Annotated in this window: 107 protein-coding genes and 1 tRNA gene (2 of these 108 running past the window's edge); 46 read left to right on the top strand and 62 right to left on the bottom strand. The window is 71.3% G+C overall.

All coding sequences use genetic code 11. The features are described from left to right. Positions 1-212 carry the 5' portion of a 3-hydroxyacyl-CoA dehydrogenase family protein gene (locus GNZ18_RS10255; RefSeq protein ID WP_156215999.1) on the bottom strand. It extends 1,351 nt beyond the left edge of the window, so the window shows 212 of its 1,563 coding nt (coding positions 1-212); it begins with the start codon at positions 210-212; the stop codon falls past the left edge of the window. 56 nt (positions 213-268) lie between these two features. On the opposite strand from GNZ18_RS10255, the gene GNZ18_RS10250 reads away from it, so the two are divergent. Next, positions 269-1,255: an LLM class flavin-dependent oxidoreductase gene (locus GNZ18_RS10250; RefSeq protein ID WP_312874414.1), complete on the top strand. Its 987-nt coding sequence runs from the start codon at positions 269-271 to the stop codon at positions 1,253-1,255. A gap of 14 nt (positions 1,256-1,269) precedes the next feature. On the opposite strand, the gene GNZ18_RS10245 is transcribed toward GNZ18_RS10250, so the two are convergent. Then, positions 1,270-1,485: a hypothetical protein gene (locus tag GNZ18_RS10245; protein ID WP_156215997.1), complete on the bottom strand. Its 216-nt coding sequence runs from the start codon at positions 1,483-1,485 to the stop codon at positions 1,270-1,272. Positions 1,486-1,782: 297 nt separating this feature from the next. Between GNZ18_RS10245 and nucS the strand changes: the two genes are divergently transcribed. From nucS to GNZ18_RS10230, 3 genes are all read left to right on the top strand, one after another. Continuing rightward, positions 1,783-2,463, top strand: a complete 681-nt coding sequence (nucS, locus tag GNZ18_RS10240; RefSeq protein WP_214617232.1) for an endonuclease NucS — start codon at positions 1,783-1,785, stop codon at positions 2,461-2,463. 113 nt (positions 2,464-2,576) lie between these two features. Beyond that, complete coding sequence (locus tag GNZ18_RS10235; protein WP_156215995.1) at positions 2,577-2,987, top strand: DUF3224 domain-containing protein; 411 nt, start codon at positions 2,577-2,579, stop codon at positions 2,985-2,987. 92 nt (positions 2,988-3,079) lie between these two features. Next, positions 3,080-3,862, top strand: coding sequence for a site-2 protease family protein (locus GNZ18_RS10230; RefSeq protein WP_214617233.1), 783 nt, complete (start codon positions 3,080-3,082; stop codon positions 3,860-3,862). Positions 3,863-4,154: 292 nt separating this feature from the next. Here GNZ18_RS10230 and GNZ18_RS10225 read toward each other — a convergent pair whose 3' ends face one another. Then, positions 4,155-4,808: a TetR family transcriptional regulator gene (locus GNZ18_RS10225; RefSeq protein WP_214617234.1), complete on the bottom strand. Its 654-nt coding sequence runs from the start codon at positions 4,806-4,808 to the stop codon at positions 4,155-4,157. Between the two features lie 134 nt (positions 4,809-4,942). Between GNZ18_RS10225 and GNZ18_RS10220 the strand changes: the two genes are divergently transcribed. Next, positions 4,943-5,764, top strand: a complete 822-nt coding sequence (locus GNZ18_RS10220) for an NAD(P)H-binding protein (RefSeq protein WP_156215993.1) — start codon at positions 4,943-4,945, stop codon at positions 5,762-5,764. 11 nt (positions 5,765-5,775) lie between these two features. Here GNZ18_RS10220 and GNZ18_RS10215 read toward each other — a convergent pair whose 3' ends face one another. Beyond that, on the bottom strand, positions 5,776-6,312 hold the full coding sequence (locus GNZ18_RS10215; protein ID WP_156215992.1) for a PadR family transcriptional regulator: 537 nt from the start codon (positions 6,310-6,312) through the stop codon (positions 5,776-5,778). Positions 6,313-6,402: 90 nt separating this feature from the next. Here GNZ18_RS10215 and GNZ18_RS10210 point away from each other — a divergent pair, with 90 nt between their 5' ends. Both GNZ18_RS10210 and GNZ18_RS10205 read left to right on the top strand, forming a co-directional pair. Further along, positions 6,403-6,984, top strand: coding sequence for a hypothetical protein (locus tag GNZ18_RS10210; RefSeq protein WP_156215991.1), 582 nt, complete (start codon positions 6,403-6,405; stop codon positions 6,982-6,984). A gap of 89 nt (positions 6,985-7,073) precedes the next feature. Further along, positions 7,074-8,573 carry an aldehyde dehydrogenase family protein gene (locus GNZ18_RS10205; protein ID WP_156215990.1) on the top strand — a complete coding sequence of 500 codons (1,500 nt, stop codon included), beginning with the start codon at positions 7,074-7,076 and terminating at the stop codon, positions 8,571-8,573. A gap of 380 nt (positions 8,574-8,953) precedes the next feature. Here GNZ18_RS10205 and GNZ18_RS43615 read toward each other — a convergent pair whose 3' ends face one another. Then, positions 8,954-10,570 (bottom strand): GMC family oxidoreductase, encoded by a 1,617-nt coding sequence (locus GNZ18_RS43615; protein ID WP_446678406.1) that lies wholly within the window; start codon positions 10,568-10,570, stop codon positions 8,954-8,956. 72 nt (positions 10,571-10,642) lie between these two features. Between GNZ18_RS43615 and GNZ18_RS10195 the strand changes: the two genes are divergently transcribed. The 3 genes from GNZ18_RS10195 (at position 10,643) to GNZ18_RS10185 (ending at position 12,952) form a co-directional block, all read left to right on the top strand. Next, the gene (locus GNZ18_RS10195; protein WP_156215989.1) at positions 10,643-11,269 is read left to right on the top strand and encodes a cob(I)yrinic acid a,c-diamide adenosyltransferase; all 627 of its coding nucleotides are present in this window, start codon (positions 10,643-10,645) and stop codon (positions 11,267-11,269) included. Between the two features lie 130 nt (positions 11,270-11,399). Continuing rightward, on the top strand, positions 11,400-12,326 hold the full coding sequence (locus GNZ18_RS10190) for a DUF4097 family beta strand repeat-containing protein (RefSeq protein ID WP_173390718.1): 927 nt from the start codon (positions 11,400-11,402) through the stop codon (positions 12,324-12,326). 248 nt (positions 12,327-12,574) lie between these two features. Next, the gene (locus GNZ18_RS10185; RefSeq protein WP_156215987.1) at positions 12,575-12,952 is read left to right on the top strand and encodes a hypothetical protein; all 378 of its coding nucleotides are present in this window, start codon (positions 12,575-12,577) and stop codon (positions 12,950-12,952) included. 61 nt (positions 12,953-13,013) lie between these two features. Here the strand turns inward: GNZ18_RS10185 and dnaE are convergent, their stop codons facing one another. Further along, positions 13,014-16,574: a DNA polymerase III subunit alpha gene (gene dnaE, locus GNZ18_RS10180; protein WP_156215986.1), complete on the bottom strand. Its 3,561-nt coding sequence runs from the start codon at positions 16,572-16,574 to the stop codon at positions 13,014-13,016. A gap of 117 nt (positions 16,575-16,691) precedes the next feature. Here dnaE and GNZ18_RS10175 point away from each other — a divergent pair, with 117 nt between their 5' ends. Beyond that, the gene (locus GNZ18_RS10175; protein ID WP_156215985.1) at positions 16,692-17,627 is read left to right on the top strand and encodes a LysR family transcriptional regulator; all 936 of its coding nucleotides are present in this window, start codon (positions 16,692-16,694) and stop codon (positions 17,625-17,627) included. On the opposite strand, the gene GNZ18_RS10170 is transcribed toward GNZ18_RS10175, so the two are convergent. The 14 genes from GNZ18_RS10170 to GNZ18_RS10105 all read right to left on the bottom strand — a co-directional run bounded on the left by GNZ18_RS10170 (position 17,617) and on the right by GNZ18_RS10105 (position 30,502). Beyond that, complete coding sequence (locus tag GNZ18_RS10170; protein WP_312874412.1) at positions 17,617-19,134, bottom strand: M28 family peptidase; 1,518 nt, start codon at positions 19,132-19,134, stop codon at positions 17,617-17,619. The genes GNZ18_RS10175 and GNZ18_RS10170 overlap by 11 nt on opposite strands. A gap of 123 nt (positions 19,135-19,257) precedes the next feature. After that, positions 19,258-19,725: a DUF2550 domain-containing protein gene (locus GNZ18_RS10165; RefSeq protein ID WP_156215984.1), complete on the bottom strand. Its 468-nt coding sequence runs from the start codon at positions 19,723-19,725 to the stop codon at positions 19,258-19,260. 24 nt (positions 19,726-19,749) lie between these two features. Beyond that, entirely contained in the window at positions 19,750-20,130 is a 381-nt protein-coding gene (locus GNZ18_RS10160; protein WP_214617241.1) for a F0F1 ATP synthase subunit epsilon, read from the bottom strand. A gap of 87 nt (positions 20,131-20,217) precedes the next feature. Further along, positions 20,218-21,648: a F0F1 ATP synthase subunit beta gene (gene atpD / locus GNZ18_RS10155; protein WP_156215983.1), complete on the bottom strand. Its 1,431-nt coding sequence runs from the start codon at positions 21,646-21,648 to the stop codon at positions 20,218-20,220. A gap of 1 nt (position 21,649) precedes the next feature. Then, positions 21,650-22,546 carry a F0F1 ATP synthase subunit gamma gene (locus GNZ18_RS10150; protein WP_156215982.1) on the bottom strand — a complete coding sequence of 299 codons (897 nt, stop codon included), beginning with the start codon at positions 22,544-22,546 and terminating at the stop codon, positions 21,650-21,652. A 6-nt stretch (positions 22,547-22,552) separates the two neighbouring features. Further along, complete coding sequence (gene atpA / locus GNZ18_RS10145; protein WP_156215981.1) at positions 22,553-24,190, bottom strand: F0F1 ATP synthase subunit alpha; 1,638 nt, start codon at positions 24,188-24,190, stop codon at positions 22,553-22,555. 39 nt (positions 24,191-24,229) lie between these two features. After that, a complete protein-coding gene (locus tag GNZ18_RS10140; RefSeq protein WP_156215980.1) occupies positions 24,230-25,102 on the bottom strand; it encodes a F0F1 ATP synthase subunit delta in 873 nt (290 codons plus the stop codon). Then, the gene (locus tag GNZ18_RS10135) at positions 25,099-25,656 is read right to left on the bottom strand and encodes a F0F1 ATP synthase subunit B (protein WP_156215979.1); all 558 of its coding nucleotides are present in this window, start codon (positions 25,654-25,656) and stop codon (positions 25,099-25,101) included. Before GNZ18_RS10135 ends, GNZ18_RS10140 begins: the two co-directional genes overlap by 4 nt. A gap of 34 nt (positions 25,657-25,690) precedes the next feature. Then, a complete protein-coding gene (atpE, locus tag GNZ18_RS10130; protein WP_156215978.1) occupies positions 25,691-25,924 on the bottom strand; it encodes an ATP synthase F0 subunit C in 234 nt (77 codons plus the stop codon). Between the two features lie 102 nt (positions 25,925-26,026). Next, positions 26,027-26,821, bottom strand: coding sequence for a F0F1 ATP synthase subunit A (gene atpB, locus GNZ18_RS10125; RefSeq protein ID WP_214617242.1), 795 nt, complete (start codon positions 26,819-26,821; stop codon positions 26,027-26,029). Between the two features lie 61 nt (positions 26,822-26,882). Further along, positions 26,883-27,107 carry an AtpZ/AtpI family protein gene (locus GNZ18_RS10120; protein ID WP_156215977.1) on the bottom strand — a complete coding sequence of 75 codons (225 nt, stop codon included), beginning with the start codon at positions 27,105-27,107 and terminating at the stop codon, positions 26,883-26,885. A 108-nt stretch (positions 27,108-27,215) separates the two neighbouring features. Beyond that, positions 27,216-27,635, bottom strand: a complete 420-nt coding sequence (locus GNZ18_RS10115; RefSeq protein ID WP_156215976.1) for a Cg1360 family ATP-synthase-associated protein — start codon at positions 27,633-27,635, stop codon at positions 27,216-27,218. 442 nt (positions 27,636-28,077) lie between these two features. Beyond that, on the bottom strand, positions 28,078-29,253 hold the full coding sequence (locus GNZ18_RS10110; protein WP_214617244.1) for a glycosyltransferase family 4 protein: 1,176 nt from the start codon (positions 29,251-29,253) through the stop codon (positions 28,078-28,080). A 97-nt stretch (positions 29,254-29,350) separates the two neighbouring features. Beyond that, positions 29,351-30,502, bottom strand: coding sequence for a DUF2207 domain-containing protein (locus GNZ18_RS10105; protein ID WP_173390717.1), 1,152 nt, complete (start codon positions 30,500-30,502; stop codon positions 29,351-29,353). Positions 30,503-30,631: 129 nt separating this feature from the next. Between GNZ18_RS10105 and GNZ18_RS10100 the strand changes: the two genes are divergently transcribed. From GNZ18_RS10100 to GNZ18_RS10080, 5 genes are all read left to right on the top strand, one after another. Beyond that, positions 30,632-32,608, top strand: coding sequence for a sensor histidine kinase (locus tag GNZ18_RS10100; protein ID WP_156215973.1), 1,977 nt, complete (start codon positions 30,632-30,634; stop codon positions 32,606-32,608). Between the two features lie 199 nt (positions 32,609-32,807). Next, on the top strand, positions 32,808-33,257 hold the full coding sequence (locus tag GNZ18_RS10095; protein ID WP_156215972.1) for a hypothetical protein: 450 nt from the start codon (positions 32,808-32,810) through the stop codon (positions 33,255-33,257). Positions 33,258-33,795: 538 nt separating this feature from the next. Continuing rightward, the gene (locus tag GNZ18_RS10090) at positions 33,796-35,736 is read left to right on the top strand and encodes a sensor histidine kinase (protein ID WP_156215971.1); all 1,941 of its coding nucleotides are present in this window, start codon (positions 33,796-33,798) and stop codon (positions 35,734-35,736) included. Then, positions 35,733-36,404, top strand: a complete 672-nt coding sequence (locus tag GNZ18_RS10085; RefSeq protein ID WP_214617248.1) for a response regulator — start codon at positions 35,733-35,735, stop codon at positions 36,402-36,404. Before GNZ18_RS10090 ends, GNZ18_RS10085 begins: the two co-directional genes overlap by 4 nt. Positions 36,405-36,519: 115 nt before the next feature. Continuing rightward, the gene (locus GNZ18_RS10080; protein ID WP_156215970.1) at positions 36,520-36,843 is read left to right on the top strand and encodes a hypothetical protein; all 324 of its coding nucleotides are present in this window, start codon (positions 36,520-36,522) and stop codon (positions 36,841-36,843) included. 60 nt (positions 36,844-36,903) lie between these two features. Here GNZ18_RS10080 and GNZ18_RS10075 read toward each other — a convergent pair whose 3' ends face one another. Next, positions 36,904-37,599 carry a hypothetical protein gene (locus GNZ18_RS10075; RefSeq protein WP_156215969.1) on the bottom strand — a complete coding sequence of 232 codons (696 nt, stop codon included), beginning with the start codon at positions 37,597-37,599 and terminating at the stop codon, positions 36,904-36,906. Continuing rightward, positions 37,599-38,000 carry a PadR family transcriptional regulator gene (locus GNZ18_RS10070; RefSeq protein ID WP_156215968.1) on the bottom strand — a complete coding sequence of 134 codons (402 nt, stop codon included), beginning with the start codon at positions 37,998-38,000 and terminating at the stop codon, positions 37,599-37,601. The genes GNZ18_RS10075 and GNZ18_RS10070 overlap by 1 nt, the downstream gene beginning before the upstream one ends. 177 nt (positions 38,001-38,177) lie before the next feature. On the opposite strand from GNZ18_RS10070, the gene GNZ18_RS10065 reads away from it, so the two are divergent. Further along, complete coding sequence (locus GNZ18_RS10065; RefSeq protein ID WP_156215967.1) at positions 38,178-38,405, top strand: hypothetical protein; 228 nt, start codon at positions 38,178-38,180, stop codon at positions 38,403-38,405. A 15-nt stretch (positions 38,406-38,420) separates the two neighbouring features. Here the strand turns inward: GNZ18_RS10065 and GNZ18_RS10060 are convergent, their stop codons facing one another. The 13 genes from GNZ18_RS10060 to GNZ18_RS10000 all read right to left on the bottom strand — a co-directional run bounded on the left by GNZ18_RS10060 (position 38,421) and on the right by GNZ18_RS10000 (position 52,847). Next, complete coding sequence (locus tag GNZ18_RS10060) at positions 38,421-39,230, bottom strand: L-threonylcarbamoyladenylate synthase (protein ID WP_173390716.1); 810 nt, start codon at positions 39,228-39,230, stop codon at positions 38,421-38,423. Positions 39,231-39,347: 117 nt separating this feature from the next. After that, positions 39,348-40,208: a peptide chain release factor N(5)-glutamine methyltransferase gene (gene prmC / locus GNZ18_RS10055; protein WP_156215965.1), complete on the bottom strand. Its 861-nt coding sequence runs from the start codon at positions 40,206-40,208 to the stop codon at positions 39,348-39,350. Continuing rightward, positions 40,205-41,266 carry a peptide chain release factor 1 gene (prfA, locus tag GNZ18_RS10050; RefSeq protein WP_214617252.1) on the bottom strand — a complete coding sequence of 354 codons (1,062 nt, stop codon included), beginning with the start codon at positions 41,264-41,266 and terminating at the stop codon, positions 40,205-40,207. Before prfA ends, prmC begins: the two co-directional genes overlap by 4 nt. Positions 41,267-41,374: 108 nt before the next feature. Continuing rightward, complete coding sequence (gene rpmE / locus GNZ18_RS10045) at positions 41,375-41,593, bottom strand: 50S ribosomal protein L31 (RefSeq protein WP_021598595.1); 219 nt, start codon at positions 41,591-41,593, stop codon at positions 41,375-41,377. A gap of 183 nt (positions 41,594-41,776) precedes the next feature. Further along, complete coding sequence (locus GNZ18_RS10040) at positions 41,777-42,430, bottom strand: response regulator transcription factor (RefSeq protein ID WP_156215964.1); 654 nt, start codon at positions 42,428-42,430, stop codon at positions 41,777-41,779. A gap of 115 nt (positions 42,431-42,545) precedes the next feature. Then, the gene (locus tag GNZ18_RS10035) at positions 42,546-43,946 is read right to left on the bottom strand and encodes a sensor histidine kinase (protein ID WP_312874410.1); all 1,401 of its coding nucleotides are present in this window, start codon (positions 43,944-43,946) and stop codon (positions 42,546-42,548) included. Between the two features lie 329 nt (positions 43,947-44,275). Beyond that, positions 44,276-46,423: a transcription termination factor Rho gene (gene rho / locus GNZ18_RS10030; RefSeq protein ID WP_312874409.1), complete on the bottom strand. Its 2,148-nt coding sequence runs from the start codon at positions 46,421-46,423 to the stop codon at positions 44,276-44,278. A gap of 454 nt (positions 46,424-46,877) precedes the next feature. Further along, positions 46,878-47,831 (bottom strand): homoserine kinase, encoded by a 954-nt coding sequence (gene thrB / locus GNZ18_RS10025; protein ID WP_156215962.1) that lies wholly within the window; start codon positions 47,829-47,831, stop codon positions 46,878-46,880. Between the two features lie 115 nt (positions 47,832-47,946). Continuing rightward, complete coding sequence (gene thrC / locus GNZ18_RS10020; RefSeq protein WP_214617255.1) at positions 47,947-49,014, bottom strand: threonine synthase; 1,068 nt, start codon at positions 49,012-49,014, stop codon at positions 47,947-47,949. A gap of 58 nt (positions 49,015-49,072) precedes the next feature. Then, entirely contained in the window at positions 49,073-50,359 is a 1,287-nt protein-coding gene (locus GNZ18_RS10015) for a homoserine dehydrogenase (RefSeq protein WP_214617487.1), read from the bottom strand. Positions 50,360-50,382: 23 nt separating this feature from the next. Further along, positions 50,383-51,771, bottom strand: coding sequence for a diaminopimelate decarboxylase (gene lysA / locus GNZ18_RS10010; RefSeq protein ID WP_156215961.1), 1,389 nt, complete (start codon positions 51,769-51,771; stop codon positions 50,383-50,385). Further along, on the bottom strand, positions 51,768-52,448 hold the full coding sequence (locus GNZ18_RS10005; protein WP_216651227.1) for a DALR anticodon-binding domain-containing protein: 681 nt from the start codon (positions 52,446-52,448) through the stop codon (positions 51,768-51,770). Before GNZ18_RS10005 ends, lysA begins: the two co-directional genes overlap by 4 nt. Positions 52,449-52,484: 36 nt before the next feature. After that, on the bottom strand, positions 52,485-52,847 hold the full coding sequence (locus tag GNZ18_RS10000) for a response regulator transcription factor (protein WP_214617489.1): 363 nt from the start codon (positions 52,845-52,847) through the stop codon (positions 52,485-52,487). Positions 52,848-52,976: 129 nt separating this feature from the next. Here GNZ18_RS10000 and GNZ18_RS09995 point away from each other — a divergent pair. The 3 genes from GNZ18_RS09995 (at position 52,977) to GNZ18_RS09985 (ending at position 54,037) form a co-directional block, all read left to right on the top strand. Then, positions 52,977-53,048, top strand: a tRNA-Arg gene (locus GNZ18_RS09995). A 360-nt stretch (positions 53,049-53,408) separates the two neighbouring features. Next, positions 53,409-53,612, top strand: coding sequence for a hypothetical protein (locus GNZ18_RS09990; RefSeq protein ID WP_156215960.1), 204 nt, complete (start codon positions 53,409-53,411; stop codon positions 53,610-53,612). A 236-nt stretch (positions 53,613-53,848) separates the two neighbouring features. Further along, positions 53,849-54,037, top strand: coding sequence for a hypothetical protein (locus tag GNZ18_RS09985; RefSeq protein ID WP_156215959.1), 189 nt, complete (start codon positions 53,849-53,851; stop codon positions 54,035-54,037). Positions 54,038-54,469: 432 nt separating this feature from the next. Here GNZ18_RS09985 and GNZ18_RS09980 read toward each other — a convergent pair whose 3' ends face one another. Both GNZ18_RS09980 and GNZ18_RS09975 read right to left on the bottom strand, forming a co-directional pair. Next, complete coding sequence (locus tag GNZ18_RS09980; protein ID WP_156215958.1) at positions 54,470-55,672, bottom strand: tetratricopeptide repeat protein; 1,203 nt, start codon at positions 55,670-55,672, stop codon at positions 54,470-54,472. A gap of 2 nt (positions 55,673-55,674) precedes the next feature. Continuing rightward, the gene (locus tag GNZ18_RS09975) at positions 55,675-59,925 is read right to left on the bottom strand and encodes a CHAT domain-containing protein (protein ID WP_156215957.1); all 4,251 of its coding nucleotides are present in this window, start codon (positions 59,923-59,925) and stop codon (positions 55,675-55,677) included. A gap of 733 nt (positions 59,926-60,658) precedes the next feature. Here GNZ18_RS09975 and GNZ18_RS09970 point away from each other — a divergent pair. Beyond that, positions 60,659-61,474, top strand: coding sequence for a macro domain-containing protein (locus GNZ18_RS09970; protein ID WP_156215956.1), 816 nt, complete (start codon positions 60,659-60,661; stop codon positions 61,472-61,474). Here the strand turns inward: GNZ18_RS09970 and GNZ18_RS41140 are convergent. The 4 genes from GNZ18_RS41140 to GNZ18_RS09950 all read right to left on the bottom strand — a co-directional run bounded on the left by GNZ18_RS41140 (position 61,461) and on the right by GNZ18_RS09950 (position 66,300). After that, a complete protein-coding gene (locus GNZ18_RS41140) occupies positions 61,461-63,227 on the bottom strand; it encodes a CATRA conflict system CASPASE/TPR repeat-associated protein (RefSeq protein ID WP_216651226.1) in 1,767 nt (588 codons plus the stop codon). The two genes, GNZ18_RS09970 and GNZ18_RS41140, sit on opposite strands and share 14 nt — an antisense overlap. Further along, complete coding sequence (locus tag GNZ18_RS09960) at positions 63,205-63,612, bottom strand: CATRA system-associated protein (RefSeq protein ID WP_156215955.1); 408 nt, start codon at positions 63,610-63,612, stop codon at positions 63,205-63,207. Before GNZ18_RS09960 ends, GNZ18_RS41140 begins: the two co-directional genes overlap by 23 nt. A 988-nt stretch (positions 63,613-64,600) precedes the next feature. After that, positions 64,601-65,452, bottom strand: coding sequence for a helix-turn-helix domain-containing protein (locus tag GNZ18_RS09955; RefSeq protein WP_312874408.1), 852 nt, complete (start codon positions 65,450-65,452; stop codon positions 64,601-64,603). A gap of 23 nt (positions 65,453-65,475) precedes the next feature. Next, positions 65,476-66,300 (bottom strand): alpha/beta fold hydrolase, encoded by an 825-nt coding sequence (locus GNZ18_RS09950; protein ID WP_246249560.1) that lies wholly within the window; start codon positions 66,298-66,300, stop codon positions 65,476-65,478. Between the two features lie 351 nt (positions 66,301-66,651). Between GNZ18_RS09950 and GNZ18_RS09945 the strand changes: the two genes are divergently transcribed. Next, complete coding sequence (locus GNZ18_RS09945; protein ID WP_156215954.1) at positions 66,652-67,644, top strand: sulfotransferase family protein; 993 nt, start codon at positions 66,652-66,654, stop codon at positions 67,642-67,644. Between the two features lie 14 nt (positions 67,645-67,658). On the opposite strand, the gene GNZ18_RS09940 is transcribed toward GNZ18_RS09945, so the two are convergent. Further along, positions 67,659-68,570, bottom strand: a complete 912-nt coding sequence (locus tag GNZ18_RS09940; RefSeq protein ID WP_156215953.1) for a glycoside hydrolase family protein — start codon at positions 68,568-68,570, stop codon at positions 67,659-67,661. An 829-nt stretch (positions 68,571-69,399) separates the two neighbouring features. Here GNZ18_RS09940 and GNZ18_RS09935 point away from each other — a divergent pair. The 6 genes from GNZ18_RS09935 to GNZ18_RS09910 all read left to right on the top strand — a co-directional run bounded on the left by GNZ18_RS09935 (position 69,400) and on the right by GNZ18_RS09910 (position 77,842). Then, positions 69,400-70,335, top strand: coding sequence for a hypothetical protein (locus GNZ18_RS09935; RefSeq protein ID WP_156215952.1), 936 nt, complete (start codon positions 69,400-69,402; stop codon positions 70,333-70,335). A gap of 720 nt (positions 70,336-71,055) precedes the next feature. Beyond that, positions 71,056-71,895, top strand: a complete 840-nt coding sequence (locus GNZ18_RS09930; RefSeq protein ID WP_173390715.1) for a TauD/TfdA dioxygenase family protein — start codon at positions 71,056-71,058, stop codon at positions 71,893-71,895. A 48-nt stretch (positions 71,896-71,943) separates the two neighbouring features. After that, complete coding sequence (locus GNZ18_RS09925; protein ID WP_173390714.1) at positions 71,944-73,248, top strand: extracellular solute-binding protein; 1,305 nt, start codon at positions 71,944-71,946, stop codon at positions 73,246-73,248. 51 nt (positions 73,249-73,299) lie between these two features. Next, positions 73,300-75,261 carry an ABC transporter ATP-binding protein gene (locus GNZ18_RS09920; RefSeq protein ID WP_216651225.1) on the top strand — a complete coding sequence of 654 codons (1,962 nt, stop codon included), beginning with the start codon at positions 73,300-73,302 and terminating at the stop codon, positions 75,259-75,261. Next, positions 75,258-77,045 (top strand): ABC transporter ATP-binding protein, encoded by a 1,788-nt coding sequence (locus tag GNZ18_RS09915; RefSeq protein ID WP_216651224.1) that lies wholly within the window; start codon positions 75,258-75,260, stop codon positions 77,043-77,045. Before GNZ18_RS09920 ends, GNZ18_RS09915 begins: the two co-directional genes overlap by 4 nt. Positions 77,046-77,086: 41 nt before the next feature. Next, positions 77,087-77,842: a helix-turn-helix domain-containing protein gene (locus tag GNZ18_RS09910; RefSeq protein ID WP_156215949.1), complete on the top strand. Its 756-nt coding sequence runs from the start codon at positions 77,087-77,089 to the stop codon at positions 77,840-77,842. A gap of 31 nt (positions 77,843-77,873) precedes the next feature. Here the strand turns inward: GNZ18_RS09910 and GNZ18_RS09905 are convergent, their stop codons facing one another. From GNZ18_RS09905 to GNZ18_RS09895, 3 genes are all read right to left on the bottom strand, one after another. Then, entirely contained in the window at positions 77,874-79,181 is a 1,308-nt protein-coding gene (locus tag GNZ18_RS09905; RefSeq protein WP_156215948.1) for an RNA polymerase sigma factor, read from the bottom strand. Then, positions 79,174-79,515, bottom strand: a complete 342-nt coding sequence (locus GNZ18_RS09900; protein WP_156215947.1) for a YciI family protein — start codon at positions 79,513-79,515, stop codon at positions 79,174-79,176. The genes GNZ18_RS09905 and GNZ18_RS09900 overlap by 8 nt, the downstream gene beginning before the upstream one ends. 149 nt (positions 79,516-79,664) lie before the next feature. Continuing rightward, positions 79,665-80,831, bottom strand: coding sequence for an epoxide hydrolase family protein (locus tag GNZ18_RS09895; protein WP_312874407.1), 1,167 nt, complete (start codon positions 80,829-80,831; stop codon positions 79,665-79,667). A 251-nt stretch (positions 80,832-81,082) separates the two neighbouring features. On the opposite strand from GNZ18_RS09895, the gene GNZ18_RS09890 reads away from it, so the two are divergent. Then, the gene (locus GNZ18_RS09890; protein ID WP_156215946.1) at positions 81,083-82,312 is read left to right on the top strand and encodes a cytochrome P450 family protein; all 1,230 of its coding nucleotides are present in this window, start codon (positions 81,083-81,085) and stop codon (positions 82,310-82,312) included. Positions 82,313-82,395: 83 nt separating this feature from the next. On the opposite strand, the gene GNZ18_RS09885 is transcribed toward GNZ18_RS09890, so the two are convergent. The 4 genes from GNZ18_RS09885 to GNZ18_RS09870 form a co-directional block, all read right to left on the bottom strand. Next, entirely contained in the window at positions 82,396-83,370 is a 975-nt protein-coding gene (locus GNZ18_RS09885) for an MDR family NADP-dependent oxidoreductase (RefSeq protein WP_156215945.1), read from the bottom strand. After that, entirely contained in the window at positions 83,367-84,731 is a 1,365-nt protein-coding gene (locus GNZ18_RS09880; RefSeq protein WP_312874406.1) for an FAD-dependent oxidoreductase, read from the bottom strand. The genes GNZ18_RS09885 and GNZ18_RS09880 overlap by 4 nt, the downstream gene beginning before the upstream one ends. 1 nt (position 84,732) lies before the next feature. After that, on the bottom strand, positions 84,733-85,920 hold the full coding sequence (locus GNZ18_RS09875) for an epoxide hydrolase family protein (RefSeq protein WP_312874405.1): 1,188 nt from the start codon (positions 85,918-85,920) through the stop codon (positions 84,733-84,735). 117 nt (positions 85,921-86,037) lie between these two features. Next, on the bottom strand, positions 86,038-87,219 hold the full coding sequence (locus tag GNZ18_RS09870) for an acyl-CoA dehydrogenase family protein (protein WP_156215944.1): 1,182 nt from the start codon (positions 87,217-87,219) through the stop codon (positions 86,038-86,040). A 460-nt stretch (positions 87,220-87,679) separates the two neighbouring features. On the opposite strand from GNZ18_RS09870, the gene GNZ18_RS09865 reads away from it, so the two are divergent. From GNZ18_RS09865 to GNZ18_RS09830, 8 genes are read left to right on the top strand one after another with little or no spacing between them, the layout of a single operon-like run. Next, positions 87,680-88,522, top strand: coding sequence for a phytanoyl-CoA dioxygenase family protein (locus GNZ18_RS09865; RefSeq protein ID WP_173390713.1), 843 nt, complete (start codon positions 87,680-87,682; stop codon positions 88,520-88,522). Continuing rightward, positions 88,519-89,856, top strand: a complete 1,338-nt coding sequence (locus tag GNZ18_RS09860; RefSeq protein ID WP_156215942.1) for a hypothetical protein — start codon at positions 88,519-88,521, stop codon at positions 89,854-89,856. The genes GNZ18_RS09865 and GNZ18_RS09860 overlap by 4 nt, the downstream gene beginning before the upstream one ends. A gap of 45 nt (positions 89,857-89,901) precedes the next feature. Next, positions 89,902-90,846: an iron-containing redox enzyme family protein gene (locus GNZ18_RS09855; RefSeq protein ID WP_156215941.1), complete on the top strand. Its 945-nt coding sequence runs from the start codon at positions 89,902-89,904 to the stop codon at positions 90,844-90,846. Between the two features lie 39 nt (positions 90,847-90,885). Further along, complete coding sequence (locus tag GNZ18_RS09850) at positions 90,886-91,488, top strand: pyridoxamine 5'-phosphate oxidase family protein (RefSeq protein ID WP_156215940.1); 603 nt, start codon at positions 90,886-90,888, stop codon at positions 91,486-91,488. Positions 91,489-91,501: 13 nt separating this feature from the next. Next, the gene (locus GNZ18_RS09845; protein WP_156215939.1) at positions 91,502-92,179 is read left to right on the top strand and encodes a cyclase family protein; all 678 of its coding nucleotides are present in this window, start codon (positions 91,502-91,504) and stop codon (positions 92,177-92,179) included. 34 nt (positions 92,180-92,213) lie between these two features. Then, entirely contained in the window at positions 92,214-93,068 is an 855-nt protein-coding gene (locus tag GNZ18_RS09840; protein ID WP_173390712.1) for a glycosyltransferase family 8 protein, read from the top strand. Next, complete coding sequence (locus GNZ18_RS09835) at positions 93,065-93,763, top strand: DUF899 domain-containing protein (protein WP_156215937.1); 699 nt, start codon at positions 93,065-93,067, stop codon at positions 93,761-93,763. The genes GNZ18_RS09840 and GNZ18_RS09835 overlap by 4 nt, the downstream gene beginning before the upstream one ends. Before the next feature lie 21 nt (positions 93,764-93,784). Continuing rightward, a complete protein-coding gene (locus tag GNZ18_RS09830) occupies positions 93,785-95,089 on the top strand; it encodes a PIG-L deacetylase family protein (protein ID WP_173390711.1) in 1,305 nt (434 codons plus the stop codon). Here the strand turns inward: GNZ18_RS09830 and GNZ18_RS09825 are convergent. Continuing rightward, complete coding sequence (locus tag GNZ18_RS09825) at positions 95,086-96,066, bottom strand: helix-turn-helix transcriptional regulator (protein WP_156215935.1); 981 nt, start codon at positions 96,064-96,066, stop codon at positions 95,086-95,088. The genes GNZ18_RS09830 and GNZ18_RS09825 overlap by 4 nt on opposite strands. A gap of 54 nt (positions 96,067-96,120) precedes the next feature. Between GNZ18_RS09825 and GNZ18_RS09820 the strand changes: the two genes are divergently transcribed. Further along, the gene (locus GNZ18_RS09820) at positions 96,121-97,584 is read left to right on the top strand and encodes an MFS transporter (RefSeq protein WP_246249559.1); all 1,464 of its coding nucleotides are present in this window, start codon (positions 96,121-96,123) and stop codon (positions 97,582-97,584) included. Here GNZ18_RS09820 and GNZ18_RS09815 read toward each other — a convergent pair. After that, positions 97,500-98,378 (bottom strand): helix-turn-helix transcriptional regulator, encoded by an 879-nt coding sequence (locus GNZ18_RS09815; protein WP_156215934.1) that lies wholly within the window; start codon positions 98,376-98,378, stop codon positions 97,500-97,502. The genes GNZ18_RS09820 and GNZ18_RS09815 overlap by 85 nt on opposite strands. A 233-nt stretch (positions 98,379-98,611) precedes the next feature. On the opposite strand from GNZ18_RS09815, the gene GNZ18_RS09810 reads away from it, so the two are divergent. From GNZ18_RS09810 to GNZ18_RS09800, 3 genes are all read left to right on the top strand, one after another. Further along, positions 98,612-99,652, top strand: a complete 1,041-nt coding sequence (locus GNZ18_RS09810; protein ID WP_156215933.1) for an SDR family oxidoreductase — start codon at positions 98,612-98,614, stop codon at positions 99,650-99,652. Between the two features lie 693 nt (positions 99,653-100,345). Further along, positions 100,346-101,506 carry a sensor histidine kinase gene (locus GNZ18_RS09805; RefSeq protein WP_156215932.1) on the top strand — a complete coding sequence of 387 codons (1,161 nt, stop codon included), beginning with the start codon at positions 100,346-100,348 and terminating at the stop codon, positions 101,504-101,506. 141 nt (positions 101,507-101,647) lie between these two features. Next, positions 101,648-103,003 carry a tetratricopeptide repeat protein gene (locus GNZ18_RS09800; protein ID WP_156215931.1) on the top strand — a complete coding sequence of 452 codons (1,356 nt, stop codon included), beginning with the start codon at positions 101,648-101,650 and terminating at the stop codon, positions 103,001-103,003. 47 nt (positions 103,004-103,050) lie between these two features. Here GNZ18_RS09800 and GNZ18_RS09795 read toward each other — a convergent pair whose 3' ends face one another. The 3 genes from GNZ18_RS09795 to GNZ18_RS09785 all read right to left on the bottom strand — a co-directional run bounded on the left by GNZ18_RS09795 (position 103,051) and on the right by GNZ18_RS09785 (position 105,272). After that, complete coding sequence (locus tag GNZ18_RS09795; protein ID WP_214617294.1) at positions 103,051-103,551, bottom strand: DinB family protein; 501 nt, start codon at positions 103,549-103,551, stop codon at positions 103,051-103,053. Positions 103,552-103,598: 47 nt separating this feature from the next. Then, positions 103,599-104,732 carry an FAD-dependent oxidoreductase gene (locus GNZ18_RS09790; protein ID WP_156215930.1) on the bottom strand — a complete coding sequence of 378 codons (1,134 nt, stop codon included), beginning with the start codon at positions 104,730-104,732 and terminating at the stop codon, positions 103,599-103,601. Positions 104,733-104,810: 78 nt separating this feature from the next. Continuing rightward, complete coding sequence (locus GNZ18_RS09785) at positions 104,811-105,272, bottom strand: cupin domain-containing protein (RefSeq protein WP_173390710.1); 462 nt, start codon at positions 105,270-105,272, stop codon at positions 104,811-104,813. 308 nt (positions 105,273-105,580) lie between these two features. On the opposite strand from GNZ18_RS09785, the gene GNZ18_RS09780 reads away from it, so the two are divergent. Together GNZ18_RS09780 and GNZ18_RS09775 are read left to right on the top strand one after the other, a co-directional pair. Further along, positions 105,581-106,363, top strand: a complete 783-nt coding sequence (locus tag GNZ18_RS09780) for a SigB/SigF/SigG family RNA polymerase sigma factor (RefSeq protein ID WP_173390709.1) — start codon at positions 105,581-105,583, stop codon at positions 106,361-106,363. 214 nt (positions 106,364-106,577) lie between these two features. After that, on the top strand, positions 106,578-106,997 hold the full coding sequence (locus GNZ18_RS09775; RefSeq protein WP_156215927.1) for a hypothetical protein: 420 nt from the start codon (positions 106,578-106,580) through the stop codon (positions 106,995-106,997). 3 nt (positions 106,998-107,000) lie between these two features. On the opposite strand, the gene GNZ18_RS09770 is transcribed toward GNZ18_RS09775, so the two are convergent. From GNZ18_RS09770 to gvpJ, 8 genes are read right to left on the bottom strand one after another with little or no spacing between them, the layout of a single operon-like run. Continuing rightward, positions 107,001-107,294 (bottom strand): gas vesicle protein K, encoded by a 294-nt coding sequence (locus GNZ18_RS09770; protein WP_242884687.1) that lies wholly within the window; start codon positions 107,292-107,294, stop codon positions 107,001-107,003. Continuing rightward, positions 107,291-107,494, bottom strand: a complete 204-nt coding sequence (locus GNZ18_RS09765; RefSeq protein ID WP_312874404.1) for a gas vesicle protein — start codon at positions 107,492-107,494, stop codon at positions 107,291-107,293. The genes GNZ18_RS09770 and GNZ18_RS09765 overlap by 4 nt, the downstream gene beginning before the upstream one ends. After that, positions 107,491-108,264, bottom strand: coding sequence for a GvpL/GvpF family gas vesicle protein (locus GNZ18_RS09760; RefSeq protein ID WP_156215926.1), 774 nt, complete (start codon positions 108,262-108,264; stop codon positions 107,491-107,493). The genes GNZ18_RS09765 and GNZ18_RS09760 overlap by 4 nt, the downstream gene beginning before the upstream one ends. Then, a complete protein-coding gene (locus tag GNZ18_RS09755) occupies positions 108,261-108,644 on the bottom strand; it encodes a gas vesicle protein (RefSeq protein WP_156215925.1) in 384 nt (127 codons plus the stop codon). The genes GNZ18_RS09760 and GNZ18_RS09755 overlap by 4 nt, the downstream gene beginning before the upstream one ends. A gap of 16 nt (positions 108,645-108,660) precedes the next feature. Continuing rightward, complete coding sequence (gene gvpO / locus GNZ18_RS09750; RefSeq protein ID WP_156215924.1) at positions 108,661-108,918, bottom strand: gas vesicle protein GvpO; 258 nt, start codon at positions 108,916-108,918, stop codon at positions 108,661-108,663. Positions 108,919-108,927: 9 nt separating this feature from the next. Then, complete coding sequence (locus tag GNZ18_RS09745; RefSeq protein WP_156215923.1) at positions 108,928-109,188, bottom strand: gas vesicle protein GvpG; 261 nt, start codon at positions 109,186-109,188, stop codon at positions 108,928-108,930. A 3-nt stretch (positions 109,189-109,191) separates the two neighbouring features. Then, positions 109,192-109,938 carry a GvpL/GvpF family gas vesicle protein gene (locus tag GNZ18_RS09740; protein WP_156215922.1) on the bottom strand — a complete coding sequence of 249 codons (747 nt, stop codon included), beginning with the start codon at positions 109,936-109,938 and terminating at the stop codon, positions 109,192-109,194. Further along, entirely contained in the window at positions 109,935-110,369 is a 435-nt protein-coding gene (gene gvpJ, locus GNZ18_RS09735) for a gas vesicle protein GvpJ (protein ID WP_156215921.1), read from the bottom strand. Before gvpJ ends, GNZ18_RS09740 begins: the two co-directional genes overlap by 4 nt. 196 nt (positions 110,370-110,565) lie before the next feature. Between gvpJ and GNZ18_RS42010 the strand changes: the two genes are divergently transcribed. The 3 genes in view from GNZ18_RS42010 to GNZ18_RS09720 are tightly spaced (each overlapping or abutting the next) and all read left to right on the top strand, a layout consistent with a single transcriptional unit that may run on beyond the window. Further along, positions 110,566-111,294 (top strand): FAD-binding protein, encoded by a 729-nt coding sequence (locus GNZ18_RS42010; RefSeq protein ID WP_156215920.1) that lies wholly within the window; start codon positions 110,566-110,568, stop codon positions 111,292-111,294. Continuing rightward, the gene (locus GNZ18_RS09725) at positions 111,291-112,367 is read left to right on the top strand and encodes an enolase C-terminal domain-like protein (protein ID WP_214617307.1); all 1,077 of its coding nucleotides are present in this window, start codon (positions 111,291-111,293) and stop codon (positions 112,365-112,367) included. Before GNZ18_RS42010 ends, GNZ18_RS09725 begins: the two co-directional genes overlap by 4 nt. Next, on the top strand, positions 112,364-113,357 hold the 5' portion of the coding sequence (locus tag GNZ18_RS09720; RefSeq protein ID WP_156215919.1) for a glycoside hydrolase family 15 protein. 689 nt of this gene lie beyond the right edge of the window; the window shows 994 of its 1,683 coding nt (coding positions 1-994); its start codon is at positions 112,364-112,366; the stop codon falls past the right edge of the window. The genes GNZ18_RS09725 and GNZ18_RS09720 overlap by 4 nt, the downstream gene beginning before the upstream one ends.

The following is a 113,357-nucleotide window of genomic DNA, read 5'->3' as shown; positions in this document are numbered from 1 at the left end:
TCGAGGATCTCGCGCCGCGCGTCCTCCGACAGCCTGCCGCGCTTGACCGCGCGCCCGGTCGAGCGCTCCAGGTGGCCGCGCCCGCGCTCCAGCGCGTCCGGGTCCGCCTCGACGCCGACGACCGGCAGCCCGCCGCGCGCCAGCACCTCGGCGATGCCCGCGCCCATCGTGCCCAGCCCGACGACCCCGACCCTGCTGAACGTCCCAGTCATGAACGGCAGTCTCGCAGAGCGCGCGCGCCCCGCCCATGCCGGGTACGAGAGGAGATGTGCGCTTCGGAATCTTCCTCCTCACCGCCCGGTTCCCCCACCAGGACGACGCCGCCGCCCTCGCCCGCACCGTCGAGGCGGCCGTCGCCGCCGAGCACGCCGGGTTCGACGACGTGTGGCTCGCCGAGCACCACTTCATGTCCTACGGCGTCGTGCCGTCGGCGACCGTCCTCGCCGGGCACCTGCTGGCGCTGACCCGCCGCGTCCACGTCGGGACGGCCGTCAGCGTCCTGTCCAACCAGCACCCGGTGGCGCTCGCCGAGCAGGCGGCGATGCTCGCGCTGCTGTCGGGCGGCCGGTTCCGGCTCGGCGTCGGACGCGGCGGCCCCTGGCGCGACCTGGAGGTCTTCGGCACCGGTCTGCCCCGGTACGAGACCGGTTTCGCCGAATCCCTCGATCTGCTCCTGGCCTGGTCGCGCTCGGACCGCGTCGCCTGGCGCGGCGAGCACTTCCGGTTCCGCGAGGTGCCGGTCGTGCCGCGCGCCGCGGTTCCGCCGCCGGTCGTCGTGGCGTGCACGTCCGCCGCGTCCGAGCGGATCGCGGCCGAGCGCGGCCTCCCGATGCTGCTCGGCATGCACGTCGGCGACGAGGAGAAGGCCGCCGCCGTCGCCCGCCACGGCCTGCCGGACGCCCCGCACGTCTCGACCCACCTGGCGCAGGTCGCCGACACCCGCGAGGAGGCCGTCGCGACCCTGCTCGCCGAGATGCCCCGCTGGCTCGGCCCTGGGCTGGACGGCTACGTCCCCGTCGACGACCGCCCCCGCCCGCCCCGCGACCCCGTCGCCTACACCCGCCGCATGTGCGACCTGCATCCGGTCGGCTCACCGGACGACTGCGTCGAATCCCTCGTCACGACCGCCGAACGCACCGGCGTCCGGCACCTGCTGCTGCTCGTCGAGGCGGCCGGCTCCCACCGCGCCACGCTGGACAACATCGCCCGCCTGGGCGCCGAAGTGCTCCCCAAGGTCCGGACCTCCCTCTCCTGATCGATGCCCTGCCGTCAGCGCGCCTGGACGGTTCCCCGGCTCTCGACGCACCGTCCCTGGGCGGCGCTGCGGGGTCCCCGCGCGGCCACCCGCCGCCGGGCCGGACGCGTCGCGAGGACCAGCGCGCGCTCCTCCCAGAACGCGCGGGCCCGGCGGACGATCCCGGCCCTGCGCGCCACGGCCGCCTCCGCCTGAAGGTCGCGCACCCGCTCCCGCGCGACCGAACTCATGATGTCGTGGTGGAACACGGCCTTACCCCTCCGTCTTCGGGCCGCTGGTTCCGGCCCGGTACCTAGAGACTCGCCCTAAGGGGGGTGTCCGCACATGAGGACGACGCCCTAGATTGGCCGCCTCATCCGTACTTACGCAGGTCACAGCGGGAGCATGGGTACCTAGGACGTGTTTCGCGGCGACCTCGATCAGCACCCGAAGGCACGGTCAAGGGGGCGAGCCGCCAGGTGATCGCCCCGGGCCGGGACTTGGCAACAGGGCGCGGGCGGTCGGCGGCGTCACTAAGGTGGGGCAGCGTGCGTCTCGTAATCGCCCGGTGCAGCGTCGACTACGCCGGCAAGCTCACCGCCCACCTCCCGATGGCCCCCAGGCTCATCCTGATCAAGGCGGACGGAAGCGTGAGCATCCACGCCGACGACCGCGCCTACAAGCCCCTCAACTGGATGAACCCGCCGTGCTCGCTGCGCGAGGAGCCGTTCGAGGAGAACGGCGCCGTCGCCCGCTGGACGGTCACGCACGGCAAGTCGGGCGAACGACTCATCCTCACCATCGAGGAGGTCCTGCACGACACCAGCCACGAACTCGGCCTGGACCCGGGGCTCCAGAAGGACGGCGTGGAGGCGCACCTCCAGGAACTGCTCGCCGAGCACATCACCACGCTCGGGGACGGCTGGTCCCTGATCCGCCGCGAGTTCCCGACCGCGATCGGCCCCGTCGACATCCTGTGCCGGGACGCGGGCAACGCCACCGTCGCCGTCGAGATCAAGCGGCGCGGCGAGATCGACGGCGTGGAGCAGCTCACCCGCTACCTCGAACTGCTGAACCGCGACCCGCATCTCGCGCCCGTCCGCGGGATCTTCGCCGCGCAGGAGATCAGACCGCAGGCCCGCGTCCTCGCGGTCGACCGCGGCATCCACTGCGTGACCCTCGACTACGACGCCCTCCGCGGCATCGAGCACGAGGGGACGCTCTTTTAGAACCTCGGCCCCAGGGGGCTCGCCTCCGCCGCTCAGGTAACGCGCTCACGTGCGGGCTGAGGTGGCCTTACGCGGTGGCGCGGGCTGTCGTAGGCGTCCGGCATCATTGCGGCATGACTCTTCATCACGCCGGCGGCACTTTCGAGATCTCCTCGTGGGACGGCGAGAAGCCCTACGACGAGCAGGGCGGCAACAAGCTGGCCCGCGCGCACATCGGCAAGACCTTCCACGGCGACCTGGTCGGCACGAGCACGACGGAGATGATCGGCGTGGAGTCGGCCGCCGGGCCCGTCGCCTACGTCGCGATCGAGCACGTCCAGGGGATCCTGCACGGGCGGGAGGGGACGTTCGTCCTCCAGCACAGCGCGGGCAGCGAGGACGGCACGTCCGACACCCAGTGGCTGCGCTGGCAGATCGTCCCGACGACCGGCACCGGCGAGCTGGCCGGCCTGCGCGGATCCGGAACGATCACGATCGGCGAGGACGGCGGGCACTCCTGGTCCCTGGAGTACACGGTCGGCTGACCGGCCCCCGGAGGACTGACGCGGGCCCTACGGGACAGGCGGTAGCGTCAAGGGGCCGATCGGACGGGGCGAGAGGGGCCGGGAGAATGAGGATGACGAAGGGGGCGACGTCCGGGAGGTCGGCGATCCAGCCGAGCCCGGTGTTCCTCGCGATCGCGGGGGCGACCGTCCTGTTCGGGCTGATCGCCTGGCGGTACGGGGAGAACCCCGACAAGCCCGCCCGGATCGCCCTGTTCGGGTTCGTGCTGTCGGCGTGGGTGCTGTCGCTGTCGGTGCACGAGTTCGGGCACGCCTACATGGCCTACCGGTCGGGCGACCGCAGCGTCGCCGCCAAGGGCTACCTCACGCTGAACCCGCTCAAGTACTCCGACGTGCTCCTCAGCTTCGTGATCCCGGTGGTGTTCATCCTGCTCGGCGGGATCGGCCTGCCGGGCGGCGCCGTCTGGATCGAGCGGCACTCGATCCGGGGCAGGCTGCGGCACAGCCTGATCTCCGCGGCGGGCCCGCTGTCCAACGCGATCTTCGCGGTGATGCTGGCGGTGCTCTACAAGAACTTCGCCCACCAGGACCACGGCGTCTTCTGGCTGGGCATCGCGTTCCTGACCTTCCTCCAGGTCACCGCCGCGATCTTGAACCTGCTGCCGATCCCGGGGCTGGACGGCTTCGGGATCATCGAGCCCTACCTGCCGCGCCGCTGGGCCGACCAGGCCGCGGCCTACGGCGGCTACGCCTTCCTGATCCTGATCGCGATCCTGTGGATCAGGCCGATCAACAACGCGTTCTTCGACGGCGTCTACAACATCACCGACGCGCTCGGCGTGGGCGAGTTCGCGGTCGCCCTCGGGCACTCCCTGTTCACCTTCTGGAACAGCTAGGGCGTGTTCCAAAGCCACGGCCCACGGCAGTGTTCACCACGCCACCGCCCACGGCAGTGTTCACCACGCCACCGCCCACGGCAGCGTTCACCACGCCACCGCCCACGGCAGCGTTCACCACGCCACCGCCCACGGCACTCGCCTGGCGGCTCGTGCCTTGACCGTGCCTTGGCGGGCGCGGCATCGCTTCGCGATCTTCCCGGTGAGGGCTCGCCCCCACCGGTCAGCCAGCGCGCCCGCGTGACCGCTGAGGCCACTCGAAAACGCCTTAGCACGCCCCACGGAAGCGCGGTCAGGAAGCGGGCGGGGCCTGTGTCTCCTGGGGTGGTGCCGCCAGGTGGCGGATGATGCGGCGGAGTTGTTCGGCGTAGTGGTCCTGGAACTCCGGTGAGGTGGCGCTCACGCCGAAGACGCGGCGGACGGCCAGGGGCATCACCACGGGGGCCGCGACCGCGCTCATCATCAGCAGCATGACGGCGGCCGGGTCGAGGTCGTCGGCGATCTGGCCCTCGGCCTTGCGGCGCTCCATGTCGGAGAGGTCCTCGGCGAACTCCTCCGGGGCCTCGTCGGCGACCTGGTCGGCGTCCTCGGTGAGTCCGCGCCAGACGTTCAGCCGCGAGCCGCGCGGGTCGTCGAGGGCGTGCCGCAGGTAGCGGACCATCAGGTCCTCCAGCGGGACGGACGGGTCGTTGAACTCGGCCTCGCGCTCCAGCCAGCGGCGGCCGATCGCGAGGTACAGGCCCTCCTTGCCGCCGAAGTAGTAGTTGATCAGCTGTTTGTTCACGCCGGCGCGGTCGGCGATGTCCTGGACGCGGGCGCCCGCGAAGCCCTTGGCGGAGAACTCGTCCAGCGCCGCGTCGAGCAGCAGCCGCCGCGAGCGCTCGGCGTCGAGCTTGCGTTCGGTCGGCTCGGGCGCGCGGCGGCGCCGTCTCGTCGTTTCGGACACGGCCTCATCGTAACCGGCTGCCCGACCGATTCAACCATCCGGGTGGTTGACAACGTCATCTGTTTGGTTGAATCTGGACACGCCCCTGCACGGGGTACACCCCGTACCGAAAATGATCGAGAGAACCGGAAACGATGATCCTTGTAACCGGAGCCACCGGAAACGTCGGCCGCCACCTGGTGGGCGAGCTGCTGTGCGCGGGCGCCCGGGTCCGGGCGCTGACCCGCGATCCCGCGACCGCGCACCTGCCCGCCGACGCCGAGGTGGCCCGTACCGACGAGATGCCCCTGGACGGCGTCACGTCCTTCTTCCTCAACCCGACCGTGTTCTGGAACGGGCTCGGCGACGTGCTCGCCCGCGTCAAGGACGCCGGGGTCCGGCGGATCGTGATGCTGTCCTCGTCCGCCGCCGCCGACGCCGACTCCGACAACGAGCTGGCCGCCAAGCACCTGCGGATGGAGGAGGCGGTCGAGGAGACCGGCCTGGAGTGGACGTTCCTGCGCCCCGGCGTGTTCGCGTCGAACTCGCTGGGCTGGCGCAAGGAGATCCTCGCCGGCGAGCCGGTGCGGGAGCCGTTCGCGGCGGGACTCAGCACGCCGATCCACGAGCGCGACATCGCCGCCGTCGCCGCGCGGGCCCTGCTGACCGACGACCTGGTCGGCGCCAAGCCCGTGCTGACCGGGCCGGAGGGCATCACCGCGCCCGAGATGGTCCGGCTCATCGGCGAGGCCGCCGGGCGTCCCGCGCGCTTCGAGGAGATCAGCCCCGAGGAGGCGCGGGAGAAGATGCTCAAGATGCCCTACATGCGCGAGGGCATCGTGGACGTCCTGCTCCAGCTCCGCAAGGACGCCGAGCACCGCCCGGTCGAGATCTCACCCGAGGTCGAGCGGATCACCGGCCGCCCCGGGCGGACGTTCGCCGAGTGGGCCGCCGACCACGCCGACGACTTCCGCTGATCCCTCGGACGTCATCGCGCCGACGTGGGTGGGTCCTCCAGCTCCCGGAGGGCCCACTCCATCCATTCCCGGCGCATCGCCATGAAGCGCTTGCCGTACTCCATGACCAGGCGGCCGTATCTCGACAGGTCGTCCTCGCCCCAGCTCACCGCCTCCTCGACCGCCTCGATGCCCGCCTGCCGCTCCGCCAGCTCCGCCGCGCGGCCCCGCAGGTACTCCTCGCGCTGCTCGGGCGTCACGAGCCCGAGGAAGAACACCCGCAGCAGCACCTCGTCGCGCCGGACGGCCTTGGGCGCGGTCTCGGTCAGCCAGCGCCGCAGCTCCTCCCGGCCGGCCGCGGTGACCCCGTAGGCCTTGCGGCCGCGCGGGCCCTCCTCGACGACCTCGATGAAGCCGTCGGCGGTGAGTTTGGCCAGCTCACCGTAGAGCTGGCTCTGCGTCGCGCCCCAGACGTTGGCCAGCGAGACCTCGAACATCCGCATCAGGTCGTAGCCGCTGGAGCCGTCCATCTCGGCCAGAAGGCCCAGCACCGCGTGTCTCAGGCTCATGGGCCGACCCTACACTCCAATCTTGACATGTCGATAGTGGAATGTCTAAGTTCGACATGTCGAAGTTGGAATGCCCGAGAGGCCACCGTCATGGCGAAGTACTACGTCCGCACCTTCCTCCCCTGGATCCTGCTCGCCGTCGTGAGCGGGGTGGACGACCTGGCCGGCGCGCTGACCGGGCTCGTCGCGGCGGCCGTCCTGCTCGGCGACGACCTGCGGCGGGGGCACCGCGCCGACGCGCTGTTCCTGGAGATCTCCACCTGCGCGTTCATGGCGCTGCTGACCGCGCTCGCGTTCACCGTCCCGGGGTCTCCGGCGCTGGACTACGGCGCGTCGCTCGCGATCGGCTGGCTGGCGCTCACCGCGTGGGCCACGCTCGCCGCCGGGCGCCCCTTCACCGAGGGCGTCGCCCGCCGCCAGGTGAGCGAGGCGGTCGCGCGAACCGGCCTCTTCCGGTCGATCAACCGCGTGCTGACCGCGGTGTGGGCGGCGAGCTTCACCGTGCTGGCCGTGGCCCTCGGCTGCGTCCAGCACTGGGCGCCGCACGACACCGCCCTGCTCGTCGCCTGCAAGATCGCCGGTTTCGCGGTGCCCGCCGTCGTCACCGCCCGCTACCCCGACAGCGCCAGGAGGCGCGCCTCCAGGGCCGTGCCCGGGAGCGTCCCGCGCTGACGCCCCCGGCTCCGCGGCGCCCGGGGCGTCGCAGCGCCCGTAGAGTGCTTGTCAAGCAGTCCCTATGAGGCCCCTCACGGGAGGTTCCCATGTCCGTGGCCACGGAGAACGCCGGGACGTTCGCGTCCCTGAACCCGGCCACCGGCGAGGTCGTCGCCGAGCACCCCGTCCACGATGAGGCGGCCGTGGCCGGGGCGGTCGGGCGGGCCCGCGAGGCGGCCGCCTGGTGGAGCGCCCTCGGCTGGAAGGAGCGCCGGCTCCGGCTGCTGAACGCCAAGGGCGCGCTCACCCGGCACCTCAGCCGGATGGCCGAGCTGATCCACCAGGAGACCGGCAAGCCGCTGCAGGACGCCCAGCTTGAGACGATCATGGCGATCACCCATCTGGACTGGGCCGCCCGCAACGCCGAGAAGGTGCTCGGACCCCGCAACGTCTTCCCGGGCCTGCTGTCGATCAACCAGCGCTGCGTCGTGGAGTACCAGCCGCTCGGCGTCGTCGGCGTCATCGGCCCCTGGAACTACCCGGTCTTCACGCCGATGGGGGCGATCGGCTACGCGCTCGCGGCCGGGAACACCGTGGTGTTCAAGCCGTCGGAGTTCACCCCGGGCGTCGGCGAACTGCTCGCGTCCCTCTTCGCGGGGGTCGTGCCCGAGCAGCCCGTCCTCCAGGTGGTCACCGGCCACGGCGCGACGGGCGCGGCGCTCGCCTCCTCCCCCGGCGTCGACAAGATCGCCTTCACCGGCTCCGCGCGGACCGCCAGGCGCGTCATGGCCGCCTGCGCCGCGAACCTCACCCCGATCGTCGCCGAGTGCGGCGGCAAGGACGCCTGCCTCGTGGACGCCGACGCCGACCTCGACGCCGCCGCCGACGCCGCGCTGTGGGGCGCGATGGCGAACGCGGGCCAGACCTGCATCGGGGTCGAGCGGATCTACGTCGTGGACGAGGTGTACGACAAATTCCTCGGCCTGCTCACCGACAAGGCGCGCGACCTGCGTCCCGGGTTCGACCGGGAGGCCGCCTACGGGCCGATCACGATGCCGGGTCAGCTCGACGTCATCGAGCGGCACATCAGGGACGCGCTCGACAAGGGCGGCAAGGCCGTCGTCGGGGGCGTCGAGTCCGTCCGCAAGCCGTATGTGGAGCCGGTCGTGCTCACGGGGGTGCCGGACGACTCGTCCGCCGTGACCGAGGAGACGTTCGGGCCGACGATCACCGTCCACCGCGTCAAGGACCTGGACGAGGGGATCGAGCGCGCCAACCGCGGCGCCTACGGCCTCGCCGGGACGGTCTTCTCCGGCGACCGGACGCGCGCGCTGGAGGCCGCCAGGCGGCTGCGCTCGGGCATGACCTCGATCAACTCCTTCGCCGCGTTCGCGAACATCGCGGCGCTGCCGTTCGGCGGGGTCGGCGAGTCGGGTTTCGGCCGCGTGCACGGCGCCGACGGGCTGCGCGAGTTCAGCCGCGCCAAGGCGATCACCCGGCAGCGGTTCGGCTCGACGACGCTGACCTCCTTCGCCAGGACGGAGAAGGAGATGGCCCGCGTCCTCGGCCTGATCACCATGCTCCACGGCCGCCGCTACAAGCGCTGACCGCCCCCTCCTAAGGCGCCGGGCCGCCGTCTAGGACGTCCGGCCCGCGGCCCCCGCGCCTAAGGCGTCTCTGAGGCCGGGAGATAAGGCTTAGTCCCGATGTAGGGAGGGGCGCCTTAGGGCGAACCTTGTACTTGTCGGGCCGAGGGGGCCCGGCGGGAACAAGGAGAAGAACATGATCCGCCCGGAGATCTCCAGGGACCTGGTCAACGACCGAGTGGCCGCGCTGCGCGCCGAGGCCAAGCACGCCCGCCGCGTCCGGCTGGCGAAGGCCCTCAAGCGGTGACGCCGCCGCACTGTCCGATCCACTTCACGCCCCCGTCGAGAGACGGGGGCGTTCCTCATTTCACGGCCTCTTCTCACGCCCCCATCTCACGGCCTCATTGCGCGGCCGGGGCGCCGACCGGCGCGGCGGCGTTCGCGGGCACCAGCGGCGCGTTCCCGCGGATCAGATCGGCGGCGCGCTCGGCGATGGCGATCGTCGGCGCGTTGGTGTTCCCGCGCGGGACCGACGGCATGACCGAGGCGTCCACCACCCGTAGCCCCTCGACGCCCCGCACGCGCAGCTCGGCGTCGCAGACGGCGTCGCCGGAGCCCATCGCGCAGGTGCTGGTCGGGTGGAACAGCGTCACGCAGCCGCGGCGGACGAACTCGGCGAGCGCGGCGTCGTCGTCCGCCTGCTCACCGGGCGCCCACTCGCCGCCGACCAGCGACGCGAGCGGGCCGGTGGCGGCGATCTCCCGGGTCTGCCGGATCCCGGCGATCAGAATCTCCAGGTCGGCCGGGTCGGAGAGGTAGGCGGGGTCGATCAACGGCTTGGCGTGCGGGCTCGCGGAGCGCAGGGTCAGCGCCCCACGGCTGGCGACCGCGACCGCCCCCACGAGGATCGACAGCAGCCGCTGCGACGACTCGACCAGGCCCTGGTCGATGAACGGCGTCGGCAGCACGTGGTACTGGAGGTCGGGCGCGGGCAGGCCCTCGCTCGTCCGGGCGAACCCGCCCGACTCCGCGACGTTGGACGCGTACGGGCCGCGCGCGAGCGACTGGTACAGCGCGAGGGTGCGGGCGTTGGCCAGCTCCCAGAGCGGCTTGGTGCGGGGCGTGGCGAACATGACGTTCACACAGGGGTGGTCCTGGAGCCCCTGGCCGACCGGGGCGTCCACGACCACGTCGATGCCGTGCGAGCGCAGGTGGTCGGCGGGCCCGACGCCCGAGAGCATGAGCAGCTGCGGGCTGTTCACCGCGCCGCCCGACAGGATGACCTCGGCGTTCGCGCGGGCCTCGGCGGTCTCGCCGCGGACCTCGTAGCGGACGCCGGTCGCCCGGCCGCCCTCGATCAGGACGCGGGTCGCGAGCGCGTCGGTCACCACGGTCAGGTTCGGGCGGTTCTCGATCGGGTGCAGGTACCCGGCGGCGGCCGACCACCGCCTGCCGCGCTTGTGGGTGACCTGGTAGAAGCCGACGCCGTCCTGCTCGGCGCCGTTGAAGTCGGCGTTGGCGGGCAGGCCGGCCTCGTTCGCCGAGCGCACCCACGCCTGCGTGAGCGGGTGCTTGTAGCGCAGGTCCTCGACGCGCAGGGGGCCGCCGACGCCGTGGTAGGGGATCGCGCCGCGCTGCTGGTCCTCGGAGCGGACGAAGTAGGGCAGCAGGTCCTCATAGCCCCAGCCGTCGCAGCCGTAGGAGTCGCGCCAGGTGTCGTAGTCGTGCCGGGCCCCGCGAATGTAGATCATCGCGTTGGTGGACGAGCTGCCGCCGAGCGTCCGCCCCCGGGGCCAGTAGACGCTGCGTCCGGAGGCGTGCGCCTGCGGGACGGTGGCGAAGTCCCAGTCGTAGGGGCCCTTGATCATCGTGGCCACGGCCAGCGGGATCTGGATCTCGGGCGCGCCGTCGGGAGGCCCCGCCTCCAGCAGCAGGACCCGCAGCGACGGATCCTCGGTCAGCCGGGCGGCGAGGACGCAGCCCGCGCTGCCGGCTCCCACGATGACGTAGTCGTACACGGCGACCTCCGGGGGGTTCGTGCTGAACACTACCGAACGACCTTTCGGGCGAGGCCGGGTTAGGGTGCGGCCATGGCGAAGAACAGGGAGACCCCCGTCGTCCTCTCACAGATCTACACCCGGACCGGCGACGACGGCACCACCGCGCTGGGCGACGCGTCCCGGACCCCGAAGACCGACCCGCGCCTGTCGGCCTACGCCGACGTCGAGGAGGCCAACGCCGCGATCGGCGTCGCCCTCGCCCTGGGCTCGCTGCCCGAACCGCTGGTGGCGCTGCTGACCCGCGTCCAGAACGACCTCTTCGACGTGGGCGCCGACCTGTGCGCGCCGGTCGTGCCCGACCCGCGGTACCCGCCGCTGCGGGTGGACCCGTCCTACATCGAGCGGCTCGAAGCCGACTGCGACGAGCACAACGCCGACCTCGACCCGCTGCGCAGCTTCATCCTCCCCGGCGGGACGCCGGGAGCCGCGCTCCTGCACGTCGCCCGCACCGTGACGCGGCGCGCCGAGCGGTCGGCCTGGGCGGCGATCGAGGCGCACGGCGCGGCCGCCGACGGCGACCCCGACGCGGCCGAGGGCGGTGTCAACCCGCTGACCGCCCGCTACCTCAACCGGCTCTCCGACCTGCTGTTCATCCTGTGCCGGGTCGCGAACGCCGGGCGGGGCGACATCCTGTGGAAGCCCGGCGGGGAACGCTGACCCGGGGCGTCCCTCAGGGCGGGGGTGGGGCTAACCCCACCCCCGACAAGCCGGTCTTCCTCCTGGTGGGGCGCCTACGACCGGAGGATCCTTGTCGTCGTACGGGGGAGCAGACGACAGGAGAGGCGACGTGAGGACCCTGAGCGGTGTGGCTGTGCTGGCCGTCCTGGCGGCCACGGTGACCGGATGCGGGCTGGACTTCGGTCAGCACGGTGAGACCCGCGCCTACGACGGGCCCGCCGGCGTCGACCGGCTCAAGGTGCGGTCCGGCGACGGGAAGGTGGAGATCGTCGCCTCCGACGCGCCCGGGATCAAGGTGCGGGAGAAGCTGCACTGGTCCAACAAGAACAACAAGCCGCAGGCGCGGCACGTCACCGAGGGCGGCACGTTCTCGCTGTCGTCCCGATGCGCCCGGCAGGTGATCGGCATGAACGCCTGCCGGATCTCCTACCGGATCGAGGTCCCGCGCTCGATCGCCGTCGACGTCGAGAACAGCGACGGCAAGATCGTCGTCTCCGGCCTGGCGGGCGCGGTGCGGCTGAGGTCCGGCACCGGCGGCATCACCGCGAGCGACCTGCGCGCCACCTCGCTGTCCCTGGACGCCCGCGACTCCGCCGTCCGGGTCTCGGGCCGGGCCACGACCGCCGACCTGCGCACCGGCACCGGGGCGATCATCGCGACCGGCCTCACCGCCGACCGGCTCAGCGCCCGCTCGAACGACGGCCGCATCCAGCTCTCCGGACGCGCCACGCTCGCGGAACTGCGCACCGGCACCGGACGCATCGACGCCGCCTCGCTGACCGCCGACCGCGTGGTCGCCCGCACCAACGACGGCTCGATCACGCTCGGCCTGCTGACTCCCCCGAGCGCCCTCCAGGCCACCACGAACACCGGCGACGTCCACGTCCGGGTGCCCCGGGGCCCCGCCTACGCGATCGACGTCAAGACCGGCACCGGCTCCAAGAAGATCGACCCGAACCTGCACCACGACTCCACGGCCAAGCGCCACATCAAGGTCTCGACCGGCGACGGCGACGCCGTCGTCTCCCCGGCCTGATCCTCCCGGGGCTCACGGCGTTCTCGCTTGTTCTGCCGGGCCTGCACGAGGGTAACGGCGGGTGTCGTCGCCTCGGGCGCGGGCTGTGCGCGGTGCGGAACGTGACAATTCCCGGGCGCCGATTGATAAGCGTCACCGATCGGCAATTTAGGCGAATACCACTGAACCCGATTGATCGGGGGCCCCGTACTCCTGGGCATAGAAGGTCGCACTGCGATCTCCACCTTTCCCAGAGATCGGGAGAAGAAATGTCCGCACGCACTTTCCCCGCCCGCCGTACCGTCACCGCCGCCGCGCTCGTCGGCGCCGCCGGACTCATCGGGCTCGGCATGGCCTCGACGGCCGACGCCGCCGCGCCCGCCAAGGTCACCGTCAAGGTCACGCAGAAGGGCAACTACACCGCCGCGATCTGCGTCGGCGACATCCTTGAGGCCCGGTGCACCGACAACGTCGGCAAGGGCCAGACCAAGACGTTCACGGTGGCCCCGCCGAAGGGCACCGCGGTCAGCGTCAGCGTGATCGTCAAGGGTGGCGGCTCGGCGGACAAGTCGGTGGTGAGCAACAACAAGCAGCTCAAGTTCGAGACCGCCGGCAGCAAGGCCAAGCCGGTCGTGAAGCAGGTCTGATCCGTTCTCCGGGCCCCGCGACCGGGTGGCGGTTGCGGGGCCCGGCGGTCGGTTCGCGTTTTCATTTGGATTCGCTGTGAAATGCGCTCTGGCCCAAGAGGGATTTCACGTCTCCATAGAATGCGGGGCCGGGGGCGATCCTGAATCGCGGCAGATCGAACAGGACGTCTCCGGCTCCGCGTGGGCGGCGCATGCGCAGGTGCACAGGGGTGTCGCCGAGGTGCGCCGTGAGTAGCCGGCCCAGGTCGCGGACGAGCGCCGGCGTCACCTTGGCCTCGGCCACCGAGATCACCACGGGCGGGGCGTCCCCGGCGCCGTGCGCGTCCAGGTCCAGGACCGTCACGTCGTCGACGTGGACGCTCAGCGTCTCGTCGCGGACGTTGACGCGTCCTCGGATGGACACGACCCGGTCCTCGGCCAGCAGGCCGCCGAACAGCTGGTGGCTCTTGGGGAAGACCAGGCATTCCACGGACGCGTCGTGGTCTTCGAGGGTCGCGATCGCCCAGGTGTCGCCGCGCTTGGTGACCTTGCGCTGGAGCGCCGCGATGATGCCGCTCACCCTCACCGGGCCGTCGGTGCGGCCGGAGGCGAGCAGGTCGGCCAGCGCGGTGTCGCGGTGCGCCTTCAGGATCCGTTCGGCGCCGTCGAGCGGGTGGCCCGAGACGTACAGGCCGAGCATCTCCCGTTCGTGGGTGAGCAGGGTGGCGCGGTCCCATTCGCCGTCCGGGACGGTGATCCCGATCCCCTCCGTGGCCTCGGCCGATCCGCCGAACAGCGCGTCCTGGCCGTGCGCCTCGTGCCGCTTGACGTCGATGGCCGCGTCCACCGCCTGTTCGTGGACGGCGACGATCCCCCGCCGGTGGTGGCCCAGCCCGTCGAACGCGCCCGCCTTCGCCAGTGACTCGATCACGCGCTTGTTGCACACGGCCGCCGGGACCCGGTCGAGGAAGTCGGCGAAGCCGGTGAACGCGCCGCCCCGCTTCCGGACGCCGACGACCGCCTCGACGACCCCGGCGCCGACGTTGCGGACGGCGCCCAGCCCGAACCGGATGTCGTCGCCGACGGCGGTGAAGTCCAGGGCGCTCTGGTTGACGTCCGGCGGCAGCACCCGGATGCCGAGGCGGCGGCAGTCCGACAGGTAGACCGCCATCTTGTCCTTGTCGTCGCCGACCGACGTCAGCAGCGCGGCCAGGTACTCGGCGGGATGGTTGGCCTTCAGGTAGGCCGTCCAGTAGGAGACCAGGCCGTACCCGGCGGTGTGCGACTTGTTGAACCCGTAGCCGCTGAACGGCACGAGGACGTCCCACACCGCGCGGATCGCCTCGTCGGAGTGGCCCCGCTCGCTCATCCCGGCGCGGAACCGGTCCCATTCGGCGTCCAGGACCTCCTTCTTCTTCTTGCCCATCGCGCGGCGCAGCAGGTCGGCGGCGCCCAGCGAGTATCCGGCGAGCCGCTGCGCGATCGCCATGACCTGCTCCTGGAAGACGACGAGGTGGTAGGTGTCGCCGAGGATCGGTTCGAGCGCCTCGCCCAGCTCGGGGTGGATGGGCTCGACCTTCTGCCGCCCGGTCTTGCGCAGCGCGTAGTTGGTGTGGGCGTTCATCTCCATCGGGCCCGGCCGGTACAGCGCGGACACGGCGGCGATGTCGGTGAACTCGGTCGGCCGCATCAGCTTCAGCAGCGTCCGCATGCCGCCGCCGTCGAGCTGGAACACCCCGAGCGTGTCGCCGCGCGCGAGCAGCGCGTAGGTCGTGGGGTCGTCCAGCGGGACGTCGAGGATGTCGATCTCCACGCCCTTGTTGGCCTTCACACCCGCGACGGCGTCGTTGATGACCGTGAGGTTGCGCAGGCCGAGGAAGTCCATCTTCAGCAGGCCCATGTCCTCGGCCTGGGTGAACGGGAAGCCGGTGACCACCGGGCCGTCGGCCTTCGGGCGGGCCAGCGGCAGCACGTCGATCAGCGGGTCGGAGGAGAGGATCACGCCCGCCGCGTGCACGCCGGTGCCGCGGGTCAGCCCCTCGACGCCGAGCGCGGTATCGATCACACGCTTGACGTCGGGCTCCTCCGCGTACATCCGGCGCAGCTCGGTCGCCTCGGCGTAGCGCGGGTGCGCCGGGTCGTGGACGGCGGCGAGCGGGATCTCCTGGCCGCCCGCCGCCGCCGGGAACGCCTTGGTGATCCGGTCGCCGAGCGCGTAGGGGTAGCCGAGCACGCGGCCCGCGTCCTTGACGGCGGCCTTCGCCTTGATCGTGCTGAACGTGACGATCTGGCAGACGCGGTCGCCGCCGTAGCGGCGGGTCACGTACTCGATCATCTCGTCCCGGCGGCGGTCGTCGAAGTCCAGGTCGATGTCGGGCATCGTGACGCGCTCGGGGTTGAGGAACCGTTCGAAGATCAGCTTGTGCTCGATCGGGTCCAGCTCGGTGATGCCGGTGCAGTAGGCGACCATGGAGCCGGTCGCGGAGCCGCGTCCCGGGCCGAGCCCGATCCCCTCCGCGCGGGCGTGCCGGCAGATGTCGGCGACGACCAGGAAGTAGCCGGGGAAGCCCATCCCCTCGATGACCGACAGCTCGTAGTCGATGCGCTCCAGCACCTCCCGCGGCGGATCGCCCCGGTAGCGGCGGCGCGCGCCGCGCAGCGTCTCGGCGCGCAGCCAGGACGCCTCGGTCTCCCCGTCCGGGACGGGGAACTTCGGCATGAGGTCGCGGTGGGCGAACACCGGCGCGTAGTCCCCGGCGCGCTCGGCGATCAGCAGCGTGTTGTCGCAGGCGCCGGGGACCTGCGCGTCCCACATCCCGCGCATCTCCCGCGCCGTCTTCAGGTGGTAGCCGCTGCCGCCGAAGCGGAACCTGTCGGTGTCGGCGAGCTGTTTGCCGGTGCCGATGCACAGCAGCGCGTCGTGCGCCTCCGCGCGGTCCTGCGTGACGTAGTGGGAGTCGTTGGTCGCGAGCGGCGGCAGACCGAGGTCGCGGCCGACGCGCAGCAGGTCGTCGCGGACGCGGCGCTCGATCGGCAGCCCGTGGTCCATCAGCTCCAGGAAGTAGTTCCCGGCGCCGAACAGGTCGCGGTAGCGGGACGCGGCGGCGACGGCCGCGTCGTACTGGCCGAGCCGCAGCCGGGTCTGGACCTCCCCCGACGGGCAGCCCGTCGTCGCGATGATCCCCCGCGCGTGCTCGGCGAGCAGCTCGTCGTCCATGCGCGGGTACTTCTGCGCGCGGCCCTCCAGCCACGCCCGCGACTGGAGCCGGAACAGGTTCCGCAGCCCCTCGGCGGACTCGGCCCACATCGTCATGTGCGTGTAGAGGCCGCGCCCGGAGACGTCGCCGCCCGCGCCGGTCGTCTCGTCGGACCGGCGCAGCGCCGGGTCCTCGCTCCAGAACACCGGCTCGCGGTGCCGCCGGGACGCGGGCGCCACATACGCCTCGATGCCGATGACGGGCTTGACGCCCCGGGCCACGGCCGTGCGATGGAACTCGTGCGCGCCGTACACGTTGCCGTGGTCGCTCATCGCGACGGCGGGCATACCGAGCCGCGCGACCTCGTCCATGAGCGGGCCCACCTTGGCGGCGCCGTCCAGCATCGAGTACTCGGTATGGACGTGCAGGTGCACGAAGGATTCCATCCGTCACCTCCAGCGGTTGTAGCCTTCGTCGGCGACCGCATCCCATCGCCGTTCAAGGCAGGGTGTCCAACAACCGACACGTCAGCCAGAACAACCCGAGGTTGTAGGAGGAGCTGGATGGACCTGGATCTCGGCGCGGTGCGCGCCTTCGTCGCGGTGGCCGCCGACCGCTCGTTCAGCGCCGCCGCCGACCGGCTCGGCCTCAGCCAGCAGGCGGTGTCCAAGCGCGTCGCCAGGCTGGAGGCCCACCTCGGCACGCCACTGCTGGCCAGGACGCGCGGCGGCGCCGAGCCGACGGCGGAGGGGCGCGCGTTCCTCGTCCCGGCCCGCGCGCTGCTCGTGCTCGCCGACCAGGCGGTGGAGCGGGCGCGGGGCGGCCCGCGCCCGCTGCGGGTGGACGTGCTCGGCACCCGCCTCGTCTCGACCGCGCTGATCCGCGGGTTCCACGAGGCGCGGCCGGACGTGGAGATCGAGATCCTCACCTCCGACGGGCTCGCCACCGCGGGCCCCGCGCTGCTCGCGGGCGCGCTCGACGCCTTCCTCGGCCGCGCCACCGCCGCCCTGGACGAGGGCATCGCGCGCGTCCCCGCCCACCTGGAACCCCTGCACGTCCTCGTCGGACGCGGCCACCGGCTCGCGGGCCGCGCGCACGTCCGGGCGGCCGAACTCGCGGGCACGACGGCGTGGATGCCCGGCAACGCCCGGGAGAGCGAGTGGGTCGAGTTCTACCGCTACCTCAGCGCCGACCTCGGCATCGGCACCGACCCGTCCGGCCCCAACTTCGGGCTGGAGCACTACGTGGAGCGGATCGCCGCGTCCGCGACGCTCTACGGCATCGTCGGCAAGGACATCCGCCTGCCGCCGCACCCGGACGTCCGGGTGCTCCCGGTCGTCGAGCCGGCACCGGTGTTCCCGTGGTCGCTGATGTGGCACGCGCCGAACGGGCATCCGGCGCTGCCGCCGCTCATCGCCCATGTCACGGCGGGGCACCGGCCGTTCGACCCGTCCGGCGAGTGGCTCCCGCCGCCCGACCGCGCCGCGTTCAGCGGGTGAGCCGGTCGCCCTGGTAGGACGGCGCCGGCGCGGGCGCGTCCAGGCGCCGCGCGTGCCCGTTGACGGCCACGGTGCTCTCGGCCAGGTGCTGGGTGACGGCGGCGATCGCGTCGGTGTTGGTGTCCAGCAGCCTCATGTCGACGTTCTTCAGCCGGTCGCACCTGGCGTGGTAGCAGGGGTCGTACACCTTCCCCGACCGGCCGCCGAACACCTTCGCCTCACCGGCCGACTTCACGCCGTTCGCCCCGGTGTCGATGCCGCCGGACGGGATGCCGTGCTCGATGAACGGGCCGTAGTCCGAGCGTCCGGTGAACGGGCTCTGCGTGGTCGGCAGCCCGCGCCCGGCGAAGTGCCACCGGAACATCTTCTCGATCGCGCCCGACCCGGCGGGCGCCTTCACCCCGGCCCGCGCGGAGTGGTCGCCGTCGTACACGCCGCGGACGCCGTTCACCGAGCCGAGCATGTCGAAGTTGAGGTTCAGCGCGATCGCCGAACGGGCGGCCGGGCTCAGCGCGTCCACGTAGTGCGTGGACCCGCGCAGGCCCTCCTCCTCGGCCCCCCACCAGGCGAAGCGCACCCGGTTGCGCAGCCCCTTCGCGCCGAGCGCGGAGATCTTCTCGGCGATCGCCAGCAGCGCCGACGACCCGGTCGCGTTGTCGTTGATCCCCGGGCCCTCGCGGACGCTGTCCAGATGCGCGCCGAGCAGCACGACGTTGCCGGGCCGCCCCCGCCGCGTCTCGGCGATGACGTTGGAGGTGGTCCTCCTGCCCTGCGCGACGTCGGTCCTCACCCGGAGCCGCAGCCCGCCCCCGGACGCCCGGGACGCCTTGGCCAGGCTCGTCCCCAGCCTGTGCGTGACGCCGAGCACCGGGAGGGCCTGCGCCCGCTCCGCGGTGCCGTTGATCGGCCCCTTCTCCGCCGCCGTGTTGAAGATCAGCACGGCGGCCGCCCCGGCCTCCCGCGCCCGCTCCGCCTTCGCCTCGAACGTGCACCCGCCGCGCTGGACGAGCGCGACCGCGCCCTGCGTGAAGCCCTTGTAGTCCGCGCCCTCGCATCCGCTCGTGCCCGCACCCGAGGACGGGAGGTCCACCGCCGTCACGGCCCCGGTGGTGTCGCCCGAACCCGAGTACCGCATGATGAGGAAGTCGTGCCCGCGCTTGTAGGAAGCCTTGTGCGGCGCGGTCTGCGAGAGCACCGCCCCCGACTTCTCGTTCCAGTAGGGGAACGTGAACCTCTGGACGACCGGCGTCAGCCCCGCCGCCCTCAGCCGCCCCGTCACGTACTTCACCGAGACGTCGTACCCCGGGCGCCCCGCCGCGCGGTTCCCGCCGTTGTAGTCGGCGATCTCCTGGAACGCCGCCAGATGCCGCCGGACGTCCTTGAGCGTGACCAGCTTCGCCAGATCCGGCTTCGCGGGCGCGGCGCCCGCCGGAGGGCCGGACATCATGGCGGCCGACAGGGCCAGCGCGGCGGACGACCCGGCGACGCCGATGAGGAGCTTGCGCACGTGCACTCCTGCGAAACGGGAAAGGGAGCGGACCGTCGCGATCCTGCTCCCACGCCCCCGTTCGCCCGGCCGGACACGAGCACGGCAGGCGAAACCATGACCCGCCCGTTGCCCAATCCTGAATCAGGGCTGGTCGGGAGGATGGAGATCGACCGGAAAGCCGGGCGGCGCCGCCTCCAGCCACGCCAGGAAACCCGTCAGCGCCGAGGCGCCCATCGCCAACTCGACGGTCAGGTCGCCGTCGCGCACCTCGATGACGCTCACGTCCGGCAGCAGGCCGTCGGCCTCGCCCGGCTCGGGGCGGCGGCGGTTGGACACGACGAGGCCCCGGCGGTGGATCACCTGCCGGGGCCTGCGGCGGAAGCCGAACACCCGATGCCAGTGCAGGACGTCGCCCTTGTAGCGGCCGATGCCGAGCCGCCACGGGCCGGGCTCGGCTCCGGCGGGCAGCACCCGCAGGCTGCACTCGACCGCGCCGCCGCCGCGGACGAACAACCACCGGCGGACGGTCATCGCGACGAACACGAGCGCCGCCGCCACGATGACGGCGGCGAGCACCCCGCCCGCATCAAGTGCCAGGTGCCCGCCCAAGTCCCCCTACCGTCCGCTCGGAAACTACGCCTCGATGCCCGCGGCGCGCAGCCGCGCGCGGGCCCGCCGCTCCGCCGTCGCGTCGTCGCCGCCGAGCGCCTCCTCCAGCTCCCGGCGCGCCTCCGACACGTCGACCTCGTCGCTCAGCTCGGCCTGCTCGGCCAGCACCGACACCTCGTCCGCCGCGACGGAGAAGAAGCCGCTGCCGACCATCGCGGTGATCGGCTCGCCGCCGTCGGCGGGCTCGATCTTCACCACGCTGCCGTCGAGGAGGACGCCCAGCACCGGGGCGTGGCCCGGCAGGATGCCGAGCGAGCCCTCGACGGTCTGCGCGACCACCATCTTGGCCTCGCCGGACCAGATCTCGCGCTCCGGCGACACCAGCCCGACCTTCAGGGTTGCCACTGTCTCTCCTCCGAATACTGGAGCGGTTCCGGCGCGCCCGGACCCCGTGCCGCCGATGCGACGGGAGCCCGGACGCGCCGGAGCGGACTACTTCTCCAGCTCCTTGGCCTTCTTCTCGACGTCCTCGATGCCGCCGCACATGAAGAACGCCTGCTCGGGCAGGTGGTCGTACTTGCCCTCGGCGAGCGCCTTGAAGGAGGCGACCGTCTCGTCCTTGGAGACCGTCACACCGGGCTGGCCGGTGAACTGCTCGGCCACGTACATCGGGTGCGACAGGAAGCGCTCGATGCGCCGCGCCCGCTGGACGGTGACCTTGTCCTCCTCCGACAGCTCGTCGATACCGAGGATCGCGATGATGTCCTGCAGCTCCTTGTACTTCTGCAGGATCCGCTTGACCTCCTGCGCGACCTCGTAGTGCTCGGTCCCGAGGATCTGCGGGTCCATGATCCGCGAGGTCGAGTCGAGCGGGTCGACCGCCGGGAAGATGCCCTTCTCGGAGATGCTCCGCGCGAGCGTCGTCGTCGCGTCCAGGTGGGCGAACGTGGTGTGCGGCGCCGGGTCGGTGATGTCGTCGGCGGGCACGTAGATCGCCTGCATCGAGGTGATCGAGTGACCGCGCGTCGAGGTGATCCGCTCCTGGAGCACGCCCATCTCGTCCGCCAGCGTCGGCTGGTAGCCCACCGCCGACGGCATGCGGCCGAGCAGCGTCGACACCTCCGAACCCGCCTGGGTGAACCGGAAGATGTTGTCGATGAACAGCAGCACGTCCTGGTTCTGGACGTCGCGGAAGTACTCCGCCATCGTCAGCCCGGCGAGCGCGACCCGCAGGCGGGTGCCCGGCGGCTCGTCCATCTGGCCGAACACGAGCGCGGTGTCCTTGAGGACGTCCGCCTCGTCCATCTCCACCCAGAGGTCGTTGCCCTCACGGGTGCGCTCGCCCACACCGGCGAACACCGAGGTGCCGCCGAAGTTGCGGGCGACACGGCGGATCATCTCCTGGATGAGGACGGTCTTGCCCACACCCGCGCCGCCGAACAGGCCGATCTTGCCGCCCTTGACGTAGGGGGCCAGCAGGTCGATGACCTTGATGCCGGTCTCCAGCATCTCGGTCTTGGACTCCAGCTGGTCGAACGGCGGGGCGCCGCGGTGGATGCCCCAGCGCTCGTTGACCTCCAGCGACGCGGTCGGGACGTCCAGCGCCTCACCGAGGGCGTTCCACACGTGCCCCTTGGTGATGTCGCCGACCGGCACCGAGATGGACCGGCCGGTGTCGGTGACCGCCGCGCCGCGGATCAGGCCGTCGGTCGGCTGCATCGAGATCGCGCGGACCATGTTGTCGCCCAGGTGCTGGGCGACCTCGAAGGTCAGGGTCTTCTCGTCGCCGCCGAGCGTCACCTGGACGTGCAGCGCGTTGTAGATGTCCGGGATGGCGTCGGCGGGGAACTCCACGTCGACGACCGGGCCGATGACACGGGCGACGCGCCCGGTCGCGGTCGCCTCCTCGATCTGAGCAGTCATTTCACTCCCCGCCAGACTCGGCGAGCGCGTCAGCGCCACCGACGATCTCGCTGATTTCCTGGGTGATCGCGGCCTGCCGCGCCTGGTTCATCTGGCGCGTGTAGACCCCGAGCAGTTCGTTGGCATTGTCGGTCGCCGACTTCATCGCCCGCCGGACCGACGCCTGGAACGACGCGGCCGACTGGAGCAGCATGTGGTAGATGCGGCTCTCGACGTAGTTGGGCAGCAGCAGGTCGAGCGCCGCCTGCGCGGACGGCTCGAACTCATACGCCGGCGCGACCTTCCCGGTCTCGCCCTCGGTGATCTCCAGCGGCATGAGCCGCCGGACCTGGACGGACTGCGTCAGCATCGAGACGAACTCGGTGTAGACCACGTGGATCTCACCGACCCCGCCCTCGGCGTCGGTCTTCAGGAAGTCCTCGGTGAGGCGCTGCCCGATCCGCTCGGCGCTGGCGAACGTCGGCCGGTCGCTGAACCCGTGCCAGGTCTCGGCCACCTCCCGGCCCCGGAACCGGTACCAGGTGATGCCCTTGTTCCCGACGACGTAGGGGACGGGCTCGCGGCCCGCCTCCCGCAGCGACCTGATCAGCGCCTCCGCCTCACGGATCACGTTGGCGTTGTAGGCGCCGCAGAAGCCGCGGTCGCTCGTGACGATCAGCACCGCGCTGCGGTTGTCGGTCGGCTGCTCGTGCAGCAGCGGATGGTCGACGCCGACATGATGGCTCACCAGCGCCGACAGGGCCTGCGTGATCTGGTCGGCGTACGGCTTGGAGGCCGCCACCGCCTGCTGGGCCTTGACGATCCGCGAGGTGGCGATCATCTCCTGGGCGCGCGTGATCTTGGCGGTCGACTTGACCGTCTTGATCTGCTGCCGGAGTTGGCGTAGCTGAGCGGGCATCGTCGATCAGCTCTTCTTGGCGCGGGTGATCGTCTCCTGCTGGACGGCCTCGTCGTCGATCGCCTCGGCGGCCTCCTCCGCGCCCAGCAGGTCGCCCTCGCTGGTCTGGAAGCCCTTCTTGAACTCCGTGATGGCGTTCTTGAGGCTGGTGAGGCCGTCGTCGGAGAGCTGCCCCGTCTCGCGGATGGAGGTCAGCAGGCCGCCCTCCTCGCGCTCGACGTGGTCGAGGAACTCGCGCTCGAAGCGGCGGATGTCGGCGACGGGCACGTCGTCCAGCGCGCCGGAGGTGCCGGCCCACACCGACACGACCTCCTGCTCGACCGGGAACGGGCTGCCCTGCGGCTGCTTGAGCAGCTCCACGAGGCGGGCGCCGCGGTCGAGCTGGGCGCGGGACGCCGCGTCCAGGTCGGAGGCGAAGGCGGCGAACGCCTCCAGGTCGCGGAACTGCGACAGCGCCAGGCGCAGCGTGCCGGCGACCTTGCGCATCGCCTTGATCTGCGCCGAGCCGCCGACCCGGGACACCGAGATACCGACGTTGATCGCCGGCCGGACGCCCTGGTTGAACAGGTCGGTCTCCAGGAAGCACTGCCCGTCGGTGATCGAGATGACGTTCGTCGGGATGTAGGCCGACACGTCGTTGCCCTTGGTCTCGATGATGGGCAGACCCGTCATCGAGCCGGCGCCGAGGTCGTCCGACAGCTTCGCGCAGCGCTCCAGCAGCCGCGAGTGCAGGTAGAAGACGTCGCCCGGGTAGGCCTCGCGGCCCGGCGGGCGGCGCAGCAGCAGCGACACCGCGCGGTAGGCCTCGGCCTGCTTCGACAGGTCGTCGAAGACGATCAGGACGTGCTTGCCCTGGTACATCCAGTGCTGGCCGATCGCCGACCCGGTGTAGGGGGCGATGTACTTGTAGCCCGCCGGCTCGGACGCGGGGGCCGCCACGATCGTGGTGTACTCCAGCGCGCCGGCCTCCTCCAGGGAGCGGCGGACGTTGGCGATCGTCGAGCCCTTCTGGCCCACCGCGACGTAGATGCAGCGGACCTGCTTGCTCTCGTCGCCCGACTCCCACGCCTCGCGCTGGTTGATGATGGTGTCCACGGCGACGGTCGTCTTGCCCGTCTGCCGGTCACCGATGATCAGCTGGCGCTGGCCGCGGCCGATCGGGGTCATCGCGTCGATCGCCTTGATGCCGGTCTGCAGCGGCTCGCTGACCGACTGGCGCTGCACGACGGTGGGCGCCTGCAGTTCGAGCGCGCGGCGCTCGGTGCTCTCGATCGGGCCCTTGCCGTCCAGTGGGTTGCCCAGCGAGTCCACGACTCGGCCGAGGAAGCCGTCGCCGACCGGGACCGAGAGGACCTCGCCGGTCCGGCGGACCTTCTGGCCCTCCTCGATCTTGCTGAAGTCACCCAGGACAACGGCGCCGATCTCACGTACGTCCAGGTTCAGAGCCAGGCCACGCGTACCGTCCTCGAACTCGAGGATCTCGTTCGCCATCGCGGAGGGCAGCCCCTCGACGTGGGCGATACCGTCGCCGGAATCGACAACGGTGCCGACCTCTTCGCGCGCGGCGGCCTCAGGCTCGTACGACTGGACGAAGCGCTCCAGCGCGTTCCGGATCTCGTCCGGACGGATCGTCAGCTCCGCCATGATTCCTCTCTTGCTCCCTTGGGGTCAGCCCGGCCGGCGTCAGCCGGTGCCGAGCCGCCGGCGGACATCGTCCAGCCGTCCGGCGATCGTGCCGTCGATGATCTCGTCCCCGATCTCGATCGACAGGCCGCCGATCGCCGTGGGGTCGAGCTCGATGTTCAGGTGTACGTCGTGGCCGTAGGCGGCGGCGAGCACCGCGGCCAGCCGGGCGCGCTGCTCCTCCGACAGCTCGGCCGGGGTGCGGACGAGCGCCACCAGCCGCTGCCGGCGCTGGGCGACGATCTTGCCGTACTCGGCCAGCCCGCCTTCCAGGCTACGTCCTCGCGGGCGCAGCACCAGCTCGGTGATCAGCGTCAGCGCGGACGGCGTGACCTTGCCCTCCAGCAGCGCCTGCACCAGGCCCAGCTTGCGCTCGTCCGGCAGACCGGGCGCGGCGAGCGCGCCGCGCAGCGCGATCTCGCTCTCGATGACCCGGGAGAACCGGAACAGCTCGTCCTCCAGGTCGTCGATGCGCCCCTCCGCCTCGGCGCGGGCGGCCTCGGCGGTGACCGCGAGGGTCTCCACCGCGTCCGACAGCTCCGACGGGCTCGACCAGCGCAGCCCCACGATGTCGGCGACCAGCCCGAGAGCGGCCGGCGACACCTTGCCCTCCAGCAGGATCCGCACGAGCTGCGCCTTGTCGGCGCCGTCGCGCGCCGGGTCGGAGACCGCCCGCCGCAGACCGTGCTCGCGGTCGATCAGGTGCAGCACCGCGAACAGGTCGCCGCCGAGCCCGGCGAGGTCGGAGCCGCCCGAGTCGGTCTGGGGGGACGAGCCCCCAGCCCCCCCGGCGACCGCCGAGGCGACGACCGACTCGAACCGCTCCCTGGCCTCGGCCAGCGACGCCCTGCTCACCGCTCCCGTGATGGTCATGATGTGATCTGCTCCTGCGTGCGCGCGCGCTCCTCAAGCTCTTCGAGGAACCGGTCGACCACCCGGCTCTGGCGGGCGCTGTCCTCCAGGGACTCGCCCACCACGCGGCCGGCCAGGTCGACCGACATCGCGCCGATCTCGGCCCGCAGCGACTGGAGCGCCTGCTGGCGCTCCGCCTCGATCTGGGCCTTGGCGGCGTCGATGATCCGGCGCGCCTCGGCCTGGGCCTGCTCCTTCATCTCCGCGATGATCTGAGCGCCCTGCTCCTCGGCCTTCTTGCGCAGCCGGGAGGCTTCGAGCTGACCGTCACGCTGCTGGGCCTGGTAGCTCTCCAGCGTCTGGCGAGCCTCCTCCTGGGCCTTCTCGGCCCGCAGCAGCCCGCCCTCGATCGCCTCGGTGCGCTCCTGGAGGGTCTTCTGGATGCGCGGGGTGAGGATCTTGCCGACGACGACCAGGACGACGAGGAACGCGAAGATCCCGACGACGAGCTCGTACGTGTGCGGGATGAGGGGGTTGCTTTCCTCCGCCGCGAGAACGGAAGCCGCTGTGATCATGTCTTCAGCCCTTCCTCGGGTAGGTGGCCCGCGATCAGACGCTCTGGAAGAGGAACGGCGCGACCAGGCCGATCAGGGCGAGCGCCTCGGTGAGGACGAAGCCCAGCATCATGTTGGTGCGGATCACGCCGATGAGCTCGGGCTGGCGGGCCATGGCGTTCACGCCCTGGCCGAAGATGATGCCGACGCCGATACCGGGGCCGATGGCGGCGAGGCCATACCCGATCGCGGTGACGTTGCCTTCGACGGCGGCGAGGACTCCCGTCATGGGTTCTTTCCTTTTCTGTCGGCCGGCGGAGTGTCCGCCGGTCTGGCTTGTCGAGCTGGTCGTCCGGGTCGCGCTGCCCTGGAGCGCCGCGTCCCGTGGGTCCTAGTGGTCCGCGTGCAGGCCGCTCTGGATGTACATGGCGGCGAGCATCGTGAACAGGAACGCCTGCAGGAACTGGATGAACATCTCGAACGCGGTCATCACGCAGGTCATGATCACGCCGATGATGCCGACACCGAACCCGAGGGCCGTTGGCTTCTCGAAGATGAACCAGAAGCCGACGAGGCTGAAGAACGCCAGGATCATGTGCCCGGCGAACATGTTGGCGAAGAGCCGCACCGCGTGCGTGAACGGCGCCAGGATGAAGGTCGAGAGGTACTCGATCGGCACCAGCAGGATGTAGATCGGCTTGGGCAGGCCCTTGGGGATCAGGTTCGTGAAGTACTTCACGGGGCCCTGGTTCTTGATGCCGAGGTACACCTTGAGGAAGTACACGCTGACCGCGAGCACGATCGGGAACGCGATGTGCGAGGCGATCGGGAACTGGATGACCGGGACGACCGAGAAGATGTTCCAGGTCCAGATCAGGAAGAACAGCGACATCAGCAGCGGCATCCACCGCTCGGTGTCCTTGCCCAGGAAGGGGCGCCCGATCTGGTCGCGGACGAAGACGTAGCCGTACTCGCCGACGTTCTGGATACCCCGGGGGACCAGCTTCGGCTTCGCGAACGCGCTCCAGCAGAAGACGCAGACGACGAGCGCGCCGACGACCGAGAAGACAAGGGGCTTGGTGAGCCACTCCGGGCCGCCGTCGAACAGCGGCGGGAAGTCGAAGAGCTCAGGGCCCGGGGCTTTGAACTCCTCCCCTCCGGAGGCGAGGACCGTCAGCGCGTTCACGCGGCGTTCCCTTCATCAATGTGGTGATGGATCACGTAGGCTTCCTCGGCGGCGAGGCCGCTCAGAGGGGATGGCGGCCGTACTTCACGTAGATCAGGTAGATGGCGAGCACGACGCCGATGATCAGGCCGATCGGGAAGAACCAGATCAGACCCGTCCACTTGGACAGCAACCAGCCGAGACCGCCCCAAATAGCCATCCCGGAGAGAAGGTAGCTGGGCGCGGACCAGGCGGCGTCGGCGAATTCCCGTTGGCCGTCCTCCGGCCGACGTTTCTGCTCGCTCATCGCGCTCCGGACGATAGCAGGCCATCCCGGCGGTGGTCATATTGGAGTAGTCCGACGGGGCCGGTGCCGGGGCCGGTACTGGAACCGGCGCGATCCGCGCTCGGTTCATCACGGGCTCCGGTCGAGCACGTTCTCGGGCTCGTCAATGTAGGGCCTCCCCCGCTGCATGGCGACGCGGAACTCGGCGGCGATCCAGGTCAGGGCGAGCCCGACGACCGTCCAGCCGAAGACGGCGGTGTCCCACGCCGAGACCCCGTCCATGGTCGTGACCAGCACCATCACCGCGAGGATCTTGACCACGTAGCTCGCCAGCGCGGCCAGCATCATGGTCTGCGAGGAGATCTTGGAGGCCCAGGCCACCGCCAGGGCGCTGATCGAGTAGAAGGCGATCACGACGACCGCCGCGAGGGCCGCCGCGAAGGCGCCCTTGGCGCCGGCGGCCAGCAGGCCGATCAGTACGGCGCCCACCCCGACACCCGCAGTCGGGATCGCGGCGCCGCGGAGGATCCGGGCGTCGGAAGGTTGCATGAGGGCTCCGGCTGGTCACGGTCAGTGTCCGTCTCTTGTTCGTGAAAGGTATCACAAGCGTCCGGAATGTCCACAATTACCCTAGAGGTAACGCGTTGAACCACCACCGGACCCGCCAGGCGGCCTCGCTCGCACCACGGACCTTAACCCAGGTCAGGAGGGAGATTCCGGCGGACGCCCCGAAGACGTCCCCCGGTGCGGGGATCGGGAGCGAACACACCGCGTGACGAACCGGGGGTGGTCTGCGTCACTACGAGGGGATTTCCGACCATTTACCCCAAGCGGCCGGTCTCACACACGGTTCGATGATGTTCGGCGAACAGTCACCCTCCGGACATTTCCCACGGGATCCGGGCCGTCCGCGGAACCGTCCCGGCCCGACCGGCCCGACCGGACTAGATGGAACGGACTAGACCGGCCAGACCGGGATAAAAGGACGGGACTAAACCGGCATCGAGGGACGATCCGCCGGACGGTCGCTGCCCCCGGCCGGGGCGCCCCGCTCCGCGGCACCGTTCCGGCGCCGGCGGCGCCACGGCGTGGCGAGCATCAGCAGCATCCCGCCGAGCGCGACCACCAGCGTGGCCAGCAGCGTGATCAGCGCCTCCTTGAACACCGCGAGCGCGATCAGGCCGGAGCCGAGCAGGCCGACCCAGAAGTACATGATCAGGACGGCGCGGCGGGTGGAGTGCCCGAGTTCCAGCAGGCGGTGGTGCAGGTGCCGCTTGTCCGGCGCGAACGGCGACCTGCCCTGGTTGGTGCGCCGCCACACCGCGAGCAGCATGTCGGTGAACGGAACGGCGGCGACCGCCGGGACCAGCAGCAGCGGCACGTAGAAGGGGAACAGCCCGCCCGCGAGCACGGCCGGGTCGAACCGTCCGGTCAGCATGATCGTGGACGCGCTGAGCAGCAGCCCGATCAGCATCGAGCCGGTGTCGCCCATGAAGATCTTGGCGGGGCTGAAGTTGTGCGGCAGGAAGCCCGCGCACATCCCGAACAGGATCGCGGCGGTGAGCGTCGCGCCGCTCAGCGTCGTCATCCCGTGGCTCTTGGACAGCAGGTAGGCGTAGATGAACAGGGCCAGCGCGGCGATCCCGACGACGCCCGCGGCCAGGCCGTCCAGGCCGTCGATGAAGTTCACCGCGTTGATCGTCGCGACCACGATGAAGACCGTGAGCGGCACCCCGTAGGCGGGGGCCAGCGTCAGCGGCTCGCCGGTGGGCAGCGGCAGCGCGTAGATCTGGATGCCCTGCATGATGAAGATCCCGCCGGCGGCGACCTGGCCCGCGAACTTGGTGAGGGCGTCGACCTCCCAGCGGTCGTCGGCCATCCCGATCAGCACGATGAGGCCGCCCGACATCAGCAGCGCCCGGCCGACGTCCACCTCGCCGTCGCCGAGGTACTTGCGCATCTCCGGCAGGCCCGAGGCGACGATCAGCGCGGCCACCATCCCGCCGAACATCGCGAGGCCGCCGAGCCGGGGGGTGGGGATGACGTGCACGTCGCGGTCGCGGGGCACGGCCTGCGCGCCGAACCACACCGCGAACCGCCGGACCGTGGGGGTCAGCAGGTAGGCGACGAGGGCGGCGACGAGGATGGTGAGCAGGTACTCCCGCACTCCCCTGCGCCCCCCTCCGCCGTGTTGGCCCGGTCCACACGTCCGTTCGCCACTGGTAGACGATCGCGCGGGGCGTTCGGTTCGCCCCGGCGACCGATCAACTGTAGTCCTCCCCGAGCGTGCCCGCCGCATGTTGGTTCATCCCGTACCGGCGGGCCCGTGCCACCGCGGCCCCGAAGATCATGAGGGCGAGCCCGGCGAGGCAGCGGTCGCCCAGCGAGAACGCCCACGGGCCGTGCTCGGCCACGTCGTCGCCGAGGTCCGCCACGACCAGCAGCACGCCGGTCGCGACGAGCGCGCGCCCCGCCCGCCGGGAGGGCACCGGGCGCCGCGCCGCCAGCGCCATCGCCCCCACGGCCAGCGCGAGCACGCCCGTCCCGGCCCACGTGCCCGTCCAGTGCGGGGGCGCGTACCGGGGCGGCGGCACCGCGATCGCCCGCTTGGGCAGCCGGACCCGGACGGTCATCCCCTCGTGCGGGCGGAGCCCGCTCTGGGTGAAGTCCACCGCGTAGGGGCCGTCGCGGTGGCGCAGGCACCGGGTGGTCAGGCCGGGGGTGCCCGCGTTGCAGGTCGCGTGCCGCAGCGGCACCGGCGCCTCCACCCGCACCGCCGCGTTCCCGATCGGGACGCCCCAGTCGTCGCCGATCGCGTCCCACACCAGCTCGTCGTGGTCGGGACGGGGGGTGAACACCCACGCCATGTCGTACTCGATCACGTACGCCTGCCGTCCGCGGACCTCGCGGTCCCGGTCGCCGACGCTGATCTGCACGTCGTGCAGCAGCTTGAGCGTCCGCGCGCGGGCGGGGGCGCCGGTCGAGGAGCTGGTCCGGACGTCGCGGACGTCGTAGAGCCGGTCCGCGTGCCGGAACGGGACGCGCCGCACGATCCCGTGCTCGCCGCCGCGCGCGAAGTCGTAGGTGATCGTCTCCCTGACCTGGAGGATCCCGTCGGTGCGGAGGGTCAGGCGGACGTCGTAGGCGGGAATGCTCTCCTGCGCGGCGGGCTCCGGCGCGGCGGGCTCCGGCGCGGCGGGCGCGGCGGCCGGCGGGTGCGCGGACGAGGCGGGCCGCGGGTGTGCGGGCGCGGCGGCTCGGGGGCGGTCGGGCGCGGGCGAGGCGCGGGCGGGCGAGGACGAGGCCGGGGCGGGAGCGGGCACGGGCGGGGGCTGGGCGCGCGCGGGCAGGCCGAGCAGGGCGAGCACCAGCGGGACCCCCGCCGCGACCACCGTCCCACGGAGACGACCACGCACGTCAGGCATCGTTTCACCGAATGGGCCGAGGGGTTGGCGTAACGGAACGACTACCCGGCCGTTCCGGCTTCACGCCCCCTCCTTGCGTGGCACGTCAACGCGGAGCAAATCACCCGTAAGGTCGTTCGCGTGGGGAAACGGGGGAAGCGGAAGGCGGAGGTCACACGGCCGCCGGGCGTGCCGAGGGGGGCGACGCCGTGGCCGGGCGTGGCCGACTTCGCCGTGCCCGCGGGGCTGGCGGTCCTCCAGCTCGGCGGGACCTGGGGGCTCGCGGAGCTGAACGACCTGCGGGTGGCCCAGGGGCGCTGGATGCTCACGATCGCCTGCGTGCTCGCCGGCTGCGTCGCGCTGATCTGGCGGCGGGCGGCGCCCGAGCCGGTGCTCGCGGCGGCGATCGCCTGCTCGGCCGGCGCCGTCCTCGCGATGGGCACCACCGACAGCCTGGTCAGCGGGCTCGCGGACAGCGTCGCCCTCTACACGCTCGCGGTCCACCGCGGCCGCGTCCGGGCGATGGCCGGCGGGGCGGTCACCGGCGCGGTGTCGGTCGCCTCGGTCGTGCCGCTCCAGCACAGCCCGGCGGAGGTCGCGCTCAACGCCATGCTGAGCGCCCTGTCCGCCGTGGTGATCACCGCGCTGGGGCAGCTCAGGGCGGAGTACAAGCGGCGGCGGCGGGCGCTCGCCGAGCAGCTCGCCGAGGCGGAGCGGGCCCGCCGGGCCGCCGCGGGTTCCGAGCGCGAGCGCCTCGCCCGCGACCTGCACGACGTCGCGGGCCACCACCTCAGCGCCGTCGTCGTGCACAGCGGCGCCGTCGCGCGGGGCGGCGATCCCGCGATGGCGCGGGAGGCGCTGTCGGCCGCCGCCGACACCGGGCGCGACGTCCTGCGGGCGCTGACCCGGCTGGTGGACGTGATGGGCCCGGACGTCCCGGACGGCGGCCTCGGCACCAGCCTCCCCCAGCTCTGCCAGGGCCTCACCCGGCTCGGCGTGCCCGTGTCGCTGGTGGTCGGGGGACGCGCGCGGAAGCTGCGTCCCGAGGTGAGCACGGCCGCGTACCGGATCGTCCAGGAGTCGCTCACCAACGCGATGCGGTACGCGCCGGGCGCACCGGTGACGGTCGAGGTCGGCTACGTCCCCGGGGCGGTCGAGTTGACGGTCGCGAACGAGGCGCCGGGCAAGGACACCACCGTCCCCTCCCTCGGCACCGGGCGCGGGATCTCCGGCATGGGCGAGCGGGCGCGGTCGCTGGAGGGCACCCTCACCGCGGGCCCGTCCGGCGGCGGCTGGACGGTGCGCGCCTCGCTGCCGACCTCGTCGGGGAAGGTGCGGCGCCGTCCGGGCTGGCCGGAGGTGCTGGACGCGACGGTCGCCGCCGGCTGCGCGACCGCGCCGCCGCTGCTGGCCTTCACCCCGCCCGAGCCGCTCCTCGGCAACGCCTCGCCCGGCCTGGCGGCGCTGATCATCGCCCTGCTCCTGCTGCGCGGCGTCCCGCTGTGGTGGCGCCGCCGCGCCCCCTACCTGGTGCTCGGCGCGCTCGCCGCCCTGGACATCGCCGCGGCGCTCACCGTGGGCGCGCACTCCCAGCAGTTCCTCGCGCTGCTGCTGATCGGCGCCCCCGCCGAGATGGTCGCGGTCTACGCGGTCGCGGGCCACGCCCGGCGCGGCCCGACCTGGCCCGCGGCGCTCGTCGGCGCCGTCCCGTGGGCGGTGACGTTCACGACGCTGATCGTCACCGACCCGGAGACGGAGCAGACGTCCGGCGTCGTCCCGTTCGGACTCGGGACCGGATGGGGTTTCGGTCTGCTCGTGCTGCTGCCGTTCTGGGCGTGGGGCAGGGCCGTCACGGGACGGGGCCGCCGCTGGGAGGCGACGGCCCGCGAGACGATGGCGGCGCGCGAGGGCGAGGCCGTCCAGGCGGAGCGGAACCGGGTGGCGCTCGGGTTGCGCGCCACCGTCCTGGACCACACCGCGCGGCTGGTGCGCTCGGCCGAGGCCGGCCTGTCGGGCACCGGCGAGGATGTGAAAGCGGCCCTGGAGGCCGTCACCGAGCTGGCCCGCGCCGCGCTGCTGGACATGCGGGCCCTGCTCGACGCCCTCGAACGCGAATGACATCCGTGTGATTCTGATCATAGTGGACCCCCGCGCGGAGGCCCTCCATGACCGTTGGACGGCCCACAGGGCGTAGCGGTTCGCCGGATCGCCGGTTTCGGCCATCCCCTCCCCGACCTAAGCTCCCGATAAAAATGATCTTGCTCGTCCTGCTAGGTTTCCCCGCTAAACCCGAGAAAAGCAGAATACGGAGGGACCAATGCGGCGAATCGCAGCCGTGGCGCTGGCCGCGGGCACCCTGATGACCGGCGTGGCCGCCATCAGCACCCCCGCCAACGCGACCGTCACCACCAAGGCCGCCGCCGCCCCCAAGTGGGTGCCGTACAACTCCTACGGCAACATCCGCGCGTGGGGCACCTACAGCCGCTCCGGTGGCAACACCTACGTGAAGGGCTACCTGGCCGACGACAAGAAGAACGGCTACACCGCCTGCGTCCGCTTCAAGTTCACCGAGGGCAGCAGGGTCTACTGGTCCCGCCACAAGATCGTCGGTGTGAGCAGCAGCGGCTCCCAGTACAACTACGACGGCCGGGCCACCGTCAGCATCTCCACCAGCTCCACCTACGGCAGCCACCTGTGGGTGCAGGAGTGCGGCCGGAGCAAGAAGACCGGCAAGTACTACTACGGCAAGGGCAAGCAGCTCTTCTGATCCCGCGCCACACCCCGCATTGAGTCACAGGGGCCCCGCCGCACCGCGGCGGGGCCCTCTCCATTCCCCCCGAATTCCGGCCGCCCCCGCGCACCCCAAGCCCAAAGAATTGATCCCCTGAAAGGGCGTCCGGAACCGGTCACCGCCCCTTCAACTCGCGCGTCAACGCGGCAAGCGCCCGCGACCGCGCAGACCGAACCGTCCCCGGCCGAATACCCATGGACCGCACGGTCAGCGCCTCACGCTGCCAGCCCAGGGACGCCGCCAACAGGGCGAGTCCGGTGTCGCCCGTACGAGGCGACAAGGCCGCGACCATGGAGCCGACCAGGGGCTACCCAAGGCACACGTGTTCCGAGGATGAAATCTCACTAGTATCTTGACTAGCAGTCATTGATTGAGTAGTTCACGCTTCCTCTGATCATGGGGCGGAATTTCATGCGCGGCTCCCACCCGGCTTCGCTCCTCCGGATCGGGCCGGCGCGGATACTTCACTGTCCGAAATTCCGCTTCGGAATCCGCATTCCCGTAAGGTCATCCTGTGGGGGCGGATCAGGAACGCGGGCGCCGGCCGCGCGCCGCCGACTGGGGTGTGCCGCTACTGCTCGTGTGCGCCGAACTCACCGCCATCTGGCTGCTCGCCGACAAGAGCGGCGAACCGCTCGGGCGGGCCCGCTGGGCCGGCGCCGGGGCCGCGGTCGCGCTGGCGGCGACGACGCTGATATGGCGCCGGGTCGCCCCATGGCCGGTCCTGGTGGCGACGGTGCTGCTCAGCGCATTCGGCATCGTGGTGGCAGGCGACACGGACGCGCCGGCGGGCGGGATGGCCGACGGTGTCGCGCTCTACTCGCTGGCCGTGTCCCGGGCCCGGCGGCAGGCGGTCATCGGCTGCCTGCTGGCCTTGTCCGTCGCCTTCGCCGCCGATCTGCCCGAGTCGCGGGAGCCGGGCGAGCTGGTGTCCAACGGTGTGTTGGACTCCGTCTGCTACCTGGGCATCCTCGCGTTCGGCCAGTTGCGGCGGCAGCGCGAGGCCGTGCGCCGGAGCCGACTGGCCAAGATCAGACGGGAGCACCGGCACGCCGCCGAGGCGGAACGCGAGCGCCTCGCCCGGGACCTGCACGACGTCGCGGGCCACCACCTCAGCGCGGTCGTCGTGCACAGCGGCGCCGCCGCCCGCGCCGGCGACCCGAAGCTGATCCGCCAGGCCCTCGCGGTCGCCGCCGAGACGGGACGCGAGGTGCTGACGTCACTGAGCCGCCTGGTGGACGCGGTGAGCCCGCAGGCCGAGGGCGGCGGCGGGCTGAGGGAGCTGCTTCCGCAGCTGTGCCAGGGGCTGAACCGGCTCGGCGTCCCCGTGACGCTGACCGTGGAGGGGAGGGCGCGCAAGCTGCCCGCCGAGGTCACCACGGCTTCGTACCGGATCGTCCAGGAGTCCCTCACCAACGTCATGCGCTACGGCTCCGGCGGCCCGGTCCGGGTGACCGTCCGCTACCTTCCCGGGGCGGTGGAGTTGGCCGTCGAGAACGAGATGCTCGCGGGCGTCAGGGCCGTCCCGTCCTTCGGCACCGGGCGGGGCATCGACGGCATGCGGGAGCGGGCGTCCCGGCTCGGCGGCGACCTCGGCGCGGGACCGGCCCCCGAAGGCGGTTGGCTGGTGACCGCCCGGCTCCCGGCGACGACCGCGTCCGATCACGGCACCGGATGGCCGGAGATCCTGGACGCGGTGACGATCGCCTTCTGCGCGGCCCCACCCGCGCTCGGCCTCGTCCCGCCGGAACCGCTCGCGTCGGGATGGCCGGTCGGCTGGGTGGCGCTGATCGCGGCGGCGCTGGCCGTCCGCAGCGCCCTCCTGTGGTGGCGGCGCCGCGCTCCGTATGCCGCGTTGTCGGCGCTCACCGCCGTGGACGCGGTCCTGATGGTGGTGGCCGCGCTGTGGTCCGTTGATGCCCTGGTGCTGTTCGTCCTCGGCTGCCCGGCACAGCTGGTCGCGGTCTACTCGGTCGCGTGCTACGGACGAGCCGTCCCGCGGACCTGGCATGCGCCGCTCCTCGCCACGCTTCCCTGGGGTATCGGCCTGGGAACGGCGCTGGCGGCCGACCCGGAGGTCGCGGCGGACGGCGCGGGGCCCGCCCCCTTCCTCTTCGGGTTCGCCGTCGCCTGCCTGGTCACCGTCCCCTTCACGGCGGCGGTGTGGGCCTGGGGCACGGCGGTCGCGACCAGGAGCCGCCGCTGGGAGACCACCGCGCTGGACGCCGCGTCCGCCCGGACGGGCGAGGTCGTCCACGCCGAACGGACCCGCGTCGCGGCGGGGCTCAGCGGTACCGTGCTGGATCGCACGGCCCGGCTGACCCGGGCCGCCGAGAGGGGCCTCGCCGGCGGCGACCGCGACGCGCGAGCGGCGCTCGACGTGGTCGCCGGACAGGCGCGAGCCGCTCTCACCGACATGCGCGGCCTGCTGGAGTCGCTGGAGGAGAAGGCGTGAGCATCCGGGTCCTGGTGGTGGACGACCAGGCCGTCGTCCGGGTGGGGTTCGCGGCGATCGTCGACGGCGAGCCCGACATGGAGGTCGTCGGCCAGGCGGGGGACGGCGCCGAGGCGCTGCGGTTGGAGCCCGAACTGCTGCCCGACGTGGTGCTGATGGACATCCGGATGGGCGGCATGGGCGGGTTGACGGCAACCGCGGAACTGGCCGCCCGCCGGTCGTCCGCGCGAGTGCTGGTGCTCACCACCTTCCATCGCGACGAGTACGTCTACGGCGCGCTGCGCGCCGGGGCGTCCGGCTTCCTGCTCAAGGACTGCGACCCGCAGGAGCTCGTGGACGCCATCCGGACCGTCGCCGGGGGCGAGGCGCTCCTCGCGCCCACCGTGACGCGACGCCTCATCGACGCGTTCGCCGCCGGCGAGGTCATCGCGCCGCCGGCCGGTGACGCACGGCTGGAACTGCTCACCCGCCGCGAGCGCGACGTCCTGCTCCACGTGGCCCGCGGACTCAGCAACACCGAGGTCGGCGCGGCGCTCGATATCGGCACCGCCACCGTCAAGACCCACGTCAACGCGATCCTCGGCAAGCTCGACCTGCGGGACCGGGTCCAGGCCACGATCTTCGCCTACGACGCCGGGCTCGTCCGTCCCGGAGACCGCCCGTCCTGACCGGCGCCGCCGGCCGCCTCCACCCCAGGGTCGACCCGCGGCCTATCGGAGGGTCGAGGAGGCTCCCTCCCCCGGCAGGACGCGCCGGGGGGCACGGGCGCGGTTCCCTTGACTCATGACGCAGGAGGAAACAAGGCCGGGCCCCGGCGAGCGGGCCGACGAGAAGGCGGCCGCTCAGGAGGGGGAACCGGAGGACGGATTCGACACGTCCTGGATCCCGCCCGCCGTCCTCTTCCTGGCGGCCAAGGGGGCACGGGCCATCGACGACGAGGGCTTGTGGGGTTGGACGGCCATGGGGCTCGGCCTTCTCGCGGCGGCCGTCAGCGTGGCGGTGATCGTGCGGGCCGTCCACCGGCGGGCGTACGAAACGTTGATCACCGGGGTCGTGGGGGTGGCGTTCATGGCGGCCGTCGCCTACGCCAAACACGACCTCCTCTGACCGGGCGGCACGACCTCTCGACGGCCCGCCATCCCGCCGCGCCACCGCCGACCAGGCGGGTCAGAGGAGCAACGCGCGCCGCGTCGACTCGGCGGGGCCCGGTGCCGGGCGGGAGCGGCGGACTATCGCCGTGCGGGCCGCTCCGGCGGCGGCGACCACGGCGGCGAACGGGACCGCGATCTCGGTCAGCACCACCCCGAGGCCGTAGGGGTAGTTCCAGTGCCGGGCCACCAGGGCGGTGGAGGCCGCGGCGCCGAGCGCGATCAGGGGCAGCAGCACGGCGAGGACGCGCACGGTGGCCCCGCGCGCCGCGTCGGCGTGGAACCTGAGGACGGCGGAGGCCGCGGCGAGGGCGCCCGCCCAGGTGGCCACCGCGCTGACCGCGAAGAGCAGGGCGACCAGCCAGTTCGGCGAGTGGATGCCCTCGGGGTCGCGTCCGACGACCTGCGCCAGGTCGGCGCTGGCCAGGCCGAACACCGCGAACATCCCGGCGAAGGGGCCCGGCAGCACGCCGAGCAGGACCGCGAGCATGAGGCGGCCCGTCCGGTACCGTAGGGGCACCGCGCCCCGCTCCGAGGCCCACGCGCGGGCGAAGCCGGTCGGGTCGCCGCCGACGAACGACTGCGGGTCCCGGCCGTCCCGCCGCGCGGCGTCGAGGTCGGCCGCGAGTTCGGCGGCCATCTCGGCGGCGTCCTCGCGGGAGACGCCGATGCGCCGCCAGGTGCGCCTGCACTGCCCCACCACGTCGCGTGGCATCACGATTCCCCTTCCCTGGCCCCGCCGCCATCGCCGGGGACGAGCGTTCGCGCCGGCTCGGCCACGCGGGCGAGGACGGCCTGGACACCATCGGTGAGCAGCGCCCACTCCCGCGACCACGCGGTGAGCGCCGCGCGGCCCTCCCCGGTCGGGCGGTAGTACTTGCGCGCGGGGCCGCCGTCGCCCTCGACGAGGTAGGACTCCACCAGCCCCTCGCGTTGCAGCCGTCCGAGAGCGGGGTAGATCGACCCCTCCGCGACGGCGTCCAGCCCGGCGGCGCGCAGCCGCTGCACCATCTCGTACCCGTAGGCCGGCGCGTCCGCGACCACGGCGAGCAGGCACAGGTCGAGCGCGCCGCGCAGCCACTGGCTCCGGCGGCGGCCGGCATCCGACACTGTCATGCACCGCATGATAGGCCGACACTGCCTTGCGAAGCAAGGTAGCTGGTCAAGCAAGGGTCCAGCCGGAGGACACGGGATCGTTCAAGGCGCCCGCGAACCCCGTCCGGTGCGCTGCCTTTGATCCATGGGCCGTGACGAGCGGGACGGCGCCGAGGAGCCGGCGGGGAGGTCGCGGCCGTGCTCTTCAGGGCGGCGCGCGGCGTCCACGCGATCGGCGAGGACGGCGTGCGGCGGTGGACGGCCCTCGGCCTGGCGGGGACCGGCCTGGCGGGGATCGGGGCGGCCGCGAGCGTGGCGGTGATCGTGGCGGCGGTCCGGCGGCGCGCCTACGGGACGCTCATGGCCATCGCCGCGGCCGCGGCGTCCGTCGGGGCCGTCGCCTACGGCACCGGCGATCTTCGCTGACGGCGCGGGCGGGGACTACTCGGCCGGGGTGTCCTTGGTCAGGGACGGCTTGGCGGCGGGGGCGTCGCCCTCGGGCTCCTCGCCCGCGGGAGTGGTCGGCTCGTCCGCGGGCGCGGGCTTGGTGAGGGAGGGCTTGGCCTCGGACGCGGCGGACGGCGCCTCAGCGGCGCCCTCAGCGGCGTCCTCGGCGCTCTCCTCCTCGGGGGCGTCGTCGTCGGTCAGCAGGACGCCGACCACCGAGCGGATCTTCTCCTCGGAGATCGCGCCGGCGCGCAGCAGGCGCGGGACCGAGCCGGTCAGGTCGACGATCGTGGACGCTTCGGAGTGGCCGGACGGGCCGCCGTCGAGGTAGACCGAGACCGAGTCGCCGAGCATCTTCTCCGCCTCGGCGGCGGTGCGCGCGGCGGGCTGCCCGCTCAGGTTGGCGCTGCTGACCGCGAGGGGGCCGGTCTCCTTGAGGAGTTCGACGGCCAGTTCGTGCATCGGCATGCGCAGCGCGACCGTGCCCTTGGTCTCGCCGAGGTCCCACATGAGGTTCGGGTTCGCGCGGCAGATGAGCGTGAGGGCGCCCGGCCAGAACTCGTCGATCAGGTCCTGCCCGTAGGTGCCGAGATCCTCCACCAGGGCGGTCGCGGCGCGGACGGAGCCGACCAGGACGGGCGGCGGCATCTCGCGGCCCCGGCCCTTGGCGTCGAGCAGGGCCTCCACGGCGGGCGGCATGAACGCGTCGACGCCGACGCCGTACACGGTGTCGGTCGGCAGGACGACCAGCTCCCCGCGCCGCGCGGCCGCGAACGCCTCGGCGATCCCGCGGGTACGCTCCATCGGCTCGGAACAGTCATAACGTCGGCTCACGGTCGCCCGTCTTCCCATCTGCGCGGCGCTCGTCGGTACGGCACGCCCCAGGATATCCGTGCTCGCGCGCCGAGCGCGCCCCCGAGGTCAGTCGGATCGCAGGCGGGCGGTGACGAACCGGTCGCGGTTGGTCAGATCGCGCCGGTTGCGGACGTCCCGCCAGCCGTTCTCCTCCGCGAAGATCCAGTACACGCCGTTGCCCTGGAGGTCGCTGTGCTCGACCGCCGCGTACCCGCCCGGCCGCAGGAGGCGGCGCGCGGTGCGCTCCACGACCCGGATCGCGTCCAGGCCGTCGTCGCCGCCGCCCCACAGCGCGTCGGCGGGATCGTGGTCGCGCACGTCGGGCGGCACGTACTCCCACTCGCTCATGGGGATGTAGGGCGGGTTGCTGACGACGAGGTCGACGGTGCCGTCCAGCTCGGTGAGCGCGGCGCCGAAGTCGTCCAGGTGCAGGCGGACGCGGCCGCGCTCGTCCAGCTCCTCGATGTTGCGGGTGGCGTGCACGAACGCGGTGGGGTCCTTCTCCACCGCGTGGACGCGCGCGCGGGGCGCCTCCAGCGCGATCGACAGCGCGATGGCGCCCGAGCCCGTGCCGAGGTCGACGACGAGGGGGTCGCGGACGTCCATGTCGCGGAGCGTCTCCAGCGCCCACCCGACCATCACCTCCGTCTCCGGACGGGGGACGAACACTCCCGGGCCGACCTTCAGCTCCAGGTAGCGGAAGAACGCACGGCCCGTGATGTGCTGCAACGGCTCGCCGGCCTCGCGCCGCGCGACGAACTCCCAGAACCGCGCGTCGAACGAGCTGTCGGGGACGCCGTGCAGCTCCGAGCGCTTCACGCCGTGCACGGCCGCCGCCAGCTCCTCGGCGTCCGCACGCGGGGAGGCGGCCCCGGCGTCGGCGAGCCGCGCCGTGGCCCTGGCGATCTCGTCGAGCAGCAGTTTCATGATCCTTGGGCTTCGGCCAGCCGGCGTTCCATGTCGGCGTCGACCAGCGCCTGGGTCACGTTGTGCAGGTCGCCGTCCAGCACCTGGTCGAGGTTGTAGGCCTTGTAGCCGACGCGGTGGTCGGAGATCCGGTTCTCGGGATAGTTGTAGGTGCGCACCCGTTCGGACCGGTCGACGGTGCGGACCTGGCTCTTGCGCTCGGCCGAGGCCGCCGCGTCCGCCTCCTCCTGCGCCATCGCCAGCAGCCGGGACCGCAGGATCCGCAGCGCCTGCTCCTTGTTCTGGAGCTGGCTCTTCTCGTTCTGGCACGAGACGACGACGCCGGTGGGCTGGTGGGTGATGCGCACGGCGGAGTCGGTGGTGTTCACGCTCTGGCCGCCGGGGCCGGACGAGCGGTACACGTCGATCCGCAGGTCGTTCGGGTCGATCTGGACGTCCACGTCCTCGGCCTCGGGCGTCACCAGCACCCCGACGGCGCTGGTGTGGATGCGCCCCTGGGACTCGGTGGCGGGAACGCGCTGCACCCGGTGGACGCCGCCCTCGAACTTCAGCCGCGTCCAGGCGCCGTCCTCCTGGCCCTTCGCCTTCACCGCGACCGTGACGTCCTTGTATCCGCCCAGGTCGGACGGATGGGAGTCGAGGACCTCGGTCTTCCAGCCGACGCGCTCGGCGTAGCGCAGGTACATCCGGAGCAGGTCGCCGGCGAACAGCGCGGACTCCTCGCCGCCCTCCCCCGCCTTGACCTCCAGGATGACGTCCTTGTCGTCGTTCGGGTCGCGCGGGACGAGCAGCCGCCGCAGCCGCTCCTCCAGGTCCTCCTGGCGCCGCTCCAGCTCGCCCGCCTCGACGGCGAACGCCTCGTCCTCACCGGCCAGCTCGCGCGCGGCGGCGAGGTCGTCCCCGGTGGAGGACAGCTCGCGGTAGGTCTCGACGATGGGCCGCAGCTCCGCGTAGCGCTTGCCGAGCTTGCGCGCCAGGTTCTGGTCGGCGTGGACGGACGGGTCGGCGAGCCGTCCCTCGATGCCGACGTATTCGCTGATCAGTTCGTCGAGATTCACGGTGTGTCCTGGCCCGTCCCGGCCCCCGAGCCCGGGTGCCGACTCCGAACGGCCCGGGAACCTGGAGAGTCCCCGGGCCGTCCCTGTGGTCGCGGTGCGGCGCTCGTCCTACTTGCCGGCCTTCTTCTTGCCGAAGCGCTGCTCGAAGCGCGCCACCCGGCCGCCGGTGTCGAGGATCTTCTGCTTGCCCGTGTAGAACGGGTGGCAGTTGGAGCACACGTCGGCGTGGATCACGCCGTTCTCGGCGGTGCTCCGGGTCTCGAAGGTGTTGCCGCACGTACACGTCACGGTCGTGACGACGTAGTTCGGGTGAATGTCCGGCTTCATGGACTCTCTCCTCGCTCGGGCGGTCGCCGGGCGCCCCCGACCCACATGGCGGCGCCATGGGAGATGTGGGAAGCGTGAACCGGTACCGCAGCGGTTGCACTCCAAGTGTGCCAGATACCCGAACGTGCCGAGGTCACCGGTCATTCCCGATCTTGCCCGCCGGCCTCGCGGCGGCCCGCCGGATCAGACGTCGGCGCGGCCCAGATACGCCAGAACGGCCATGACGCGGCGGTGCCCGCCCTGCGCGGGCTGGAGGTCCAGCTTCATGAAGATATTGGAGATGTGCTTCTCCACGGCCCCCTCGGTGACGACCAGGTCGCCCGCGATGGCGCCGTTGGAGCGTCCCTGCGCCATCAGCCCGAGGACCTCTTGCTCGCGCGGCGTCAGCGCCTTCAGCGGGTCGCCGGTGCGGCGCCGTCCGAGGAGCTGGCCGATGACCTCCGGGTCGATGACCGTGCCGCCCGCCGCGATCCTGCGGACCGCGTCGATGAACTCGGCGACGTCCGACACCCGCTCCTTCAGCAGGTAGCCGACGCCCTCGGCGCCGCCGCCGATCAGGTCCGTCGCGTACCGCTCCTCCACGTACTGCGACAGGACGAGGATCGGCGTCCCGGGCCTGCGCTCCCGCACCGCCAGCGCCGCCCGCAGCCCCTCGTCGGTGAAGGAGGGCGGCATCCGCACGTCCACGATCGCGAGGTCGGGCCTGTGCTCGTCGACGATGCCGAGCAGGCCGGGCCCGTCCCCGACCGTCGCCGCGGTCTCGATCCCCGCGTCCTCAAGCAGCCGGACGAGCCCTTCCCGCAACAGCACCGAGTCCTCGGCGATCACAACCCGCATGCGCCCCATTATCGGGCCTCACCGCCCCGCCCGGCCCCGCGACGGGAAAGGCCGCCGGACGTCCTCCCCCCGAAGGACGTCCGGCGGCCGGGGGCGGGTCGCGGAAAACCGGGTCCTACCAGGTGCAGGGAAGGTCGGCGCGGATGATGGTGGGGCCGCCGGGAGGGCTGTCGACGATCAGCATGCCGTCGATGGTCGCGGCGCGGTCGGCCAGGCCGGACAGCCCGCCCTCGGGACGCGCCGTGGCGCCGCCGACGCCGTTGTCGATCACCTCGACGACGACCCAGGCGTCCTCGCGGGCGACGCGGACGGAGGCGCGGGTCGCGCGGGCGTACTTGGCGATGTTGGCCAGGGACTCGGCGACGATGAAGTAGGCGATGCTCTCGACGGCCGCGGGCGGGCGCTCCGGCAGGTCGACGTCGACCTCGACGGGGACGGGGGCGCGGGCCGCGAGGCCCGAAAGGGCCGGGTCGAGGCCGCGGTCGGTGAGGATCGCCGGGTAGATGCCGCGGGCGAGGTCGCGCAGCTCGGAGATCGCCTCCTTGGTGCCCGAGTGCGCCTGCTCGATGAGGGCGCGGGCGCCGTCGGGGTCGTCCTCCAGCTTGGCGCGGGCGCGTCCGATGTCCATCGCGACGGCCAGCAGCCGCTGCTGCGCGCCGTCGTGCAGGTCGCGCTCGATGCGGCGCCGCTCGAACTCGGCCGCGTCCACGCCGCGCGCCCGGCTGGCCTGGAGGTGCGCCGTCCGCTCCCTGAGCTGCCTGTTCTCGGCCTGGGACCTGCTCAGCCCGAGGAGCGCCTTGGCCGCCACGGCGTGGCCGATGGCCAGCACGCGGGTCGCGTAGATCGCCAGCAGGAGGAAGACGAGCCCGCCCGCGCAGATGGGGATGGCCTCGACCGGGTTGCCCGCCCAGTACGAGACGGGCCCGAGGTTGACCTCCACGCCGCCGTCGTCGTCCAGCGCGATGATCAGCGGCATGAACAGCATCGTGATCGTCCCCGCCCAGACCACCGCCGAGACCGCGAACTCGATCAGCGTGATGGGGAACAGCAGGCCCAGGTAGAGCAGGTCCTTCCAGGTGGCGGGGTCGGCCGCCATGGTCCTCAGCTTCTTGAGCGGGTTGAGGCCCGGGGGCAGCCGCCGGTAGGGGCTCGGGATCGAGACCCCGAACGCGGCCCGGACCAGGCCGCGCTCCAGCACCGCGCCGAACCGCCACGCGATCATCATCATCGCCAGCAGCGGCAGCCCCACCCAGATGATCATCAGGGCGAGCGAGAGCGAGAGGCCCACGACCAGGACGACGAACCAGCCGAGCCCGAAGACCAGGCTGACGGCGAGATAGAGGGCCGACCGCCATGTCAGCGACGAGGTGACCATGGCGAGCGGGCTCCAGCCGCCGTCCATGACGCCGCCGGTGAAGCCCTTCGCCACGCCGTCGCCGACGCGCGCGGCGGCCCTGCGCGCCCCGCCCCGCACCGCGCCCGTCGGGGTGCCGGAGTCCCTGCTCAGCTCGCCCACGTCGTCCCTCCGTGCCGTTCAACCGTATGCCTCAAGACTGCCGGTCACGCCGCCTGACCACCATGAAGTCCTCCGCCGCTTTCATGGTGGGGTTAGCCCCACCATGCCCCCTGGGGCGGCACGCGGGCCGAACGCGTCCGGAACGCTCCAACGAGGCGCGCTCCCACCGGGGCCCCGAAGCGGACGGACGTGCCGTCCGGCCCCGGCGTGCTCCAACGGCGAGCGCCCCCGTCCGGCGAGGCGGACGGGGGCGCTCGGCGAGCCGTGCCGCGCGCCCGCACCGTGCGGGTGCGGGCGCGCGGGCGGATGCTCGGCGGTCGTGCGAAGGGTCAGCGGTCGTCGGAGACCGTGGTCTTCTGGACCTGGAGCAGGAACTCGGCGTTGGACTTGGTCTCCTTCATCTTCTCGATGAGCAGTTCCAAGGCCTGCTGGGTGTCGAGCGCGTGCAGCACCCGGCGGAGCTGCCAGACGACCCGCAGCTCCTCCGGCGCCATGAGGATCTCCTCCTTGCGGGTGCTGGACTGGTCGACGTCCACCGCCGGGAAGATGCGCTTGTCGGCCAGCGACCGGTTGAGCTTGAGCTCCATGTTGCCGGTGCCCTTGAACTCCTCGAAGATGACCTCGTCCATGCGGGACCCGGTCTCCACCAGCGCGGTGGCGAGGATCGTCAGCGAGCCGCCGTTCTCGATGTTGCGCGCCGCGCCGAAGAACCGCTTGGGCGGGTACAGCGCGGTCGAGTCGACACCACCGGACAGGATGCGTCCGGACGCGGGCGCCGCCAGGTTGTACGCGCGGCCGAGACGGGTGATCGAGTCGAGCAGCACGACGACGTCGTGGCCCAGCTCCACCAGCCGCTTGGCACGCTCGATGGCCAGCTCGGCGACCGTGGTGTGGTCCTCGGCGGGACGGTCGAAGGTCGAGTGGATGACCTCGCCCTTCACCGTCCGCTGCATGTCGGTGACCTCTTCCGGACGCTCGTCCACCAGGACGACCATCAGGTGGCACTCCGGGTTGTTCTTGGTGATCGCGTTGGCGATCGCCTGGAGCACCATGGTCTTGCCCGCCTTGGGCGGCGACACGATCAGCCCGCGCTGGCCCTTGCCGATCGGCGACACCAGGTCGATGATCCGCGTGGTCAGGATGCCGGGGTCGGACTCCAGCCGCAGCCGCTCCTGCGGGTACAGCGGGGTCAGCTTGCTGAAGTCGACGCGGCCCTTGGCCTGGTCGGGCTCCATGCCGTTGACGGTGTCGAGCCGGACGAGCGCGTTGAACTTCTCGCGCCGCTCGCCCTCGCGCGCCTGCCGGACGGCGCCGGTGATGACGTCGCCCTTGCGCAGCCCGTTCTTGCGGACCTGCGCGAGCGAGACGTACACGTCGTTGGGCCCGGGCAGGTAGCCGGTGGTGCGCACGAACGCGTAGTTGTCGAGGATGTCGAGGATGCCCGCGACCGGGATCAGGACGTCGTCCTCGGTGATCACCGGCTCCTCGAAGCGGTCGCGCCCGCCGCGGCCCCGGTTGCGCTCGCGGAACCGGCGCCCGCGCCGTCCCCTGCCGCCGCTCTCGTCGTCGTCGTTCTGGCCGCCGCCCTGGCTCTGGCCGCGCTGGCGGCCGCCCTGGTCGCCGCGGTCGCCGCGGTCGCTCCGGTCGCCCCGGTCATTGCGGTCGCCGCGCTCGCTCCGGTCGCCGCGGTCCCCCCGCTCGCGGGCCTCGCCGCGCTCACGGCCGCGGCCGCGCTGGCGTCCGCCGCCCTCGCGGCCCTCACGGCCGCCGTCGCGTCCGCCGCCTTGGGACTCGCCGTCCTCGGCGCCCCCCTGCGCGGCGGCGGGCTCGCGGTGCCGGTCGCCGCGCTCGCCCCGGTCGGAGGTCCCCCGGTCCTGCCGGTCGTTGCCCGACCGCGCGCCCTGGCGGCCGCCCTGCCGCTCCTCGCGCCCGGCCCGCTCGGGCTTGTCGGACGCCTTCTCCGCGGCCTTGTCGGAGGCCGGGGCGGTCTGCGTCTGGTTCTGGGACTGGGCCGCCGGTGCCTGCGTCTGCGCCTGGACGGGCTGATCGGCCGGGGCGGCCTGCGCGGCCGGCGTGCTCTGCTCGGCCGCCGGGGCGGCCTCGGCGATCGTGACCTGGTCGTCGGAGACCTGCTTGGCGGCCGTGGAACGGGTCCGCCGGGTGCGCTCGGTCTTCACCGTGGCAGCGGCTCCCTGCTCCCCCGCCGAGCCCTGCGCCTGGCCGCCCTGCTTCTCCTGGATGGCGGCGATGAGCTGGCTCTTGCGCATCCCGGTGGTACCGGTGATGCCGAGGCTGGACGCGAGCGCCTTGAGCTCGGGCAGCACCATGGCCGAGAGGCCGGTGCCCTGCCGGCGGCGCCGGGGGGTGGCGGCGGGCTCCGCGGTGGGCGCCGCGGTGGGCGCCGCTCCGGCCGGGGCGGCGTCGGCCGCGGGTGGCGTGCTGGATGCGTCCGTAAGGAGTTCGCTGGATTCGCTCACTAAGGGTCCTTCCCAGGGAGCGGGCGTTGGCCGGCGTTCGGCCAGTCAACCCGGTGGTGCGGCCCGGCGGGGGCGCCGAGTCGGGCTCCGCTGATCACGATGGCACCGCGATCGGCGGGTTCTGGGTACAGCCAGATGGTGGTCGGGACGGTTCGCTCGTGCGCGACCCCCGTCACCGCCACGTCCGAAGTTTCGCTGGAATGCCTGACAACGGGATGTCACGGTGTCGGGGAGCCTGGTACGCGGGACCGACACGACCGGAGGGCCGAACAGGCGACGCGCGGCTGACGAGCACGCTGCCCCGAACGGGGCATCTGGTGCGGCATTCAGCCTAACATCACCAGGGCACACTGCTATTCCCCAGAGGTCGATGTCTTCGCATTTTACCTAGCTGGATCTTGCCGGATCCCACACCGGCCGGAGCGGCGCGGCGGCTCCGCCCCCGGAGCCGGCGTCAGTGCCGGACCTGTGCCTCACCGGCCATGACACGGGCGCCACGGGTCGCGACGTCCAACGGGTGTTCGTGCCACCCATTACCCACTTCCGGGCCCATCGAATCAACTTGTGATGCGGTTGTGAAGGCCAGGACAGTAGGCCCCGCCCCGGAAATCACTGCCGGCACACCAGCCGCACGCAGACGCGCGACGAGTGCGGCCGAGTCCGGCATGGCGGGGGCGCGGTAGTCCTGGTGGAGGCGGTCCTCGGTCGCGTCCAGGAGCACCGTGGGATCGAGCCCGGCGGTGAGCGCGGCGATGAGCAGCGCGGCGCGTCCGGCGTTCGCGGCGGCGTCGCCGTGCGGGACGGTTTCCGGCAGCAGTCCCCGCGCGCGCTCGGTGGCGAGGCGCTGCTCGGGGACGAACGCGATGACGTGTCCGACGCGCGACTTCAACCGGACGAGCCTCGGGCCCGCCGCACCCGTCCACGCGATTGTGAGACCGCCCGCGAGGCAAGGCGCGACATTGTCGGGATGCCCCTCGTGCTCCGTCGCGAGACGGAACGCGCCCTCGTCGCCGAGGAGTTTCCCACCGGGATGCAGCGCGCGCGCCGCGACGATACCGGCGACTATCGCGGCCGAGGACGATCCGAGGCCGCGGCTGTGCGGGATCCGGTTGCGGCACCGCAGCCGGATGCCTTTCGGCTGCCCCATGATGGGCGCGCCTTCCGCCGCGGAGAGTTCGTCCAGTACGTCGAAGGTATGGCGCAGCACTTTCACGATGAGGTGCCGCTCGCCCCGGTCGGCGACCTCGGCGCCCTCGCCGTCCACCTCGATGGACAACTCCTCGCCGGTGACCGCGACCTCGACGTCGTCGAAGAGCGACAGCGCGAGCCCGAGCGAGTCGAAACCCGGGCCCAGGTTGGCGCTGGTGGCCGGTGTGCGCACCAGGACCGGATCGTTCGGCCAGCTCATCGCCGCCCCTTCGCAGTGAAGCCTCGCGGTAGAACGGCGCGACCGCCGCCACCGAAAATGGAGACCGCCTTGACGACGTTCGAAACACGCCTTCAGGCCGCCCTGGCGCGGGCCCTCAGGTGAGCCCCAGGGCGGACGCCGCGGCGTGCGCGTCGACCTTGACGACGGTCGGGGCGGGCGCGCCGGAGATGGCCCAGTCGGGGTCCTTGAGGCCGTTGCCCGTCACCGTGCACACGACCCGCGCGCCGGGCTCGACCACGCCGCGCTCGCTCGCCTGGAGCAGCCCCGCCACGCTCGCGGCGGACGCGGGCTCCACGAACACGCCCTCCTCCCTGGCCAGCAGCCGGTAGGCGGCCAGGATCTGCCGGTCGGTGACGGAGTCGATCGCGCCGCCCGACTCGTCGCGCGCGGCGATCGCCAGGTTCCAGGACGCGGGGTTGCCGATCCGGATGGCGGTCGCGATGGTCTGCGGCTTCAGGACGGGTTCGCCCTTCACGAAGGGGGCCGCGCCGCTCGCCTGGAAGCCGAGCATCCGGGGCGTCCGGGTGGAGGCGCTGTCGGCCGCGTACTCCTTGTAGCCCATCCAGTAGGCGGAGATGTTGCCCGCGTTCCCCACGGGGAGGCAGTGCACGTCCGGCGCGTCGCCCAGCGCGTCCACGATTTCGAACGCGGCGGTCTTCTGCCCCTGGAGGCGGTACTTGTTGACGGAGTTGACCAGCGCCACCGGGTAGTCGATCGCCAGTTTCTGGGCGAGTTCCAGGCAGTCGTCGAAGTTGCCGTCCACCTGGAGGAGCCGGGCGCCGTGCACCAGGGCCTGCGCGAGCTTGCCCATGGCGATCTTGCCGTTCGGGACGAGGACCGCACAGGTCATCCCGGCCCGCACCGCGTACGCGGCGGCCGAGGCCGAGGTGTTCCCCGTGGACGCGCAGATGACCGCCTTGGCGCCGTCCTCGGCGGCCTTGCTGATCGCCACCGTCATCCCGCGGTCCTTGAAGGAACCGGTGGGATTGGCGCCCTCCACCTTGAGGTACACCTCGCAGCCGGTCAGCTGCGAGATCCGGTTCGCCTGGAGAAGCGGCGTGCCACCCTCCAGCAGGGTGACGACGGGTGTCGCCTCCGTCACCGGCAGGCGGTCGCGGTACTCCTGGATCAGGCCACGCCACACCCGAGCGTTCGCGTTCACGTCGTTCTCCTTGATGACCTGCGATGTCGTGCGGAATTCTACCGGGGTGACCTCGCAGTCACTCCTCGCCCTCGACCCGCATGACGCTCGCGACCTCGCGGACCATCTCCAGCCCGCGCAGCACCTCCACCGTCGCCGACAGCGCCGCGTCCGGCGCGCGGTGGGTCACCACGACCAGCTGCGCCTCCTCGCCCAGCCCCACCTGGCGGACGGCCTGGATCGACACGCCGTGCCGGGCGAACTCCTCCGCGACCGTCGCGAGGACGCCGGCCTCGTCCGCGACGTCCAGCTGGATGTAGTAGCGGGTGACCGTCTCCCCCATGGGCAGGACGGGGAGCTTCGCGTAGGTGACCTCGACCGGTCCGGGCGTGCCGCCGACGACGTTGCGCGCGACCGCGACCAGGTCGCCCAGGATCGCGGACGCCGTGGGCGCTCCCCCGGCGCCCGCCCCATAGAACATGAGCGATCCGGCCGATTCCGCCTCTACGAACACCGCGTTGTACGCCTCGCGGACACTCGCCAGGGGATGCGACCGGGGGATCATCGCCGGGTAGACGCGCACGGATACGCCGCGTCCGTTCCGTCCGCCCTCGGAGGGGACGCGCTCGCAGATGGCCAGGAGCTTGACGACGCAGTCCATGCCCTTGGCGCCGGCCACGTCGGCGGCGCTCACCTCGGTGATGCCCTCGCGGTGGACGTCCGCGGCGCCCACCGGGGTGTGGAAGGCGAGCTGCGCGAGGATCGCCGCCTTGGCCGCCGCGTCGAAACCCTCCACGTCGGCCGTCGGGTCCGCTTCCGCGTACCCGAGCGCCTGGGCCTCCTCCAGGGCGTCGTTGAACCCGGCGCCGTGGGTGTCCATCTGGTCGAGGATGTAGTTGGTCGTGCCGTTCACGATGCCCAGCACCCGGTGGACGTGGTCCCCGACCAACGACTCCCTCAGCGGACGCAGCAGAGGGATGGCCCCCGCCACGGACGCCTCGTAGTAGAGGTCGGCCCCGTACTCCCGGGCCGCCGCGAACAGCGTGGCGCCGTCCTCGGCGAGCAGCGCCTTGTTGGCGGTGATGACCGACTTGCCGGTCTTCATCGCCTCCAGCATCAGCGTCCTGGCCGGCTCGATCCCGCCGATGACCTCGATCACGATGTCGACGTCGTCCCTGGTCACCAGCCCCTGGGCGTCGGTCGTCAGCAGCTCCTCCGGGACGCCGGCGCGGACCTTGTCGGGACGGCGCACCGCGATCCCCGCCAGCTCCAGCGGAGCCCCGACGCGCGCGGCCAGATCGACGGCCTGCTCGCGCAGCAGCCGGACGACCTCCGTGCCGACGACGCCACATCCGAGCAGCGCCACCCGCAGCGGGCCACGTTCGGGTTTCACGCTTCGACCTCCGCATCGAGCCGCAGCAGGTCCTCCACGCCCTCCCGGCGGACGATCACGCGCGACCTGCCGTCCCGGACCGCCACGACGGCGGGCTTCGGGACGTGGTTGTAGTTACTGGCCATCGATCGACAGTACGCACCGGTCGCCGCCACCGCCACCAGGTCGCCCGCCGCAAGATCTGCGGGCAGCCACAGGTCGCGCACCACAATGTCCCCGCTTTCGCAGTGCTTGCCGACAAGCCTGCTGAGCATCGGCGGCGCGTCCGAGGTCCGGCTCGCCAGGACGGCGGTGTACTCGGCGCCGTACAGCGCGGTGCGGAGGTTGTCGCTCATCCCGCCGTCCACGGACACGTACGTCCGCAGGCCCTCGACGTCCTTGACCGTCCCGACCTCGTACAGCGTCACTCCCCCCGGCCCCACGATCGCCCGTCCCGGCTCGACGGTCAGCCGGGGCATCGCGAGCCCGTACGCCCGGCACTCGCGCGCCACGATGCCTCTCAGGCCGTCCGCGATGGCCTTGGGGTCGTGCGGCTCCTCGCCCGGGACATAGGCGATCCCGTACCCGCCCCCGAGGTCCAGCTCCGGCAGCTCGACGCCGTGCTCGTCCCTGATCGCGACGAGCAGCTCCGCGAGCCGGTGCGCCGCGACCTCGAAACCGTCCACGTCGAAGATCTGCGACCCGATGTGGCTGTGCAGCCCCACCAGTTCCAACTGCGGAAGGCGCAGAACCCTCCGCACGGCCTCCAGCGCCGCCCCGGAACTCCTGGAGAACCCGAACTTCTGGTCGTCGTGAGCGGTCGCGATGAACTCATGGGTGTGCGCCTCCACACCGGTGGTGACGCGCACCATCACCTTGGGCCGCGCCCCATGCTGCTGGGCCAGATATCCCAGTCGCGCTATCTCCTCGAACGAATCCAGGACGATCCGTCCGACGCCGACCTCCAGCGCCCGCTCCAGCTCCCAGGACGCCTTGTTGCTGCCGTGCAACGTGATGCGCTCCGTGGGGAAGCCCGCCGCCAACGCGACCGCGAGCTCACCGCCGCTGCACACGTCCAGCCCCAGCCCTTCCGCGTCCAGCCACCTGGCCACGGCCGTGCAGAGGAACGCCTTGCCCGCGTAGTGGACGTCGCCGTCATGGAACGCGGTCGCGTAGTCCCGCGCCCGGCTCCGCACGTCGTCCTCGTCATAGACGAACAGGGGCGTCCCGTACTCCCGGGCCAGGTCCCTCACGTCGATGCCGCCCAGGGTGACGGCGCCGTCCCGTCCGGCGTTGCGCGGCCAGATGTGCGGGTCCAGGGCGTTCAGGTCGTCCGCGGGACCAGCGGGGTGGTCCTCGGGCAGGACGTCGGCATGCCGGGGCCCGGCAGGGTGAACTCGACTCATATCCGCTCTCTTGGGGTCTCACCGATCATGTTCAGGCCGTTGCCGAGGGCGATGCGCGCGGCCTCTGCCAAACTGACGCGTCCCGCATGCACCGCCCCGGGTTTCTCGTCGCCCCTGGGAAGAGCCGGACACCGCTCGTGCACATCGTGGTACGCCCCGGCCACTCTCTCCAGGCACAACACCAGCGGCCCCGCGTCCCGTTCCCGCTCGGCCTGCGCCGCCCGCCCGGGAACGTCCCCCAGGGCCGTCACCAACCCCAACTCCTCAGGAGCCCCGCCCCTGAACACACCCCGCGACACTCCAACGTCCCGCGCCCAACGCCCCACCCAGCAAGCCCGCGCGTACGCGTAGCGCACCGAGAACCCAGGGTTGGCGAACGTCCTGGGCCACTCACTCCACCCACCACCCGGAACCCGCGCGACCCCGAAGCCCGGCTCGCGCAGAACCCCGTCCACCAACGCCTCGACCGCGACCTCGACCCGCACGAACCCGCGCCCGCTGACGGCCCCCCCGACCCGCCGCGCGATCACCTGGGGATCCACACCCAGCCGCAGGGCCACAGGACTCTCGAAAACCCCGGCGCCCACAGAGAAAACGGTGACGTCCTCAGGCACGGCGACATCAAGCTCCCCCTGCGCCACGGCATCCCGAACCGCGGCCACAAGGGCATCGCTCACACCGGCTGGAGTCACTCTCGCGAGACTATCCGACCACTATCTGGACACTGCCGCCAGCTTGCGCACCGTCTGGATCAGCTGGTTCGGATCGAAAGGCTTGGTCACATAGGCGTCCACGCCGATCTCGTGCCCCCGCCGCACATCGTGCTCCTGGGCCCGCGCCGTGATCATCACCACCCTGATGTGCGCCGTCTCCGGCCCCTCCCGCAGCCGCGTCGCGGTCACCCACCCGTCCAGCCGCGGCATCATCACGTCCAGCGTGATCACATCGGGCGCGACCCCCGCCACCTTGTCCAGGCAGTCCTGCCCGTCCACCGCGGTCGCCACCTCGAACCCCTCCAACTGCAGGTTCACGGCGATGAGCTGGCGGATCACCTCGTCATCATCGACGACCAGCACGCGTCCCAGTGGCTCGGTCACGGCCTAGAAGCTAGCCGACCAACCTCCCGAACGCACGGCGAACGCCCACGTGCGCGTCACCCGGCCAACCCTGGTAACCTTCTTCACGCGCAGCCCAAGGCAGCGCAAGCCCCCTTAGCTCAGGGGATAGAGCAACGGCCTCCGGAGCCGTGTGCGCAGGTTCGAATCCTGCAGGGGGCACAATTTCGGAACAGTCAAAACTCCGGCGTTGATAGGCATGGGGCGCGGATCATCGGCTACTCGCTTCGCTCGCCCTTCGGGTGCCTTCGGCATCGGACGACAGCCCGCTCACGTAGGCGACGGGTGCTGTCTCCACATTGAGCGTGCGCGGCTGAGGAACCCCGTGGTTCCCCCAGACCCCTCCTGGAGCCGGAGGGCACTCCCGCGAGAATCGGTCTCTCATTGGTTGCGCGCCGTTCGCGCGGGAGCACCCATCCGGACAGGTTCGTTCGTCTGTTACGGCCCACGTCGGGCGAGGCGAGAGATGAAGCAGAATTGCCGGAACCGGTGCCGACCGGTGCCCGGTGCCAGACTCGCCGCATGACCGACCGGTGGCCCGAGATCGACGAGCACATCGTGAGTAATCGCATCATCCAAGCTCTGGTGATCTTGCGGGAAGTGTTCGAGTACAGCATCCCCCAGGCGATCGATGCCTTCTCCGCCCGGTACAGGCTTCTTCGCGAGACCCGACCGGATGACTTCACCGTAAGCAACGAGGAGTACGGCAGAAACTTCTACAGCTGACGACCAAGATCCGTAACGTACGCGGAACGGTGGGATGTGTCGGCCGTGCCTCTCGCGGAGCAACTCGACGGTGAGGCGTTGCGGCGGGGAGCACGGGATCAGGCAGTCCTACCGGCCGCCGGGGCAGTCGCTTTTCAGCGGGATCGTGGGGTGGCTGATCGGCAGCATGAAGGAGGAAGCAGACCCCGGCCGAGCGGTGGGAGCAGGCCGTCGCCGAGGGGGCCCATCCGGGGACGGTGGCGAAGGAGACGACGTTCCTTATCGATTTCCTGCGGGCGGAGTGGCGGGTGCTGGGCAGGCAGGGCTTCCCACTCGGCCAGGTCCAGTACTTCTATGCCGGCATCGCGCTGCTGGCGATCGCCCATCTGCTGGTCGCCCGGGTGCTGCCGCACGGCCCCCTCGTCGGATCCGGTCCGCTGGACTGACCGGGGCCCGCAAGGCGCACTGCGCATCGAGAGTCCCCGTCCTTCCGGACGGCGCTCGACGAGGAGGCCGCCGAGCAGCGGTCGGCGGCACTGCAGCAGCTCATTGCCCACTTCGCCGTCACATTCGCTCTGATGGCGGTCGTCGTGCTCTCGCCGGGGTGGTAGCTGGAGGCTGCATCTGCTACTCCCGTCATCGCTGCAGCGCACTGCGTGTCCGCCGATGACCTGCCTCACGGGGTGGTCCCGCACCATACAGGCGACGAGATCAAGGACCTCACCAAGATCTTCAACGCCATGCCCGCCCGCCCCCGCGCGGCCGGCCACCGCCGAGATGAAGATCGTTCAAGCGGCGCCGCAGACTGTTGGCCTCGTACCATTTCCACAGTTGAAGAACGGAAGCCGGATGTTGGTCGGTGTCCCGACATAATGAGGTCACTCTGCGAGGTTGCGCATAATGATCGACCAGGCGGGATCCTTCTGGTTCGAACCGGCTGCCGCTTCTTCGAGCACGGCTTTGGCCTCGGTGAGATCCCCTTCATCAGGGGCCTCCGCACTCGCGTACCTTTGGCGCAGGGCCACCGCGAGGTTGGAGCGATAGCTCGCCTGCAACGGATGTGGGGCTGTCGCAGCGGCCCGCAAGAGCCTGATCGCCTCGTCAATGACATCGGGCTCGGACTTGGCCTCGTGCCGCGTCAGCAGCACGAGGCCAAGGTTGTTCAGGTGGGTGGCCCTGTTGGGGTGATCGTCTGAGATCGAGGCAACGGCCTGCCGTAGCGTCCTCTCGGCCTCGGCCAGATCACTGAGCCTGCCCGTGTGCTCATACCACAGCCGCAGGGTCGCGCCGAGCTGGCCGAGGAAATTCGGACGCTGCGCGCTGTCGAGGGGGCAGGCGGCCAGGGCATCCCTGCCGATGGTCATGGCGCGGTGAATGTCGGGATGCCCGCGGCACCGCTCGTAACGGGTCCGCGATGCAAGGGCGGCGTTCCCCAGCGCAATCGCCGTTTCTTCGCTGTTTTTCGGCAATCGCGCCGCGGCGAGCAGGCTGCACTCGATCGACTCATCGAGGTCGCGGAGATCGCCCTGCTGGAGAAAGCGGCCATAAACCGCACCACCGAGCAACTGCATCACGCGCGGCCAGCGCGAACCGCGTGACTCGACAGTCCGGGCTATCTCGCGTAGCCAAGAGATGCCGATGTTTACCAGTACCGGCCGGCGATAAAGGCGGCCCTGGCCGCACCAAAGCACGGCGAGCCGTTCGGCCGTTTCGAGACCTTCGTCTGCTAGGTCGTCGATGGCTTTCCTCATACGAGGCGGTACGTCTCCGGGTGACCGCCCCTGAACGATCGCGTAGAGCGTGGTAGAGTCGAGCATTTCTTGTAGGGCGAGGGCTTTACGGGAATTTCTCTGGGAATGGACGTCGGCGCGGCATTCGTAAAACTCGGCGAGCAGATAGACCGCGTCCAGCAGCTCGCCAGTAGGCTGAAGGCGTTCCGTCGCCGTCATTCCAGCGGGAAATTCCGAGGCCACCTCGGTGAGGAGCGCGACCAGGTCCGCATCCGCCGCTGGGCCGAGCAATGCCCCGTCGTCTTCGTCCCGGAATCGATCGAGCCGGTGCCGAATCCCAGAAAGGTCCACGTTCAGCAGCCCACATGAACGAAGCCGGCCCAGACCTCCGGGTGGGACGGACGCATGGTCCGGCGCAGCAGCACCGCCTTCCGGAGTGCGTCGGCGCCGCTGCCACCGCGTGAGATCTCGCCATAGACCGCCTCGGCGACCTTGGCGGCGGCGAAGTCGTTGACCTGCCACAGCGCGCCGATCGATTGACGGTATCCGGCCATGAGCAGGGCGGCGACCATGGTGAGCGCCTCGTCCGCGAGATCGGTACCGCCGCGCGCGGTGTGGCAGGCGGACAGGTAGGCGAACTCCGCGTCCTCAAGCCGGAGCCTGGAGATCTCCCGAACGGTCAAGCCGCCGTCATGGAGGATCAGCCGCCCTTCGCCGGGGCGTGCGAGGGTCTGGATCCCGTGGCAGGCGAAATGGACCCAGGCATGGTCGGGCAAGGATTCCCGGACGGCCGTGACGGTGGCGTCCTCGGCCGCCAGGACACGGCTGTCCGGTCGCCACCGTCGCAGGATCTCGCTTTCGCGGCGGGCCGCGACGAGAGCATCGGCGCCCGGGGTGTCGGGAAGGGAGACGATGAGCGGTGGACGGCGCGGCCCCGAAGGGGGACGCGGGCGGCGGCAGTGGATGAGCGAACGCAGCGTCGGGGTGTACGAGGGGACGGTCAGGTCGAGCGCACCGACCCCTGAGCCGTCCTCCGCGTACGGCCCGGCCGCGTGCAGGGGGAGCATGGTGAGCAGACCGGTGGGGCACCACCACATCCGGGCCGGAGCGGTGACGTCCGCATCGAGCTCGGCGAGGACCGGTTCCGCGATCGCCTTCCAGAGCCAGCGCAGAGTGCCGATGATCACACGTTCGGTGCTGTTCCGCAGGCGATGGCCGACCTCACTCCGATCGATGCTGATCGCTTCCAGGAAGCGGCTGGTGCGGTGGCCCACGGCGTCCTTGCTCAGCGCGGGAAGAGGAACCGGGTGTACGAGGGAGCCCGCGATGATGAGGGCATCACAGCGGAGATCACTGACGTTGACTATGACCACTGGGCCCTCGGCCGCCGCGGGGACGAGTTCCGCGAAGGTGGAGGGGCGCCCGAACGGCTCCGGGTCCGGCAATCCCAATCCGCGGATCGCTCGCAGCAACTCGGTGTGCCGGTTCGCCAGTACGGTGCGGGCGTCCGCGTCGTGGCGGTGTTCCGGCCGCTCCAGATCGGAGAGGACGTCAGCGTAGGCGGCGGCGAGTTCCGGATCGAGTTCCCGGACGGAGCGGAGCGGCGACCAGAGGTCCAGGAGCTGCGTCAGCAGAACGCCGCGTCCCTGTTCGAGGAGTTCGACGGCGCGATACGGATCCCCGCGCTCCAGTTCGCAGGCCGCGGCGTCGCTCGCCAGACCACTGAACTGGGACAGCAGCCGCTCGCGGTCCGGGGGTTCGAGGCCACGCCAGGCCACCTCGTCAAGCAGCGCGATCGCGTGGCGGAAAGAGTCCGAGGCGGTATCGAAGGTGCCGGTACCGGTGGCGAGCGCTCCTGCTTGTCGCCCGGCGTGGAGGCGTACGACGGTGGAGGGCGCGGAGGAGAGGCACACCGTACGGTAGTGGTCGATCGCCTCAACGAGGTCACCTGGTCGTCGCCGTGCTCGTAGCGCCTCCGCCAGCGCGTTCATCGCCATCGACCGTGGCGCCCCTTCGCCCCCTTCCATGACGACCTGGCGCAGCAGGTCGATAGCCTCGTCCAACGCGTCCGGAGCGGAGCCCCGGGTCGCGTAGTCGATGAGTGCGGCGGCCCTGTTCAACGCGAGCCCACGCCAGGTCACCCTGTCGGTCTCCGCCGCCTCACATGCTCGGCGATGCACACCGAGTGCCTCGGTCAACGCGGGCATCCCGCCGCCCGACTCCGACCAGCTGCACAAAGCGCTACCGAGCGTCGAGAGGACCGTCGCGGGCGCTGGGTCGCTCAGCGCGACGGCATGCTCCAGAATCCGGACGGCCTCCTCCGCAAGCTCCGCATCACCGTCGAGCACGGCTGCCCGCTCGGCGACACCGCCGAGGTTGTGCAGGAGGCCGACCATGTCCTTGTGCCCATCCGGGAGCAGACGCGCTCCTTCCCGAAGTTGTTTCAAAGCCTCCCGCAAGGACTCGTCATCGCCGGTCCTCTCGTACCGCCGACACAATGCGTTGCCTAGGTTGGAGATCACTTCTGGGGCACTGGGAGCACCCTTGTGCGCCTGTCGGAATGCCCGAACGGCCTCGTCCAACGCGCTCGTCTCCCCGGTCTGCTCGAACCTTTCCAGAAGCGCGCTTCCAAGGTTGTCGGCGCACCAGGAGATCATCACGGGTTCGGTCAGCTCATTCAGTGCCGCACGCAGGAGCTCAACCGCGGTGTTGATATGGGTGAGGTCGCCGCTTCGTGTGCCTCGGTGCCCCCAAAGGCTGCCCAGCTGGACACGGCTTGCGGGATCACGATGCCCATCGAGTATTTCCGTCGCGTTCTCGAAATCGGCCGAGCGCCCTTCGGCGGCGTAGCGGCGGATCAGCGCCGCCACGAAGAACCGACGCAAGCTATCGCGTCGCTCATTGTCGGTCTCGACTGCACGGGCGCGGTTCAGGAGGCGGATGGCTTCGGTGAGGGCTTCGGGCCGCCCGGTGTGGTCGTGAAACCGGCAGAGATCGTCGGCGAGCGCCGCAAGGGCGACAGGGTCGTCCTCACGCTCCCGGACCACCTCCTGCCATACTGTGATGGCCTGTTCCAGTGAACGGAGCTCCGGTCTAAGCTCGTATCGCCGACGCAGCCAACGTGCCTGCGACATTCTCGCCGTGTCCTTGAAGCCCTGGCCTTCTGCCTTGAGCTCGATCCCGGAGTGCAGGGCCGCGCTGATCGCGTCCCCCAAGACGTCGATGGCCTGGTCGAGCAGGCCGATGTCGCCCGTTCGCTCGGCCTTGGCCGCCAGAGCGGCGGCGAGCGCGGCACGCGGTGCCGGCGACTCACCAGTACGCGACGGATCGGTAGCCCCTGAGTCACGGAGCAAGGAGATGGCTTCATCTAGGTCCCCTTCGTTGTTTTCCACAACGAACCGCCAGCACAGATACTGGCCGAGCAGGACCGTACGGTGCGGCGCCCACTCACCGGGTTCTTCCGACCGGATCTCCCGCAGCAGTCCGATCGCCTCGTCGAGCACGTCCGCGTCCTGATGGGCGACATAGATGTGGCCGAGCATCTCGGCCAACTTCACGAGCACATCACGCCGCACACGGTCCGCGACGCCCAGCCGCGCCATGGCCGTGCGGAGCAGCGCGATCGCACGCTCAACATCGGTGTCGTCCCTGGTCTGCTGGGCCAACCCGGTCGCCTCGAATGCGAGCCCGGCGAGTTGCATGGCGGAATCAGGTTCGTTCATGGCAAGGCGGGCATGAATCTCGATCGCCTCACGCGTCGCCGAAACATCCCCCGTCTCGCCGAGCTTTCGCAGTGCCTCGGCGAGCCCGATCGACCAACTCATCTGACCCGGTGCCGCCGCGGCGGCCCGGCGAGCCGCGATCGCGGCGTGGTAGTCGGCCTTCCGCCCGCCTCGTTCCGCCCGCTCCAGCAGCGCACCTCCAAGGTTCGACAGGCGCAGTGAGCGGTCATCGCTGCCGGGAGGCGCAACCGCGGCCGCGCGCCCGAACGCCTCGATCGCCCGATCGAGATCTCCGTCGCCGTCACGTCGGAGATAGGCCAGCCCCAGGTTGTTGAGTGCTATCGCCCCGTTGGCGTCCTCAGCCTCCTCCGCCACATCCCGCAGAACCTCGATCGCTTCGTCGAGCAATTCGAGATCGCCGACGGCCTCGCCCAGGTCCGCCAGCGCAGATCCGAACCACGTCCGATGGCCCGTGTGATCACCGTGGCCGAACCCCGTGAGAACGCCTCGCCACAGTTCCACCGCGCCGACGAGTGCATCCAGAGCCCCAGACTGCTGCCATTGCCCGTGCAGTACCACGATCAGTTGGTCGCGAAGTTCTAGAGCGTCGAGGTCCGGCTCGGGAAGATGGGCGACCTCAAGCAGCTTTCTCAGAAGAGACGGTAGCGCCTCCCACACCTGCCACTGGACATGGACGGCCATACCGAGGGCAATGGCGAGTTCCTCGGACGCCGCCGATCCGGGCTCGGTTTCAAGCACGCTCAAGGCTTGGGCTCGGTAGTAATGAATCCACATCGCGACATGAGCAGCATGATCATCGACCCGGACCCGCTCGCCCTGCCGGCCGAGAACGGCGATCTTACGTAACAACGAGATCTCCAACACCGCAGCTTCGTTGAATAGCTCGGAGAGATCTTCGTAGCGTCTGACGCGCTGAAGTCGGGATTCGAGTCTACCCAGGAGATCCTCCCGTGCTCCCACCGCGAAAACCCCCGTTCCCCCATGGCCAGCAGCCAGAAATCGGCCTTGGCATCTGCCCCTCGATTGAAGAGTATCAACCTGACTCGGAGTCGGCGGCCCTCTTCCGGTATTTTGCACACAGCGAATAGTGGATCTAGATGCGATTCGGGCGTCCTGTATCAGCAAATCTAGTCACACCGAAAAGCCTGATCTGGTGCCTGCTATAACTGGCAGACGGATATTGATGAGGCTCGATCGGTCGGCGAACGCACCTGTGAAAAAAGGATCCTAGGTGTTCGCCACAGGCTTCATGGAAACCCTTCGCTCAAGCATCCTGTCGGTAGTGGGGCAGAAGAACCTGTAGAGGTTGACACTGGATGAAACAGTATGGGGATTCGCCTTCCCTCTCCCCTTCGGGCTCGATCACTCGCCTGGCTGATGGCGTATCGAGCCGCGCGTCCTAGAACCTGATCACAGGTCAAAATCTGGATGGACGACAGGTTTGCGTCACCAGACCAGACTCAGTGCAGCCAACCGGCACATACTGACCCCGGAAGCGGCGCGGAGTCTGGAAGGTGCGCACTCTGGTGATCGCGACATGCTGAGCCTTCGCTACACACTGCGAGCTCTGGGTGGTAGCGCACGCGGACGCCGTTTGCTCGGTGCCAACACGCTGGCTGCCTTCGGCCTGGTCTCGACGTTCATCGAGTTCTTCGGCCAGTTGATGCCCGCGCTGCTGCCCGATACAGAGATAACGGTCTCGGCCGTCCTCCTCGCGTGCCTGGGGTGGGGGGTGGCCCGTGCCGCGCCGCGGCAGCGACTGGTTCACGAGTTCCCCGCGCTCCGGACAAGGGTTTCGGTGGCCGTGGGCGATCTGTTCGAGCAGGACGCGGACATCGTGGTGGGGTTCGCCGACACCTTCGACACATCGGTCGCCGACGATCGGGTGATCAGCGCCTCCAGCGTGCAGGGCCAGCTGGTGCTGCGACGCTACGGCGGCGACTCCCGGCTGCTGGACTTGGATCTCGACAGCGCCTTGTCGCGCGCCGTCCCCGCAAGGCGGGAGACCCGCCAGAGCAAGCCGTACGGCAAGCTTCTGCGTTTCCCGCTCGGAACGGTGGCGCTGATCAGCCGGGGCCGCCAGCGCGTCTTCGCCGTGGCCTACAGCCAGATGGCCCCGGGCAACGTCGCCCGCTCCTCGGTCCAGGATCTGTGGTCGAGCCTGGACCGACTTTGGGACGCGGTCTACGAGGCGGGACAGCGCCGCCGGTTGGCGATGCCCATCGTCGGTTCCGGGCTGGCGCGCATAGACGTGCTCAGCCGGGAGAGCCTGCTGCGGATGATCCTGCTCTCGTTCGTCGCCCGCTCCCGCCAGGCGCTCATCTGCGGCGACCTGCTCATCGTGATCCACCCGGATGATCTGGCCGAGATCGACCTGCTGGAGGTGGCCGCCTTTCTCAAGGCCGTCTAGATCGGATCGCCGGACCCGGTGAGCGACCGTAGACGTCCAGATCGGCGAAGCGCGCGGGGTTCCGCCAGTCGCCTCCCTCGTCGAGGACGGCGCAACCGGCCACTTTGAGCCGTTCCACGAGCTTGCCGGCGGCGGCGGGCGATCCGTCGAGGCGGATGTAGTTGCGCCCGGCCAGATCGGCGATGGGACGCAGGTCGCCGAGATGAATGATGATCGTCCGTTCCGGATAGGCCATGAGCACCATGCCGAGTTCGATCAGGACATTGGGGCGCGCCTGCCCGGACGGCTCGGTCTCATGGCCGGGCTCCCGCTCACCGTGCAGGTCGGGGTGAAGCCGGACGATGTCGTCCGGGGTCATCAGCACCACGGCCGCCTGCGCGTCGACGGGAGCGCGCCGCACGACGTCCCCGAGGTACGGCGCCGTGCTTCCGGTGGCCGCCACCAGCCGTTCCCAGTCCAGAGGCCAGAGGTTGAGGGCGCGCAGGAAGTCGAACATGCGCTCCCGCACCGTCTCGTCGCGGCCGTGCACGACGAACACTTTGCGTCGGACGTCCACATCGGGCTCCTCGTGCTCGGACCGCACGACGACCGCCCCACCTTCAGGTGAGGCTTGCGCCCGTCCGCCCCCGGGCGAGGCTTGCCGAGAGCGGTCGTCCGGCTGCGGCAGGGGCCGCGGCTCGGCGCTCAAGACTTCACAGAGCCGCCGCGTGTGGCTTCGCGCGGCCTCCAGGATCTCCAGGTCGTCCTTGAGCTGCTCTCCCAACCAGGTCGCCAGGGCCTGGTCATCAGAGAAGAGGCGGCCGGCCCCGTCTACGCCGAGAACCTCGGTCATGTTGGCCGCGGCGATGCCGACGCCCCGCCGCATGATCTCCAGCCTCCTGATCACGTCGAGCAGCTCGGCCTCATCCGCGCGCAGCCGGGGCAACCGCTCCGCCGGCGTCGCCGAGTCGCGCGTGGACCTGTCCGCGCGCTCGTGAAGCTCGCGGACCCGCCGGCCGGCGTCGTACACCCGGAGCAGGTAGCGGGCCTTCGCGGCATGAAGGAGATAGCGCGCCAAGGGCGGTGTTCGCGTGTCGCCTCGCGACCACGCCCAGGCACTCAGTTGTGGATCTTTATGATCGGGGGCCACGACGACGATGCGGCGTTCGATCCGTTCGTCGTCCTGAGAGGACGGTTCCCAGAGGGTCAGCCGGTCGCACCGGCGGTGGGCATCGAGCCACCAGTCACTGTCGCCGGTAGCGAACGGAAGCAGTGGACGGATGACCCTGGCGAGTTCGGCTGGAGGACTTGGTTCACCGGCATCGCGGCTGAGTACTTTGGCGAGATACAGGCGTGCGACGCCCACCAAGGAATCAGGGACATCACCGGCGAGTTCGTCCCACCATTGATCGTATTCCGCCCACCCACGCGGAAAAGGAAGCTCTTCTCCCTCCGCGCCGCGGACGTTCTGTGCCCTCTCCGTCGAGGCGAACGCGCAGGAGAGATTCAGCACGTCATGCTCCCGCCGGACGATCGCCTGAACCCTCTCCCCGGGCCCCTCGAAGGCGGCGACGGCATGGCCCGTCCCGTCGAACGCAGCGGGCAGGTCGGTCGGCAGGTGCGTTCCCGGAATCGGCTCCGCGGGCCCCAGCCTGCGCTGCAGACCGCGCCATAGCGTGCGAATCCATTTTTCACACTCGACGGCGTGCGGCCCCTCCAGCGGTACGAAGAGGTGGACGACGAACTCCTGTTCAGCGATCCGCGACGCGGTCATCGGTGTCTCCAGCGTCATCCTCGCCCGCCCGTTCCGCGCCAAAGATGTCCGAAGTCCGAGCCGTCTTCCCTCCGAGCGAATGGATCAGCTGGTTCGCGCGTTCCCTGATCGGCGGGGGAGGCGGGACCACCGGGGTGTCCCCGATTCGCGTGATGCGGTTGGGCGCCATCGACTCCAGGTCGGCGGACGCACCCCAGAACGCCTCCTCATCACCGGCGGCGCACGCCTCCTGCATGCGGATCGTGACAGCCTCGATCCGCTCCCAGCGTTCGAGGGGGAGCTCCCACCCCTGCAGGTCGGCGAGAACGGTTAGAGCGTCCTTAATGATCTCCGCCGTGCGGGGCGCCGAGTTGGAGAGATCGAATGCGGCTTCAGGCAAACGCATGCGACCAATCCTAGCAATGAGCCGTGGGCCGGTCCGTGAAATCTCGCACACCGGGACCTCGTCCAAAGAAACGGAAGCCTGGATCGTGCCAGTTCGGTAGTTCGCTTGACCAGGAAGCATGACAAGAACGATTCGACATATATACGGAGAAAAACCGATTCAGCGTCGCCGACAAAAGATCTCTGCGAGCGTCGCTCATATGACGAGCATCCATGTAGTTTCTCGAAAAAACCGCCAGACTCCTTGCGACATACGCCCAGCATGTATCGTGACTCCGAAACGAAATTGCGTCGCCGACGTAATCACAGACCCCGTTCCGTCACCGGCACGGGATCAGGCGGTATGAGAACTGGAAGTCCACAGGCGATATCGATGACCCCTGGGACGCCATTCAGGACCTGCCCGCCGCGGTGTGGGGGCGGGCCACGCCGGCGGACCGAATCAGGACCGGCCGGTCGCACTCGCCCCGATACCGAACGGCCTCGGTGTCGTGTCGTTCGACGCGTACCAGGCCACACTGGACGCGGTCCAGCACGCACCCGCCGTGACTGCGCTCGACGATGCCGTCGAATACCGGCGGAGGCGCTCCCGACGACTGTCCGGCCCGCGCCAATGTGCTCGTCAACCTTATCCCCGCCGTCGAGGCCCGACTCGCCTTGCCCCTGGGCGACGTGCTGTTCTTTCGAAACCGCAGAATGTGGACGTTGAGACTTTTGTTGTCGTCAGGATGTTCCTCGCCCCAGACCAATCGGTAGCTGTGCACGGCTGAGGACCTTGCCAGCGTTCTCCATCAGGAAGCTAACTAGCTAACGGGGCGGGTGCCGACGAGGACTTTGTAGCCGTGCAGGTCGACTCCAGTGGCTTGCACCTACAACGCGACAGCGGCAGGACGGGTTTGAAGGGGATGGCGGCGGGGCGTCTGGAGGGCCTGGGCGAGGTCATCGTTGGGGGTCGTCCTGCTCTGCGAGGCGCCTGGTGACAGGGCGGTTCACGCGGGTGGTCGTGCCGATGATGCGGGCCATGCGATGTCGTCGATCGCGAGCCATGGCGCGGCGGCTACGGCGCTGGGCGTGAGACCCGTGAACGTCCTGGCCTCGCGGTTGAGGTGGGACTGGTCGGCGTAGCCGCTCTCGGTCGCGGCGCTCGCGGGCGTGTGGCCCGCCGCGAGGAGGTGGGCGGCGTGGTCGAACCGCACCAGCCGGGCGGCGCGTTTGGGGGTGATGCCGAGCTGGGACCGGAAGCGGGACCAGAGGCGCTTGCGGCTCCAGCCGACCTCGCCTGCCAGGTCCTCGACGCGCACGCGTCCCCGGCTGGTGGACGTCCGCCGCCAGGTGTGGGCGACTTCCGGATCGACCGGTGAGCGGGCGTCCAGCCGTTGTCCGAGGAGCTCCGCCGCGATCGCGAACCGTTCGTCCCAGGACGTCGCGGCGCGCAGCCCGTCCTCGGCTCGGCGGGCGTCGCGGCCCCAGAGGTCTTCGAGGGGCGCCATCGTCCCACCGAGCTCGGTCGACGCGCCGAAGACCGCGGCCGCGGCGACGGGCTCCAGCCTGAGCTGGAGGTATTCGCCCTCCCCGCGCCCGGCCACCCGGAACTCGCCGGGGAGGAGCCCGACGACGATGCTGCCGCGCTCGCTCCGGCCGCGGGCGTGGTAAGCGAGGCCGCCGCCCTCGCCCAGGTCGACGAGCACGGTGACGCAGGGGTGCGGGACCATGGCGATGTCCACGGGCTCCGGGGCGCGGGCACCGAACCCGGCCATGGTCACCCCCGGCAGCCGGCCCGCCGGGCGCGGGACCGCGATGTCCACCCGCGCCCAGTCGGGGGTCGCCCCGTTCGGTGTCACGGGACCAGCCTATGCCGCCAGGATCACAGGGACGGGGTGTCCCGGCCCGCCGCCGCGAAGGCCAGCAGCAGTTCGCCGGTCTCCTCCGGCACTTCGATGATGGGCAGGTGCCCGACGTCGGGCAGCGACTCGACCCGAACGTTCGGGACCGCCTCGTACCGCCGCGCCGACTCCGGATCCCAGCGGGGGTCGGCCGCGCCGACGATCGCCAGCACCGGGACCTCCAGGTCGGCGAGGCGCTCGGGGACGCTCCGCTCGTTGATGTAGGCGGTGTTCTCGCGCATCACCATCCGGAACGCGCGGTAGGTGGTCCCCTGGACCTCGGCGACCAGGTCGTCGGGGACGTCCACGGGACGAGCGGCCGTCGCCATGATCCCTTTGCGGATCCACGCTTCCGGACGCCTCGACCAGATGAGCCGGCCGAGCGGCGGGCCCAGCAGCGCTCGCAGGATCAACGGCTGCGGCAGGAGCGCGTCGAGGCTCGGGCCGGTACTGATCAGCGCGAGCGACCTCACCAGGTCGGGACGCCGCTCGGCGAGCGCCGTGGCGACGTATCCGCCGCTGGAGTGCCCGGCCGCGAGGACGGGGCCAAGGCCGAGGTCGTCCAGCAGCGCCGCCACCCGGCCCGCCTGCCCGGGGACGTCGTACGACCGCGCGGGCGGCGATTTGCCGCAGCCTGGAAGGTCGACGCGGATGAGGTGGTGGTGGCGGGCGAGCACCGGAACCATCGGCCCCCACGAAGCGCCCGAGGCCCCCGAGCCGTGGATGAGCAGCAGCGGCGGCGCCTCCCGCGGGCCGTCGCGGACCACATGCATCCCATGCGCGTGCCCGACGTCATCTTCACTCATACCGGGACTATGCAAGGGCCACCGGTCATCGGTCTTGGACAAATGTTCCCGGAGGACGACCCGGGGCACGCCGCCCTGATCGGCGTGCGACGCCCGGGTTGCACTGCGGCGAGGCCCCGCAGACCGTGGGGCTCGCTCGCCGGCGGGCTCTGCAACTGCGCCGCCGTGGACGTCCACCTGCGGAAGAGCCGACCGGCAGGGCCCGCCTCCAGATGCGCCCGGAGCAGCTTCACCGGCTCGGGCGGGACGGGGCGCGTCGTTATCCAGGTTCAGGGAGGGCCGAGATACTAGTTTCCCACTAAATTGGTAGTTATAGTTCTATTGATGTCGAGGTGGCACTAGGAGGACGTGATGCCGCTGCCGGACTTCCTGGTGATCGGTGCTCCCAAGACCGGGACCACCGCGCTGCACGCGGCGCTGGCGGGTCACCCCGGGCTGCACCTGTCGGCGGTGAAGGAGCCCAAGTTCTTCCTGACCGGTGGCGCGCCTCCTCCGGACCGGGGCGGGCCGGGTGACGCGCAGACCTACCGGGAGCACGTCTGGCGCAGGGCGGAGTACGAGGCGCTGTTCGCGGACGCCCCGCCCGGCGCGCTGTGCGGAGAGTCGACCCCGTTCTACCTGTACGACCGCGCCGCCCAACGCCGCATCCACGACCTGATCCCCGAGGCCCGGCTGATCGCCGTCCTGCGCGACCCGGTGGAGCGGGCCCACTCCAACTGGACGCATCTGTGGTCGGCGGGGCTGGAGCCCATCGACGACGTGGTCCTCGCCTGCCGCGAGGAGGACCGGCGGATCGACGCGGGCTGGGCCGCCTTCTGGCACTACGTCCGGCTGGGCCGGTACGGCGAGCAGTTGGAGCACCTCTACGGGTTGTTCCCCCGGGAGCAGGTCCTGGTCTTCCGGTACCGCGAACTGCTGGAGCGGCCGGCGCCGACGCTGGACCGCATCTGCTCGTTCCTGGGCGTCGACCCGGGCGTCCTCACCGAGGTGCCGCGGGAGAACGTCACCGTGCATCCCGGCCGCACGACGCGCCATCGCGTCCTGTCGTGGATGCTGCGGACCGGTGTGGCGGCGGGCACGGTCCTGCCCGGCGACCTGGCCACCCGGGTCACCACGCCGCTGGAACGCGCGCTGCAGCGCAACGGCCCGGCCCGGCGGCCGCTGACCTGGGAGCAGCGCGAGGCTCTCATCCCCCTCTTCGAAGCCGACGTCAAGCTGCTGGAGAAGGTCACCGGCGAGGACTTCGGCGACTGGCTGGAGCCGAAGGCGGCCTCCGGCGGGCGGGTGGGCGCGCGGCCGGACGGGCAGCGACAAGCCCGCAACGGCCGTCCGCATTCGCGCTGAAGGCTCGGGGCCGCTCAGCGCAACTCGGTACGCAGTTCGTGTGCTCCGTCCGCGCGGGTCACCTCGTAGAACAGACGGAGGCGGCCGTCCTGGGTGGGGAGGGCCTCCAGGTAGCGCAACCCGCCGCCGTGGTGGGGCGAGGACGCCCACGGGGCGGATCCGATGGCCGAGAGCGCGGCGGGGTCGTCGCCGACGGCGAAGCCGGTGCGCTCCTCGAAGTTCTCGGCCGCGCTGGCCCGGCCGTCATAGGCCGCCACGATCCCGTCGGGGGTGAAGCGCACCGCGCTGACCCGCACGCCCCGGGCGTCCCACCCGCCGGGCCGGGGGCTGAGAGCCGTTCCGTGCCAGGTCCATTCCAGGCCGTCGGCGCTTGTGGCGTACTCGGTGGTCATCTGGTCGGCCTCGGCGGCGTCGGCCAGCGGGTGGCACGAGGCCCACAGATGCCACCGGCCGTCGTGCTGGACGATCACCGGATCCTTCACGCCCGTCTTCTCGTCCCCGGGCAGGACGACCCGCCGGTCGCTTGGGCTGAACCCGTCCGGGGTACTGGACTGGAGCACCTCGACGCGCCAGTGCTTGGTTCCCGGCGTCGCACAGCTCAGGTAGAGCCGCCATGTCCCCTCGGCGGTCCGGACGAGGGCGGGGCGCTCAAGGGACTCAGCCTCCATGGCGTCCTTGCCGATCATGACGAGCGGTTCGAAGCGCTCGCCATCGGCGGAGCGGGCGACGACCACCGCGTAGCCGCGTCCCTTCCCGATGGGCCGGCGCAGCCGGTACGCCAGGTAGATCCACCCCTCGCTCTCGACCGCGCTGGGCGCTCCGCCCCAGTACCCGTCGCCGTCACCCGGCGGTTCGACAGCGACGACCGAGCGGTCCGGGCGCGGCAGCAGAGCGGCGATCCGCCGATCAGATTCCTCCAAATCCATATCAAAATAATAGGGCATTGTGCCGATCGGAGCCCGTCGGCGACGAGGGCACCGTCGAAGTAGGCGACCGCCTCCGGTTCACGGCAACGCACTCGCACGGCGACCTTCGCCTTGGCGGTTGACCTCTGGCGGCCGACCCGACCCGTCCGTCACCGTGCTCAGGGCCGGCCCCGCTGGTGGGCGTGATCGGAGATCGCTCGGGACGGGCATCGCGCTCGGCGCGGTTGGCGGTCTGCCGGTCGCCCTCCTCAGGGTCGCGCGGCTGCGCGAACGGGCTCCGCACCCATCTCACCAGGGCGTGGACCGCCCCAGCCGCGGAGAGTCCGCTTTGCCAGGCCGCATCATCGCGTAATAGAGGCACGCGAAGAACGCAACCGTTCGAGGCGATCGCCACCGGCGCCGTGCGCACCTGCGGAAGTGTCGGTCGTCGCGCGTTTCGAACCCCGTGACGACGCAGCGGGTGAGCGTGTGCAGACGTCGGAGAGCGTAGAAGAGGGCATCGCGCGTCTCCGCCAGGGCGCGTCGCAGTCACGCCAGAGGCCCTCTCAGCGGCGTGCTGTTCCGTAGGCGTCCGGAGCGCGACAGGCGATGAAAGTCGCCCATGTCGAGGGCCTTTTCCGTACTGATCTCTGGAGCCGTGTGCGCGGGTTCGAATCCCGCAAGGGGCTCCACTGGGTGGCAGTTGTTCGGTGGTGGCCGTTCTCGGCCGCATCTTCTGGAGTGCGCTTCCCCTGGCGGCGGGGGAGATCGCATTCTGGGAGAAAGGTCAGGGTGGGCGGGGGTGTCAGCCTGACGGCGGTAAAGATCGTTCGAGGTCAGGAGTCATGGCATGACCCAACTCGCGAACAACCCGCCCGTGACACGGGCAGCGGCTCCGCAGCGGCGGATCCTGCTCATCGCGGTCGGCGCGTTGATCGGGTTCGCGCTGACCGTCATCTGGTCGGCGGAGTTCGTGGACCAGACCATCGGCGACAACGTCGCCAACACCCTGCTCGGCCACGACGCCAAGGCCACACCCATCACCGGGATGGCCGCCGGAGTCCTGTTCGCCCTGGTCTCCGGGGTGGCGGGCACCTTCACCGCCTGCAACATCGCCGCCTTCAGCGCCCTCACCCCGACCATGGCCGGAGGCGGGGCGACGAAAGGCGACCGGGTCCGTGGAACGATCCGACCACTCGGCCTGCTCGCGGCCGGAATGATCCCGGTCTCCGCGCTCTACGGCGCCCTCGTCGGAGTCGTCGGCACCGGCATGCCCCAGTTCAAGACGGCCACCGGCGACGGGATCCCGCCGCGCCTGGTCCAGGCGATGATCGTCTACGGCGTGATCGGGCTGATCATGATCGTGCTCGGCCTCGCCTCGGCCGGGGTGATCAAAGATCCGCTGGCGCCGCTGGAGGCACGCCGCCCCGGTGCGCGGCTGGTCGTCATGGGCGTCCTCATCGGAGGGTTCCTGATCGGGCGGCCCTTCCCCCTGTTCCGGCAGCTTTTCCAGGACGCCGCCGACAGCCACAACCCGCTGTACGGCGCGGCCGCGTTCACCCTGCAATCACTCGGCAACATCGCCATCATGGCGATCCTCCTCATCGCGATCGCCCTGCTCACCGGCGGCCGCGTCGGCCTGTGGCTGGCCGCCTCACCCCACCGGGCCGCCGCCATCACCACCGTCGGCTTCATCGCCGCGGGCGTCTTCCTCCTCCTCTACTGGGACGTCCGCCTCCCGTCCATCTTCGAGGACTACTGGTACCCCCTCGCCCCCTGGGTCTGATCCGTAAACGACCGTCGCGGGAGCCGCGGACACGGCTCCCGCTCCGGCGGCGAACCTGGCGCCTGGGAGTGTTCTCGTCCCGGGGCCTCACTCGGCAGTAGGGGCGCATAACCAAATCAAACTCAGCCCGAGAACCCGCCGCGGCGGGCACATTCTCTGGCGGTAGAACCCTGGCTGACCTGGCCCAGCGCCGGTCGCCGGGGTTTGTTGTATGTACGTGGTTCCTGGGCCGGGCGCCTGGGCGCTCCGCTGTCGACGCCGGGCACCATGGCAGGGCCGCGGTGGCTGCCCTGTCGGGCGGCGTCCCGCCATGGTCGGTCAGGGTGCCCGGCCAGGCAGGGGTGCAAAGGGCCCCGTATTGGGGGGGTATGCCTCTCTGGCTAGGGCGATAGGCGTTTCGGGCTCCCGACCCCGTGGCGCACGGGCCACCCTCTAATGCCGCTTGCGGCGAGCATCAAGCCTGTTCAAATGCCATTCTGCACTTCGCTTGGGCGGGCTCATCGTACTTTAAGGCGGCCCTGATCAGCGGGCGCCCACAAACGCTTTTTCTTCCATATTGCTCGATCATCTAACGACTCATTACATACTTGCGAGCCGTGATCTAGCATGACCCGCAGTGATGCTCCGAACACCAGCCGAGAAGCGCTGATTATTCTCGTTGACCCGCCATAAACCACCTGCCGAACACTTCCGTACCGATATTGAAGCAGGGGCATGATGATGTATCACATCGAGGAGATCAAGCCGCCATTCGCGGCCCGAATCCAACTTGATGTCAGGCAGCCGATCGACCAGAGGGTCGCAGCTCAACTCAAGGCGGATCTCGTCCGCCACCGCGTGCTCGTACTCCCAGGGCAGAATCTCGACCACGCCGCCCATGTCCGCTTCAGCAGGCTGTTCGGGCCGCTCGACGTCTACCCGGTAAAGCGGTATGTCGTGCCCGAGTATCCGGAGGTCCTCAAGATAAGCAACATCTTCGAGGACGGGGAGCCCATCGGGCTCTACGACGGAGACGACCAGGAGGAATGGCATACCGACTATTCCTGGAAGGAGGTCATGAGTCGGGCGTCACTGCTGTACTCGGCCATCGCCCCCGCGGAGGGCGGCGACACGATCTTCGCGGACGTGACGACCGCCTATGACGACCTGCCGGAGGAAACGAAGGACCGCATCAAGAATCTGCGTGCGGTGCATTCCATGAACCACCTCGTCGAGCAGGAGTTGCAGACCAATCCGCACAAGAAGCCGCTCACCCAGGAGGAGAAGGACCGGGCTCCGGACATGGAGCAGCCACTGGTCCGCGTCCACCCGGTCACCGGCAGGCGCTCGCTGCTGCTGGGCAGCATGATCATCAGCGGCGTCGTGGGGCTCGGCCGGAAGGAGGGTTCGGCTCTGCTGGATGCGCTGCACGCGCACGCCACCAAGGAGAAATACCTCTACCGGCACCGCTGGAGTGTCGGCGACCTCGTCATCTGGGACAACGACGCGACCATGCACACGCGCACTCCCTGCGACAGCAAACGGCACCATCGGCTGCTCTACCGCACGACGGTGATGTAGCGGCGCCGCGGTCGAATCAAGGAGGACCCAGTGATGAATTCTGCTGTGTTGAGGCCCGTCGCCGCGGTAGCGGCCGCCCTTCTTCTCACCGCCTGCACCACGGATTCAGGCCCCGAGGCGGAGTCGCGGATAGGCGATTCGGGCGAAGTCACACTCACCGTGTGGGACCAGGAGCTCGTCGGCGGCCAGGACGTGCAGATGGAGAAGCTCAACGAGGCTTTTCACCGGAAGTACCCGAACGTGCGAATCCGGCGGGTGAAGCGATCCCTTGAGGATCTCCGGAAGGCGCTGCACACGGCGCGTGTGAGTGACAGCCCGCCTGACGTCGTCCAGGTGAACCAGGGACATGCCGATATGGCCCGGCTGGTGGCGGCCAAACGGCTTCGGCCCCTGGACTCCTACGACCATATCTACGGCTGGAGCAAGCGCTATCCGAAGGGGCTCCTGGACATCAACAGCGTCACCCCGGACGGCAGGACGGTCGGCAGCGGCAGCCTCTACGGCGTTTCCCTCAACGGCGAGATCGTCGGCATCTTCTACAACAGAAAGAAGCTCGCCAGGCTGGGACTGCGGCCGCCTTCCTCCTGGGCCGGGTTCGAGAGGGCGCTCGCCATCGCCAAAGACCACGGCGAAGTTCCCATCTCGCTGGGGAACCGGCAGCCGATCCCGGTGACGCACAGCTTCGGTGTCATCCAGGACCAGGTCGCGGGCAAGCGCGCGGTGCGCGACCTCTTCTTCGGCCGCGGCGGTTCGTGGACCGACGCGGCGAACCTCCGCGCGGCGCGGACCTTGCAGGAATGGGTCAGGCGGGGCTACCTGGTCGCACATCCCGGAAAGCTCGCCTACGACGACGACGCCTTCGCCGCGGGCGAGGGCGTTTTCCTTATCGGCGGCACATGGTTCGCCTCCGGCTTGGGCGAGCACATGGGCGGCGATGTGGGCTTCGTGCTGCCGCCGCCGGCGCGGGCGGGCGGGGCGCCGACCACCATGGGCGGGGAGAGCCTGCCGTTCGCGGTGACCGCCGAGTCCGAGCATCCCGACGTGGCGGCGGCCTACCTCGACTTCATCAGCTCGCCGCAGGCGATGGACGTGGTCACCGAGGCCGGGCTCCTGCCCGCGCTGAGGCCGCGGAGCGGGCGGCCCCGAACGGCGGTCCTCAAGGACGTGTTCGCCGCGTGGGACACGCTCAGCCGGACCGACGGGCTGACGCCCTACATCGACAACGCGACACCGACCTTCCCCGACGTGCTCGGCAACGCCCTCCTCGGGCTTGTGGCGGGCCGCACCGGCCCTCGGGACGGAATGGCCGAGGTGCAGAAGAACTATGCCGCCTTTCTCACCGCGAGGAGATGAGACGCCGCTCGCGGTTCGGCCATGGCGCCGCCCCGTCTGGAGGTCACGGACATGACGCAGGAACACGAGCCTCGGAACCCCGGTGGAATCCGCCGGTCCATCGGCGGCGTGAAGGCGATGAGCACGGCGATCCGCCTCGTCCGCGAAAGGTGGCACATCACCCGGTTGGCGCGCCGGGCGGGCGGTCCGCTGATCACCGTCACCGTCCTGGTGAACCTCCTGCTGGGCGTGCTGCCGGTGGTGTTCGTGGTCGCGTCCGCGGTCACCGTCGGCAGGGTTCCGGCGGCCGTCGGCGAAGGCGTGGGCTCCGCCGCCTGGGACAGGCTGCTCGATGCCTTCACCGTGGCGGCCCTGTCCTTCACGGGCCAGCAGGTGCTCCTGCCCGTGCGGGAATCGGTCGGCGAACTGGTCGCACGGCGCGTCGACGGCCGGTTGATCGATGACGTCATGGCCGCGGCGATGGGGACGGTGGGCATCGGAGCGCTGCACGATCCCCAGGTGGTCGCCGAGTTGCGGACCGCCGCCCGGGAGCTTGAGACGTGGGTGCAGAGCCCGGGGCAGGCCTGCGCGGGCCAGCTCGCCCTGATCGCCCGGTACACCCAGCTGGCCGGCCATCTCGCGGTCGTCGGCGCGGTCTTCTCCTATCCGGCCGCGCTGGGGCTCCTGGTCGCCGTTCTTTTGTTCCGGTACGGGGTGCGCGGCGGTCTGCGCAAATACGCGGAAGCCCGTTTCGCGCTCGATGACGCGGAGCTGAAGAACGACTACCTGAGGGCCCTCGCCATCGATCCCGCCGCGGCCAAGGAGATCCGGGTGTTCGGGTTGATCGGCTGGCTGCGCGGCTACTGGAGCAGGTCCTACCGCGACTGGCTGGCGCCCCTGTGGAATGCGCGCCGCCGCATCTTCCTCTGGCCGTTCGTGGTGTTCACCGGGTGCGGGCTGGCCGCGAGCCTGCTGGCCTTCGCCGTGCTGGGCTCGGAGGCGGCGGGCGACCGTTCCGCGCTGACGCTGACCGGTTTCGTCATGGTGATCACTGCCGCGCTCGGCGCCCTGTCCTTGGGCCAGGGATATCCGGAGTCCGACTTCCCGACCGCGGTCGGGATGCACGCCTACTACTCCGTCCAGCGATTCCTGCGGCATATCGACGCGGCCAGGGAAGCGGACATGGCGCCCCCCGCGCGGCTCGGCGGCGCGGCACGACGAGAGTCCGCGCCGATCCGGTTCGAGAACGTGGGCTTCACCTATCCCGGTGAGCGGCACAAGGTGCTGGACGGCCTCGACCTCACCATTCCGGCAGGCCGCTGCACCGCGCTGGTCGGCGTGAACGGGGCGGGAAAGAGCACGCTCGTGAAACTGCTGGCCAGATTGTACGAACCGACGTCCGGCACCATCCGGTCCGGGGGCGCCGACATCCGCGGCCGCCCCGTGCGCGCCTGGCGGGCCGGACTCGCCGTGATCTTCCAGGACTTCGCGCGCCACGAGATGTCCGCCGCCGAGAACGTCGCGTTCGGCGCCGTCGCCTACGAAGGCGATCGCGCCGGGGTCCGCGCCGCCCTCGCGGACGTCGGCCTCCTCGACACCCTTGAGGCGCTGCCGCGCGGGATCGACACCCCGCTGAGCCGCCACCTCGCGGGCGGGGTGGACCTTTCCGGTGGTCAATGGCAGCGCGTCGCACTGGCGCGGGCCCTGTTCGCCCATCGGCACGGGGCGTCGCTGCTCGTCCTGGACGAGCCGACCGCCAGCCTCGACGTCCGCGCGGAAGCGGGCTTCTTCGCGGAGTTCGCGCGGCTGGCGCGCGGCGCGACGACGCTGCTGATCTCGCACCGCTTCTCCACCGTCCGGCAGGCCGACCTGATCGTGGTGCTGGAGGACGGCCGGGTCGGCGAGCAGGGCACCCACGACCAGCTCATGGCCGCCGGCGGACGGTACGCGACGATGTTCGACCTCCAGGCCGCACGCTTCGCCGACACCGGCGGACGGGCGGAGGGCGACGAGCCGCTGGGGGTGCGGCCGTGAAGGCCACCGTGTCGGGCATCGGGAGGCTCACCGCGACCGCCTGGCGGGTCAGCCGCCGCAAGACGCTGACGGCCGTCATCCTCATGGTGGCGGGCACCGCGGCCGAGCCGCTGCTCGCGGCGTCCCTCGGGCTGATGACGGACGCGGTCGTCTCGGCGGACCCGGCCGCCGCCACCGCGTACGGCCTGTGGGCCGCCGGTTTCGCCGTCGCGACCCTGTCGCTCGGCAATTTCGCCCACGTGGCCTATTTCGAACTGGCCGAGCTAGCCGAGCAGTCCTTCGTCGAACGGCTCATGACGCTGTCCAACGGCTCAAGCGGGATCGAGCACCACGAGCGGTCCGACTTCGCGGACGAGCTGACCATTCTGGAACCGGAGAGCAGACGGTTCCCCGATGCCATGGAGGCGCTTTTCACCGGCTTCGGCCTCGTCCTGGCGATCGGTTTCACCGGCGTTCTGCTGGCCCGCGTGGATCCGGTCCTCCTGCTCCTGCCGATCGTGGCGGTGCCGCCCCTGCTCGCCGGACGGCGGGCGGAGACGATCATGGAAAGGGCGCGGGAGGCGACCGCGGAGCGCAAGCGCACCGCGCGCAACCTGTTCCGGTTCTCGACCTCCGCTCGGGCGGCCGGCGAGATACGGGTGTTCGGCCTCGACGAGCAACTGCGCCGCCGCCACACCGCGCTCTGGGAGTCGGCCAGCCGCGACCTGTGGCGCGCGGGCACACGCGCCGCACTGGTGCGGGCGGCGGGGCAACTGGTCTTCGGCACCGCCTATATCGGCGCGGTGATCCTGGTCATCCGGGAGGCGATCTCCGGCCGGCACAGCGTGGGCGACGTCGTCCTCGTCATCGCCCTCGCGACCCAGGTCAACCAGCAGGTCGCCTCGACGGTGGTCCTCCTGGGCGAACTGCTGCGGACGTCCAACACACTGCGCCGCCTGGAGTCGGCGCACGCCCTCGTCGCCGGCGACGGTGACGTGCCGGCGGAAGCGCATGCTCCGGAACGGCTCCGGAGCGGAATCGAATTGCAGGGTGTCGGCTTCGCCTATCCCGGTGGCGAAGCCGAGGCCCTGCACGATATTTCCCTGACCCTGCCCGCGGGTTCCGTCGTGGCCGTCGTCGGTGAGAACGGCGCGGGAAAGTCCACACTGGTCAAACTGCTGTGCGGGCTGTACCGGCCGACCGCGGGCCGGATCCTCATCGACGGCGCCGACCTGCGCCGGATTCCCATCGAGCGGTGGCGGGAGCGGATATCCGCCGCCTTTCAGGACTTCGTCCGCTACGAGCTGTCGGCCCGCGAGGCGGTCGGAGTCGGCGACATCTCCCGGATGGACGACGACGGCTCCGTTCTCAAGGCATTGCGGCGCGCCGAGGCGGCCGACGTCGTCGACCAACTGGAGGCGGGGCTCGACACCCGGCTCGGAACCAGCTACACCGAAGGCGCCGAACTGTCCGGGGGCCAGTGGCAGAAGCTCGCCCTCGGCCGGTCCTTCATGCGCGAAGCGCCGCTGCTCCTCATCCTCGACGAACCGACGGCGGCCCTGGACCCGGAAGCAGAGCACCGCCTCTTCGAGCGCTACGACGCCAGGGCCAGGACGGCCTCCGCGTCCACGGGAGCCATCACCCTGCTCGTATCGCACCGGTTCTCCACCATCAGGATGGCGGACCTCATCGTGGTGCTGCGCGACGGCCGGATCGTCGAAAGCGGTGACCACGCCACCCTGCTGGAAAAGTCCGGGCTCTATGCGGAGCTGTTCCATATCCAGGCCAACGCCTACACGAACTGAGCACCCATCGCATCACGCCCACCATTAAGGGGTCTGCTCTGATGGACCGAGAGGTCGTTCAAGCCATTGACCGGGTCATCCATGAGATCCATCGGAACCTCGGCGAACGCATCACCATCGACGACATGGCACGGATCGCGATGTTCAGCAAATTCCACTTCACCCGGCTTTTCCAACGGGTCACCGGGATCCCTCCCGCCCGCTTCCTGTACGCGGTACGGCTCCAGGAGGCCAAGCGGCTGCTGCTGTCGACCTCGCTGACCGTGACGGAGATCAGCACCATGATCGGCTATTCCAGCCTCGGCACGTTCAGCACGCGGTTCAAGAGCTGTGTCGGCCTCTCCCCCACCGCCTACCGCGAGTTGCGCGGCTTCACCCCGCAGATTCCCACCGACGACGGGCGCCGGACCCGCGGCCACACGGTCACCATCCGCGGCCGTGTGCGGTTGCAGTCGCCCGCGGTGCACGACCCGGTGTTCCTCGGCGTCTTCCCCGAACCGATCGCCCAGGGGTCGCCGATCCGATGCGCGTTCCTGCGGCGCCCCGGCCCTTTCGTCCTGGACCGCGTCCCGCAGGGCACCTGGTACCTGCTGGCCCAGGCGGTGCGGGCGGAATCAGAGACCGGCCTCGACGACGGTCCGCCGAATATCGGCGTCCACGGTCCGCTGTCGGTTCGTCCCGGGAGCGTTCACACGGCGATCGACCTCCGGCTGAGACCGAGCCGGCCGCTCGATCCCCCGGTGCTCCTGGCCCTGCTGGACGTCCGGCAGAAGGCTCTCAGCGCGAGCGCCATCTGACGCGCCGGAAACGGCCGGCCCGTTCGCGGCCTCAACGCTCGGTCGGCCGGTCGTCGCGTCCCCCGGGACGGGCGTCCCCGAAGAGTCGGGGCGAGGCCGTCGCGACGGCCGCGGTGAGTTCGGCCGCGCGGTCGAGCAGGGCCCGGCGCTCGGGTTCACCGTCCGCGCTGGCCGCGGCCTGGCGGAACAGGTCCGCGGCGCGGTCGCGGTCGCCGACCCGCTCGGTGAGATCGGCCTGCGCCGCGACCGCCAGCGGGTGATCGTCCAGTTTGCCGCCGGCCCTGGCCTCGGCCAGCAGGCCCAGCCCGACGCGCGGACCGTGCGCGTAGCCGTGCGCGACGGCCCGGTTGAGCGCGACGATCGGGGACGGCTGGATCCGGGCCAGGACGTCGTACCACCCCGCGATCGCGGCCCAGTCGACGGACTCCGGACTGGCCGCGGTGGCGTGGCAGGCCGCGATCCGCGCCTGGAGGCCGTAGGGCTCGTCCGCCCGCGACCGCGCGAGCGCCTGGAGACCCTCGTCGATCAGGGCGCGGTCCCACCGGGACCGATCCTGCCGGTCCAGCCGGACCAGCCTGCCGTCCCGGTCGCGGCGCGCGGCGCGCCGCGAGTGCTGGAGCAGCAGCAGCGCGAGCAGGCCGGACACCGCGGCCTGCTGCGGGAGAAGGGTCCGCAGGAGCCGGGTGAGCCGGATCGCCTCCTCGGCGAAGGCGGGCTCGCCGTCGGCGTCGTACCCCCGCGTGAACAGCAGGTACAGCACGCCGAGGACGCCGGGGAGCCGTTCGGCGAGCGCCTCGCCTCCGGGCACCTGGAACGGGATGCCCGCGTCGGCGATCTTCCGCCGGGCGCGGGTCAGCCGCCGGGTCATCGCCGACTCGCTGACCAGGAAGGCCCGCGCGATGTCCGCGGTCGGAACCCCGCAGACCGTGCGCAGCGTCAGCGCGACCCGCGCCTCCAGGGCCAGGGCCGGATGGCAGCAGGTGAAGATGAGCCTCAGCCGGTCGTCCTCGACGTTCTCCGCGGCGTTCTCCCGGGCGGCCGGGACGTCCGGCCCGGTGAGGCTGAGGGCGGCCAGCTCGCGGAGCTTGCGGCGCTCGACGGACGCGCGCCGCAGCACGTCGGTCGCCCGGTTGCGCGCCACCGTCATCAGCCAGCCCTCGGGGTTGGCGGGCACGCCGTCGCGGGGCCAGCGCTCCAGCGCCTGGGCGAGCGCCTCCTGCGTGCAGTCCTCGGCCAGCGTCCAGTCGCCCGTGACCCGGATGAGGACGGCGACGATCCGCTCGTGCGCGCCGGCCGCGGCGGCCTCGACGGACGCCGCGGCCGACCGCGGGTCAGTCATCCGAGGCGTGGTCCAGGTCGAGGAAGGGCCGCAGCTCCAGCTGCCCGAGGCGGGCCATCGGATGGGCCCGCGCGATCTCGATCGCCTCGTCGAGGTGCTCGCACTCCAGGATGTCGAAGCCCACGATCACCTCTTTCGTCTCGGTGAACGGTCCGTCGGAGAGCAGCAGCTCGCCCTTGCGGACGCGGACGGTGGTCGCCGACTCCGGCGCCGCGAGGGCGCTGCCCAGCACCCGCCGGCCGTTGCCGTCGACGTCGGCCACCCAGCGTTCGATGTCGTCGCTCTTGTCCTCGTCCGGCTCGCTGTCGCTGCACACGAACATCATGAACTTCATGATCACTCCTCTGTGCCTGATTCTTCTTCGCCTAGATGACGAACGAGGACCGCCGATCCGGACAGCTTCACGCAGAGATATCGCCCCGTTCCTCAAGCACTGGGCCGAGGACCACCCGCCCGAGACCCCAGTGTCGCATTCAGCGTGCGTCACCGTCCGCCGTCACGGGGCAGAGCACGGGCGAACGACCGTACATCGCGGACGAACAGCTCCGGGTCCTCCAATGCCGGGAAGTGACCCGCGTGATCCCATTCACTCCACTGCACGATGTTCGGGAAGCGGGTCCGGGCGATGCTCCGGACGGGGAGCGCCGCGTCGTACGGGCATGCCAGCACGCCGAGCGGAACCGCCAGCGGAGGCTCGTCCGCCGGGGGGCGGCCGGAGTCGGGCAACCGGTCGGCCAGTTCGAAATAGAGCTGCGCGGACGAACCGGCGGTGCGGGTCAGCCAGTAGACGGAGACGTTGGTGAGCAGCCGGTCCCAGCTCACCGACCTCTCCCCCGGGCCGGTCCATTCGTGGAATTTCTCGGCTATCCACGCGAGCTGCCCCACCGGGGAGTCGGTCAGCCCGTAGGCGAGCGTCTGGGGCCGGGTGCTCTGCACCTTCATGTATCCGGCCTGCCGGTTGTACTCGGCCATCAGTTCCAGGCGCCGGGCGTCCTCGCCGGTGAGGTCCCCGGTTCCTCCCGGCCCGTTCGGCGGAGGGGTCAGCAGGAAATTGACATGCGCGCCGAGGACTTCGCGGGGGGCCAGGGCGGCGAGGGTGAGGGAGATCCAGACGCCGAGGTCGCCGCCGTGCGCGGCGTACCGGGGATAACCGAGGCCCCGCATGAGTTCGGACCAGGCCCGCGCGATGCGTTCGACGTCCCAGCCCTTCTGCCGGGTGGGTCCGGAGAATCCGAAACCCGGCAGGCTGGGAGCCACGACGTGGAAGGCGTCGGCGGGGTCGCCGCCGTGCGCCCGGGGATCGGTGAGCCGGTCGATCACGTCGAGGTACTCCACCACCGAGCTCGGCCAGCCGTGGGTCATGAGCAGCGGCAACGCGTCCGGCTCGGGTGAGCGGACGTGCACGAGGTGCACGTCCGCGCCGTCGATCTCGGTCATGAACTGGGGGAACCGGTTGAGCCGCCGCTCGGCCGCCCGCCAGTCGAACCGGTCGCGCCAATGGTCCGCGAGCCCCCGCAGGTAGCCGACCGGAACGCCGCTCTCCCATTCGCCGGCCGGCGCCTCGCCGGGCCAGCGGGTGAGTTCCAGCCGTTCCCTCAGATCGTCCAAGTCCGACCGGGGAACGGCTATTTCGAAAGGCTCGATCTTCACAATCTTTCTCCCTGGTCCACGAGATAGCCGATCCAGCACCGAAGCTAACACGGGCACCGGCCGGCGGCGGGACGGCGAATCATCTACGCAAAATGCGAGAAAATCAAGGCCGATTTCGATTCGAGCTGATAGCGCCCGCAACGCGCATATTCAGAGAAGATTTCGAACTTCGGCGTGGCTACTTTTACATCGGCAGGCGAAAGACAATGGACAGCTGAATCTGCGGCCGGGTGGAACCGGCAGGAGGAGACATGGCGCAGCGAACGAATCCGATCGTCCTCGACCCGACCGGTCGGGATGTCCATGCCGAGGGTGCCCGGCTCCGCGAGCAGGGGCCGGTCGCCCAGGTGGAACTGCCCGGCGGCGTGCGGGCCTGGTCGGTGGTCGGCTACGACGCCGTCCAGCAGGTCCTGGTGGACCCCCGGTTCGCCAAGGACGCGCACAAGCACTGGCCCGCGTTCGTCAACGGCGAGATCAGCGAGGAGTTCCCGCTGATCGGCTGGGTGCTGATGGACAACATGACGACCTCCGACGGCGCCGACCACACCCGGCTGCGCCGGCTCACGGCCAGCGCGTTCACGGCGCGGCGCTCGCAGGCCATGCGGCCGCAGGTCGAGAAGATCACCGCCGAGCTGCTGGACGACCTGGCCGCCGCGGACCCCGACGAGGTGGTGGACCTGAAGGCGGGCTTCGCGTACCCGCTGCCCACCCGCGTCATCTGCGACCTGTTCGGCGTCCCCGAGCACATGCGCCGCGACGTCATGCGCGGCGGCGAGGTGAACACCGAGACGACGCTCACCCACGAGGAGGCGGTCGCCAACGTCGAGCAGTGGCACGGGGCGATGCGCGAGCTGATCGGGATGAAGCGCCGCGAGCCCGCGGACGACCTGCTCAGCATGCTCATCGCCGTGCAGGACGAGGACGGGTCGCGGCTCAACGAGTCCGAGCTGGCCGGCACCCTGCACCTCATGCTGGGCGCCGGATCCGAGACGACGACGAACCTGATCTCCAAGACCGTGCTGGCGCTGTTCGCCCACCCGGAGCAGCGTGAACTGGTCCGGTCGGGCCGGGTCCCGTGGGCGGACGTCGTCGAGGAGGCGCTGCGGGTCGAGTCGCCGATCGCCCAGCTGCCGTTCCGGTTCACCACCGAGGACGTCGAGATCGCCGGGGTCACGATCCCGCGCGGCGACCCGGTGCTCATCGGCTTCGCGGCGTCCGGCCGGGACCCCGAGCGGCACGGCGCCGACGCGGACCGCTTCGACATCACCCGCGCCGACAAGCAGCACCTGTCGTTCGGCCACGGCGTCCACCACTGCCTGGGCGCCCCGCTGGCGCGGATCGAGGCGAGCGTCGCGCTGCCCGGCCTGTTCGAGCGCTTCCCCGACCTCGCCCTCGCCGAGCCGCCGGAGGGCGTCGAACCGCAGGGCACCTTCCTGCTGAACGGCGTCGCGGCACTCCCGGTCCGCCTCAACCACCGCTGAGCACCCCGGCGGACACCGCCGCCGAACGGAAGGATCCCGACCCCGAAGTCCCGGGGTCGGGATCCTCTTCGCGGCGGCCGCTCTCACAGCCTGAGCACGACCTTGCCCGTGTGGACGCCCCGCAGCTGGTCGGCGGCGGCGGTGATCCCGTTCTCCAGGCCGTCCACGACCGTCTGGGCGATCACCACCTCGCCCTCGCGCACCCAGCGGGGGAACTCGGCCTCGAACCGGGGCACCAGCTCCGGGTGGTCGAAGGTGTAGAAGCCCAGCAGGCTCAGCCGCTTGCCGATCACCGCCAGCATGTTGCGCGGGCCGTGCGGCCGCCCGGACCGGACCTCCTGGGTCGCACCGCACATGACGATCCGCCCGCGGGGCCGCATCGCGTCGATGGCCGCTTCGAGGTGCGCGCCGCCCACGCTGTCGAAGCAGACGTCCAGCTCGTCGAGGTGCGGCCGGATGCCCGCGTGGTAGTCGAACGCCGCGTCGTACCGGAGGGTCTCGGTGACGTAGGCGGCCTTCTCGGGCGAGCCGACCGCGCCGATCACCCTCGACGCCCCGCGCAGCCGGGCGATCTGCCCGGCGATGCTGCCCACCCCGCCGGCGGCGCTCGACACGAACACCGTGTCGCCGGGGCCGACCCGGGCGAGTTCGATGCCGATGTAGGCGACGATGCCGAAGCAGAGGTGGTGGGTCAGCGACGGGTAGGCCGCCGGGTCGACGCGGCGGAACTCGGCCGCGTCCGCGAGCGCGTAGTCGCGCCAGCCGAACCGGTGCCACACGACGTCGCCGGGGCGCAGCGCCGCGTCCGCCGAGACGACGACCTCGCCGACCGCGTCCGCCCAGAGGGGGGCGCCCAGCTCGAAGTGGGGGATGTCCAGCCGGGAGAGGTCGTCCATCCGCAGCAGCGAGCCGGGGTCGATCGACATGAACATGTTGCGCACCAGCACCTGGCCCGGTGCCGGGTCGGGCACGGTCACCTCCACCAGCCGCACGTCCCCGGGATCGGGTATCCGCTGGGCGGGACGGGACACGAGGCGCATCTCGCGACCGCGTCTCATGACGGCCTCACCTTCGCGGGGGCCCGCGGATCCGGCTCGTCGCCCCGCCCTCCGAACAGCACCTTCCGCAGCACGCCCGGACGCATGATCGACTGAGGCGGTGCGACCAGCCCGGCGACGCGCAGGAACGCCTCGGTGAGGGAGGGGTCGTGGACGGCGCCCGCCCGGAGCCTCGGGACGTAGGCGTTGGCCAGCCGGACGCCGAGGGCCCGCCGTCCCGTGGCCTGCGGGAAGCCGAGGTCACCGCCCGCGGCCAGCGCCCACGGCGCGTCGTTCGCGGCGGCCAGGCTCCGGAAGAACCGCCGCGGGTCCGGCGTCCCGCCGCCGCGCAGGTGCCCGGCCAGGACCTCCGCACCGATCGCCGCGACCGTCATGCCCTGCGCGTAGACGGGATTGAACGAGCAGGCGGCGTCGCCCACGGCCAGCAGACCGCGGGGCGGTTCGGCCGACTTCTCATAGCGCCGGCGGACGCTGGCGGGGAAGCGGTAGGACACCGGCCGGTCGAGCGGGACGGCGTCGCGCACCGCCGCGTGGATCGTCGGCACCGGAAGCCGCGCGGCGAACCGCAGGAACCCCTCGTGGTCGGTGGGAGGCCGGTCGCCGAAGAGCCCGTAGAGCGACAGCGAGTAGCGATCGGCGAGCCGGGCCAGCGTGCCGCCGCGAGGGCTCGCCGGTGTCGCCACGCACACCTCGGCCACGCCGTCGCCGATCGGGTCGGGATCGAGCGGGCCCAGGAAGTCGCAGGTGGTGTAGGTGAGGTCGATGCCGACCCGCTCCTCCGGAGGCTCGGGCAGGCCGAGGCTGCGCAGCCAGGCCGGCAGGCGGGAGGCCCGGCCCATCGCGTCCACGACGAGATCGGCGCTGACCTCCCTCTCCCCCTCGGCGTCCCGGACGCGGACGCCCGTGACGTGGTGGCGGTCGGCGGCGAGCAGGCCGAGGACCTGGGTCTCCTCACGGAACGAGACGTTCTCCAGCGCCCGCACCCGCCGCCGGACCCGCTGCTCCAGCATCGGCCGGGACGCCGAGACGCAGGTGAGCCCGGTCGGGGTGCGGTGCATCATCCGGCCGTCGAAGTACCAGGTCAGGCTCGTCCCGAAGTCGCCGACCGGGACGCCGTCGGCCGCCATCTCGGCCGTGATCCCGGGGAACAGGCCCTCGATGATCTCGTGTCCGCGGGCGAGCAGGCCGTGCACATGGCGCCCCTGCGGGACGGTCCGCCGGGGGTCCGCGGAGTCGGCCAGCACGTCGCGGTCCACGACGAGGACCTCGGCGTACTCGTCCGCGAGGACGCGTCCGGCGAGCAGCCCCGCCATCCCCGCTCCGAGCACCAGCGCTCGTCCGGTTCTCGTGTGCGCGCCCACCTCACGCCCGCCTTCCGGCGCGGGCGGCGGAGGGGCGCGCCGCGAGGGCGGCGGCGAAGTCCCGCAGGTCCGCGACGAAGGCCCCGGGCTCCTCCAGGGAGGCGAAGTGACCGCCGCGCGGATGCTCGCGCCACTGGACGATCCGCGGATACCTGCGTTCGGCCAGCGCGCGCACCGGGGGCGCCGGGTCGTCGGGGTACACCGAGACGGCGAGCGGCACGTCCGGCGGCGGCGGGGCGGCGGGACCGCCCGGCATCTGCTCGGCCGTCTCGTAGTAGAAGTGCGCGGACGAGCCGCCGGTGGCGGTCAGCCACGTCAGCGTGACATTGGCCAGGATGTCGTCGCGGTCGATGACCTCCTCGGGCCGGTCGGTGCAGCCCGACCACTCCTTGTACTTCTCGACGGCCCAGGCGAGCAGCCCCACGGGCGAGTCGGTGAGCGCGTAGCCGATCGTCTGCGGCCGGGTCGACTGGACCTTCATGTAGCCCGAGCCGTTCGTGAAGAAGGCCCCGAGCCGGTCGAGCCGGGCGATGTCCCGCCCGTCCAGGGCGGAGAGGTCGTCCTCCTCGGAGGGAGGCGTCACCAGGAAGTTCACGTGCGCCCCGGCCACGGCGGGATCCGCCCCGGCCAGCGTGAGGGCGACCCACGCCCCGAGATCCCCGCCCTGGACGAGGTAGCGCCGGTATCCGAGGCCGCGCATGATCCGCGCCCACGCCTCGGCGGTCCGGGTGAGGTTCCAACCGGGTCGCCTGGTCGGCCCCGACAGGCCGAAGCCCGGCAGCGTCGGCAGGACGAGGTGGAAGGCGGGCCCGGTCGCACCGTGGGCGGCCGGGTCGGTGAGCGGCCCGATGACGTCGAGGAACTCCAGCACCGATCCCGGCCAGCCGTGGGTGATCAGCAGGGGCACCGCCCCGGGGTCGGGCGACGGGACGTGCAGCAGGTGGAGGGCGGTGCCGTCCACCTCCGTGAGCAGTTGCGGATGGGCGTTGAGGCGCGCCTCCACCCGGCGCCAGTCGAAACCGTCCGACCAGTACGCGGCCAGTTCTCGCAGGTACGCCGGCGGGACGCCCCGGGTCCAGCCGGCGCCGGGGATCTCGTCGGGCCAGCGCGCCGCCGTGATCCGGCGGCGCAGGTCGTCCAGGGCGGCTTGGGGGAACGCCACCGAGAACCGTCGGAAGATCTGCTGCACTGTTCCTCCCCGATCACTGGTTGAGGCCGAGCACGGCGCGGGCCGCGGGCGCGCGGGTCACAGGTACGCGGGTCACAGGTACGCGGGTCACAGGTACGCGGGTCACAGGTACGCGGGTCACAGATACGCGGTGTTGGGTTCGAGCCCGCAGAGCACACGGCCGTACAGTTCGGCGTTCGTGTGCGGGTGCATCAGCGCGTGCTGGTTGAGGGCCTGCACGTCGCGCCGCATCCGCTGGACGGGCGCCGTCCTGTAGAGCGAGGTCGCGCCGCTCGCGGTCGCCACCGTGTCGACCGCCCGCTCGGCCAGCTGGAACACCCTGCCGAGCGCCGCCCGCGCCGACACGCGCTCGGTGACGTCCCAGGGCTCGTTCGCACGGCCCTTCCGGTCGAGCCGGTCGGCCAGGCGCCCGGCGTGGAAGTCGGCCTCGTCGGCCAGGTAGGTGGCCTCCGCCACCTGGAAGTGCGTGAGCGCGGCGTCGCGGCGGCTCTCGTACGCGGTGTAGGTGATCTTCCGTCCGGGCAGTTCCTGGAGGAAGCCCGCGACGGCCGCGCGGGCCGTCCCCGTCGCGACGCCGATGAAGCACGCCGAGCCCGTCGCCATCATCGGCGCCCGCCACACGGGCGAGTCCAGGTTGAGCCGCGTCGCGTACCGCTCCTGGAGGACGGCCGGCATCGGCAGCACCCGTTCCGCCGGGACCCGCACCCCGGAGGCGACCGTGGTCACGCTCGCCGTGCCGCGCAGCCCCGCCGTGTACCAGTCGTCGACGATCTCCAGCTCGGCCATGGGCACGAGCGCCATCACCGGCCACATCTGCTCCCCGCCCGGGGCGGGGGCCATCGCGAGGACGATCTGCCACCCGCTCTGCGGTGCCCCGCTGACGAAGCTCCACCGCCCGTCGATCACGAGGTCGGTCCCGTCGGGACGGCCCGTGCCGCTGGGGCTGAGGACGCCGCAGACACGCACGCCCGCCTCGCCGAACACCTCGGCCTGGACCGGGTCGGGGAACAGGCCCGCGAGCCAGGAGCACATCGACCACACGGCGGTGTTCCACGCCGCGGATCCATCGGCGTGCGCGATCTCGGCGATGACCTGCTGGAGGGCGGCGTAGTCGGTCTCCAGCCCGCCGTGCCGGGCGGGCACCCGCATGCGCAGCGCCCCGCTCTCCGCGAGGGCGTCGAGCGCGTCCTCGTGCAGCCGGCGATTCTCGTCGGCCCATTCCGCGTGGGCGCGCAGGGCCGGCAGCGCCTGTGCCACCCGGTGGCTGAGTTCGGTGTCGGGGAGGTCGGTGAGAGTCATGGCATCCTCGGTGAGTTCGTGGTCCTCGGGGACCGGGGTGCGAAAGGCGGGCCGTCATCCGCGAGCCTGAGTGCCGCGATGGCGGATATTGCGGGCGGCCGAAATCCCGCACCTGCAACAGGTCATGCAAGCCGTTTTCCGTGCCAATTGGACCCGACCTCCTACATCGGCCGGGAGCATCCGTTCTGAGCGGCCGCGGCGATGGCGGTCAAGGCACTTCGCCATCATCGTCCCGCGTTTTCCTCCACTGCTTCTCCCATCATGCCGATCGGACGGGTGAAGCGGTTTACGGCGCACTACCAGGAGTAATCACAGGCCGTGCACGCTGGCCCGATACGCAATTCGAGAGAAGCGGTCATTGTGCGCACACGGCAGGATTGCCAGTGTCGAACGAAGGCACTCATCGGGGCCGACTCAACCGACACCACCAGAGGCGTGAATGCCAGAGAAGATGAGCACGATGCACATCCGCCCGCTCACCTCGCTCCTGTTCGAGCGGTACCAACGGGACGGCTTCCTGCTACTGCCGCCGGACTTCCTTTCCAGCGGCGTCCTCCAGGACGCCATCGCCTTGATGCCGGAAATTCTGAGAAGCGACGACCCGAGCCGGGTCCTCGAACGGGACAACGCCACCGTACGGTCCGTCTATGGGCTGCACCGCACCTACCCGCAGGTGCACGCGATCACCCGGCACCCCCTGCTCCTCGGGGCGGTCGAGCAGCTGGTCGGCGGCGGGGTGTACGTCCACCAATCGAAGATCAATTTCAAGGCGCCGTTCTCGGGCGACCAATGGGAGTGGCACCAGGACTTCGTCTACTGGTTGCAGAACGACGGCATTCCCAAACCTGACCTGGTCAACGCCTCGATCTTCCTCGACGAGGTCACCGAGTTCAACGGGCCGCTCACGTTCATTCCCGGCTCGCATCGGCGCGGCGTGTTGTCGGGGAAACTCGCGGACGGGATGCCGGCGGGTTATGAGGACGCGCCCGCCTGGGTCTCCACGCTCACCGCCGAGGAGAAATTCAACGTCGACACGTCCGTGATCGATGATCTCGCGCGGACCAACGGGCTCGTCAGTCCCAAGGGGCCGGCGGGCTCGGTGCTGCTCTTCCACCCCAACCTGCTGCACGCGTCGGCTCCCAACCTGTCGCCGTTCAGGCGGACCGTGCTGATTCTCGTCTACAACAGCGTCGCGAACACCTCCGGCGGGGTGGCGAACCCCCGCCCGCCATTTCTCGCCGACCCGGATGTACGCGCGCTCCGACCGCTGGTTCCCACCGCGACCGAAGGGATGCCGAGGTGACCGGGGCCATCCAATTGATCATTCCGAACAGCGCCGAGTACTTCCTGCGCGACCCCGATCTCAACCTCATCGGGGACGAGCGGGCCGGCGTGGTCCGGTTCAGCGGGACCTATGAGTGCGAGCACGCGGTCTTCTGGACCGACGAGCCGAGGGTGGTCCTGCTGCCGCGGGGCGTCGACGACCGCTGGTTCCGTGACGTCCACGCCGCGCTGGGCATCGCCGCTCCGCCGTACGTGGCGCCCGCGATGCGGAGCGGGCTGCTGGTCGAGGACCTCCTCCGCGACGGGGCCGCCCAGGCCGAGCTGCGCGGCCGGCTGGCGACACACGACGTGGTGCGGATGCAGCTCGTCGGCCCGACCGAGGAGATCTACCAACTCGCCGCTCTCGTGCGCGGCTGGGGACACGAGGTCGAGCTGGACTGCGTCCCGGAAAAGGACTACTGGGTCAGCCTCTACCTCGACTCCAAGGTCAGCGTGCTGGACATCGCCCGGCAGACACCGTCCGTCCAGGTGGCGCCCGGGATGCTCGTCAGCAACTGGACGGAGCTGCGCGGCGCCCTCACCGCGATGCTCGCCCGGCACGGCCGGGTGATCGCGCGCACCGCGTACGGGGTGGCGGGCGACGGCTCGGGCGTCGTCGGAGGCGAGCCCGGCGGCGTCGACGCGTTCCTCCACAACGCGACCCGCGACTCCTTCTTCGCCTTCCCCATCCTCGTGCAGCGGTTCGTCGAGCATGCCCCGGATGTCGGCTGCCCCGCGGCCGACATCCTGATCGGCGAGGCCGGAGTGGAGGACGTGGTGCTGTGCGCGCTCACCGTCGAGCACGGCTACCTGTTCCGGAGCGTGGACGTCGGTGACGGGGCCCTGCCGCCCGCCTGGGGCGAGCGGCTGACCCGCGCCGCGCACACCGTCGGCGCGACCGCGCACGGCCTCGGGTACCGGGGCTGGATGTGCATCGACTGCGTGGCGGGCACCGACGACCGGCTGTACGTCACCGAGATCAACGCCCGGCGCAGCGGCTCCCTGCACGCCGGCGGGCTCCTGCGGATGTGGAAGGCCGAGCGGCAACTCACCCTCTCCGCGCATTTCACGATGGGCATCCCGGCCGGGACCACTTACGAACAGCACATCCGGCCGGTGTTCCAACGGCTCTGGGCGGACGGCGTGCGCGCCTATCCGACGAGCGTCCGGGGGCTCCACTGGGACGAGCCGATGATCGCGGTGATCGCCGCCGCGCCGACCCGGGCCGAGGCGCGTTCGATCGTCGCGCGGATCGAGGCCGAGATCCACACGCTGTCCCGCGGCGGCTCCCCGGAGCTCGCCGACTCCGCCTAGGCCGGTGCGGAACACCGGAGGACTCCGACGCCAGAGGAGGTCGAAATGATCAGAACGGATACCGGGCCCGCGCTGTCGGACGCCATGTTCGCGAAGGCGTTCCCGGGCGACGGCTCTGCACCCGACATGGAGACGCGCCTTGCCTTGATGACCAGGCTGCACGGCCACTATGCCGCGTACCTGAGCGGCCCCGAATCCTTCGAACGCATTCCCCGGCTCGACGCCGGCCCCGGCATCGGACGCATCGAGAGCGACTGGCTCCGCTGGGAAGACGCGCAGGTCGCCGAGGACCGGCTGCCGTCCGACCCGGAGGCGTTCCGGCAATGGTTCCGCGCTCTCAGCTCCGACCATGTGCAGACCGCGTTCTGCCGCTATATAAGGGAGGAGGCGTCCCTCCGGGAGATAGCGCTCTTCTTCCTCGCCGAGGAACTGGTGGACGGCAGGTTCGACGATCTCGTCGCGCTGGTGCAGCTGGGATCGTCGGGTGCCTCCAAGCTCGTCATGGCCGAGAACTACTGGGACGAGATGGGTGAAGGAGACCTTGAGCGGATGCACACCCGGCTGTTCGACCAGTCCGCGCGTTACATGCGGGAGCAACTGGCGAACGGCGATGTCGACACCCGCGAACTGGAATGCGCGGAAGTATATGAGAACGCCTCGCTGACCCTCATGTACGCGGTGCACAGGCATCTGGTTCCCCGGGCCTTGGGCGCGATGGGTCTGATGGAGCACAGCGCCCCGCCCCGTTTCCAGGCGATGGTCGACGCCTGCACGCGTTTGGAGGTCCCGCCGAGCGTCATCGAGTACCAGCACATTCACGTGCACGTGGACGAGGACCATGGCGCGGAGTGGCTGGACCACGTGCTCGTGCCGCTCGTCCGCCGCTCCCCCGCCGCGCTGCGCGAGGTGAGCATGGGCGTGCTGACGCGCGAGCGGGTGGCGAACGCGTACTACACCCGCGTCTGGAGCCGGATGAAGGCCGTGGCCTGACGCCCCGCCGCGAAAGCCCGCGACCCGCTGGGGAGATATATGGATCCCGACGACTTCTATTCCGAGGACAGCCGCCGGTTCCAGCGGCGGTTCGGAACCGAGAACCTTGCAGCCCATCTGTCGAGGCGCTATGTGCTGGAGCGCCTGGAACCCGTCCACATGGACTGGATCCGGGGGGCCGACGCCGTTTACCTGGCAACGGTCTCCCCCGACGGGCAGCCGGAATGCTCGTACAAAGGCGGCGTACCCGGTTTCGTGAATGTACTCGACGACCGAACTCTGGAGATTCCCAGCTACGACGGGAACGGGATGTTCAGGACGCTCGGCAATGCCGTCACCGGACGCGTCAGCCTGCTGTTCCTGCTTCCCCGGGTACCGGCGAAACTGCGGATCAACGGCGAGAGCGAGGTCTTGACGGACCATCACGTCACCGGACGCCATGTCGGCGCGGAAGCCGTCGTCCGGGTGTTCGTCCGGCAGGTCTTCGAGAACTGCCCGCGCTATCTCCACGACCCCGCGACCGGCGAACCGTCGGCGCACTGCCCGCGACCCGGATACCGGCCCCCGGACGCGGCCTGGAAGCAGAAGCCCGAGTACGACGGGATCCTGCCTCATCCGGACTCCGAACGCGTCCTCGAATAGAAGGATCCCAGTCATGCCCCGCGAAGCGAAGCGCCGCGTCATCGACCTCAGCCATCCGATCGAAGACGGAATGGCCACCTATCCCGGCCTCCCGGGGCCGTCGATCAGCGACCATATGTCCAGGCGGGAGTCCCGGGAGCGCTACCCGCCCGGTACCGAGTTCCAGATCGGAACGATCACGATGGTGGCCAACACCGGCACCTACGTGGACACGCCGTTCCACCGGTATCCGGGAGGAAGCGATCTGGCGCGTTTCGATCTCGCCCGCCTGGCCGACGTGGACGGCGTGGTGGTGGACACGACCGGCGCCGGCGGCCCGGGTATCGGCGCCGACGCGTTCGCCGGTCTGGAGGTGGCGGATCGCGCGGTGCTGGTCCGGACGGGGTGGGACCGGCACTGGAGGACCGACGGATACGGCGCGGCCGAGCATCCGTTCCTCGCGGCGGACGCCGTGGCGTGGCTGGTGGAGCGGAACCCGGCGGTGGTGGGCATCGACTCCGTGAACATCGACGACATGGGCGACATGACGCGGCCCGCGCACACCCGGCTCCTCGCCGCCGGCATTCCGATCCTGGAGCACCTGTGCGGGCTGCACGAACTGCCGCCGCGCGGTTTCCGGCTGCATGCCGCGCCCGCGCCGGTGGCCGGCATGGGGAGCTTTCCGGTACGCGCCTACGCCGTCCTCGCCTGAGCAACTCGTTCTCACTTCGAACAGGGGAAGAACCTTGGACATCGCCTTCGCCTATGACGGGGCCTACGCGCCCTACGTCCCCGCCGTCATCGAATCCGTCCTGGAGCACCATGCCGCCGGCGAGATCGACTTCTGGCTGCTGGTGACCCCGGATGTGACCGCCGAACTGAGGCGCCGCCTCGCGTCGCAGGTCGGCGCCCGGGGCCGCCTCCACTTCATCGAGCCGGAACAGAAGGTCGACGACCTGCCGATCTCCACCGTGGAGGAATTCTCATACGTCAGCACCGCCGCGCACATGCGCATCCTGCTGCCGCGCCTGCTTCCCGAGCGGATCGAGCGGGTGCTCTACCTGGATGTGGACATTCTCTGCCTCGGCTCGCTGCGCGAGGTGTTCGAAGTGGACCTCCGGGGCGACATCGCCGCCGCCGGACAGGACGCCTACGTGTCATGCCTCAGCGACATGGGCGGGCTTCCCGGACTCGCCGAATACGAGAACCTGCGGCCGGACGCCCCGTACTTCGATTCGGGCGTACTCCTGATCGACCTGCCGGGCTGGCGGAACCACGACATCGAGTCGCACTCCTTCGAGTACGCCCGGCGGCACGCCGCGCGGACGCGCTTCCCCGATCAGGACGCGCTCAACTACGCCCTGTACGGGAAGTGGCTGGTCCTGCCCAAGAAATGGAACCACATACTCGGGCCGAGGCTCGATTCGCCCATGGGAGCCGACATCACCGACGCGCGCCTCATCCAGCAGATCGGCCCGGACAAGCTGTGGGACGAGCACTTCCCGGCCAGCCCGAGGAAGAACCTGTACGAGCTCTATGCGCGCAGGGCGGCCGCAGCGGCCGATACCGCGAGCGCGCCGAACCCGGACGTCCCGGCATGAGAATCGTCTCGCGCGAGGAGTGGCTCGCGGCCCGCGGTGAACTCATGGCGGAGGAGATCCGGCTGGCCGAGGCGCGCGAAGCGGTCAGCGCCCGGCGCCGGAGGCTTCCGGCGGTCCGGATCGGCAAGGAGTATCGCCTTGAAGGCCCTTCCGGGCCCGCCACGCTCGGGGATCTGTTCGACGGTCGCCGCCAGCTCGTCGTGTACCACTTCATGTTCGCCCCGGACTGGGACGAGGGCTGCCCGCACTGCTCGTTCCAGATCGACGGCATCGGCCATCTCGCCCACCTGCGTGCCGCGGGCACCTCGCTGGCCGTGGTCTCCCGGGCGCCGTTTCCGAAGATTCAGCGGTTCAAGGAGCGCATGGGCTGGTCGCTGCCGTGGTTCTCCTCTCACAACAGCGATTTCAACCACGACTTCCGTTTCACGATCGACCGGGAACCGGCGCCCACGGAGTACGGCGCGCCCGCCCAGAATGGAGCCGAGGCGAGCGCGGAACTCCAGACCCGGGAGATGCCCGGGGTGAGCGTCTTCCTCCGGAACGGCACCGACATCCTTCACACCTACTCGGCCTATGCGGGGGAAGGCGACGTCCCCTTCCCGCCGAGCACCTACAACTACCTGGACCTCACCCCGCTCGGACGGCAGGAAGGCGAGGGCTCCCTCAACTGGGTGCGCCACCACGACAGGTACTGACGTCCTGAGGGGGTGATGTTGATGAGGTCACACGCGCGCGGCGGGGCGCCGCTGCGCCTCCTGGTCGTCGGAGCCCACCCGGACGACATCGAGATAGGCGCCGGCGCCCTGGTGGCCAAGGCGGTGCGGGCGGGGCACGAGGTCGGCTTCCTGATCCTCACCGACGATCCGCCGACCGCGGAGACCAGGCGCCGCGAGGCGGTGCGGGCGGCCGCCGTCCTCGGCGTCCCGCAGGGGCTGGTCCACTTCGCCGGGCTCCCCGATGGACGCCTCCGGACCGACGCCGCCACGGTGCAGCGGGTTCGCGACACGATGTCCGGAAGGAGGCCGGACATCGTCGTCGTCCACACCGCCGCCGACAGCCACAACGACCACGTCGAGGCGCACAGGATCGCGCACGCCGCCTTCAGGGGGTGCGTGTTCATGCACTACTCGGTGCATGTGTCGGGCGAACCGAGCAGGTTCAGGCCGCGGATCTTCGTGGCGGTGGCGCAGGACAGGGGCGACGCCAAGAGGCGCGCGCTCGCGGCCCACGAGTCCCAGCAGCGCACGATAACCAGGGGCGACCTGGCCGACTGGGAGCGCTCGCTGGGCTCACCCGCCCGGCTCCCCCGGGCCGAGGCCTTCGAGCTCGACCTCCAGGCGGGGGCGGCGCGCAATCTCCGCGCCGCGATGACGCTGTCGGAGTCGCCGTTCCACCGGCTCTGGCTGCCGGTCGCCAGGGACGCGCAGGTGTCCCTGCTGTACCCGTCGGTCAGCGGTGGCGGCGCGCTGTCCGAGGTGCTGCTCAACGCCGGCCGGGACGCCCTCCGGCAGTCCTTCCTCGAACGCTGGCCGGGGCCCGGCACCCCGCTGCAAGAGATCTTCGCCCACGACCCGGACGCCTCCCGCCTCTTCCACGCCGGCAACGCGATACTGGTCGGCACGCCGCACACCAACCCCCTTGCGAAGGATCTGCACCGCAAGCAGACGAAGACCCGATGGACCGTGGCGAAAGACGAGCGAACAAGAAGGGCCTACATTCGCGACCGCCGGCGTCCCCTGCGCTACGCGCCGGTCTTCTCGGGCGACGCCCCGGTGCTCGACTTCGGGGTGATCTCCCGCCACCGGGACCGGGACGACCCCGGCAGGATCGTCCTGTACACCAGCGGGGCGACCCCCCTCGGCACCCGCGCCGGCCTGGAGGTCCTCGCCGACCCCGGCGGCTTCGCGGACACCGAGGCGCTGTGGGAGCAGGACGGCTCCCTGCAACTGCTGTTCTCCGTCGAGAAGTCGATCGAGTCCTTCGAGGTGATAGCCCACCACCACTTCCCCGAACCCCTCTAGTGCGGGGAATCGGAGGATTCATCGTTGAGGGCGTTGGCGATGCGGGTGTGCAGGGAGCGTAGGGCCTGTCTGAGTTCCGCCGGTTCTATGGCGGTGAGGTCGGCGTCGAAGGTCAGGAGCAGGCCCGCCAGCCCCGCCCATGACCAGGCGCCGAGGGTGAGGCGGCAGGTGGTGTCGGTGTCGTGTTCGACCGTCGAGCCGCCGGGGGCGAACCGGGCGACGACCGCGGCGGGCAGGGCGATGAGCGCCGAGCCGCGGCAGGGCCAGTCCGCCGGGGTGTCGCCCCGGTCGTGCGTGCTCATGACGAAGGCGACCGGGTCGCCGTGGGGGACGTCGCGGCGGGCGAAGGGCCTTCCGGTGGGCATGCGCGGTCGGAGGCGGTCGACGCGCGTCGCGCGCCATCGGTCGGTGGCCGGTTCGAACGCGACGAGGTACCAGCGTGCCGCCCACACGACGAGGTCGTGCGGTTCCAGCAGCAGCGTCGCCCCCTCGCCGATGTGGTCGACGCGCACGAGGTGGCGCTGGTTGATCGCGCCGCCGAGGATGCCGATGATCTCGCCGTCGATGGGCTCGGCGGGGAACTCCCAGTAGTTGCGCGCGGCGGAGACGGTGAACGCCTCGGCGTGGATCCGGCTGCGGGCGGGCATCGCCTGGCGCAGGGTGGCGAGGGCGCGGGCCGAGTTCTCGCGGATGCCGGACAGGAGCGTGGGGACGGTCTGGAGCGCGACCGCCGCCGCGACCGCCTGGTCCTCGTCGAAGACGACCGGCGGCAGCCGGGTGCCGCGGCCGAGCCGGTAGCCGCCGCCCGCTCCGCGCACGGCCTCGATCTCGTAGCCGAGCTCCCTGAGCGTGTCGATGTCGCGGCGCACCGTCCGCACGGACGTGCCGAGCCTGGACGCGAGCCGTCCGGCGGTCAGGGTCGCGCCGGTCCCGAAGATCGACAGCAGCTTGATCGCCCGCGCGGAGGTGGCGGCCATCGGTCCCCCTAAAGTGGTCATCCGGTGGCAACCATATCGGCGATGGTGACCGGCATGACCGCTTCAACGAGCCCTGAACAGGGCACACGCGCGCCCGCCGCCACCGGCGCGGCGCTCCTGGTGGTGCTCTTCGGTTCCTTCATGGATCTTCTCGACGCGACGATCGTCACGGTCGCGGCCCCGGCGATGGCCCGGGACCTCGGGGCGGGCGACGCCCAGGTCCAGTGGACGATCGCCGCCTACGTCCTCGCCCTGGGCGCGGGCCTGATCACCTGCGGACGGCTCGGTGACCGGTACGGCCGCAGGCGCCTGTTCATGATCGGGCTGGCCGGCTTCATGCTCACCTCCGCGCTCTGCGCGCTGGCCACCGGGCCGGAGATGCTCATCGGCACGCGCGCCGCCCAGGGGCTGACCGCGGGGATCATGGTGCCGCAGGTGTTCGGGATCATCCGGGCGTCGTTCGCTCCGGGCGAGCGCGCCAAGGCGTTCGGCGCGTACGGGGCCGTCCAGGGGCTCGCGTCGGTCGCCGGCCCGCTGCTGGGCGGGCTGCTCGTCGACGGCGACGTGTTCGGCCTGGGGTGGCGCGCGATCTTCTGGATCAACGTGCCCGTCTCGGTCCTGGCGCTCGTCGTCGGCGCGAGGGCCCTGCCGGAGTCGCGCTCCCCCTCGACCGCGCGGCTGGACGTGCCGGGCGCGCTGCTCGCGGCCTCGGGCATCCTGCTCCTGCTGCTGCCGATCATCCAGACGCAGACCTGGGGATGGACGTGGGGCAGCTACGCCCTCCTCGCCGCCGGAGCCGTCCTGATGGCGGTCTTCCTCGGCCACGAGCGCCGCCTCACCGGCGAGCCCGTCTTCGATCCGGCCCTGCTGCGCGTCCGCGCCTTCACGGTCGGCCTGGGCGCGTCCGTGCTCTTCTTCGGCGGGATCGGGTCCTTCTTCCTCACCCTGTCGGTCTACCTCCAGAACGGCACGCACCGGACCGCGTGGGAGACCGGCCTGGTGATCCTGCCCTACGCGCTCGGCTCGATCGTCACCTCGGGGCTCGGTGTCGCGCTCGCGGCCAGGGCCGGCCGGGCGCTGCTGATCAGCGGCTCGCTCACCATCGCGGCCTCCCAACTCGTCCTGTGGACGGTCGTCCGGGACGGCGAGGACCCCGGCTACCCGCCCCTCGCCCTCGCCCTTCTCCTCGGCGGCCTCGGCCTCGGGCTCGCCGCCCCCATCCTCGTGAACGTCGTCCTCGCCGGGGTCCCCGGACGCGACGCCGGAGCCGCGGGCGGCGTGCTGTCCACCGTCAACCAGATCGGGGGCGCCATCGGCGTCGCGGTCCTCGGCACGGTCTTCTTCAGCGCCGCCACGGAACCGGCGGCCGGTGCGCCGGGGCCGGACGACTACGCCGACGCGCTCGGCACCGTCCTCGTCATCTCCGCGGTGCTCTACGTCGTGGCGGCGCTCGTGATGCTCGCGCTTCCGAGGAGGCGCAGGGACAGCTCGGACGGGGTTCCGGGAAGCGCGGTGTAGGTCAGGATCCGGTGCCCCGAGTCGTCGGGCAGGTGCAGGACCTCGAATTCCAGCTCGAACTCGCCGACCTCGGGGTGCCGGAAGTGCTTGCGCCCGGATTGGCATTTGTAGACCGGGTGCTTGGCCCACAGGGCGGCGAACGTGTCGCTTTTGAGGGTCAGTTCCCCGACCAGGTCGGCCAGTTCCCGGTCGTCGCGGTAGCGGCCCGCGAACAGGCGGAGGGACGCGACGTCGCGGGCGGCCTCCTCGTCCCAGCGGGCGTACAGGTCGCGGGTGTGGGGGTCCAGGAACAGCATCCGGGTCAGGTTGGGGCGGTCGGCCGGGCGCTCCGGGGACGCGGGGTCGTAGTGCCCCGCCAGCAGCGCGTGCGCGAGGGGGTTCCAGGCCAGGACCTCGGTGCGGCGGCCCAGGACGACCGCCGGGACGTCGGCCATCGCGTTGATCAGGCGCACCGTGCTCGGGCGGGCGGCGTCCGGCCGCGCGGGGCGCCGCCCGCTGTGCCGCGCCGGTTTCGCCAGGTCGTGCAGGTGGGTGCGCTCGGCGTCGTCGAGGTCCAGGGCGCGGGCGATCGCGTCGATGACCGTTTCGGAGGCGTTGGTGCTCTGCCCCTGCTCAAGACGGGTGTAGTAGGTGGGGCTGATACCGGCGAGCTGGGCGAGTTCCTCCCGGCGCAGCCCGGGGACGCGGCGGGCGCCGTAGGACACGATTCCCGCGTCCTCGGGGCTGAGCCGGGCCCGGCGGCCGCGGAGGAAGTCGCCGAGGGCACCGACGGCCGACGCGTCCGTTCCGTTCATGCCCTCCATTGTGCCCACGCGGTGGAAGCGTCTGCCTGACCCTGCCGGTGGTAGGGAGCGCGGTGGTAGTGAGCGCGGTGGTCGGATCAGCCGGGTGTGGCGGCGGACCTGGAGGCCCTTCCAGAGTTGGAGGCCGGGACGGTGCGTCCCGCTTCGCTCGTGAAGGGAACACAGGGCATGACCATCTTCGGCAAGTCGGCCACCAGGGGCCTCGGATGTGAGCGGGTGACGGCATGAGCGCCGTTCTGCTCGTCGGCCCCCACGGAGTCGTCGGGTCGGCCATCGCCGACCGGCTGGGCGGCGATGGCGCATGGCAGGTGACGACGGCGTCCCGGCGCCGCGCCGAGGAAGGGGGGCGGCACATCAGCGTCGACCTGCTCGACGCGGCCGCCGCCCAGGCGGCGTTCGGCGACCTCGCGCACGTCACCCACCTGGTCTTCGCCGCCTATGTCGAGCGTCCGACCATGGCGGAGACGGTCGGCCCGAACGTGGCCATGCTGGCCAACACCCTGGACGCCCTGCGGGCGGCCCGCGCGCCCCTCCAGCGCGTCGTGCTGATCGGCGGCGGGAAGTCCTACGGGGAGCACCTCGGGCCCTACAAGACGCCGGCGAAGGAGTCCGATCCCCGGTTCCTCGGCCCGATCTTCTACAACGACCAGGAAGACCTGCTCGCCGACCGGGCCCGCGCCGACGGCTTCGCCTGGACGGTGCTGCGCCCCGACGCCGTCATCGGGTTCAACACCGGCTCGCCGATGAACCTGCTGAACGGCATCGCGGTGTTCGCGGCGCTGTCCAAGGACGCGGGGGTGCCGCTGCGGTTCCCCGGCTCCGCGGGCGCGTGGACGGCGCTGCACCAGGCCACCGACGCCGATCTGCTCGCGGCGGCCACCGAGTGGGCGCTGACCGGCGAGGGCGCCGCGGGCGAGATCTTCAACGTCACCAACGGCGACCTGTTCCGCTGGCAGCATCTGTGGACGGACATCGCGGACGTCTTCGAGATGCCCACCGCTCCGCCCCAGCCGATGAGCCTGAGCGACCAGATGGCCGACAAGCGGGCCGCCTGGGACGGGCTCGTCGAACGCCATCACCTGCGGCCCGTCCCGTACGACCAGATCGTCTCCTGGCCCTTCGCGGACGGGGTGTGGAACGCCGGGTACGACATGGTCCAGAGCACGATCAAGATCCGCCGGGCGGGCTTCGCCGGCTGCGTCGACTCCCACGAGAGCATCGTCGACCACCTCGCGCGCCTGCGCCGGCTCAGGTACGTGCCGTGACCCCCGCCCGCGTTTTCTGACGGGCGCGAAACTCAACCCCGACGAAAGTCGGGGGTGCGAATCCGCCATTCGGCTCGGGTGTTCACACCGCCCTTCTTTCCACTGGCACCGACATGAAATGGGAATATCAGTACCGAATGGTCGGAGCGGCGGCGAGCCGGTGAAGGTGACCGGCGGGCCTCGGCGGCCGGCGCGCCCTCGTTCGCGGGCTCGGCGGTGGACCCGGCGGGAGACGGGCTCCTGCTCGTCCCGAGGTCGCTGCTGGTGGTGACGGGCTTTCTGGCGCTGCGCCGCCGGAGCGCTCGGGACGTGGCCGCCACGATCCTCGTCGGCGCCGCCGCGACCCTGCTGCGCGCCACCCCGTCCGCCGCACCGGCTCCCCGGCCGGTGGGGCGAGCCCGGCCTTGTGGGCGAGGACGGCGGCGGCCGCGCGGTTCTCCACGGCCGGCCGCGACAAGACCGAGCTGGCGTGAGCCTTGACCGTCCCGTCCACCACCGGCAGGCGCCGGGCGGCCGAAAGTCATATGTCCCTCCGTCCCCGATTCCCGAGGACGGCGCCCCTCCGGCGTGTCTCCGGGGTCGCATATGCCAGCGATATGTGGTGGTCATTAGGCTCCCCGGTATGTGTCTGCTGATCGTGGAGGACGCGCCCTGCCGGGCCGGGGCCGCCCCTGGCGGCCTGTGGTCGCCGTGATGCCGTCCACACCGCCGGCATTCGCGAGCAGGCGTGCGGGGCTCAGCGTCCGGCTGAAGCTCACCCTCAGCTACGCCGGGTTCCTCATGGTCGCCGGCGCCCTGCTGCTGGCCGTCGTCTGGGTGTTCCTGCTGCGCTACGTGCCCGACGGCAACCTCAGCCCCGGGCCGGGGCAGGGGCACTGGGGACCGCAGCCGCCGTGGGTCCCCAACCGCTCCGACCTCCAGCGCGCCTTCCTCCCCCGCGCGTCCCAGGCGATGGCCTTCCTCCTGCTGTTCGGCCTTCTCGGCGGATGGCTCCTCGCGGGGAGGATGCTCTCGCCGCTCACCCAGATCACGGACGCGGCGCGGCTGGCCGCGGAGGGATCGCTCTCGCACCGGATCCGCATGCGCGGCCCCAGGGACGAGTTCCGCGAACTCGCCGACGTGTTCGACACCATGCTCCGGCAGCTCGAATCCCACCTCGACGAGCAGCAGCGGTTCGCCGCGAACGCCTCCCACGAACTGCGGACCCCGCTGGCGATCTCGCAGACGCTGCTGGACGTGGCGCGCAGCGACCCCACCCGGGACCAGGGCGAACTCCTCGAACGCCTCCATACCGTCAACACCCGGGCGATCGACCTCATCGAGGCGCTGCTGCTGCTCAGCCGCAGCGACCGCAGGAGCTTCACCCGCGAGCCCGTCGACCTCTCGCTCGTCGCCGAAGAGGCCGCCGAGACGCTGCTCCCGTTCGCCGAACAGCGCCGGATCACCCTTGAGGTCACGGGCGAGAGGGCGCAGACCGTCGGCTCGGAGGAGCTCATCCTGCGGGTGGTCACCAACCTCGTCCAGAACGCCATCGTCCACAACCTCCCCACGGGCGGCGTCGTGAGCGTCCACACCGAGTCGCAGCCCGACGTGAGCGTGCTGCGGGTCGAGAACACCGGCCGACCGGTCCCGCCGGATCTGGTGCCGACCCTGACCGAGCCCTTCCAGCGCGGGACGCGGCGCATCCGCACCGACGAGCACGCGGGCGTCGGGCTCGGGCTGGCCATCGTGCACAGCATCGTCCGCGCCCATGACGGGGCGCTCGACATCACGCCGCGCCCCGCGGGGGGCCTTATCGTGACCGTCCGGCTTCCCAACGCGCCGCAGACGTCCGCGCTGAGCGGAGCGCGTTAGCCGCGCGTATCGCGGGCGTATCGAAAAGCGCATACGCCACCGCGACGGCCTCTCCTCTTCAGTAGAGGCGCGGACCACGGCGGTCCGCGCCGAGGGCATGACGCCCCGGCTCCGAGAGGTGACCGTGAAGAGGAGAGGGATATGGCCAACGCCCGCGAATGGGGTCGGCGGTCGCTGCTGCGGGGCGCCGCCCTGGTGACCGGCGCCGCCGCGACCGCGCCGCTGCTGGGCAGGACGGCCGCGGCGCGAGCCGAGGACGGCGACGCGGACGCGTTGTTCAAGGCCGGGGAGTTCGAGCGGGCGGGCCGCGCCTACGAGGAGATCCTGAAGAAGGATCCCAAGAACGTGCACGCGGCACGCCGGCGCGGCTATGTCGGGCTACTGGGCAACAAGTTCCCCGACGCGGAGAAGTACCTCACGATGGCGCTCGGACTCGCGCCCGCCGACAAGGAGACCAACCGCCTCTTGGGCGACTGCTATATCCGGCAGGACAAGTTCGCCCTTTCCGTGCCGCGCTGGCAGGCGGCCGGCGAGGACGTCTACGCCAAGTGGTTCGGGGCGATCCGCGGCGAGGCGTACCAGGTCCACGGCGACGTCGGCCGCGCGGCCTGGACCGAGTTGGACCCGTTCCCGATACTGCCCGCCTCGGTCAACGGCGGGCCGCAGAAGCGCTTCACGTTCTACAGCCGCGTCCCGTGGCTGGGCCTTTCGGCGAAGACGGCCAAGGAGGCCGGGCTCGAAGCCGTCGCCAGCCAGAAGATCGAGTACGCGGGCCGCGAGATCTGGCACTACTTCGGCGTGCTGGAGTCGTTCAGGCTGGGCGGGATCGAACTGCGCAACGTCCCCGTCCAGTGGACGGGTGATGAGGAGGCCTCCTCCGCGGCCGCGGACGGCATCATCGGCACCTGGATCCTGTACCACTTCCTGACCACGGTCGACTACGCGGGCCGGTCGCTGATCCTGCGCCGCCGGACCCCCGAGGCGGCCAGGAAGGCGCGCGCCGACGCCGGGCGCGCGGGTGCCGACCCGCTGCCGATGTGGTTGGCCCGCGAGCACCTGCTGCACAGCAGGGGCAGCGTCGCCGACTCCGGGACGCGGGTGGTGGCGATGGACGTCGGCGGCACCGGCGAGACGGCCGCGGGAATGGCCGTCGAGACGGCGCAGCGGCTGCGGGTCCGCACCGACTACGACCGGCCGGTGGAGGCCTACGCCGGAGGCCAGCCGGTCATCAGCTACCCCTGCTACCCGCACGAGATCCGCCTCGGCGACGCCACCGCCAAGCACGTCTACTGCTACGCGGACAAGGGCGGCGGCGCCGGCGGATTCGCCTTCGCGGGCGCCGCCGGCGGTGCCTTCGCGAGCGCGGACGAGGACCCGCCCCAGGGGGAGGGATTCGATGTGCTGGCGCACTTCTCCCACAGCTTCTACAAGCCGTACAACGTCACGCTCGACTTCACCGGCATGAAGGTCTACATCGCCCGCGGCAAGGCGGGCTGACCGCACCGCCGTCCGGTGCCTCCGGGCGGCTCCGCGAACGCGGGAGACTATTCTCCGGTGCTTCCGTCGATGCTCTCGCGGAGCAGGTCGGCGTGGCCGTTGTGCCGCGCGTACTCCTCGATCAGGTGGGCGAGGATCCAGCGGAGCGAGAAGCTCCAGTCGCCGTCACGGCCGGTGACGTCGAGGGATTCGGCCGCCGCCACGATGTCGCGGGACCGCGCGCACTCCTCGTTCCAGGCCGCGAAGGCCTCCTCGGGATCGGCCGCGTCGACCTCGAAGTCGATGTCGTCGCCGGGCCGCCGCTTCCACCGGAGGGGGATGTCCTCGCCGGACAGCCTGATCCGGAACCAGATCCGCTCGACCTCGGCCATGTGCCGGACCAGCCCGAGCAGCGACATGCTCGACGGCGGCACCGACCTGCGCTTGAGCTGTTCGGGGGTCAGCCCCGCGCATTTCATGGCCAGCGTCTCGCGGTGGTATTGAAGGAAGGCGGCCAGAACGCTGCGTTCATCGCCCTCAAGGGGAGGCACGATCCTCTTGTCGTCCACCGGGTCATCATGGCACAGCCATTGAAGGGGGGCCGCGCCATTCCGCGCTACACGGTCACGCGGAAACGTTCTGGGGCGGCGCGTTCGCCCGATGCCGAATCGGCGATGATTCGGCCGAGGAGCGGAGCGAACTTGGCGCCGTGCCCGGAGCAGGGCGAGGCCACGGTGATTCCCTCGACGCCGTCGATCACGAAGTCTTCCGTGGGGGTGTTGGTGAAAAGGCAGGTCGTCTCGGCGTAGGGCTCGGGGACGAGGCCGGGCAGCGTCCGCCGGACGTGCTCGACGAGCCGCGCGCGGTTGGCCGGGTCGATCCCGCCGTTCTGGGCGGCGGCGCTCCGGATCGGCCGCCCGCCGTTGAACTCGGCCACTTTTATGCCGGACCTGCCGCCGGTGCGGGCGGCGTCGCGTCCGCCTGGAAGGCCGTATACCAGAATGGTCGACTCCTTATGTATGAATGTCGGCCATACCCTTTCCCCGGCTTCGCGGCAGGGAAAGTGGTAAGCGTTCTCCTGCATCACCTGGAGCGGAGGGAGAGCGGCCAGGAACGGCGCGGGCAGGGGGAGGTCGCCGAGGAGGTCGGGCAGCCAGCCGCCGATGGCGATGACGACCCTCTCGGCCTCCTCGGCATGCCCGTCCGGGCCCAGCAGCCGGTAACCGGCGCCCGCCCACTCGATCGAGGTCACCGGCCGGCCGGTCTCGACCCGGGCGCCGTCCGCCCGCGCCAGCCGCAGCATGGCCGCCACCGCGGACTCCGCGTCGATCACCCCGGCCGCCGGGTGCCACAGCACGCCGGAACCGCCCTCGAAGGCGAAGCCCGGCCAGCGCGCGGCGGCCTCGGCGGCGGTGAGCAGCTCGTGGTCGACGCCGACCCGCTCGAACACGGCGGCCAGGGCCGCCGGGTCGCGGGCGGCACCGAAGTCGAGGGAGCCGGTCGGGTCGATGAGGCGCTCGCCGGAGCGGCGCTCCAGCTCGTCCCACTCGGCCCGCGCGTCGGCGACCAGCCGGACGTAGAAGGGGTCGGCGTAGCCGTACCGGAGGATCCGCGCGGACCCGTGCGAGCTGCCCTCGGCGTTGGCCGGGGTGGAGCGCTCCAGCACGGTGACCTCGTGGCCGCGCCGGGCCAGCTGCCAGGCGGTCGCGGCGCCGGTGAGCCCGGCCCCGACGACGGCGTAGGCGCCCATCGCGGCCCTCCCTTCCCGACATGGCCACCGAACAGAACCTACTCACCCCCGGCGGCCGGGCCCGCGCCGGAGGCCCCCTTACCGGCCCGCGTGGAAGTCGTAGGGCAGGTCGTCGTAGACCTTGTAGACGCAGTCGGCACCCTTCAGGCATTCGCCCCAGTGAACCGCCTTGGACGGGTAGTAGAGGAAGTCGCCCTGGCCGATGCGGGCGCGCGGCCCGCCCTCGACGTTCCAGACGAGCCTGCCCGAGACGCCGAGGACGTGCTCGGGGCTCGTGTGCCAGTGGCGGTCGAAGCCGGTGCCCGCCTTCAGCCGGAAGACGCTCTCCGACGGGCCGGTCCGCGGGTCGCCCCGCAGCGGCTTGTACGTGCACCCGGCGAGACCTTCGCAGGGCAGCCACCGTCCGCCGTGGAGCGGAACGTAGACCGGCTTGTCGGCGGCCGGCTCCGCTCGGGGGGACGGCTGGGCGGACGCTTCGGAGGCGGCGAGCAGCAGGCCGCCGACCGCCGCGGCGACCAGGAGATGGCGCACGCGCATCATGAACATCCCTTCACTCGGACCATGGTCCGCTTACCTTAAACGGACCATGGTCCCTATGTCCAGGGCACAGAGATCTCCAGGCGGCGGCCATCCGTCCGACCAGGCGATTATCACGATCAGTGATCAGGGAAGCACAATCGGAAAGGCGGCCCCTCCGCAATACATGGCCGAACTCCCGACCGGTGACGCACACGCTCTGAGCGGGTGGAACGCGTCTCTCCCGAAGGCGGGTCGTATGAAGGGCCATTCCGTGGGTAGCCGAAGAAGTGAGCGGAAGCTCGCTCATGCCGAGCGGAAAGGCCCCCCGGATGACAAGGACGCAGGCCACGCAGCGATACGACGATGGACAGACCGAGAACATGCTGGCCGAGATGAAGCGGCTCGCGAGCGACGATCCGCGCCGGGAACGCCTCCGCGGCCGCGTCGTGGACCTGCACGCCTCACTCGTCCGGGGCGTGGCGCGGCGCTACGCCGACCGAGGTGAGCCGCTCGACGACCTCCAGCAGGTCGCCTATGTGGGGCTGATCAAGGCCATCAACCGGTTCGACCCCGAGATCGGCGACCGCTTCGTCGCCTACGCCTATCCGATGATGCTCGGGGAGGTGAAGCGCCATTTCCGCGACAAGACATGGAGCGTCCATGTGTCGCGGCGGCTCCAGGAGCTCCGCCCCATCCTCCAGCGCACCGTCCAGGAGTTCACCCAGGATCACGGGCGCTCCCCCACGACCACCGAGATCTCCGCTCGGATGGGCATCACCGAGGAGGAGACCGTCGAGACCATCGGCGCCTGCGACGCCTACCGCCCGCTGTCCCTGGAGGCGCCGAACGACGCGCACCAGGAGGACGGCACCATCGGCGAGCGCCTCGGGACCGACGACGGCGCGCTGGAGGACCTCATCGACGCCCAGGCCCTCGGCCCCCTGGTCGACGACCTCCCCGAACGCGAGCGGACGATCCTGCTCCTGCGGTTCTTCGGCAACAAGACCCAGGCGCAGATAGCCGAGCAGATCGGCCTCTCCCAGATGCACGTCTCCCGCCTCCTGCGCAGCACCCTCGAAGGACTTCGCGTCGAGATGCTCGCGGAACGCTGACCCGGCGGCCGGGCGATCGTCTCGGCGGTGATCCCGGCGGAGGTGGTCCGCGGCCTGGCCTCCCTCGGCCGGTCGGTGTGGCCGACGGCCTACGTGGCGCAGGTCGACCCGGAGCGCGATGTGCTGATCCTGCACCGGGGGTCGGGGTTCGAGGAGCGGCCGGTGCCGCGCGGGCGGGCGTGCTGGTCTACGCGCGGTTCCTCGGGAGGACGCTGTGACCGCGCTCTCCTACGTCCTGGTCTGGGCCGGGGGTGTCTTCCGCGGCGCGGGACGTCCGGCGCGGCACCCGTCGAAGGCCCACGAGGATCCGGAGACGACGCCCCGGCCGGTCGGCCTGCCCTGGACGATGCTCGCCCCCGGCGTCCTGCTGACCGCCGGGACGGCGGCGCTCGCCCTGCTGCCCGGCCGCGCCGTGACCGGCGCCGTCGAGGCGTCCACCCGTGGGTACCGGGCCGCCGTCCTCCATGGCGGGCACGTACCGCCGCACGGGCACCCGCTGGTGCTGTGGACGGCGGGCGACATCGGCGGTGGCGTCCTCGCGGCGGCGCTGGCCGTGGCGTTCGGCTGGCCGGGCACCCGCGGCCTCCGCCCGCCCGCGCCGGTGCTCGCTCTCCTCCAGCTCCCCTGGGGCTAGCGCTCAGTCGGGCGGGAGGAGCGGGCCGAGGGGGCCCAGGTCGAGGTTGAGGTCGTGGTCGTCCAGGCCGAAGTGGTCCTTGAGCGTGGTCATCGCGTGGTTCAGCCGCATCAGCGCCAGCCCCAGCTCCTCGACCTGCTCGTCGGACAGGTCGCCGCCGTCGACGCGGCGCAGCGCCTGCCGCTCCATCAGCTGCCGGATCAGCTCCACCAGCGTCAGCACCAGCTTCACGAGGTCGCGCTCGACGGTCTCGGGGTCGGTGCGCAGCTTCCAGGCGGGCTCGGTCGGTCGGGTCACGGTGCCTCCTCGCCGGACGCCTCGTCCAGGACGGTGGTGATCAGCGCGCGCAGCGACACCCGCACCAGGTCGACACCCGACACGGAGATGACCAGGTCGCCGGCGATGACGACGCCGCCGGCGAGCAGCCGGTCGAGCAGGTCGACCAGCGCGATCCGCTCCAGCGGGCGGCCGCCGCCGGTGTCGAGGGCGGCGGTCACCGGTCCCCTTCGATGAAGGAGTAGGGCGGCCACGGGCCCGTGACCTCCAGCTCGATGCCCGCCAGCCGGTCCTGCGCCCGCTGCGCCGCCGCCAGGAACTCCTCCACCCGGTCGTCGTCCAGCAGGTAGGCGGCGTTGAGGACCTGGACGTCGGTGCGCCCGGACAGCCGCGCGTCCTGCGCCGGGTGGTGCCGGGACGCCACGGCGCCGTCGGCGAGTTCGGCGTGCAGCTCGCCCGCCAGTTCGGCGGAGCGGCGTCCGGCGTCGGCGCGGCGGCGCTGCTCGCGCTGGCGGCCGCGCAGGTAGGCGGTGCCCGAGCTCGGCTCGGCGGGCGGGGCGTCCTGGACGGCCGGGGCCGGGGCCGCGTACGCCTTGACGCCCCATTCCGTCCGCCCGGCGACGCGGTCCAGGATCTCGGCGAACCGGCCGCCCTCGGACGTCAGGACCTCGGCGACGCGGTCGTCGTCGCTGTAGATCGTCGCGATCCGGACCGGGGCGGTCGGCGCCGCGCGCGCGGCCCGCTCCACCACCGCGTGGTGGGTGCGGGCGGTCGCCTCCAGCCAGGCCAGATCCTCCAGGTTGGCGCGCAGCGCCGCCTCCCCGTACTCCTCCAGCCGGACGGTGCTGACCAGCGCGGTCAGCCCGGCGGCGGGCACGCCGCGCACGGGCGCGCCCGCCACCCCGGTGCCGGGCAGCGCGGCCGGGTCCAGGTCGCGCGCCACCCCGTACAGGTAGACGGCGGTGCCGCCGTCCGTCCGGACCTCGGTCATGATCGGCTCTCCTTCCGCGACTCGGCCCCGTCACCGGCCCCGCCTGCCTCCAGCGCGGCGAGCCGCTCGCGCAGCCGCCGGTTCTCCTCCTCCAGCTCCCGGTCGCGGCCGCCCTCGACCCCGTCCCGCCGGGCCTTGGACGACAGCGACGGGTCGTGCTCCCACCAGTCGATGCCCATCTCCTTGGCGCGGTCGACCGAGGCGACCAGCAGCCGCAGCTTGATCGTCAGCAGCTCGATGTCGAGCAGGTTCACCCGCACGTCGCCGACGATCACGATGCCCTTGTCGAGGATGCGCTCCAGCAGGTCGGCCAGGTTGGCCGAGCCGCCGCCCGGCGGGCTCCCCCCGGCGAGGGGAGACCGGGCACCGGTCCAGGACATCTCACTCAAACCCCGTTCACTCCCTCTCGACCCGTCCGCGCGGATAGCGGCGGACGCGGCGGTAGGCGACCAGCTCGCCGTCCCCGTCCACCTCGGTTTCGTAGACCGCCAGGATGTCGGCGGAGTCGGGGATGCGGCGGGTCTCCACGACCTCGACCGTGACCCGCCAGCCGTCCCCGTCCGCGCGCTCCATCCCGACGACGGACTCGGCGCTGCGGCCGGTCATGGCGGTGACGTGCTCGACCGCGTACTCGGCGGCCTTGGACGCGGGCATCGGCACGGGCTATCCCCCCGCTCCGCCGAGGGACGCGGCGCGGCGGCGGCCCTCGATCAGCCGCTCGAACAGCTCGTCCTCCGCCGCGGCCGCCTCCTCCTCGGTCAGCTCGCCGTCCGCCACCCGGTCGGCGAGCCCCTGTAGTTCGGCGTTGATGCGCCCCGGGTCATAGAGCCGCTCCTCCGCCTGCGTGACCAGCGTCTCGGCCAGCCAGGTCACGCCGCGCACGGGCGCCAGCGGCAGGGTCAGCAGTCCGGTGAACAGCCCCATGGCTCACGCCTCCGGGACGAAGTCGTAGGGCGGCAGCGGCCCCACCACCCGGATCCGGACGCGGTCGGCGTGCGCGCGGCTCAGCTCCTCGACGGCCGCGTCGAACTCGGCGCGCCGCTCGACGGGGACCAGGAAGGAGGCGTCCACGACGTCCTCCTCGCGGGCGGGCGGCCTCGGGATCACGGCCTCGGCCGCCGGGGCGGCGCCCTCCAGCAGCAGCTGGGCGTCGGTCTCGCGGCGCTGCTCCATCGCGCCCGCGATCAGCTCGCCGAGCCGGATCCGGTCGTAGTAGACCGCGTCGGCCGCGTCGGCGGGCACCTCGCGCAGCCGCTTGGACAGCTCGGCGATCTCGGGCTCGGCCTGCATGATCTCGCGGAGCACCGCGTCCTGGATGTAGGTGCCGCGCAGCCGCAGCTCGACGCGGCCCTCCAGGCGGTCCAGCATGTGGACGAACCGGTCGGAGTTCGCGGCGAGCAGCTCCCGCTCGACGGCCTCGCGCCCCTCCATCGCGGCCCCGAACCGGAGCGGCACGACGACGATGCCCGCGTGGACCATCGCTCCCAGGACCCGCTGGTGCGCCTCCAGGTCGGGGCGCTCGCCGAGCGCGCGGCCGACCGGCAGGTCGCTGACGAGCGCGGCGCACTCGCCGTCGGCCACCAGCGCGACCGGCCGGTCGTCGAGCCCGGTCACACCGTCGGGCAGCGCCGCCCCCTTGCGGGTCACCCCGTACACGTACTGCGGGGTCGTCATGAGTCGTCGTCCTCCTTCTTGCGGGAGGAGCGGCGCCGCGAGGGCTCGGACTCCTTCTCGGAGTCGGAGTCGGAGTCGCCGCCGAAGGTCTCCTTCAGCTTGTCCGAGGCGCCCTGGAGGGCACCGCGCGTCTTCTTCTTCGCGCCGGACTCCTCCAGGCCCCCGACGAACTCGGGCAGCCCCTGCGAGGTGCCGTCGTGGGCGATGTCGAGGCGGTTCACCGCCTCGGCGAACCGGAGGTAGGTGTCGACGCTGGCGACGACGATCCGGACGTCCACCGTGAGGATCTCGATCCCCACCAGCGACACCCGGGCGTAGAGGTCGATGACCAGACCCTTTTCCAGGATCAGGTCGACGACATCGACGAGTCCGCTGCCGGACCTGCCGCTCTGGGCGGTGTTCGGCGCCTGCTGGGCGATCGGCCCAGTCATGTCATCCCCTCCTTTGGTCGGAGAAATGTGTCCAAAGTGGACATGACGCAACGTCTACCCTCGTGAGATCGCCTAAACGGCCAATCCGCTTTCGGTCATCGCCCGGTCAAGGTCTCGGCCCCTTCCCCATGCAGGCCGCAGCCCCTGTCACAGCGGGCCTGAGGTTAGATCCGGCGGCCCGGGTAGTTCGACGCGTATGTTCGACACGCTTGAACGTGATCTCGCGGTCAGGGTCGACGGCGAGGTGCGCTTCGACGCCGGGTCGCGGGCGGCCTACGCCTCCGACTACCGGCAGCCGCCGATCGGCGTGGCCGTCCCCCGGAGCATCGACGCGGCCGTCGAGGCGGTCGCGGTCTGCCGCGAGCACGGCGTGCCCGTGCTGTCGCAGGGCGGCGGGACGAGCCTGGCCGGCCAGTGCCGCAACGCCGCCGTGGTGATCGACCGGTCCAGGTACCGCGGCCGGCCGGTGTCGCTGGACACCGGCCGCCGCCGCGCGGTCGTCGAGCCCCGGGCCTGCCTGGACGACCTGAACGCCGAACTCGCCGCGCCCCCGGTCGTCCTGCGGCCGGACGCCTTCACCGACAACTTCCACCCGGGCGCCGGGCGCGCCGCCATCGCCCAGCCGCACTGCCACCAGCACACCGTCTGGGGGGTCGAGGCCGACGCGGAGGTGCTGCGCCGCGCGGGCGTCCAGGCCGAGGTCCTCGACGTGGGCTGCTGCGGCCCGGCGGGCAACTTCGGCTTCGAGCGGGGCCGCTACGAGGTCTCGGTCGGCGCCGCCGAACCCGGGCTGTGGCCCCGCGTCCGCGACGCCGGTCCGGGTACGACCGTGCCGGCCGACGGGTTCTCCTGCCGCACGCGGATCGCCGACGGCACCGGCGTGCGGGCCCCGCACCTCGCCGAACTCCCCGCGGAGCCGCTGTGATCGAGCTGACCGCCGCCGCGTACACGATCCCGACGGACGGCCCGGAGGCGGACGGCACGCTGGCCTGGGCCTCGACGACGCTCGTGCTCGTCGAGGCGTCCAGCGAGGAGTGGACCGGCCTCGGCTGGACCTACGGCCCGGCGGCCGTCGCCGGGGCGGTCACCGCGCTGCTCGCGCCGGTGGTCCGCGACACCGGCGCGCTCGACCCGCCCGGGGCGCACGAGCGGATGTGCCGCGCCGTCCGCAACGCGGGGCGTCCCGGCGTCTGCGCCATGGCGATCTCGGCGGTCGACTGCGCTCTGTGGGACCTGAAGGCGCGGCTGCTCGGCCTGCCGCTGCACCGGCTGCTCGGCGCCGTCCACGACGAGGTCCCCGTGTACGGCTCGGGCGGCTTCACCACCGACGGCCACGCGCGGCTGCGCGACCAGCTCGGCAACTGGGCCGGCGACCTCGGCATCCCTCGCGTGAAGATCAAGATCGGCGAGGGGCGGGGCGCCCGGACCGGCCGCGACCTGGAGCGGCTGCGCGTCGCCCGCGAGGTCATCGGCCCCGACACCGAGCTGTACGCCGACGCCAACGGCGCCTACACCGCCAAGCAGGCCGTGCGGGTCGCCGAGGCGGCGCCCGACCTGCGGTGGTTCGAGGAGCCGGTGTCCTCCGACGACGTCGCCGGCCTGCGCGCGGTCCGCGACGCGGTGCCGTGCGAGGTGGCGGCCGGGGAGTACGGCTACGACCTGCCCTACTACGTCCGCCTGATCGACGCCGTCGACTGCCCGCAGGCCGACGTGACCCGGGTCGGCGGGATCACCGAGTTCCTCCGGGTCGCCGCGTTCGCCCGCGCGCACGCCCGGGACCTGTCCGCCCACTGCGCGCCGCACCTGCACGCGGCCGTGATGGCGGCCGTCCCGAACGCCCGCCACATCGAGTGGTTCCACGACCACGTCCGCGTCGAGTCGATGCTCTTCGACGGCGCGCTCGTCCCGTCCGGCGGGGTCGTCCGCCCCCGGGACGACGCGCCCGGGATCGGCCTGGAGTTCCGCAGGCGGGACGCGGAGGAGTACCGGGTGGCATGAACGACGACCGCTACCCCCCGCAGGTGCTGCGGGAGTACGCGCTCATCGCCGACGGCGAGCGGGGCGTCGTCGTCGGCCCGCGCGGGGAGTTCTGCTGGATGTGCGCGCCGCGCTGGGACGGCGACGCGGTGTTCGCCTCCCTGATCGGCGGGCCCGGGATCTACGCGGTCACGCCCCGGGAGCGGTTCGTGTGGGGCGGCGCCTACGAGCCCGGCACGCTGATCTGGCGCAGCCGGTGGGTGACCGACGACGGGGTCATCGAGTGCCGGGAGGCCCTGGCGTTCCCGGGCGAGCCCGGCCGCGCGGTGCTGCTCCGGCAGATCGTCGCCCGCGAGGGGGACGCCCGCGTCCGCGTCGTCTGCGACCCGCGCCCCGGCTTCGGGGCCTTTCGTCCGGACTTCCACGGCGCCTGGACGGGCGACGCGGGCGGCCTGTGGTTCCGCTGGACGGGCGCGGCCGGGGCCCGGCGCGGGCGGGGCCTCGAACTGGACCTCACGGTTCCGGCTGGAACGCGCCACGACCTGGTCCTGGAGATCACCGACCGTCCCCCGCGCAAGGAGCCGCCGGTCGCGGACCGCGTCTGGCACGCCACCGAAACGGCCTGGCACCGCGCGGTGCCGCGCCCGCGCACGATCGCCGACCGGGACGCGCGGCACGCCCACGCCGTCATGCGCGGCATGACCGGCGCGAGCGGGGGGATGGTCGCGGCGGCGACCACGAGCCTGCCCGAGCGCAGCGAGGCGGGCCGCAACTACGACTACCGCTACGTCTGGATCCGCGACCAGTGCTTCGCGGGCCTCGCGGCGGCCGCCGCCGGGGCCGAGCGGCTCTTCGACGACGCGGTGCGGTTCGTCACCGCGCGCGTCCTGGAGGACGGTCCGCGCCTCAAGCCCGCCTACACGAGCACCGGCGGGCCGGTGCCCGAGCAGGACGTGCTGAAGCTGCCCGGCTACCCGGGCGGCTACGACCGGGTGGGGAACCAGATGACCG

It is taken from the genome of Actinomadura litoris (assembly GCF_009733595.1).
GTDB classification, from domain to species: Bacteria; Actinomycetota; Actinomycetes; order Streptosporangiales; family Streptosporangiaceae; genus Spirillospora; species Spirillospora litoris.
Note: the sequence above shows the minus strand (reverse complement) of the source record. Positions and strands in the feature narration are given on the sequence as shown.

What these genes read in the sequence shown, in the direction of transcription:
- GNZ18_RS10245 (WP_156215997.1), bottom strand. Translation starts at nt 1,485, where the DNA reads ATGAGTTCGGTCGCGCGGGAGCGGGTGCGCGACCTTCAGGCGGAGGCG.
- GNZ18_RS10235 (WP_156215995.1), top strand. Translation starts at nt 2,577, where the DNA reads ATGACTCTTCATCACGCCGGCGGCACTTTCGAGATCTCCTCGTGGGAC.
- GNZ18_RS10230 (WP_214617233.1), top strand. Translation starts at nt 3,080, where the DNA reads ATGACGAAGGGGGCGACGTCCGGGAGGTCGGCGATCCAGCCGAGCCCG.
- GNZ18_RS10220 (WP_156215993.1), top strand. Translation starts at nt 4,943, where the DNA reads ATGATCCTTGTAACCGGAGCCACCGGAAACGTCGGCCGCCACCTGGTG.
- GNZ18_RS10215 (WP_156215992.1), bottom strand. Translation starts at nt 6,312, where the DNA reads ATGAGCCTGAGACACGCGGTGCTGGGCCTTCTGGCCGAGATGGACGGC.
- GNZ18_RS10210 (WP_156215991.1), top strand. Translation starts at nt 6,403, where the DNA reads ATGGCGAAGTACTACGTCCGCACCTTCCTCCCCTGGATCCTGCTCGCC.
- GNZ18_RS10205 (WP_156215990.1), top strand. Translation starts at nt 7,074, where the DNA reads ATGTCCGTGGCCACGGAGAACGCCGGGACGTTCGCGTCCCTGAACCCG.
- GNZ18_RS10195 (WP_156215989.1), top strand. Translation starts at nt 10,643, where the DNA reads ATGGCGAAGAACAGGGAGACCCCCGTCGTCCTCTCACAGATCTACACC.
- GNZ18_RS10185 (WP_156215987.1), top strand. Translation starts at nt 12,575, where the DNA reads ATGTCCGCACGCACTTTCCCCGCCCGCCGTACCGTCACCGCCGCCGCG.
- dnaE (WP_156215986.1), bottom strand. Translation starts at nt 16,574, where the DNA reads ATGGAATCCTTCGTGCACCTGCACGTCCATACCGAGTACTCGATGCTG.
- GNZ18_RS10175 (WP_156215985.1), top strand. Translation starts at nt 16,692, where the DNA reads ATGGACCTGGATCTCGGCGCGGTGCGCGCCTTCGTCGCGGTGGCCGCC.
- atpD (WP_156215983.1), bottom strand. Translation starts at nt 21,648, where the DNA reads ATGACTGCTCAGATCGAGGAGGCGACCGCGACCGGGCGCGTCGCCCGT.
- GNZ18_RS10150 (WP_156215982.1), bottom strand. Translation starts at nt 22,546, where the DNA reads ATGCCCGCTCAGCTACGCCAACTCCGGCAGCAGATCAAGACGGTCAAG.
- atpA (WP_156215981.1), bottom strand. Translation starts at nt 24,190, where the DNA reads ATGGCGGAGCTGACGATCCGTCCGGACGAGATCCGGAACGCGCTGGAG.
- GNZ18_RS10140 (WP_156215980.1), bottom strand. Translation starts at nt 25,102, where the DNA reads ATGACCATCACGGGAGCGGTGAGCAGGGCGTCGCTGGCCGAGGCCAGG.
- GNZ18_RS10135 (WP_156215979.1), bottom strand. Translation starts at nt 25,656, where the DNA reads ATGATCACAGCGGCTTCCGTTCTCGCGGCGGAGGAAAGCAACCCCCTC.
- atpE (WP_156215978.1), bottom strand. Translation starts at nt 25,924, where the DNA reads ATGACGGGAGTCCTCGCCGCCGTCGAAGGCAACGTCACCGCGATCGGG.
- GNZ18_RS10120 (WP_156215977.1), bottom strand. Translation starts at nt 27,107, where the DNA reads ATGAGCGAGCAGAAACGTCGGCCGGAGGACGGCCAACGGGAATTCGCC.
- GNZ18_RS10115 (WP_156215976.1), bottom strand. Translation starts at nt 27,635, where the DNA reads ATGCAACCTTCCGACGCCCGGATCCTCCGCGGCGCCGCGATCCCGACT.
- GNZ18_RS10095 (WP_156215972.1), top strand. Translation starts at nt 32,808, where the DNA reads ATGCGGCGAATCGCAGCCGTGGCGCTGGCCGCGGGCACCCTGATGACC.
- GNZ18_RS10080 (WP_156215970.1), top strand. Translation starts at nt 36,520, where the DNA reads ATGACGCAGGAGGAAACAAGGCCGGGCCCCGGCGAGCGGGCCGACGAG.
- GNZ18_RS10075 (WP_156215969.1), bottom strand. Translation starts at nt 37,599, where the DNA reads ATGCCACGCGACGTGGTGGGGCAGTGCAGGCGCACCTGGCGGCGCATC.
- GNZ18_RS10070 (WP_156215968.1), bottom strand. Translation starts at nt 38,000, where the DNA reads ATGACAGTGTCGGATGCCGGCCGCCGCCGGAGCCAGTGGCTGCGCGGC.
- GNZ18_RS10060 (WP_173390716.1), bottom strand. Translation starts at nt 39,230, where the DNA reads ATGGAGCGTACCCGCGGGATCGCCGAGGCGTTCGCGGCCGCGCGGCGC.
- prmC (WP_156215965.1), bottom strand. Translation starts at nt 40,208, where the DNA reads ATGAAACTGCTGCTCGACGAGATCGCCAGGGCCACGGCGCGGCTCGCC.
- rpmE (WP_021598595.1), bottom strand. Translation starts at nt 41,593, where the DNA reads ATGAAGCCGGACATTCACCCGAACTACGTCGTCACGACCGTGACGTGT.
- GNZ18_RS10040 (WP_156215964.1), bottom strand. Translation starts at nt 42,430, where the DNA reads ATGCGGGTTGTGATCGCCGAGGACTCGGTGCTGTTGCGGGAAGGGCTC.
- thrB (WP_156215962.1), bottom strand. Translation starts at nt 47,831, where the DNA reads ATGAGCTGGCCGAACGATCCGGTCCTGGTGCGCACACCGGCCACCAGC.
- lysA (WP_156215961.1), bottom strand. Translation starts at nt 51,771, where the DNA reads ATGAGTCGAGTTCACCCTGCCGGGCCCCGGCATGCCGACGTCCTGCCC.
- GNZ18_RS09990 (WP_156215960.1), top strand. Translation starts at nt 53,409, where the DNA reads ATGACCGACCGGTGGCCCGAGATCGACGAGCACATCGTGAGTAATCGC.
- GNZ18_RS41140 (WP_216651226.1), bottom strand. Translation starts at nt 63,227, where the DNA reads ATGACCGCGTCGCGGATCGCTGAACAGGAGTTCGTCGTCCACCTCTTC.
- GNZ18_RS09960 (WP_156215955.1), bottom strand. Translation starts at nt 63,612, where the DNA reads ATGCGTTTGCCTGAAGCCGCATTCGATCTCTCCAACTCGGCGCCCCGC.
- GNZ18_RS09950 (WP_246249560.1), bottom strand. Translation starts at nt 66,300, where the DNA reads ATGAGTGAAGATGACGTCGGGCACGCGCATGGGATGCATGTGGTCCGC.
- GNZ18_RS09945 (WP_156215954.1), top strand. Translation starts at nt 66,652, where the DNA reads ATGCCGCTGCCGGACTTCCTGGTGATCGGTGCTCCCAAGACCGGGACC.
- GNZ18_RS09940 (WP_156215953.1), bottom strand. Translation starts at nt 68,570, where the DNA reads ATGGATTTGGAGGAATCTGATCGGCGGATCGCCGCTCTGCTGCCGCGC.
- GNZ18_RS09935 (WP_156215952.1), top strand. Translation starts at nt 69,400, where the DNA reads ATGACCCAACTCGCGAACAACCCGCCCGTGACACGGGCAGCGGCTCCG.
- GNZ18_RS09930 (WP_173390715.1), top strand. Translation starts at nt 71,056, where the DNA reads ATGTATCACATCGAGGAGATCAAGCCGCCATTCGCGGCCCGAATCCAA.
- GNZ18_RS09920 (WP_216651225.1), top strand. Translation starts at nt 73,300, where the DNA reads ATGACGCAGGAACACGAGCCTCGGAACCCCGGTGGAATCCGCCGGTCC.
- GNZ18_RS09910 (WP_156215949.1), top strand. Translation starts at nt 77,087, where the DNA reads ATGGACCGAGAGGTCGTTCAAGCCATTGACCGGGTCATCCATGAGATC.
- GNZ18_RS09905 (WP_156215948.1), bottom strand. Translation starts at nt 79,181, where the DNA reads ATGACTGACCCGCGGTCGGCCGCGGCGTCCGTCGAGGCCGCCGCGGCC.
- GNZ18_RS09900 (WP_156215947.1), bottom strand. Translation starts at nt 79,515, where the DNA reads ATGAAGTTCATGATGTTCGTGTGCAGCGACAGCGAGCCGGACGAGGAC.
- GNZ18_RS09890 (WP_156215946.1), top strand. Translation starts at nt 81,083, where the DNA reads ATGGCGCAGCGAACGAATCCGATCGTCCTCGACCCGACCGGTCGGGAT.
- GNZ18_RS09885 (WP_156215945.1), bottom strand. Translation starts at nt 83,370, where the DNA reads ATGAGACGCGGTCGCGAGATGCGCCTCGTGTCCCGTCCCGCCCAGCGG.
- GNZ18_RS09870 (WP_156215944.1), bottom strand. Translation starts at nt 87,219, where the DNA reads ATGACTCTCACCGACCTCCCCGACACCGAACTCAGCCACCGGGTGGCA.
- GNZ18_RS09865 (WP_173390713.1), top strand. Translation starts at nt 87,680, where the DNA reads ATGCACATCCGCCCGCTCACCTCGCTCCTGTTCGAGCGGTACCAACGG.
- GNZ18_RS09855 (WP_156215941.1), top strand. Translation starts at nt 89,902, where the DNA reads ATGATCAGAACGGATACCGGGCCCGCGCTGTCGGACGCCATGTTCGCG.
- GNZ18_RS09850 (WP_156215940.1), top strand. Translation starts at nt 90,886, where the DNA reads ATGGATCCCGACGACTTCTATTCCGAGGACAGCCGCCGGTTCCAGCGG.
- GNZ18_RS09845 (WP_156215939.1), top strand. Translation starts at nt 91,502, where the DNA reads ATGCCCCGCGAAGCGAAGCGCCGCGTCATCGACCTCAGCCATCCGATC.
- GNZ18_RS09835 (WP_156215937.1), top strand. Translation starts at nt 93,065, where the DNA reads ATGAGAATCGTCTCGCGCGAGGAGTGGCTCGCGGCCCGCGGTGAACTC.
- GNZ18_RS09830 (WP_173390711.1), top strand. Translation starts at nt 93,785, where the DNA reads ATGAGGTCACACGCGCGCGGCGGGGCGCCGCTGCGCCTCCTGGTCGTC.
- GNZ18_RS09825 (WP_156215935.1), bottom strand. Translation starts at nt 96,066, where the DNA reads ATGGCCGCCACCTCCGCGCGGGCGATCAAGCTGCTGTCGATCTTCGGG.
- GNZ18_RS09820 (WP_246249559.1), top strand. Translation starts at nt 96,121, where the DNA reads ATGACCGCTTCAACGAGCCCTGAACAGGGCACACGCGCGCCCGCCGCC.
- GNZ18_RS09815 (WP_156215934.1), bottom strand. Translation starts at nt 98,378, where the DNA reads ATGAACGGAACGGACGCGTCGGCCGTCGGTGCCCTCGGCGACTTCCTC.
- GNZ18_RS09810 (WP_156215933.1), top strand. Translation starts at nt 98,612, where the DNA reads ATGAGCGCCGTTCTGCTCGTCGGCCCCCACGGAGTCGTCGGGTCGGCC.
- GNZ18_RS09805 (WP_156215932.1), top strand. Translation starts at nt 100,346, where the DNA reads ATGCCGTCCACACCGCCGGCATTCGCGAGCAGGCGTGCGGGGCTCAGC.
- GNZ18_RS09800 (WP_156215931.1), top strand. Translation starts at nt 101,648, where the DNA reads ATGGCCAACGCCCGCGAATGGGGTCGGCGGTCGCTGCTGCGGGGCGCC.
- GNZ18_RS09790 (WP_156215930.1), bottom strand. Translation starts at nt 104,732, where the DNA reads ATGGGCGCCTACGCCGTCGTCGGGGCCGGGCTCACCGGCGCCGCGACC.
- GNZ18_RS09785 (WP_173390710.1), bottom strand. Translation starts at nt 105,272, where the DNA reads ATGATGCGCGTGCGCCATCTCCTGGTCGCCGCGGCGGTCGGCGGCCTG.
- GNZ18_RS09780 (WP_173390709.1), top strand. Translation starts at nt 105,581, where the DNA reads ATGACAAGGACGCAGGCCACGCAGCGATACGACGATGGACAGACCGAG.
- GNZ18_RS09760 (WP_156215926.1), bottom strand. Translation starts at nt 108,264, where the DNA reads ATGACCGAGGTCCGGACGGACGGCGGCACCGCCGTCTACCTGTACGGG.
- GNZ18_RS09755 (WP_156215925.1), bottom strand. Translation starts at nt 108,644, where the DNA reads ATGTCCTGGACCGGTGCCCGGTCTCCCCTCGCCGGGGGGAGCCCGCCG.
- gvpO (WP_156215924.1), bottom strand. Translation starts at nt 108,918, where the DNA reads ATGCCCGCGTCCAAGGCCGCCGAGTACGCGGTCGAGCACGTCACCGCC.
- GNZ18_RS09745 (WP_156215923.1), bottom strand. Translation starts at nt 109,188, where the DNA reads ATGGGGCTGTTCACCGGACTGCTGACCCTGCCGCTGGCGCCCGTGCGC.
- GNZ18_RS09740 (WP_156215922.1), bottom strand. Translation starts at nt 109,938, where the DNA reads ATGACGACCCCGCAGTACGTGTACGGGGTGACCCGCAAGGGGGCGGCG.
- gvpJ (WP_156215921.1), bottom strand. Translation starts at nt 110,369, where the DNA reads ATGACTGGGCCGATCGCCCAGCAGGCGCCGAACACCGCCCAGAGCGGC.
- GNZ18_RS42010 (WP_156215920.1), top strand. Translation starts at nt 110,566, where the DNA reads ATGTTCGACACGCTTGAACGTGATCTCGCGGTCAGGGTCGACGGCGAG.